We start from the raw sequence: 114,640 nt of genomic DNA on the forward strand, positions 1-114,640 counted from the left end.
GAGCACGGCAAGTTCACCGCCCATGACGTGGCAAACACAGCCGCGCCGCTCCAGGCGTATGCCTTTGGTCTCATCTTCTACTCCGCCATCAAAGTTCTCCAGCCCGCGTTCTACACGATCAACCGCCGCTTCATTCCCATGCTCATCAGCATCGGCATCATTGTGCTGAACCTCGTCTTGAACTCGACGACGGTTTTTCTGCTCAAATGGGACCACACCGCGCTCGCGTGGGCCACCGCGCTTGGCTTGCTGCTGAATTTCCTCACGCTCTACCTCTGCATGCGGAAATTCGCCGCCGGTCTCGAAACGGGCTCGCTCATGCGGTCATTGCTGCGGCTCGGCATTGCCATCGCCGTCATGTCCGCCGTCTGTCTGGCTGCCAAATTCACGATCATGGCCGATTGGAGCCATCTGCACTTCATTCCGCGCTGCGCATCGCTCGGTGTGACGATCAGCGTCGCCGCCGCTGCCTACTTTGCCGTCACGAAGATGCTCAAAGTCGAAGAATCCGGCGAGTTTCTGTCGTTGTTGGGCCGTCGCTTCGGCAAACGCTAGCCTCTCATGAACCTCCAGCGCTTCTGGCTTCAGATCGCCGCCTTTCTCATCCTCGTCTGGGGCGCCGCGGCCGTCGTCATGTGGATGACGGAGGATTCGGTCTTCACGCCGGAAAAGACACTCGCGCTGATGGCATCCGCGCCTTGGTTCGAGGATGACGACCTCGGCCACGAGCAGCGCCAGCAGCATCTCGACAAGGTCATCACGAACGTCGTCAAGCTCGACTACTCCCAGCGCAATACCATGCGCGAGGACGGCCAGGAAACCGTGGACCGCTTCATGAAGTCCCTCTCCGACGAGGAGAAGGGTGAGTACATCAGCCGCGTCGTCGAGGAGCATTTCAACGGCGCCATGCGCGGCATCGAGAAACTGCCCGCCGAGGACCGTCGCCGCATCATCGGCGGCATTTACCGCGACATGAAGAAGCGGGCCGCCGACAAACCGGAGATGCAGTTGATGCTCGGCGAGGATCCGGCCGCATTTGAGCGAAATTTCACCAAGGACATGGGCTTCTTCTTCAAGAACGCCCCGCTCAGCGCCAAACTGGAGATGGCTCCGATGTTTGAGGCCATGCATGCCCGGATGCAGGGCCTGCGCATGCGGTAACTATTTCCTCCAGCCCATCGGCTGCGTCCACGCCATCTCGGTCTGTCCTTCGAACGAGGGCTTGTCATACGGCTTCGACGAGGTGATCACGGCGCGGAAATACATCTCCTGGCCGGAGGGCTTCCAGGTGACTTCCGTGCCTTCGATCGTGGCGAGCGTCTTGCCCACGTCGTCGGAGTAAAGCAGGCGCGCAGGATGCAGATCGCCCTTCACGGCCGGGGCCGGGCGTGTCGTGGCATCGTAGCCGCGAAGCGTGCCGCGAATCTGCGTCGAGTAGGTCACGCCGGGCTCGGCGTGGATGCGGATGCGCAGCGTGCCATCTTTGAAGTGGCTGATGTCATCCAAAGTGACGCCGGAAGAGGCATAGAAATCGCCCGCCTGCATCGCCTTCACGATCTCGTCCGTATTGAGCTTCGATGCGCGCACCATCACCCAGCCGCGACCGGGTCCGTTGTCCTCACCGTGGTAGCGGTGGGAGTCATCCGTGCCCACGCCATAGAGCGGCTGTGCCTTGAACTCGGTGATGCGCAGCGTGTTGGCGATGTCCCAGATCTTTTCGTGCCCTGGGCGTGACTCATCGCCCTGCCAGTTGATGCCGGGGTGGCCGTTGTAGATCTCCCAGAAGTTTTCCTCCAGCACAGAGGCCAGATCCTCGGCGGACAGCGCCCAGCGGAAGTTCGGATGATTGATGTGCGTGAGCATCGGCACGCCGAGGCGCTTCGACTGCTCGTTCACGAGGCGCAGGTTCGCCCGCATCACCTCCGGGATGCTGCCCAGGTCCTTCACCGGCTTGATCTCCTCCTTCAGGTTCACCGCGTTCATGTGAATCGGCACGCTGCCGAGGCCCGCGCTGATCTCCTCGGCTTGGACGATGAGAAACTTGCCCGGCTCCTCGAATTTTGGCCGGTACTCCTCCAGCTTCTTCAGGCGCACCTCGGTCACGCCGTCCTTCTCCCGCGTCGTCACCCACTCGTCGCCAAAACGGGCGCGATACTTCTCCATCGTCGTCTTGCCCAGTGATTTGCGCCGTTTTTCGATCGCCGGGACGCTCATCCACACCTCTTTTGCTTGAAGCACGTTGTGATCAGAAATGGCCAGGAAGTCGTAGCCATGCTGCTTGTACCAGTCCGTGATCATCTCCGGGAAATCATTCCCGTCGCTCCACAACGAATGCGTGTGCGTGTTGCCCTTGAACCATTTCAGTTCTTGAGCGTGTGCGGTGGAGATCAGTCCTAGGACGAAAGAAGCAAGGATGGCTGGGCGCATGGAACGGGAACGTGGGCAAGGAGCCGGACTTGCCAGGCGCGGTCAAAAAGAACGGCGCTTGGCAAGTGCTGCTCCGTGAGCATGTGACCATCACTGCTCCACCTTGAACACGTGCATCGAGACACCGCTAGGATTGAGGCCGACGTAGTTGTCCGCGCCGCGCCACTCGTAGGTTTGGTTGTGGATGAGGTCGGTGACCTTGTAGGGGCGGCTGCCGTCGAGGCCGAGGGCGGCGAGATCGAGGTGGACCATGCCGGCGGCAGGGTGATGCGGATCGTGGCTGATCGTGCAGAGGATGCGGTTGCTGAAGTCCGCTGTGGCCTTGCTGTAGCAGAGGATCTGCGGGTGGTCGGAGCCGTGGAAGCGCAGGTTGTCGTAGAGATGCAGCGCGGGGTTGTCGCGGCGGATTTGGTTCAGGATGCGGATGAACGCGGTGATGTTGTTGGACGGCTGGTTGTAGTCGCGCTGCTTGATTTGGTACTTCTCGCTGTTGTCGTACTCTTCCTTGCCGGGATACGGATCGTTTTCACACAGCTCGTAGCCGGAATACAGGCCCCAGGTCGAGGAAAGCGTGGCCGCGAGAGCCGCACGGATGCGGAACATCTGCGGGCCGGCGTTTTGCAGGTGGCCGGGCAGGATGTCGGGCGTGTTCGGCCAGAAATTGCCGCGATAATACCAGCGCATCTCGCCCTGCGTGAGTTCCTTCGCGTATTCGGTGAGCGCGTGCTTGTCCTCGCGCCAGGTGAAGTAGGTGTAGCTCTGCGTGAAGCCGACTTTGCCGAGCACCTGCATCATTTTCGGCTTCGTGAAGGCCTCGGCGAGGAAGAGCACGTCGGGGTCCTTGCGCTGGATGGTGCTGATGAGTTCCTCCCAGAACGCCACGGGCTTGGTGTGCGGATTATCGACGCGGAAAATCTTCACGCCGCGATCCACCCAGAACTGCACCACGTCGATGAGCTCGTTCCACAGGTTGCGCCAGTCGTCGCAGTGGAAATTGATCGGGAAGATGTCCTGGTACTTCTTCGGCGGGTTCTCCGCATAGCGGATGCTGCCGTCGGGACGCTGGTAGAACCATTCGGGATGCTCCTTCACATACGGATGATCCGGCGAGCAGTTGATGGCGAAGTCGAGCGCGATCTCGAGGCCGCGTTTCTTCGCCTCCTTCACCAGCCAGACGAAGTCTTTCTCCGTGCCGAGCGCCGGCTCGATGGCACGATGTCCACCCGCAGGTCCGCCAATGGCCCACGGACTGCCGACATCGCCGGGCTGTGCGGTGAGCGTGTTGTTCTTTCCTTTGCGGGCAGTGATGCCGATCGGATGGATCGGCGGGAAGTAGATGACGTCGAAGCCCATGCTCGCCGCGTGATCGAGGCGGCCCAGGCAGTCGCGGAAAGTGGAATGCTTGTCTGCGCGACCTTCCGCATTGCGCGGGAAAAACTCATACCAGGCGGAGAATCGGGCACGCTCACGCTCCACGATGACCTGCAGCGGCGTGGACACGGTGGACAGCGAGCGGTCAGGATACTGATCCATCAGACTCTGCAGCTCCTCGGATTGCAGCACATCCATGATGTCCTGCACCTTCACCGTCGTGAGCAGATCCGCGAAGTCCTCCAATTGCGTCGCCACCTCGGGCACGCCTGCTTTTCGGGCACGTTTGCCAGCATCACGCAGCAGGCGTGCGCCTTCCTGCGCCTCGATGGGCACATCGGGATCTTTGGCCTGCACACGCACGGCGAAGGTCTTTTTCCACGAGCGGAAGGTGTCGCCCCAGGCCTCGACGAGATACTCCCAGCGTCCCGCCTTGGGAAAACGGCACTGCCCGCTCCAGCGGTCGTTGTCCACGGGCTTCATCGCTGCTTCGAACCAACGACGGGCTCCCGCCTGCCGCCAGCGCAGCACGGCGCTCATCACATCGTGGCCGTCCTTGAAAATGTCACACCAGACGTCCAGCGGCTCATCAATGATGCGTTTGACCGGATGGCGGCCTCCTTCAATGCAGGGGTAGAAGTTTTCGATGACGACGGTGGGAGCGTGGGACATGGCAAAAAGAGTTTCTGGGGGGACGGAGCAGCATTGCGTCCAGAAACCTCTTCAACAACTGCAAAACCGTGCCAAAGCCACGCTTGGCCGGGTGCCTCAGGCCAGAATGTCCGTCACCACCTTGCCAAACACGTCGGTGAGCCGGAAATCGCGCCCGGCGTAGCGGTAGGTGAGCTTTTCGTGGTCCAGACCCAGTAGATGCAGGATCGTCGCGTGCAGGTCGTGCACGTGGATCGGATTTTCCTCCGCGTTCATGCCGAGTTCGTCGGACGTGCCGTAGGTGAGGCCGCCTTTCACGCCGCCGCCGGCCAGCAAGGTGCTGAAGGCCGTGTGGTGATGATCGCGACCACGTTTCATCGGGTCGGATTTCTTGTTCTTGTCCTGATTTTCCTGCGAGTAGGGCGTGCGGCCGAATTCGCCTGTCCACACCACCAGCGTGTCCTCCAGCATGCCGCGCTGCTTCAGGTCGCTGATCAGCGCCGCGGAGGCGCGATCACTGTCGGCGCAGAGCTCCGGATGACGCTTGTAGTGGTCGCTGTGCGTGTCCCAGGGCTGGTTGTTGCTGCTGGTGTAATAGACGCTCGTGTAGCGGACGCCGGACTCGGCCAGGCGACGTGCCAGCAGGCAGGAGCGGCCAAAAGGCGTGTCGCCATACAGCTCGCGCACCTTGGGCGGCTCCTTGCTGATGTCGAAGGCGTCGCTGGCAGCGCTCTGCATGCGGTAAGCGGTTTCCATCGACTTGATCTGCGCCTCCAACGCGGAGTCGTGCGCGCGTTTCGCAGCGTGGATGCCGTTGAGACGTTGAATGAGGTCGATCTGCCGGCGTTGCGTGCCGGCGGAGAGCACGGGATTGCGCACATTCGCCACGAGTTTGTCCACGCTCATGTCAGAGGTGATGACGCCGGTGGCCTGGAACTCAGCGGGCAGGAAGGAATTGCTCCACAGCGCTGGTCCGACCACGATGTTCGGCGTGGGGCGCAGCACGACGAAGCCTGGCAGGTTCTCATTCTCCGTGCCGAGCCCATACAGCACCCACGAGCCGAGCGAGGGGCGGATCGGCTGGATGTTGCCCGTGTTCATCATGAGCAGCGCAGGCTCATGGTTCGGCACGTTCGTGTGCATGGAGCGGATCACGCAGCAGTCGTCGATGATGCTGCCCAGGCGCGGCAGACTCTCGCTTACCTCGATGCCGCTCTGGCCGTATTGATCAAAGCGCAGCGGTGAGGACATGAAGCCGCTCGTCTTGGGTGCCTTGTAGAGCTTCCCGCTTGGCTGCTGGCCTTCAAACCTCTTCAGCGCCGGCTTCGGATCGAAGGTGTCGATGTGCGACGGCGCTCCGTTCATGAACAGGAAGATCACGCGCTTCGCCTTCGGCGTGATCGGCTGCTTCACCGTGGCCTGCGCCTGTGGGCCCAGCATTCCCGCGAGTCCGATCGCGCCAAAACCGGCCGAGAGACGCTGCAATGCATCGCGACGTGAGAGGTGAGAGGCCGATTCAGTCCACATAGAGCATTTCGTTGGTGGCCAGCAGCGCCTGCGCGAGCTGTTCCCAAGGCTTCATTGGGCCGTCAGCAGGCTGGCGCAGGAAATCGAGCGCGAGAGCGAGCTCCTCGGCCAGAGGTTCGCGGGTGAAAAGCAGCTCGTAGGCGAGGCGCACGCGTGCTGGATCATCCTCGGCCTCAGCCTGGAGCCGACGGGCGAGATGCTTCGCCTCCGCGATGATGAACGGGCTATTCATCACGAAAAGCTTCTGCGTCGGCGTGGTGCTCTCCGAGCGGCGGGCGGCATGCACGTTCGCATCCGGGTAATCGAAGAGCATGAGCGTCTTGTTCAGTTCCTTGCGGCTGATTTGCGAGTACAGCGTGCGCTTGTGATGATCCGCGGCACCGAGATCCAGTGAGCGGCCGCCTTCGCCGTCCAAAGTGCCCGAAACCGCGAGGACCGCGTCGCGGAACGGCTCGATGGCCAGTCGCTTGCGATTCATGCGCCAGAACTGGTCGTTGGCCTCGTCGAGCTGCGCGTTCGCCGCGCTGCCGCTGCTGCTTTGGCGATACGTCGCCGACAGGACCAATTCGCGAACGAGCCGTTTGACCGACCAGCCGCCCTGCATGAAACGCACGGCCAGATCGTCGAGCAATTCGGGATGCGTCGGCTTGTCCCCCATCGCGCCGAAATTGCTGGTGGTGCGGGCCAGCGGCCTGCCAAACAGCATGTCCCAAACACGGTTCACGAACACGCGGGCGGTCAGCGGATTCGCCTCGTCCGCGATCAGCCGCGCCAGCTCCGCCCGGCCGCTGCCCTGGGTGAATTTTACCGGCTCGTCCTTGCTGAGAACTTGAAGCCAGCCGCGTGCGGCGGCAGCGCCCGGCGATTCGGTGTTGCCGCGATCATAAACCGGCAGGTCACGCGGATTGTCGTCGCGCACGATGTGGATCGTGCGCGGGTCCATCTTTTCGGCGGAGGTCTTCTCGTCCTCGTCCTTGCCGTCGGGACGCAGGCTCACTTTCTTCACGGAGGCGAACACGCCCGCCATCGCGTAGTAGTCGCGGGTGCTGATGGGATCGAATTTGTGATCGTGACAACGCGCACAAGCAACCGTGAGGCCGAGGAGCGACTGGGAGACCATGTCCACCTGCTCCGCCCACTCCTCCGCCTGCACGTCGAGCCGGGAGCGTGCGTAAAGCTTGTGCCCCAGGCCCAAAAAACCTAGTGCGGCGAGGTCTTCGGTGTTTTTCGGCTCAATCAAATCCACTGCGAGCTGCTTCTTGATGAACTGGTCGTAAGAAACGTCCGCGTTGAATGCCGACACGATCCAGTCGCGGTAATGCCACGCGTTTGGCAAATTGAGCGAGGTGTTGTTGCCGACCTGATGCGCCTGATCCTCGGCATAGCGGGCCAGATTCAGCCAAAGTGAGGCCATGCGTTCGCCGAAGGCACGACGGCCGAGCAAATCATCCACGAGGCGCTCGTAAGCTCCTGGGTTGGCGTCGCTCAAAAACTTCCGTGCGTCATCGGGTGCCGGCGGCAGCCCGGTGAGATCGAAGAACACCCGGCGCAGCAGCATGCGCTTCTCCGCCTCCGCGGCGGGGAAGAGGCCGTTTTGCTCCATCTTCGCGAGGATGAAGTGGTCCACGCGTTCACGCGGCCAGGTCACATCGTTCACCTTCGGCAAAGCCTGCGCTTTCGGTGGCACAAACGACCAATGCTGGCGTGCTTGCCCCCAATCAATCGACGATGGCTCGGCGGCATGCAGCACCGAGCCCAGCATCAGGCATGGGAGAACGATGAAAAGATGTCCAGGACGAAGCACGGGGACAAAACGCCGCTCAGCGCGAGGTTTTACGCCTTCATCCGTCTTGGTTTCAGCTTGCCAGTAGCGGACGCAGCATGTCGCAAATCTCCGGCACTTTAACGAACGGATCTTCCTTCGTCTCGAACTCGAGCGTGAACCAACCCTGGTAATTCGCGTCGCGGAGGATTTGGAGGAGACGTTTCACATCGCTGGGCTCGGCTTCCTTCGCACCTTCGCGTTTGATCTCCATCTTGAGCTGCACGTTGACCGCGTAAGGCGCGATCTTGGCGAGATCGGCATATGGATCAGCGGTGTGGAAGTTGCCGCTGTCGAGATTGATGCCGGCCCACGGGCTTTTCGCGGCCTGCACCATCTTCACGAGATTGTCCGGCAGCGCCACGATGCCGCCGTGGTTCTCCAGACCGAGGAAGACGCCTTTTTTGCCCGCGTAATCGAGGCACTCTTGATAAGCTTCGAGGCAGTTCGCCACGGCTTCCTCCTCGCTCATGCTTTTCTCCTTCGCCCCGGCAAACACGCGGATGTGCGGCGCACCCATCGTGGCGGCGTGATCGATCCATTTCTTCGTGTAGGCGATCTGCTCGTTGAGCTTGTCGCCCTTCGGCAGCGCGAAGTTGTTGCCGACGGCCGTGCCGGCGATCTGCACGCCGCGCAGGTAGCAGTGGCGCTTCAATTCGAGGAGATAAGCCTCATTCACATCCGGCGGGAAGAAGTAGCTCGTCAGCTCCGCGCCGGGCACGTTGTTATCCGCGCACCAGTCCACGAAATCGGTGATGCTCCACGGCTTGCGGTCGCTCTTCGGCTTCTGCTCTTTGTCGCGCATCCACTGGAAGTACTCGCGGAACGAATACGCCGCCACGCCGAGCTGCATGCGGCTTTTGCCGGGGCGTTTGATCGGCTCAATGGCCGGAAGCGAGGTGACAGTGAGCGCACCGAGGCTGGTGGAGAGGAAATGACGGCGGGAGATCATGGCGGGTGAAAGAACGTGTTGGGATGACAGGATTAACAGAGCACCCAACTCATGAACAAGCTTTCTCTTCTCGCCACCGCCCTGATTTTCACGTCCATCGCTCACGCTGAGCCCACGAAGGTGAAACTCTGGCCTGAGGGCGCTCCGCTGGCGAAGGGTAACGAGGACAAGGACCAGCCCTTCATCAATGTGTGGTCAGCAGCGAAGGAAAAAGCGAACGGCGCTGCCTTTGTCGTGTGCCCGGGCGGTGGTTATGGCGGTCTCGCGGCCGATCATGAGGGCGTGCAGGTGGCGAAGTGGTTCAATGGCATCGGCGTGAGCGCTTTTGTGCTGCATTACCGGCTTGGAACGAACGGCTACCACTTTCCCACGCAGCTCATCGACGTGCAGCGCGCGATCCGGCATGTGCGGGCGAATGCGAAGCAGTATGGCATCGATCCGGAGCGCATCGGCATCATCGGCTTCAGCGCTGGCGGTCATCTCACCTCGATGGCGGCGACGATGTTTGACGAGAAGCCCGCGGGCATGACGAATGACGCCATCGATCAAGTCAGCGCCCGCCCCACCGTGGCCGCGCCGACGTATCCGGTGATCTCGATGATCGAAGACTACGGCCACAAAGGGTCGCGCAAAAACCTGCTCGGCCCGAATGACAACGACGAACTCGCCAAGCACACCAGCACCGAGCTGCGCGTGACCGTGAACACGCCGCCGATCTTCATCTTCCACACCGATGACGACACCGTGGTACCCGCGGAGAATCCAGTGGCCTTTTACCTCGCCTGTCGAAAGCACAAGGTGCCCGCCGAGCTGCACATCTACAAACCCGGACCGCACGGGGTCGGCCTTTACCTCGGTGATCCCGTGCTCGGCACCTGGAGTGGCCATCTGCGCGACTGGCTGCGCAATCAAGGCTTCCTCAAACCGGCGAAACGCACGGCCATCAACGGCAAAGTCACCGTCAACGGCACGCCCGTGAGCTGGGGCAGCGTCATCTTCACGCCGGAAGATCCGAGCGCTCCTGTCGCCTGTGCGCGCGTGATGCGCGGCAGCTTCAAACTCGATGAAAAGACCGGTCCGGTGGTCGGAAAGGTCACGCTAACCGTCAGCTACAGCGCCGCCGACGTGCCCGGCCTGGAAACGCCGGATGGCACCGTGACGACGAAAGAGCAGAAGCCTGGGGCAGGGGAGTGGACCTTCGATGTGGTCGAAGGAGTGAAGAACGTTGAATTGCAGGTCGCTCGCTGACGCAGATCGCCGCGTTCGCTCTCAGCCCTCGAACTTCTTGATCAGCAGCGCGGCGTTGTGGCCGCCGAAGCCGAAGGAGTTGCTCAGCGCGGCGTTCACTTTCGCCGGGCGGGCGGTGTTGGGAACGATGTCAACGTCCACCTCGGGGTCGAGGTTTTCGACGTTGATGGTGGGCGGGATGACCTGGTCCTTGATGGCGTAAACGGAGGCGACAAGCTCGACACCGCCGGCCGCGCCGAGAAGGTGACCGGTCATCGACTTCGTGCCGGAGACGAGCAGCCCTTTGGTAGCATATTCGCCGAAGGTGCGCTTGATGGCACGCAGCTCGCACAAATCGCCGACCGGGGTCGAGGTGGCGTGCGCATTGATGTATTGAATGTCGGTGGTGTTGAGCTTGGCGTGACGCAGGGCCATCTCCATGCACTTCCCGGCACCGAGACCTTCCGGATGCGGTGAGGTGAGGTGGTAGGCGTCGGCCGTGGCTCCGTAACCGGCGAGTTCGGCGTAAATCGTCGCGCCGCGCTTCTTCGCGTGCTCGAGTTCCTCGATCACGACGACGCCGGCACCTTCGCCCATGACGAAGCCGTCGCGGTCCTTGTCCCAAGGGCGGGAGGCACGCTCAGGTTCGTCATTGCGCAGACTGAGGGCCTTCATGTTGGCGAAACCGGCCAGACCGCAGGGGCGGATGGAGGCTTCGGCACCGCCGGCGATCATCACGTCGGCATCGCCAAATTTGATCATGCGCCAGGCTTCGCCGATGTTGTTGTTGGAGGTCGCACAGGCGGTCACGATGACCATGTTGGGCCCCATAAAGCCGTATTCCGCCGCGATCATGCCGCTGGCGATGTTCGTGATCATCATCGGGATGAGGAAGGGCGACACGCGGCCAGGTCCCTTGTTCAGGAGGATCTCGTACTGCGTCTCGATGGTGCTCAGGCCGCCGATGCCGCTGCCGACCATGACGCCGACGCGGTGCGGGTCGAGGCTGTCGGGGTTCAAACCGGAGTCCTTGGCGGCCATTTTCGACGCGGCCATGGCGAACTGGAAGTAGCGGTCGGCACGGCGGGCGTCCTTGTGGTTGTTGAAATACTGCGTGGGATCGAAGTCCACCACCTCGCCGCCGATTTTGCAGTCGTACTTCTCGGTGTCCATCGACTGGATGCGGCGGATGCCGCTCTTCCCGGCCACCAGGTTCTTCCAGAACTCTTCCTTGGTGTTGCCGTTCGGGGAGACGACTCCCATGCCGGTGATGACGACGCGACGCTCGCTCATTTGTGTGTGTTTTGGGGGTTGGACTGAGGGTTGAGAGAACACGGTTTGCAGGGTGGGGCAAGGGGAAATCGTGTCCGCACGGCGTCTCCACGCTTGAGTGTCACGAAATGGCGGGAATAGCGTTTCTGGCTACGCACCGACACGCATGACCAGTCTTCTTGCGCGCGTTGTTGGTCCTGCGATCCTGCAGATGTATCGCGGCAAAAAAGCGCGGGCAGCAGCAAGCAGATTCAATAATCGCGGTTCAGCAGGTAATCCGCGAGCTGGCGCAGCCGCGTTCCTTTTTCGCCGAAAAGATCGAGCGCCCGGTTGGCCGCTTCGGTGAGCCGATGCGCCTCGGCGCGCGAGGCATCCAAGCCCATGAGCGCTGGATAGGTGCTTTTTTCGGACGCCACGTCCTTCCCGGCACTTTTGCCGAGTTTTTCGCTCGTTTGCGTCACATCCAGGATGTCGTCGATGATTTGGAAGGCGAGACCCGTGGCCATGCCGAAATCATGCAGCGCCTGCATCTGCGCGGTGCTCGCGTTCGCGCTCATCGCGCCGAGTTTCACGCTGGTGGTGAGCAGCGCGGCGGTTTTTCCCTCGTGAACGAAGCGCAGGTCCTCAAGAGGCAGTTTTTTGCCCTCTCCTTCGAGGTCGGCGACCTGCCCGCCCACGAGGTGCAGGCTGCCTGCGGTTCTTGCGAGTTCGAGCACCATCGCCGCCGCAGTATGGTTCGGTGTTCCGGGGGTTTTTGCCACGAGTTCAAAGGCCAGCGCCTGGAGCGCGTCGCCCGCGAGCAACGCCATTGCCTCTCCATAGACCTTGTGGCAGGTCGGCACGCCGCGGCGCATGTCGTCGTCGTCCATGCAGGGCAGGTCGTCGTGGATGAGCGAGTAGGTGTGCAGGCATTCCGTCGCGCAGGCGTTTGAGATGGCGTTTTCCACCGCGCCGCCGCAGGCCTCCGCCGCCGCGAGGCACAGGATGGGCCGCAGACGCTTCCCGCCGGCAAAAACGCTGTGACGCATGGCCTTGTGCAGGGTGGCTGGCCGTGTCCCGGCGCTCGGGATGAAACGATCAAGGGCCGCATCGACGATCTGGCAGCGCTCGGCGAGGTATTCTTTGAGGTCGGACATGAAGGGCGGACAGTGGGGAGCACCCCGGCAGGCTTCAACTTCATTTCTCCGCCGGAAATCCCACCGGAGCCGGGTTTGGAACAGCCCGAACTCCTCCTTGCCAAGCGGGGAAGTGCCCCCATATTCGCGCCCCTTTTTATGGACATCCTCATTGGCATTCTCACCGCAGTCGAAGTCATCGTCTGCCTTCTACTCATCCTCGTCGTGCTCATGCAGCGCCCGCGGCAGGAAGGCCTTGGCGCATCGTTCGGCGACGCCGCCGCCAGCCAGGTCTGGGGTGCGCAGACGACCAACGTGCTGCAAAAGTTCACGGTTTACCTCGCCATCTTCCTTTTCGGCCTGACTCTGCTTCTGGCCGTGCTCATCAGCCGCAAGCAGAACGGCGGCAAGACCGAGAAGATCTTCGGTGATGCCAAGCCCGCCGCCGCAGCCCCTGCGGCCCCTGCGGCCCCTGCCGCGGCTGACGCACCCAAGGCCGATGAAAAGAAAGCGGCCGAACCGGCCAAAGCGCCCGCCGCAGCGCCGAAGGCTGATGACAAAAAGGCCGAGCCCGCCAAGGCACCTGAAGCTCCAAAAGCCGCTGCTCCAGCGCCCGCATCCGCTCCGGCCCCAACACCTGCGACGCAGCCTGCTCCGGCGCCTGCCGCAGCCCCGGCTCCCGCCGCGCAGCCGAAGTGATCGACCGCAAAGTTTTTTCTTCGAAGGACACGACGCGAGTCGTGTCCTTTGTTTTTTGGCCTCTCAGCGTTAGGACATCGGTGGAATAAGGGCTTCTGGGCGACGTTAACCGTCTTCCCAACCCATGAAGCGCCGTTCCTTCCTCAAGTCCGTTCCCGCCGTCGCCGCTGCGTCGCAAATCCTCCCGGCGCAGAATGCAGCGCCGCCGTTTGGAGCCGAGTTTCCGATGCTCGATTCGCAAACCACCGGTGCCTGGTGGACTCCGCGTGTCGTGGCGGCACCAAAGACCGATCCAGGCACCAAAGGAAAGGCAAAGGGCAAGGGGAAAGGTAATCAGGGGCCGATCGTCGATCTGAACGTGCCGCGCGATCAGGTCGTGTGCTTTGCCCTCTACACGCATGAGCGCGGCGTGCTCAAGGTCTCGGCGCAGTTGTTCCCGCTGAAGCCGGATGAGGCGCGTGAGGCCCGTCTCGAACTCAAACGCGATGGTGAGTGGAAGGAAGTCGCCAAAGCCGAGGTGCATTATCCAGGCTGGGACGCGCACTTTCGCGTCGAAGGCTGGGACAGCACGCAAACGGTGCCCTATCGCGTGCGCCACGGCGAGAAGGCGATGTTTGAAGGCACGATCCGCCGCGATCCGATCGACAAGGACGAAATCGTCATCGCCAACATGTCCTGCAACTCCGCACGCACGAAGGGCGGCAGGCCGGAGATCGTGCAGCACCTCATCGCTCAGAATCCCGACGTGCTCTTCTTTGCCGGTGACCAGACCTATCATCACACCGAGCACACCGCTGGCTGGATCGAGTTCGGCCTGCAGTTCCGCGACATCATGCGTGACCGGCCCACGATCTGCATTCCCGACGATCACGACGTCGGTCACGGCAATCTCTGGGGCGAAAACGGCAAGCGCTCGACGATTTCCGGCGATGCGGACGGAGGTTATCGTTATCCGGTCGAGTATGTGAACCAGGTGCAGCGTCAGCAGTCCTGGCATCTGCCGGATGCGGTCGATCCAGCGCCGGCGGATCGCGGCATCACGGTCTATTTCACCCGCATGCACGTCGGCGGTGTCGATTTCGCCATTCTGGAGGACCGCAAGTTCAAGTCCGGCCCCGCAGGCAAGATCCCGCAGATGGGACCGCGTCCTGATCACATCAACGACGAGAAATATGATCCGAAAGCGATCGACCTGCCCGGTCTGCAACTGCTGGGCGAGCGCCAGATGAAATTCCTCGGTCAATGGACGCAGGATTGGTCAGGTGCGCAGATGAAATGCGTGCTCTCCGCCACCGCCTTCTGCGGCGCGGTGCACCTGCACGGCAGCCCGGACAACCGTCTGCTCGCCGATCTCGACTGCAACGGCTGGCCGCAAACCGCACGCAACGAGGCTCTGCGTGAAATCCGCCGCGCGCGCGCCACTCATCTGTGTGGCGATCAGCATCTCGCCGTCACCATGAAGCACGGCATCGACGAATTCGGCGACGGCCCCTACGGCTTCACCAGTCCGGCGCTCGTGAACACGATCTACGGCCGCTGGTGGCATCCGAAAGACGAAAAACCCGGCCCGAACGCAGTCGCGGGCAGTCCGCTGCCCTGGACCGGCGATTTCAAGGACGGCCTCGGCAATTGCATGTCCATCATGGCCTACGCGAACCCTGAGGACATCCAGGACGAGAAAAAACGTGCCGATGGCTACGGGCTCGCCCGCTTTCACAAAAAGACCGGACAGGTCACCTTCGAATGCTGGCCGCGTTTCTCCGATGGCAGCCAATTCCCCGGCTGGCCCATCACCGTGAACAGTGACGACAACGACGGCCGCAAACCTGCCGCGTGGTTGCCCGAACTCATCATCGAAGGCGCTGAACGTCCCGTGATCCAGGTCATCGCCGAATCGAATGGCGAGGTGCTTTACACCATCCGGGCCAAATCGAATCGTTTCCAGCCGCACGTTTATGCCGCTGGCAGTTACACGGCAAAAATCGGCAAGGACAAGCCCGACGCCCAGACCCTCACCGGTTTGAAATCCGGCGAGAAAGACAAAGCAGGCTCGAAAACGGTGAAGGTGTGAGCCTTCATGTGCATTTCCGATAGTGCGCCGTGCAAAAGCGGGCTTCCCAAGCGCCGTTGGTTTCGCGTAGCATCCTCTTTCCGACCATGAAACGCCTCCTCCTCTGCCTGCTGGCTTCGTCATTCGCCATTCCTCATTCGTCATTTGCGGCGGAGCCGCTCCGCGTCTTCATCCGCGCTGGAAAAAAATCCCACGGGCCGGGTGCGCATGATTTTCCGCAGTTTTTGAAGGAATGGGTGCCGATGCTCAATGAACGCGGCGCGAAGGCGGATGGCTCGCTCGAATTCCCGACGAAGGAGCAGCTCGACAAGACCGATGTGCTCATCCTGCACGCTCAGGAGGCTGGAAACATCAAGATTGGCGAGGAGCGGAAGAACCTGCTCGAGTTCATTGCCCGTGGCGGTGGTGTCGTCACGATCCACGCGGGCGCCGTGTCGAAGGATCACGACTGGTTCAAGGGCATCATTGGCGGCTCCTGGCATTTTGGGCAGACGAAGTGGCTCGAAGGCCCGATGCACCTCTACTTCACCGACAAGGAGAACCCGATCACCAAGGACATGTCGAACTTCGCCATGGACGACGAGATCTACTACGACATGGACCTGCTGCCGGAGTGCAAAATCCTCGCCGGGGCCTACACGCCGAAACCGCAGGGCACGCGCAATGAAAAGGCGAACAAGCGCGCCGAGGAGATCACGAAGGGCGGCAAGGTCGTCAGCATCTACGACATCCAGCCGCAGGTGTGGACCTATGAAAAGGACGCCTACCGCTCCTTTGTGTGCATTCCCGGCCACTATCACAAAAACTTCAGCCATCCCACGATGCGTGCCATGCTCCTGCGCGGCATCGCCTGGGCCGGAAAACGTGAAAACGCGGACGAACTCTGCAAGCCGGAGGAACTCGGTGACAACCTCCGCTACGTCGAAGGCGGCCCCACGCATCCGAGCAAGGCTGCGGAGAAGATCGAACTGCATCCGGACTTCAATCTCTCGCTCGTGGCGGCCGAGCCGCTCATCAACAAAGTCATGAACATCGACTGGGATGAAAAAGGCCGCCTCTGGGTCTGCGAGACGCCCGAGTATCCGAACGGCCGCCGTGAGTTGAACATGGAAAAGTGGAAGGACAGCGGCTCCTGGACGAAAAAATACGACCGTGACCCTATCGACCGCATTTCCTGGCTCGAAGACACGAATGGCGACGGCGTGATGGACAAGAAGCACGTCTTTGCCGACAAGCTCGAACTCGTCACCAGCTTCGTGTTCTACAAAAACGGCGTCATCGCCTGTGCCGCGCCGGACATCTGGAATCTTCAGGACACCGACGGCGACGGTGTGGCGGACAAGCGCGAGAAGCTCTACACGAATCTCGGCACAGGTGACACGCATGCTGTCATCAACAACCTGCGCTGGGGCCTCGACGGCTGGGTTTACGCCACGCACGGCTACAGCGGTGGCAATGTCACCGCCGTGAACGCGCCGGACAAACCAGCAGTCGGCATCGGCAGCGGCGTCATTCGTTTTAAACCCGACGGCACCGAGATCGAGCAGTATGCCTCACGCGGCGGCAACACCTGGGGCCTCGACATCACCTCCGACGGCCAGGTGTTCTTCACGCAGCCCACCAGCGGCACCGTTTTCTTCCACGTCGTGCTGCCGGAGTATGTGCTGGCCAAAGGCAAAATCCCCGGCACCACGAGCTGGAAAGGCATGATCAGCGGCCAAAAGACCTTCCCGGCCATGTCGTGGCCGGAGCAGGCCTACGTTCAGATCGACCAGGTGGGCCAGTTCACCGCCGCCGCCGGTTGCGCCATCTATGAAGGCGGCGCGTGGCCTGAAAATTGGAACTACAGCTACTTCACCACCGAACCGACGCTCAACATCGTCCATCACCAGTTCGTCGAGAAAGACGGCGTCAGCTACAAGACCCACAAAGAGCCTGGCCGCGAGGAAACCGAGTTCATGCGCAGCAAAGACCTGTGGTTCCGCCCCATCGAAAACCGCGTCGGTCCTGATGGCGCGCTTTACGTCGTCGATTTCTACAACCAAGCCGTCATCCACAACGACACCCGCGGCCCGATCCACGGCCCGGCGAATGCCGCCGTGCGTCCTGACCGCGACCACTACTTTGGCCGCGTGTGGAAAGTGCAGCACAAGCAGGCGAAATCCGTCGCAGGCAGCTTTTATCACCACAGCGCCGACTCGAAGGGAACGATGGGCAGTTCCGCGCTGCGCACCTTTGAATCGAAGACCGACGCGCTCGCCACGTTCAAATCCGCGCAGGATGACTGGACGCGCTCCGCAGTGATCGCAGCCGCGGTCGATCACGCCGACGACACAATCGCCCAAGCTCTCAAAGCACCGGAAGGCGTGGAAGGGCTCGTCGCGGCCCTGCTGCCCTCCGCGAAGTCCGCTGACAAACTGATCACTGCCGCCGCCGAGGCTGGAAACAACGCCGACTCTCTGAAAATCGCGATTCTCAAAGGCATCGCGCAGCAAGGCGGCGAGTCGCCGTCTCTCACGCCCGCGCTCACCGATTCGCTGAAGAAACTCCTTTCGAACGCGAGCACAGCCGGCGCGGCGTTGCCGCTCGTGGCGAAGTGGGACAAAGCCGGTGCGCTGGCTGATGAGGTGAAGGCGCAGATTGCGAATCTCAGCGCCACGCTGAGCAATCAGGCCGCAGCATTGCCAGATCGCATCGGCGCGGCGAAGGCGCTGATCTCGCTCGGCGGCGACGCGGGCAAAGTTGGAGTCGAGCCTTTAGGCGATCTGAACGCTCCGCCGGGACTCCAGGCTGCGATCATCTCCGCACTCGAAGACAGCGGCAACGTCCAGGTGCTCGTTGCCTCATTTGATCGGCTAAAGCCTCAACTCCAACAGACCGCCTTCGACGCCATCCTCAAGCGGCCTGAATCGTCGCTCGCTCTGCTCGCCAGCATCGCGGACGGCAAGATCGAGCCCAAAATCCTCGGCCCGGGCAACGTCGCGCGTCTGCGCACGCATCCGAACAAAAACGTCGCCAAACAAGCCAATGCGATGATGGACAAGCTCAATCCCGGCGCGAAGGCGAAGAACGAAATCATCGCCAAACTCACGCCCGAGGTCGAAAAGCCCGGCAATTTGGCCAACGGCAAGGCCATGTTCACCGCCGCCTGCGCCGTGTGCCACAAACTGGGCGACATCGGCAAAGACGTCGCCCCGCCGCTCGTCGGCATGGGTGCACACGGGCCCGCAGAGCTGCTCGTGCACATCGTGGACCCGAACCGCGAGGTCGATCCGAGCTTCTGGGCCTGGAACGTCACCAAAAAGAACGGCGACGTGCATGTCGGCGTCATCACCAGCGAAAACGCCGCCAGCATCAACCTGCGCAACCAGGGCGGCGATGTGGAGATCAGGAAGAGCGACATCGCCACGCGTGAAAACACCCGCCGCAGCCTCATGCCGGAAGGTCTCGACGCCCTCGGCCCCGAAGTGCTGCGCGACATCCTCGCCTTCATCTGCGGCAGCGGCGACCAGAAGTATCGCGTGATCGACCTGCGCGCCGCCTACAACGCCGACAGCCGCGTCGGCATCTTCCGTGGCGAGGAGTTCAAGGAGGAAACCGTCACGCTGCACAAGTTTGGCAACGTCACCGTGCATGGCGTGCCGTTCTTCATTATGGACCCGGAAAAATCGCAGACCGGTGCCAGCATCATCGCGCTCAAAGGCGGCGGCAAAGGCACCGTGGCCGACAATTTCCCCACCAAGGTCGAAATCGCCACCAACGCGACCGCGGCGAGCCTCCACATGCTCGGCGGCGTCGCCGGCTGGGCCTGGCCCTTCGGCGGTGAGGGCGCGATCGGCAAACCGGCGATGACCGTGCACGTCGAATACGCCGACGGCGATAAAGAGGCCATCGTGCTCAAGAACGGCGAGCATTTCGCCGACTACATCGGCCGCGCCGAAGTACCGCTGAGCGACGACGCGGGCGATTTCACGCGCCGCGGCCAGTTGCGCTATCTCGCCTTCAATTTGAAGAAGAAAGCGCAGCTCAAGAAGCTCACGCTCGAAACCAGCGGCACCATCATCGCGCCCTGCACCGTCGCCATCACCGCCAGCGCCGAAAAAGCCGCTGAGAAGAGTGCTGGGGCCGCTCCGGCCAAAGGTGCCAAGAAAGCCGCCGCGAAGGCCGAAACCGGCCCCAAAGAAGGCGGCAAAGGCGATGGCCCGCTCGTGCCAGCCGCACCCATCGTATGGGAAACCGAGACCCCCAAAGTCCTCACCCGGCAATTTGGCGAAAAGAATCTCAAGCAAGTCTGGAAGCGAGATAAAACCAAAGTCCTCGTCATCGGCGGCGGCAGTTCGCACAACTTCGCCGAGTTCTTCGGCAAAACCGACGTCGCCACGCTCAAAGCCGCCGGATTCTCCGTGAACTACACCGAAGACCGCGACCAAGCCGCCACCGAGCTCGCCAACGCCGACGTGGCCATCATCAGCGTGAACCGCAAATTCTTCGACACCGCCGCCTACCGCAAAGCGCTCTTCGACTTCGCCGCTGCAGGTAAGGGCATCGTGATGCTCCACCCCGGCACCTGGTATGGCTTTGGCGGCTGGCCCGAACTGAACGCTCAAATCGTCGGCGGTGGTGCTCGCGGCCACGACAGGATCCATCCCTTCGATGTGAAAGCCCTCAAAGCCGATCACCCGGTGATGAAGGACGTGCCCGCCAGCTTCACTGTCGAAGACGAACTCTACTACGTGAACGCCGAAAACGTCCCCGAAGGCACCGCGCCCATCGAAGTCCTCGCCGAGACGAGCAACAGCGACAAATACCAAAAGCCGCACCCCAGCGTCTGGATCACGAAACACCCGAAAGCCCGCATCGTCGGCCTCGCCCTGGGCCACGACGCCCGCACACACGATTTGAAGCCGTATCAGCAGATCCTCATCAACGCCGCGAAGTGGACGAGCGGGAAGTGAGAATGGCAGCGGGTCCCGACGGCGCTTGAGATCGAAGGGCTCACGACGGGCCTGTCCCGGAAGATCTGGCAGAAGCTCATGATCATTCACGCCGCCGAGAAACCGGTGAAATGAAAAAGGCAGGCCCGCAGGCCTGCCTTTGACGATGAATGATGATGAAGACTTGAATTACTTCACGATGCCGAGCAGCTCGACCTCGAAGACAAGCGCCTCGTTCGGGCCGATGTCCCCGCCAGCACCCTGTTCGCCGTAAGCGAGCTGGGAAGGAATGAAGATCTTCCATTTCGAGCCGACAGGCATGAGCTGCAGCGCCTCGGTCCAGCCTTTGATGACCTCCTGGACGCCGAAGGTGATGGGCTGGCCGCGCTCGACGCTGCTGTCGAAGACCTTGCCGTTGATGAGCGTGCCGTGGTAGTGAACGTTCACCTTATCGGTGGCGGCGGGCTTGGGTCCGTCGCCGGCCTTGAGCACTTCGTATTGCAGACCGCTGGCGGTCGTGGTCACGCCTTTCTTCTTGCCGTTTTCGGCGAGGAACTTGTCGCCTGTGGACTTGGCCTCCTGGCCGCGCATGGCGGCTTTCTGCTGCATGCTGGCCTCAAAGGCCTGCATGGCGGCGATAAGCTCCTCCTGGGTGTACTTCGGCTTTTCACCAGCGACGGTGGACTTGATGGCCTCGGTGAGCGCTGCGATGTCGATGGCGATGCCCTGCTCCTTGAACTGGCCGCCCATATTCATGCCGATGAAGTAGCTGACCTTGGCCATGTCCACCGTGGCGGCGGCTGGTGCTTCGGCCGCTTGCGCTGGCTTGACTTCCTGGGCTTGGGTGGCGGTGAGAGCCGCAAGCGCGGCGCAGAGCATGGCGAGGGTGTTTTTCATATGGAGCGCGGAGATTACGCGCCTCTCACAAAGCGGTCAATCAAAGCCTTGGAGGGCCGGGAAAAAGCCGTTTGACCCTGGGTGGGGCATGAACCACTATCGCCGCCCCTTAAACCAGACACACCCATGCCCGCCAAAATCTACACTGAAAAAGACGCGAGCCTCGCCCCTCTCAAAGGGAAGACTTGCGCTGTCATCGGCTTCGGCTCCCAAGGCCACGCCCACGCCCTGAACCTCAAGGAGAGCGGCGTCAAAGTCGTCATCGGCCTTTACCCCGGCTCCAAGAGCCGCGCCGTCGCTGAAGAAAAGGGCCTCAAGGTCATGGACACCGCGGATGCGGTCAAAGCGGCCGACGTCATCTTCGTTGCTGTGCCGGACACCAAGATCGGCGGCGTTTACAAGAAGGACATCGCTCCGAATCTCACCAAGGGCAAAACGCTGCTCTTCTCCCACGGCTTCGCCATCCTCTACAAGACCGTCGTCCCGCCGAAGGACGTGAACGTCATCATGGTGGCCCCGAAAGGCCCCGGCCACATCGTCCGTCGCCAGTACACGGAAGGCAAGGGCGTGCCCTCCTTGATCGCCATCCATCAGAACGCGGACAAGCAGGCCAAGAAGATCGCCCTCGCCTGGGCGCACGGCATCGGCGGCACCCGCGGCGGTGTCATCGAGACCACCTTCAAGGAAGAAACTGAGACTGACCTCTTCGGCGAGCAGACCGTGCTTTGCGGCGGTGCCAGCGCCCTCGTCCAGGCCGGCTTCGAAGTGCTCATCGAGGCTGGTTACAGCCCTGAGATGGCCTACTTCGAGTGCCTGCATGAGCTGAAGCTCATCGTGGACCTCATGAACGAGTCCGGCATCGCCGGCATGCGCTTCTCCATCTCGGAGACCGCCAAGTGGGGCGACGTCACCGTCGGTCCGAAGATCATCGACAAGTCGGTGAAGGTCCGAATGAAAAAGGCTCTCAAGGACATCCAGACCGGCAAGTTCGCCAAGGAATGGATCAAGGAGACCGAAACCGGCTACAAGAAGTTCAACAAGCTGCTCAAAGACGGCGAGAAGCACCCGATCGAGAAGACCGGCGCCCGCCTCCGCAGCCTCATGCCCTGGATCAAGAAGCGTGACATCAAAGGCGCGCAGGCCAGCTACGCGTGATCGTAAAGCTCAGCGAACCCCTCACGAACGCGGACCGGAAACGGTCCGCGTTTTTTTGTTCGCCGCCGCTTCGCAGCATGCCACCATGGTGCATGCGCAAGAAAATCGCCTTCGTGGGAGCCTCGGGTTACGGCAATTCCGGCGACGACACCTACCCGCTCGTCTTTGCGCAGGAGCTGCCGGAGCACGAGCTGGTGATTTATAATTCCGACCTGCCTGCCGCGCTGCCGGATGACCTCGACTTGCTCGTGCTCGGTGGCGGCGGCATTCTTTACAACAATCCGAAGGAGGGCGCGGCGGACGCGGAGTCGCCGCATTTTCGTGCCATGAGGTTTTACATGGATGCAGCCATGAGGCGTGGCATCCCGTGGGGCATCCTCTCCTGCGGTTTTCAGTTTCAAATCAACCGCGAAGCCGAGTATGCGACTGCGTTGAAGCCGTGGGTGCCTTATTTGCAGCAGGCGGCCTTCATCACGCTGCGCTCGCCGAACTGCGTGCGCATCGCGCAGGAGATCAGCGGGCGCGATGACGTGAGGTTCTTCCCTGACGCGGCTTATTTATACCGGCCGGCCATGGAGGAGGATGACACCGCGGCACATGCCGTCACGCTGGTTCCCGCCGGCCTTGTGAATGTGCGGAACACGCTCATCAATCATTACGTGCGTCAGTTTGCCGCCAGCGGCACGCCGGTGCAGTGGCTGGGCATGGGCGCGCCGGTGGACGATGACAAGCTGCTCGCGGAAGCGGCGGTACGCTCTCCGAAATCACAGATCATCGCGCACGCGGGGCCGCGGCTGGCATTTGAAACGATCGCACGCTCACGATTCGTCATCACAGGCCGCTATCACGGCATGATCTTCGCCCGCATCCACCGCGTGCCGTTCATCACGCCGGTTGATTCGCCGTATAAAATCCGCATGGAGAACCTGGAAACTGACATGAGCGCCGCTGCCGGGCATTTCGAGGTGCTGCGGCAGTTTTTGCGGCGGTGAATACAAGGAGCGGGACCTGCCAGGTCCCGGGATTGATGCGGGACTTGGCAAGTCCCGCTCCTTGGGTCACCAGCGGCGTAGAAACGCCTCCAGCTCTGTCGCGTCCACCTGCGGATATTCGCGGCCCATGGTGTTCTCACGGCCCATGCCGAAGGCGTAGGCGGTGTGCGTCTGCACGTCGATGTAATTGACCGGGTAGAACACGGCCACGGGTTTGTTTTCCAGCCACGCTGCCTGCTGCAGGCTGCTCCAGCTTCCCACATAAGCGCGGCAGTTTTTGATGAGGTTCAGCGTCGCTGGAACGGTGAGGCTGTCGAGCACGGTGATGTTGCCGCCGTCGAGAGATCGCGCGTCTTCCACGGCATGAATGGTTTTTCCCTTTGCACCAGGTCGGAGATAACTGCGTGTGACGACAAACACCTGGCAGGGCAGCTTGCGCAGGACTTGCGCCGTCTTTTCGATGAGCTCCGGCGGCAGCGAGCGGTAGGAGGCGTTTCCCGCGAAGGGCTGGAACACGATGTGGCCGGTGGATGCGACATCATCAGGCGCGTCAAACACAGGAACGTGCCCATCGGCGTTTCCGCGAATGAGTTTGGCATGATCCACACCGGCGAAGCCGCACAGCGCCCGGTTGATGTCCACGCCGCGCAGCCCGGCGTTGAAGAACTCCTCAAACTTATGCGCCAGATCGTAGAGGATGAAGTTCTTTGCGTTGCGATGGTGGCGGAAGATCTCGATCGCGAAGGGATTGTGCGAGGCCATGATGACAGGCACCGGCTGCGTGGCTTCGCTCAACACGCGGTAGGCGGCGTTCATGTAGCAGGAGCGGATCACATCCCCCAGACCGGCGGCGAAAAGTGCGGCTGACATTCGTGAAGCAAACCAAGCAGCGCTGACGTTGACAAGCCGCTTCTCCTTCCAGTGCCATGAAAACACTCCTCAGCCTTTTTCTCCTTTCCCTTCCTGCCTCCGCCGCGCTGACGCTGCCGGCGGTGTTCTCGGACCACATGGTGCTGCAAAGCGGCAAGCCGGTGCCGGTTTGGGGCACGGCGGATGCGAACGCGGAGGTCACGGTGAGCATCGCCGGGCAGAAAAAGACCGCGAAGGCCGATGCGGAGGGAAAATGGTCACTCAAGCTCGACGCGCTCACCGCCTCCGCAGAACCGCAGACGCTCACGATTGGCGACAAGACGATCAACGACGTGCTCGTGGGCGAGGTCTGGCTCGGTTCCGGCCAGTCGAACATGGCGATGACGGTGGACCGCTCCAATGACGTGGAAGGCTCGAAGGCCGCGGCCAATCTGCCGCAAATTCGGATGTTCACCGAAGGCAGTTCCGCTTCGGACACAGCCCAAACGCAAGGGAAGGGGACATGGATCATCTGCACGCCGGAAACCGTGGGTCGTTTCTCCGCCACGGCGTATTTCTTCGGCCGCACCATTCACGAGGCGCTCAAAACGCCGGTGGGTCTCATCAATTCCTCCGTCGGCGGCACGCCCATCGAGTCCTGGATCAGTCCCGAGGTGCAAAAGGCCAGCGAGGAGCTGAAGCCGTTCTTCGCGGCCATGAAGCAGGACGACGCGAAGTTTGACGCAGAGAAGACGAAAGCTCTTTACGAGCGCCAGGTGGCGAAATGGACCGAGGACGTGAAAAAGGCTAAGGCTGAGGGCAAACCGCTGCCGCGCAAGCCGCGTGATCCGATCGCCACGCGTGAGCGAAAGGGCAATGTGGGCGGCTTGTTCAACGGCAAGATCGCACCGCTCATTCCTTATGCGATTCGCGGGGCCATCTGGTATCAGGGCGAGGCGAACAGCCAGGACCCGAAGGCACCGTTTTACCAGGCTCAACTCACGCTGCTGGCCAAGGACTGGCGTGCGCGCTGGAACGACGAGTTTGCCTTCGCGTGGGTGCAGTTGCCGAATTTTACCCGTGCCGGCGAGGGCTGGATGATCGTGCGCGAGCAGATGCTGAACGCGCTGGGCACGATCCCGAACAGCGGCATGGCGATCACACTCGACATCGGCGATGCGAAGGACATCCACCCGAAGAACAAGCAGGAGGTCGGTCGGCGTCTCGCGCTGTGGGCACTCGGCGCGGTGTATCAAAAAGACGTTCCCGCGATCTCCGGCCCGCTGATCGACACCGCGACGGCGAAAGAGGGCAAATTTGTGCTCACCTTCAAACATGCGAAGGGTTTGCAGGCGAAAGGTGACCTCACCGGCTTTGAAATCGCCGGAGCCGACGGTGAGTGGCAGCCCGCCGAGGCCAAGATCGACGGCGAGACCGTGATCGTCTCCGCCAAGGCCGTGCCGCAGCCGAAAAACGTGCGCTATGCGTGGAAGGACAATCCTGTGGCAACGCTCTTCAACGGCGCGGGCATCCCGGCATCTCCATTTCGGAAATAGTGCGATGAAAAAAGCCCTGCGGGAGAGGAACACCACGATCCGCGCCCCGCAGGGATGTGATCCAACCTAACTTTCGGATCAGAATGTGAAGCGCAGGCCTGCGTAAAAATTGCGCCCCCATGCCGGGTCTACGCCATTTGGACGAACGCGACTGTAATAGTCTTCGTTAAACACGTTGTTCAATCCAGCAAGCAGGGTGACATTTTCGCGCCAGAGCTTCGCCTCAAGCGTGATGTCCGTCACGTTGTAGGCGGGTATCTGGAAATTGGACGTGTTGTTGTCGTTGGCATAGTGCTCGCTGACGTAGGTGTGAAGCAAGGAGACCTTCAGCCGGTCCCGCCAGCGGTAGGTCAGCCCTACACGCAGCAGATGCTCCGGAGCGTATTGAGGTGCCCGTCCCATGTTGGAACCGCTGATGAATTCAGCGTCCAGCCATTCGTAAGCGCCATGCAGGGCAAGGTTTCCATAGCGTTTCACCGCATTCTCACCGCCGAGGACACCCACAAGATCCACCTCGGCAGCCAGGTCGATGCCGATGTTGCGAGAGCGTCCGGTGTTCTGCACGGTCGTGATGCCTCCGGCGGTCGTCTGGCCGAAACGGTTGTCGTAGTCGATGTAAAAAACGCTCGTGTCCCAGTTCACGAATTCGGAAGGGCGGCCGCGGTAGCCCAGTTCATACGTCAGAGTGTTTCCCGGATCGATATCGGTGTTCGCCACATTATTGTCGATGGGCAGCGTGTCGGCGTAGGTGGCGGGCTTGTAGCCCTGCGAGAAATTAAAATACAGAGCACTGCTGGAAGCCACGTCGTAGGAAAGGCCGAGTGCGAGCAGCGGCACATGCTCGGCGTCCTCACGGTTGCGGGTGGCGAGCGGAGCCAGTGTGGTGCTGTTGAGGCGCACATGGTCCTCGATGCTCTGATAAATGCTCTCCAGGCGGAAGCCGGGAACGATGCTCAGGCGTCCGAATTTGAACTGGTTCTCCACGAAGAGCGCCAGGTACTCGGTGCTGCGGGTGATGTCATTGTAAATGGCTCCGCTGGTGGCATTGGGTGCTGCTCCGAGGGAGTTGATCAGCGGGGCATGCGTGCGCCCGGCTGTGAGGCCCGCCGTCAGATGATGTTCTCCCCCCCATGCTTCCCACTCATGGCTGAAACGCAGGTCCGTGCCGAGCGTGTAGTAGCGGTGTTCGTTGATCGTGTTGTTGCCAGCGGCCAGGCCGGCGGGCGCCGTGCCAAAGCCTGTTCCGCGCTGCCGGAAACTCGTGCGGTTTGAATAGCCTCCGAAGACCTTCCAAATCACGGAGGTTTCCTCACTGAAGTCATGCTCCAGCGACAGCGTGGCGAAGTAGCGCTCGACCTGGACGCGGTCAAAGGCCAGTTGGGACTGATTGCGGTCCGCGTTGTAGAGCAAGGCTCCCGGCGCGGCGTTGAAGGTGAGGCCGCCGGGTTCGCCCGCGTCTGACTGGTAAAAGTCGAAGTCCAGCAGCCAGCGGGTGTCGGTTTGAAGGTCGAGTCCCAGGAGGACGTTCCCGGCATTCAACTCGAAGTCACTGTTCAAGGCGCGGAAGCTGTCGCCCATGCGGTGGTTGTAGTTCACCAGATAGCTTAGGCGTCCGATGGTGCCGTCCATCGAGGTAAAGTGATTCCACAGGTTTCCTGATCCCAGCACATTTTGGGTAAAGAACGAGAATGGCCGGTCCAGACGCGGACGATGCATGATGTAGTTCAGCGAGCCGCCGGGCTGGGGCCCGTAGAGCAGCGACGATCCACCGCGCACATACTCAAGGCGGTCCACTGCCTCCAGTTGCGGCGCGTAGTAAACCGTCGGGTAGCCAAACATGTCCAGCACAAAGGGCACTCCGTTGCGCAGCACGAGCAGGTTTTGCGACTCGTGGGGGTCACCGATGCCGCGGCTGCCGAGGGAAAGGAGTGAGTTGTTCGACAACTCGCTGACCAACAGACCCGGTGTCTTGGTGAAAGCCTGACGGTAATTGTCGCTTTGGATTTGAGGCAGGGAATCAAAATCAATGACCGAAGTTTTTTTGCCCGCGAAAATCTTCCCATCCATCACATCCGGCAGGAAGGGACCCTGAATCTGCGAGCCTGAAAAGGCCTCGCCTGTGACCACGATTTCCGGCATTTCGGTGGCGTTTTGAGTCCTGCCAGCCGGACTGACCGAACCTTGCGAAAGTGCATGCGAGGCGAAAGCCAGAAAGAGCAGAGCTGCGGTGGCCAGGGCTGGGCCGGCAAGGCGAGAGGGCTTGAAGGTGAGGCGGGGCTTCATCGGAAGTGAGCGAGTGATGAAATTGAGATTCTGTCGCAGAAAGGTGCGGAGAGTGGCGAACAATGCTATCTCGGCAAGTTCTTTTTTGCGATTGTGTCTCAATTGCAAGTTGACGCTCCTTTCTTGCGATTCATGCTCAACAGCCGTCCCGCCTGTTGTGCCATGACTTCCCAAGTGATAAACACGCTGCCCACCATGGGCATCGACCAAACTACGCCGCCCGTCTCCAGAGTTGCCGTTGCCCGGCCGGTGGTCTGGCGTCGTCACAGCACCTTGGAGGCACTGATTGCCCTGTCCTGGGTCGTTGGAATCACGGGTTCTTGCCTTGCCGTGGGCATCGTGGGCATGTTCGCCAGTGATTTGCCGCCAATTAACCTCAAGACGCTCGCGGACTTAGAAAATGCCGCCGAGGCACCCATAATCGAGACTTCCATGGCGGAACTGCAGACTCTGGAAGCCACGAATGAGCCGCCAGCGGAATCCGAGCCAGTGCTGCCGGTGGAAATTCCCGAAACCGTCGAAACTCCGCCGGAGAATCTCGATCTTCCCGAGGTCGCCGAGGCCATGACGCTGGAGGATGTGTTCGCCATTCCCACCGCGCCAAAAATCGAAGACTCGCTGCGTCCCGTGGATCCCGTGGTCAAGCCGAAGCCTGCGCCGGTTCCTCCGCGTCCGCGAACTCCAGTGGCGAGCAGCGGCACTCGTTCCAGCACTCCGCAGGCCGGGACGGCTGGCGGCACCGGTGCATCTGGCAGCGGCGGGAAAGGAAAATTCCCCGCGCCACCCTATCCTGCCTTTGCCCGAGGCGCCGGCATGCAGGGCACGGTGCGTCTGAGCATCAGCGTCGGCACTTCGGGTGCTGTGGAAGGTGTCACCGTCATTGGCAGCACCGGCTTCAGCGCGCTCGACAGCTACGCCGCCTCTTGGGTGCGACGAAACTGGCGGTGGCCGGGCGGTGCCGCCAGCCGTTACACCCTGCCGCTGACCTTCCGTCTGCGTTGATCCATCTTTTACTCACATCCCGAATGCATCATCCTGTTCTCGCCAACGTCATCGTCGATCTGTTCATCAAGGGCGGCCCCATCATGTGGCCGATCGCCGTCGTTACTCTTTTCGCCATCTGTGTGTTCATCGAGCGTGTCTTCTGGTGGCTGCGCTTCGCCAGCAAGCGTTCTCCGAAGCAGCTTGAGGAAGTCTATGAGAAGTTGGAGGCAGGAGATCTGGCCAAGGCCATCGAGCAGTCCGCCAAATCCAGCGACCCGGTCGTGCGCATGATCAATCACGGCCTCAATCACCGCCACACCAGCATGCAGGGCGCGCTCGAAGTCGCCGCAGGGCAGGAACTGCGTGACGCGGGCCGCTTCCTGAGCGCGATGGACACCATTGTCACGCTCGCACCGCTGCTCGGCCTGCTCGGCACCGTCACCGGCATCATGGGCAGCTTCACCAGCATCGGCAGCAGCGAACTCGCGGTGGAAAAAGTCACCGGTGGCATCGGCGAGGCTCTCATCGCCACCGCCGCTGGCCTTGGCATCGCCATCGGCACCCTCGTGCCCATGAATTACTTCCACAGCCGCCTCGCCGCGTTGAAATTTGATCTCGAAGCCGCTGCCAACAACGTGCTCATTTTGGCTGCGCAGCACGGTTTCGACAAAGTCGGCGCGAAAACCACGAACTAAGAACCGCGAACGGCCTTGAAACTGCATTCACCACTTCCCGAGCGCAAAACGCGGCTGGAAATCATCCCGCTCATCGACGTGATGTTCTTTCTCCTCGCGTCCTTCATGATGGTCAGCCTCACAATGACCAAGCAGCAGACCATCAAGGTCAACCTGCCCGTCGCTTCCTCCGCGCAGTCCGACTTCAAGCCGGACATGATCAATCTCGCCGTCAATGCCACGGGCGACGTGTTCTTCGACAAATCTGCCATCACGCTGCCTGAGATGGACCGCAAGCTCGCCGAACGCTTCGGCAAGGATCCTGCCACGCCTGTTTACATCAGCGCTGACGTGAACACGCGCTACGCCGACCTCGTGAAAGTGCTCGACGCCGCGAAACGCGTCGGCTTCACCAAGGTCGCCTTCAACGTCAAACCGGCCGGTGCCGCGAAGCCGAATCCCTGACGCATGAAGCGCCTGCTTAACACGCTGCTCGTCCTCATCTCGCTCGGCCTTTGTGCCGTTTCCTTCGTGCAATGGCAGCGGGAGGCGCGCCTGCGCGGCCACATCGCCGATCTCGTGAAACGCTTGGAGGCGGAAAACGCCCTGCGCATCGAGGCGGAGCGTAAAGTGCGCGAGTATGAGAAGGAAATCGCCCGCCTCACAGAGCTCCGCGCCGAGGTCGAGGCGAAGCTCGTCGAGGTCACCCGCGAGTACAACGACCTTTCCGCCGACTCCACCGCCCGCGGCATCACCATCGCCATCTACATGCGCGAACTTCTGCAAGTGCGGGCCGGCTTCGAGGCCGCGCAGCTCGCACTTGGCCAGGGCGGCGACGCCATCAAGGAGCGCAATGCCGCAGTCACCGCGCAGAACAGCGCCATCGAAAAACAAAACGCCATGCTCAAGCAGCTCGCCGCCGAACGTGACGCCGCCATTGAGAAATTGAACGCCCGTACCCGCGAGTTCAACGAGCTCGTCGAGAAGTACAACAAGCTGGCGAAAGAACGGTGAGCCGGTGCCGCGGGTCTGCTCATCCCTTCCGGCGCGCACAAACCTCTTGCGCCGTCCGTCCAGTCAGTTATTCTCCGCGCCCTTTTTCAGACCACCCCCCAGCCCCTCCAGCATCATGTCCCAGCATAGCAGCCTCAAGACCGCCGGCTCCGTCGGCACCAAGCGCAGCGTTTTGAAGCGTGGCGAGCGCATCAAGCTGCTCAAAGCACGTGGTTTATGGAAAGAAGGCCGTCTCCCGACGAACCTGCCGAAGACCAAGCCGGAATAAGGCTTTCCCGTGCGACTGAACCGATACCTGAGCCAGTGTGGCATCGCCTCGCGACGCGGGGCCGAACAGATCATTCTGGAAGGACGTGTCTCGATCAACGGGCACATCATCAAGGAGCTGGCCACGCAGGTGCAGCCCGACGACAAGGTGGTCGTCGATGGTTCCCCAGTTCGGACCGAACTGCCCCTCGTCATCGCCCTGAACAAGCCCAAAGGCTACCTCTGCTCGCGTGGCGACACGCATGAGCGGATGACGATCTACGACCTTCTGCCATTGAAGTTCCAGACCCTGCATCACGTCGGCCGTCTGGACAAAGAAAGTGAAGGCCTCATTCTCCTCACGAACCGTGGTGACCTCTCGCACCGGCTCATTCACCCCAGCCAGGGCGCGGAAAAGGAATACGAGGTCACCGTTGACCAACCTCTGACCGCCGAGGTCATGGCGAAGCTCATCAAAGGCATGATGACCGAGGAAGGTTATGCACGCGCTGAGCGTGCCTGGATGGACGGGGCCTATCACGCGCACGTCGTGCTCAAGCAGGGCCTGAAGCGCCAGATTCGCCTCATGTTTTACTCCCTCGGCTACGAGGTTGAGCGTCTCACGCGCATCCGTATTGGCTGGTTGCAACTCAAAGGCCTGCCCAAGGGCGGCTGGAAGGAACTGACGCCCACGGAAGTCGAACGCTTCTTCAAAGAGGAGCCGAATCAGCGCCGTGAGCCCGCCCGCGTGCGCCAACCCGCCCCGAAACGCGAATCTAAGCCACCACGCTCAGCCGGAACGGAGCAGGGCGAAAGGACACCGGGCCGCTCAGGCTGGAAGCCAGCTCGCCGTCCAGCTCCACGGGGGCCGCGTCGCGGTCCGAAGTCACGGTGAACGCGTCCGCCTGGATGTAATCGAGGTACTCGCACTCCTTGTAGCCATCCAGCAGCATGCCGCGCAGCAGTTGCAGGAACTCCATGCCCCCGAGGCCACGGAAGATGATCAAATCGAGCTTCCCGTCCGTGTTCGACGCGTCGCGGAAGAGAGGAAACGGGCCGCCGTAGTGCTTTCCGTTGCCGATGAGCACCACGGTGCCCAGCAGCGGCGATCTGCCGTCGATCTGCACGCTCAGCGTCGGCGGCGGGCGCAGCAGCACGTTCACCGCGCTCATCACGTAGCTGAGCGGGCCGAACTTCTTCTTCGCCTCCCACGACGTCTCCTGCACGATTTGAGCGTCGAGGCCGACGCCGCCGAGCTGCACAAAGTAGTGCTCGTTCGCCATCCAGAGGTCCACCTCGGAACGCGTGCCTGTGGTGATGCGCCGCCAGCATTCGCCGATGTCCTTGCCAGACAGTTTCAGTTCCATTGAGAACACATTCATCGTGCCCAGCGGCAGCACGCCGAGCGCGGTGTGCTTTTCACCCGGCTGACGGAGTGCGTTCGCACGGCATAGGCCCTGCAGCACCTCGTTCATCGTGCCGTCACCGCCTGCGGACACCACGAGTTCATGGCCGGCGGCGGCGAGTTCCTCGGCGATCAGCGTCGCATCTCCCGGACCCTTTGTGAGATGCAGCTCCGGGGCGGGGGAGAGCTGCCGCAGCGCTTCTTCCAGCGCGGCGGCCTTCGTGCTTCGTGCGGCAGGGTTGAGGATGACCGGAATGGGCATGCGGGGCGCATGAATGCCACGTCGTCGCCACTTGGCAAAGACTCATGCCCGGAGCTTGTGAAAGTTTTCACAAAATCGGGTTGCCGCTCCTGCCCTCGCCCCGATAATCGCCCAAACGCTCCCTTTTTCCCCTTCGCTCATGCCCGCTCCCGCTGAAGCTCCCGCTCCTGCCGCCGCTCCTCCCCCGGTCGATCTTGTGAATGTGCAGATCGACGGCGTCTGGCACAAGTTCCCCAAAGGCACGCGCATGATCGAGGCGTGCAAGCAGGTGCAGAAGGAAGTCCCGCACTACTGCTACCACCCGAAGCTCTCCTCCCCCGGCAATTGCCGCATGTGCCTCGTCGAGATGGGCATGCCGCCGCGTCCCGCTCCCGGCACCGAGCCCGAAAAAGACGAGCACGGCATGCCGAAGATCGGCTGGATGCCGCGCCCCGTCATCGCCTGTGCAAACACCGTCGCGGAAGGGATGGGCATCCGCACGGACAGCGTGCTCACGCAAGAGTGCCGCAAAGGCGTGATGGAATTCCTCCTGATCAATCACCCGCTCGATTGCCCCATCTGCGACCAAGCTGGCGAGTGCCGCCTGCAGGAGTTCAGCGTCGAGCATGGCAAAGGAGAGAGCCGCTTCCGCGAAGACAAGGTCAAGAAGCCGAAGAACGTCGATATCGGCCCGCGTGTGCGCCTCGATGACGAGCGCTGCATCATGTGCAGCCGCTGCATCCGCTTCACTGCCGAGATCGCCGATGAACCCGTGCTCGGCTTCACCGAACGCGGCAGCCACACCACGCTCGCCGTGCATCCCGGCAAGCGTTTGGAGCACAATTACTCGCTCAACACCGTCGATATCTGCCCCGTCGGCGCTCTCACCAGCACCGATTTCCGCTTTCAGCAGCGCGTGTGGTTCCTCACGGAGACAAACAGCATCTGCACCGGCTGTGGACGCGGTTGCAACATGGAGATCGGTGCCCGTGGCGATACCATCTACCGCCAGACACCGCGCGAAAACAACGCCGTGAACTCCACCTGGATGTGCGACCAGGGCCGTCTCGACTTCCATTTCGTGAACAGCGAGTTCCGCCTCACCGATCCGATGGTGAAGACCGGCGGCAAGCACGAGATCGCGAGCTGGAAAACCGCGCTCAACAACATCGCCACTGCTCTCGCCGGCAAGAAGGGCGAGGAGATCGCCATCATCGCCAGCGCCCGCATGACGAATGAGGAGCTTTTCTTCGTGAAGCACCTCGCCGCTCAACTCGGCACCACGAACGTCGATGTCATCCCACGCACCGGTGGAGCCGACAACTACCTCCGTTCCGACGATCTGAACCCCAACACCAACGGTGCGAAACTCATCCTCGGCATCGAGCCCGGCTCTAAACTGGCCGACATCCAGGAAAAGATGTCCCGCGGCCTCCTGCGCGGTGTTTTGGCCCTCGGCGAGAATTTGCTCAAAGTCGGCTTCGCTCAGCGCGACCTCGAAAAAGTGCCCTTCATCGCCACTTTGCATATCCTGGCCAACGCGAGTGCCGAATTGAGCAACGTGGTGCTCCCCGGCACTGCCTACGCCGAAAAACGCGGCAGCATGATCAACGCCACCGGCCGTCTCCAGCGCCTCAACAAGGCCGTCAAGACACCCGGCAATGCCCACGACACCTGGGAAATCCTCCGCGACCTCATCGTCGCCCTCGGTGGCAGCAATGGCCTCGACAGCGTCGATGACGTATTCAAGCGTCTCGCCGCCGAAGTGCCCGCCCTCAACGGCCTCACCTTCTCCAAGATCGGCGACCTCGGCACCCAAGTGCTCGAAACCACCGAAAAAGTGCCGCTCCTCGAACGCGAGAAGGAACGAAAAGCGAAGGGCATCATCGTCGGTTGAGTGTCTGGCAGCGTGCCTGTATCTCTAAGGCCGCATGTCGTCCCCATCATCAACTCGCCCTGAACTCCTTTCCCCTGCCGGGAACTGGGAATGCGCGCGTGCGGCGGTCGCGAATGGGGCGGATGCGATTTATTTCGGCATGCCGCGCTTCAATGCGAGGCTGCGGGCGGACAATTTCACGGAGGAGGACCTGCCGGAGCTGATGAAGTTCCTTCACGCGCATGGCGTGAAGGGTTATGTCGCTTTCAACACGCTGATCTTCACCAAGGAGCTGCCCGATGCCGAAACACAGCTCCGTTTGCTCGAAAGCAGCGGTGTGGATGCCGTGATCGTGCAAGATCTCGGGCTCGCGCGCATGGTGAAGGCGCTCACGCCGAATCTGCGACTGCATGCGAGCACGCAGATGACGATCACGTCGCCTGAAGGGCTCGAATTTGCCAAGCAGCTCGACATCGACCAGGCGGTGCTTGCTCGTGAGCTCTCGATGCGTGAGCTGGAGCGCTTCAAGGACGCGCACGTGCCGCTCGAAGTCTTCGTCCACGGTGCCCTGTGTGTCGCTTACTCCGGCCAATGCCTCACCAGTGAATCGGTGGGTCGTCGCAGCGCGAATCGCGGCGAGTGCGCCCAAGCCTGCCGCATGCCGTATGAAATGATCGTCGATGGCGAGCAGCGTGACCTTGGTGACAAGCGCTACCTGCTCTCGCCGCAGGATCTCGCCGCAGTCGATGAAATCCCGCGCCTGATCGAGCTGGGCATCCGCAGCTTCAAAATTGAAGGGCGTTTGAAGACACCGGAATACGTGGCAGCGGTGACGCAGGTGTATCGTGCGGCGATTGACCGCGCCCTGGCAGGAAAACCGGCTCCGGCGACGGAAGATGACCGCTATGCGCTCGAAATGACCTTCTCACGCGGTCTTTCCACCGGCTGGATGCACGGCGTGAATCATCAGGAACTCGTCGGCGCTTACTACGGCAAGAAACGCGGACCTTATGTCGGTTCGGTGACGCGAATCATCGACGCGGACACGCTGGAGCTTGATTCGCTGCATCTCGCGATGAAACCGGGCGATGGCGTTGTGTTTGAGAACCTCAAGAACACGAACGACGAGCAGGGCGGCAGCATTTACGAGATGCGTGGCAGCCGTCTGAGCTTCCGTCACGGCCATCTGCGCATGGAGGCCATTCCGGTGGGCACGCGCGTCTTCAAAACGAGCGATCCTGCGCTCAATCGAGCCTTGAGGCAGTCGTTTGAAGGCGAGATTCCGGTGCGCAAGCAGTCCAAGCTCGATTTGATCGTGACCGGCAAGTCAGGCGAGCCATTGCGCGTGCGCTGCGGTGATTTGACCATCGATTCGGCGATGCCGCTGCAGGCCGCGATGAAGCGGCCGCTGACACCTTCTGCTTTCATCGACCAATTCAGCCGCCTCGGCGGCACGGAGTTCGAGCTTGGCTCTGTACAGTTCGACGTTGAAGGCGAGGTCATTCTGCCGGTGAGCGAATTGAACCGCATGCGGCGTGAGCTCATCGCTTCATGGAGTGGTGACGACCCGTCGCCCAAAGAACCAGTGATAAGCACGGTCACGCTCGAATCCCTCATGCCTTCACGCGGCAAGGGCGACGACTCGTCGCCGCTCCAGATGTTCGCGCTTTGCCGCACGCGGGATCAAATCGATGCGGCGCTCGAAGCGGGCGTGCCGCGTCTCTACCTCGATTTCGAGGACATCCGGCTTTACGCGGACCTGGTGAAGCACATCAAGGCCAGCAGCGACAGGTCTGAAGTCTGGCTGGCAACGCCGCGCATCCAGAAGTCCGGCGAGGCGGGCTTCTTCAAGCTCATCCAGCGTGCGGAGCCGCATGGCGTTCTGATTCGCAACCTCGGCGCCATCGCCTTCTTCCGCGACGAAGGCATGCCGGTGACCGGCGATTTCTCACTGAACGTGGCGAATCCGCTCACGGCGGAGATTTTGAAAAAGACCGGCCTGGAGCGGCTCACGATCAGCTACGACCTGAACATCGAGCAGGTCGTCGATCTGCTGGCGTCGGCCCCGCCGTCGTGGTTCGAGCTGACGCTGCACCAGCACATGCCCATGTTTCACATGGAGCACTGCGCGTTCGCCGCATTCTTGAGCAACGGCACCGACTTCACCAACTGCGGCCGCCCGTGCGAGAAGCATCGCGTGCATCTGCGTGACCGCGTGGGCATGGCGCATCCGCTGAAGGCCGATGTGGGCTGCCGGAACACGCTGTTCAATGCCGTGGCGCAGACAGGAGCCCAGTTCTTCTCCGAGCTGCGGGATTATGGCCTGCGCTGCTTCCGCGTTGAGTTGCTGGAGGAGGACAAAGCGGCATCCGCCGAGGTTTTGCGTGCTTATCAGGAGCTTCTGGCCGGGAAACGCGACGAACAGGACATCTGGCGCGATTTGAAGGCCCAGAGCCAGCTTGGCGTGACCCGCGGGACGATGGTGGAGCTTTCTTGAAGCGCGGATGTTCGAGGCGGACAGCGGACGGAAAAATCTACTGCGCTGAGGCGCTCAGTTTTGCAGTTCACGCAACGCCTGGGTCACCTCCTCCACCGGCAGGCCGACCACATTCGTGAACGAGCCTTCCATCCGCTCCAGGATCATGTCCGTGCAGGCCTGGATGCCGTAGCCGCCCGCCTTGTCGAGCGGGTTCACCTTGGAATGGTATTCGCGAATCACCTCATTCGTGAGCGGTTTGAAGGTCACATGCGTGATGACATGCAGCTCGCGCTCGACCTTGCCGTCGCAGGCAAGCGCAACGCCGGTGCAGACCTCATGAGCGCGGCCGGAGAGGCGGCGCACCATCGCCAGCGCTTCGTTCATGTCCGCCGGCTTCGCCAGAGGTTCGCCATCGACATAAACGAGCGTGTCGGCGCCGAGCACGAGCGCGCCGGGTTTGGCGAGGCTGCCTGCCATCGCTTTGCGTCGTGCGTTTTCGACCGTGAGCTGTTCCGGCGTCAAGGCCGGGTCGTGCGCCTCCTCCACCTGCGGCACGAAGATTTCGAAATCAAAGCCTGCTCCTCGCAGAAGTTCGACGCGACGTGGCGAGGCGGAGGCGAGCACCAGCGGGCGCATGTCACGCGCCACGGCCCGAGATTCCCGCCACCTCGTCCGCGCGGATCACCGCCTCGCGCTTGTCCGGCGTGCGGTAGCGGTAGTAGCCCGTCTTCTCCTGATACTCCGGCTGTCCGGAGCAAATCACCTCGCGGCCGTCCTTCAGCCTGATCTTGTGCGGCGTGGTCGATGCGAACATGTCCGGCATCGAGCAGGAGGCGAGCAGCGGGGCAAAAAGCAGGGACAAATGAAGACGATGAACTTTCATGACAACGGACCTTGGCTCAAACGGCGCATTTCAGACGGGACTTTCGCGCTTTCTGTTCATCTTTGGCAAGGGTGACAATTTCGGATGACGGGATGAAGCTGGTTGAAGCAGCCCTCGTGCCTTTTACCCTGCCGCATGAGTGAAAATCCTCCTGCCATCGGCATCATCGGCGGTTCCGGCCTTTACGACCTCGAAGGTTTCGAAGGCCGCGAGGAGATCACGGTGCAGACCCCGTTCGGTCCGCCGTCCGATGCCCTGGTCACGGGCACGCTGGCCGGACGCCGTGTTTATTTCCTGCCACGGCATGCCAAAGGCCACCGCATCCTGCCCACGGAGCTGAATCACCGCGCCAATCTCTGGGCGCTGCGCAGCCTGAACGTGCGCTGGATCATCGCCGTCACCGCCGTGGGCAGTTTGCAGGAGCAATACCACCCGCGTGACATCGTGCTGCCGGACCAGTTCTTCGACCGCACCAGCCGCCGTGACCAGCACACCTTCTTCGGCCGCGGCATCGTCGCCCACGTCGCGTTTGGCGATCCCATCTCCAACAAGCTGCGCGCCCTGCTGCATGACGCCTGTGTCGCCCAGGGCCGCCGGGTCCACAACGGCGGCAGCTACGTCTGCATGGACGGCCCCGCCTTCTCGACGCGGGCGGAGTCGAACGCGCACCGCCAGCTCGGCTTCGATGTCATCGGCATGACGAACCTGCCGGAGGCCAAGCTCGCCCGCGAGGCCGAGATCGCCCTCGCCACGCTGGCGATGATCACGGACTACGACTGCTGGAAGATCGAGGAGGAAGCCGTCACCGCCGAGTCCGTCATCGGCCACCTGCATGCCAACGTCGCCGCTGCGAAGGCCATCCTCGCCCAGGTCATCCCGCAGATTCCCACGGAGCCGGACTGGCCCGAGCACCGCGCCCTCGACACCGCCCTCATGACGGATCGCAAACTCTGGCCGGAGCCGACGGTGGAGGAGCTGCTGCCTATCCTGCGGCGGTTTCTGTGAGTTTCTCGCCGCCGTGAAGAGGAACACTTGCCAGAACGCAGCGCTTTGCCTCAGAGTGCGGTCATGAATTCGCCTCATCTCCCGCCGCCGCTGCCGAATCCACCGCCTGCGCTGCCGCCGCAGCGGAAAGGAATGGGCACGGGCGTGATCGTGCTGATCGTCGTGGGTGCGGTGGTGCTGCTGCTGGCGGTGCTGGCCGCGTTGGCGGTTCCCGCCTTCCAGCAATTGCAGAAGTTGGCGGAGGAAACGAAGGCGAAGCAGGCCAAGGCCGCGCAGCCTCCCCCGCCGCTCACTGCGGAACAGAAAGAGGCGCTCCAGGTGTTTGGCGACGCGCTGGCGGAGGCTTTGACGGACGGTGACGACGCGAAGGTGAAGAGCCTGCTCGATCCCGATGGTCTGGCGGATCGGGTCTTCGACGCGCGCACAGCCGGCTTTCCCCAGGCGGCGGACATGCGGAAGGGCTTTATGAACGGCGCGATGAAGCATCCCGGCGGCTGGCTGCGGAACCTCATGGGCAACGAGGTCACGGCCCTGCGTGTGCGCGAGCGCGACGGCTTCCCCGCCGTGGTGCTGCGTCTGAAGCCGGAAGACGGCGGCGTGAATTACGTGGACATCATCGCCCGGCCGCAGGGCGGCGGCTTTCGCGCGGTGGACATGTTCACCTACATGTATGCCAGCTACCTTTCCGACGAGATGCGCAACCTGATGGCGACGATGCTCCCGGACTCCGGCGCGGGAAAGGTGGCCGCGTGGTTCGGGGCGGCGAATTTCGACAATGAGATGATCGACCGCCTGAAAAGCGGGGGCGAGTTGATGAAGTCCGGTGATTTCGCCGGGGCGCTCCGCCTTTGCGACGGTCTGCCGCAGAAGTATCGCGCGCACCGGATGTTCTTCATGCTGCGCATGCAGGCGCTCATGGCGCTGAACGGCACGGAGGAGGGTAAGCATGACGCCGCCTACCGGGAGGCGCTGCGCTCCGCACCGGACATCCTCGGCAAGGACAGCACCACCGACCTGCTGCTGATCGACCTGCATTTCCTGGACAACAACCTGGCGGAGGCCGAGGCCAGCATCCTGCGGGTGCAGAAGGTCATCGGCGGCGATCCGTATCTGAAGGTGCTTCAGGCGAACACCCGGCGCATGATGAGGGACTACGAGGGCGCGCTGAAACTGGCGAACGAGGCCCAGCAGGAGGAGCCCGATCTGTATGACGCGGTCGATGCGCGCCTCACCATCCGCGTGGAGCAGAAGGACTATCCCGCGCTCGTGGAGGAGCTGCGCGCCTTCAAACGCGGCAGCGGCGTGGTGCTCGACCGCAAGTCGCTGGAGGATGACGCGCAGTTCAAGGAATTCCTCGCCTCGCCGGAGTTCGCCGCGTGGGAAAAGGAGATCGCGAAGCCTTAATCCTCCATCAGCTTCACCGCGAGGCGGCGCATAAACTGGCGCTCCGGCATGAGGCCGAGGCGCTCGTAGGCGTCGTCGAGATTGCGCAGGATGCGCAGCAGCGTGGCGTCGGCGGTGGCGGACTCACGGATGAGGTCCTCCATGCCGGGATTCGCGGCGGGATGGTGTTTGGCCACGTCGGCGGCCAGCATGAAGCGGCCGCGGTTGAAGCAATCGACCAGCCACGTTTGCTCGCGATACGCCACGCGGGAGAGGAAATGGCCGGGGAAGTTGCAGCCTTCGATTTCGAGGCCGAAACGATGACCCAGCAGGCGGTAGAGGCAGCAGAGGCTGATCGGATTGCCCAGGCCGGTGTCCAGCACCCAGAACAGGTTGCTGTTCGCGGGGGAGTAGTAGTCCTTGCTGTTCCCACGGAAGCGCGTGACGCCGCCGTGCGAGGCGAAGAGCCACTGCGCGAGCTCATGCGCGTCCATGCGGCCTTTTTCGGCAAAGGCCTCTTCAGCGAGGGCATCAAGACGCTTTGGCAGGTCGGCGGACTGCGTCTTCCAGCCGTTCAGAAAGGCGGAAAGCTGGCTCAGACCCTCCTCAAGCTGCGCGTCCGGCCCGTCCATCCAGCGCCAGCGCATCCAAGTCTCTTCGAGCTCGAGGCGGCGGGCTGGTTCGAGCATCTTCGCCACGAGACGCTCCTCATCCGCGCTCAGCGGCGTCTCCAACTGCTCGATGTGCCGTGGCAGCTCGCGGCGCATGACGGTCAGCTCCTGCGCCACTGCCTGACGCACGACCTCGGAGTCGTCGTCCAGCAGTTTGATCAGATGGCTCAGGTGAGCGGTGGCGGGCATGACGATGTGTTACCATGATCGGATTGCCGTAAGCAATCACGAAATGTGTCACAGCCGGATCTGCATCGCCTTCGCGGCGCGGTGGGCCTTGGCGCGGGCTTCGTTGATGTTCTTGGCGCGGGCGAGCGTGACGGCCATGCGGCGCTGGCCGCTGACATTCGGTTTGCCAAAGAGACGGATCTGCGTGTCGGGCTCGGCGAGGACTTTGTCGAGTTTGCCGAACTGCACCTGCGAGGATTCTCCCGCGACGAGCACGGCGCAGCTCGCGCTGGGGCCGTGCTGGTGGATGTTCGGAATCGGCAGGCCGAGGATGGCACGGACGTGGAGAGCGAACTCGCTCAAATCCTGCGAGATGAGCGTCACGAGGCCGGTGTCGTGCGGACGGGGCGAAACCTCGCTGAAAATGACGTCGTCGCCTTTGATGAACATTTCGACGCCGAAGAGTCCGCGACCGCCGAGGGCCTCGGTGATGGCTCCGGCCATCTTTTCGGCGGCTTTGAGCGCTTTTTTCGACATGGGATGCGGCTGCCAGGACTCGCGGTAGTCGCCTTTGATCTGCGTATGACCGACCGGCGCGCAAAAGGAGGTGCCACCGACATGGCGCACGGTGAGCATGGTGATCTCGTAGTCGAACTCGACGAAGCCTTCGACGATGACCTTGCCCTTGCCGGCGCGGCCGCCTTCCTGGGCGTATTGCCAGGATTTGGCGATGTCGCTCTTCTTTTTCACGACACTCTGGCCTTTGCCGGAGCTGCTCATGATGGGCTTCACGACGCAGGGCATGCCGATTTTTTCAATCGCAGCGCGGAACTCCTCCTCGGTGGCGGCGAAGACGTAGGGCGAGGTCTTGAGGCCGAGCTCCTCGGCGGCGAGGCGGCGGATGCCTTCGCGGTTCATCGTGAGTTTCGCGGCACGTGCGGTGGGGACGACGCGGTAGCCTTCCTTTTCGAGCTGGATCAGCGTGTCGGTGGCGATGGCCTCGATCTCCGGCACGATGCAGTTCGGCTTTTCGACATCGACGATACGGCGCAGTGCCTCGCCATCGAGCATGGAGATGACATGGCTGCGATGCGCGACCTGCATGGCGGGCGCATTGGCGTAGCGATCGACGGCGATCACTTCACAGCCGAGGCGCTGGAGTTCGATGACGACCTCCTTGCCGAGCTCGCCGGAGCCGAGGAGCATGACTTTGGTCGCGGAGGAGGAAAGAGGAGTGCCGATGCGTGCCATGGGGGCATTTAGGACGGCAGTTGGCAGGCTTCAAATCGCATTTAGCATCCGTCATGTCCTTCCCCGGTCCGCCTGCTCCTTCGCGCCTGCGCCGCGTGGTGGATCCTTTGCTGCAAGCCGTGGTGGATTTGATTTATCCGCGCCTGTGCTGCGTGTGCAAGGTACCGCTGGATGACGGACGGCCCGGGTGGTTCTGCAAGGTCTGCGCGGACGAGCTGCCTCTGATGGAGCCGCCTTACTGCAAAGTCTGCGGCGAGTTCTACGACGGCGCCTTCACGAACGAGTTCCGCTGTATGAACTGCGACGGGCGCAGGCTGGAGTTCGAGTTCGCCGTGGCGGCCTGTCGCGCGGAGGGGGTGGTGCGGGAGATGATCCACCAGTTCAAATACGAGCGCCGTCTCCAGCTCCGCGCTCCGCTGGCAACGCTGCTTTCACGCACTCTGCAGGACCCGCGTCTGGCGGATGAGAATCTCGCCGCATGGGCGCTGGTTCCCGTGCCTCTGCACCGCAGCCGGGAGCTGGACCGTGAGTTCAACCAAAGCTGGGAGCTGTGCGTGCGTTTGAGCGGGCTCACAGGCATCCCCGCCATCCAGGCGCTCTCACGGATGCGCGAGACCGACTCGCAGGCGAGCCTGGACCGCGACGAGCGGCTGAAAAACCTGCGCGGCGCCTTCGCCCTGCGAAAAACGCGGCCTTGGGAGGAAAAAGTCACCCTGCAAGGCCGGCGCATACTCCTGGTGGACGATGTTTTCACCACGGGCGCGACCACCAGCGAGTGCGCCCGCGTGCTGCGGCGTGAGGGCGGGGCAGAAAAAGTAGTGGTCATCACCGTTGCACGCGGCTAGGCTCGTTTTCGCGTCCGGCGCTGGCCGGGCCTGACAGAGCGAAAGCCGGGCCGTCCTTGTCCCGGCAACTCCTGCGGCATGCCACCCGGGGAGATGCTCCCTCGGGTCCGCCTTTGCAGGGCGCCATACTCACAGACCTACCATGGGATTTTTCAAAAAACGCTCCGTTGACGAACTTGGCGAGAAGAAGCGCGACATGCCGGAAGGCCTTTGGACGAAGTGCCCTTCGTGCAACGAAAGCCTGTTCGAGGACGCGCTGACCAAGAACCTCCGCGTCTGCACGCACTGCAGCTATCATTTCACCATCGGCTCCGACGAGCGCGTCGCCAGCCTCGTGGACGAGGGCACCTTCGTGGAGATGGACAAGGGGCTGGACTCCGTGAACGCGCTTGGTTTCAAGGGCTACCTCGACAAGGTGAAGGCCTATCAGGCCAAAACCGGCCTCACCGAGGCCGTTCTCACCGGCCGCGCCTCCATCGAATCCATCCCCGTCCTGCTCGCGATCATGGACTTCCGTTTCCTCGGTGCCAGCATGGGCAGCGTCGTGGGTGAGAAAATCACCCGCGCCATCGAGGCCGCCACGGCGGAGAAAAAGCCCGTCATCGTCTTCTCCGCCTCCGGCGGCGCCCGCATGCACGAGGGCATTCTCAGCCTCATGCAGATGGCGAAGACCAGCGGCGCCCTGGCCCGCCATGCCGAGGCCCGTCTGCCCTACATCTCCGTTTTGACCCATCCGACCACCGGCGGCGTCACCGCCAGCTTCGCGACCCTGGGCGATCTCATCATCGCCGAGCCGAAATGCATGATCGGCTTCGCCGGCCCCCGCGTGGTAAAGGAAACCACCCACGCCGACCTGCCGCCCGGCTTCCAGACCGCCGAGTTCATGATGCAGCACGGCCTGGTGGACATGATCGTCGAACGCAAGGACATGCGCGCCACGCTGGCCAAGGTGCTGCGCTACATGGCGGCTGCGAAAGCCTGAGGAAGATTCCGTCCCTGCATCCAGGGGCACGTCCCGATGGGGCAATGATGAATCTGGCTGGTTCGGTTCTTGGCGAATCCACTCCGCCCCTTTTCCTGCGGCGATCCGGGGTTGTCTTGGTCAAACAGTTCCAATCTGCCCACCGTTTCCCACCTGATGTCAGGCCCTGCTTGTCAAAAAATTTCAAAGCAGGAGAGCTTAACGGCCGCGCACGACCCGGAAGCCGACAAAAGGCGCGCTCATGAGTCCTGGCATGCTAAATCGGCTGGCACACCGGGCTTCCGTGGCAGGGTGACGCCAACTGCCTCCTCTCACGACGCAATCGCTTCCCTTATCAGGCCCATGCGGATTTTCGATCGGAATCTGAGCTGCTCCGTCATGTCCGCTGGAATAAAAATCCCAACACCACTCGGCTACATTGCCCGCCATATCATGAATGCCGAAATCATTGGCAGGAAAACTTCCAACCGCACACGTAAGCGGCGGCGGCCCTGCAACCATGGCCGAGGAACCTTTTTGCAGACTTTTGTCATAATCTTCAATTCCAGTCGCGTGGTAGTTGGCGTCTTCGGGTGTGATCTGATCTCCCCAAGGAAAGCGTTTTCCCTCCAGCCCGCCGCGAGACGCGAATTCCCACTCGGCCTCCGTCGGCAAACGAAAGCCAGTGGCTTGCCAGTCAACATGCTTGTTGCCTAAATCCGCCGTTCCTTTGCGTGCCACGTTCAATTTCTTCGGGTCGGAATAATAACAAGGGGTTAAGCCTTGTGATTCACTAAACGCGTTGCACCACTTGATTGCATCTGGCCAGGAGACGCCACAGACAGGATGATTGTCTGCCTTTCCAATGCCTTCGGGCAAATCATCGTATCCACGCTGCCTGGCCCAGAGCCTCACACTTTCCCATAGCGCCAGCGTGATCTCGAATTTTGAGACCCTGAACGGGGCCAGCGTGACCTGAATTGGTTTTGCGTCCTTCATTCCATCAATCGCGTCACCCATTCGAAAGGTCCCCCCCGGGACTTTGATCAGCTCGCACACAGGGATGGTTATGTCTGGCATCGAAGCTCCTGGACGAAATTTCTTTCCTTGGTCGTTCGCAGCCTCCTTTTGGCCACCCGCATAATATCCAGCCAAATAGACAACGAGAATACACAGCGCTACAGAACCCGCCTTTGATATTCGATTTTGTAGTGAATGGCGTGAGCGGTATTGGTTGCGCGATCCTTCTTTGGCGGTCAGTAGCAAAAACTTGTCATTCACTGAATGAGTGGGCGGAATTTTTTTGCGCGTTGAGCGGGTGTTTTGACCAAACTCATCCAGACAAAACGGGAAGTTTATAGATTCCTGTGCACTGTTTGTGCCGCAGCGTGTCTTTTGCATCTGATAGACTTAGATTGCTCCTTCAGTCAGGTTTCAGGGAGCTTTAGGGCTGTGTTGTGCGTTCATGGGAACGTCGTGCTGTGCGTGGAAACAGTCATTTTTGGTAAAACCATAAACACGAGCGGCAATACTTTTGCAGTCGGTTCAGCGAGGTAACCCAAAGAGAGGTCTCGATGCGGCACCTGCCGATCGCGCCACGAACGGATGGACAACGGTTTGCCGCGCCTCCGCCAAATCGTGGGCAAAAACGGCGTGACCAAAATGAACACGGAAAATGGCGTCAGGGTGCAGCCGGCTGACAGCGCTTCATGACTCGGCATGCGTGGCTGCGGGCGGTGTGAAGCGTGATTCTGATCCTGCCGCCAGCGTGGGGTGGTGATCCAACTGGAGACGATCCGCTCCTGCGCCAACGAGCTGTGCGAGGCCATCCTCAGCCTCATGCAGATGGCGAAGACCAGCGGCGCCCTGGCCCGCCATGCCGAGGACCGGCCGCCCTACATCTCCGTTTTGACCCACCCGACCACCGGCGGCGTCACCGCCAGCTTCGCAACCCTGGGCGATCTCATCATCGCCGGGCCGAAATGCATGATCGGCTTCGCCGGCCCCCGCGTGGTGAAGGAAACCACCCACGCCGACCTCCCGCCCGGCTTCCAGACCGCCGAGTTCATGATGCAGCACGGCCTGGTGGACATGATCGTCGAACGCAAGGACATGCGCGCCACCCTGGGCAGGGTGCTGCGTTACATGGCCGCTGCGACGGCGGCATGACAGGGCCCTTGACCAACCTAGCTGATTGAGTGCCTGGCAATGGCAGAACTCCTCGTGGCAAGCACTTGCGGCCTGATGCTTGTTTCCCAAGTGCAGCCTGCCACCCACCAAGTCTGTGCAAGAATTTCGACAGTAAAGGAAAACAAAGTCACAACACCCTTGACGGATCCAAAGATAATTGAGCCACGATGTTGGTTTAGTCTTGTTCACCGGGTGGGTTACCCCATATATTGCTCTTTAGGGCTCAGTATAGAAATTTATAATGGTTAAACTCTCCCGCTGCTTTTTTTTGACATGTCTTACTGTCATAGCGTGGGGACAAACAGAAACGGTGGTCAATCTCCTCGACCTGGACGCTCCCGTGGGATCGCTGGAATACGCCTCCATTCATGAGGCCGGGCATGTGGTCTGCGCCACGAGCGCGGGCATGAGCGTGACACGCGCGGTTGTCTTTCAGCGCTCCAAACCCGGTGTGGGCGTCTACTGGAAGGGAGCCACCACCCTGCGTGGTTCCAGCAGGCACCATGGCATGGCGATGGCCAAGCTAGGCGGGAACTTTGCGGAGTTCTTTTTGGCTGACCGAACCAACACGATCAGGGTTCCTTCATTTTTGGACGTTGTGGGCAACAGGAGGGTGATCAGCCAGTCTGATGTCATCACCGCAGAGGATCTGGGTGGCGAAAGCCTGCTCACCATCCAAAACAGAACCTATCGGGCACTGGCGGGGAATGTGAGTCTTCTTAACCGGGTCTATCAGAGGCTTCGCACTTCCCATGTCTATCCATAACCATCATCCATGGATCTAGCCATGGTCACAACAAGGCTGGAGCAGCATGAAGCATCGACAAGAAATTTACACGACACATGGGTTAACACATATTATTTTATATTATGAGGCCATTTATTCCTAACCTCAGCGCCTTATACGCTTCCGCTCGTTGCCGGTTTGGCATGTTGCTGCTCGGCGCAGCCGCCAGCTACTCCGCCTTCGAAGATTGGGCGCTGGAACCAGTCGCGAAAAGCCCCCAGCTGCAGACCACTGTCACCCTGGACTCCCCAGAACCCCAAGCCAAGCTCCCATTGGGAGCGGCGCAGAGCAGCAATCCGGTGCACGAGGAATCGCCTAGCGTAAAGCTGGCCAGCATCCTCAAAATCAAGGATCTCGAAAGCCGCCACGGACTGCTGTCAGCCTTGGGGGACGAAATGGGTAAAACAAACCCTGAGCGTGGGTGGCAAATGGTCCTGTCGGACTTCACCAACATCCCAGACAGACAGGTTTTTGGCATTCAAGTGCTTCGCCATTGGGGCCAAAAAGATCCGCACGCAGCCTTGGAAGCCTGCAAACAAATTCCCGTGGGCGAACGCAGGGCTCTGGTCTACTCCGCAGCCCTTGCAGGCTGGGCCATGAAAGATCCACAGGCGGCTGCGGCTTGGACCCTCGGCAATCTCTCTGGCATTTACCGCCGCACAGCCATCGGCCGCATCGGCAAGGTGTGGGCTCAAACAGAGCCCCACAAGGCGGCGGAATGGGCTCTCCAGAATTCCTTCGAGGTCGATCAGGTTTTCAGTCTCAACGAGGTCATCGACACATGGGCTGAGACCTACGCCCGCGACGCGGCCGAATGGTGTAGTAAACTCCCCGCAGGCAAGCTGCACGACTTTGCTCTCTCCAGGGCCGTTTTGAAATGGGCTGATTATTTTCCCAAAACCACCGCCGAATGGCTCGCCGAACATCCTGACGACCTGTGGCTGCTACCTCGCGTGGCGGCCCGCTGGGGCCAGCAGGATCCGTTGGCCGCTGCGGTCTGGCTGGACAAGAACGTCAGTGAGGCTTCCGCCCAGGAGTGCCGGCAGGCCATGGTGCTGGAGTGGGCCAATTACGACCCCCGTGTCGCCTTCGAATGGGCGGTCCAAGTTTTGAAAGGCGCCCCGCGCCAAGTCGCTTTTTCAGGGATTTTCAGCCACTGGGCCTCCGAGTATCCCGAAGAGGCACGAATCTCCGCTTTGAAGCTGGCTGACGAAACTGAACGGCATACCTCGCTTGAGTCCATTTTCATCACCTGGGGCACCCAGAATCTGGAAATGTTCCACACATGGTTGAAGGAGCAGAAGCCCGGTGTCGAAAAAGACATCGGCATCGAGCAGCTTGCCGCGCTTTTGAGTCCTACGAATCCCGCCGCCGCGCTCAGTGAGGTGCTGACCATGCAGAACCCCGCCCGTCGGCAACGTGCATTGACCCAGCACTATCAAGACTGGAAGCTCAGCGAGCCCCTGGCTGCTGAAGCCTGGCTCAAACAGCACCAGGAAGCGGTCAAGCTCATGACGCCCTGATCGAGCCGCCAGAGGCGCTCTTCAGGAGACGCCTCCTATGAAGGGGCGGCGTCTTCCGGGACTCCGGCTTTTCAGCAGTCTCGTGCCTCACCCACGCGGTTCCACGGCCGTCAGGCACGCTACGGAGCGCGAAGGTGGGCCGATAGGCCGACGAGCCCAGGGTGGGGCCTTGCCCGCTTTCCCCTTTCTTTGAACCGCGTTCATGGGATGCCCTTCTGGGTCGCCGCATGCCCATGGAACATCTTAAGCCGTGTGTGCTCTCCTGCGCGCGCGCTTAGCAGTGAATGCGTCATTCATCCATGATAATGGTGCGCATCCTATGTAATGGAGGAACGGATGCCTGTTGAGCATTCTCCTGCCCATGCCGCAGCCGTTGACATGGGACTCGGGGCTGGCGTGGGACTCTCCCGCGCCGGGGTTCACATGGGATGGTTTTGTGGCTCCCAACCCAACACCACGCCCTATGGCCTCTGACAATCGCATATCCCTCGAAATCACTGCGGCCCAAAAGACCGCCATCGTTGACGCCGTCATGGCGCTCAAAGCCGCCCTCAACGGCATCACCATCAACCTGACCGCCGAGGAAAAACAAAGCCTGCCGCGCATCTCAGACAACACGCTGGCCTTTGATGAGAAGTGCGCCGCCTACATGGCCAGCCGCGCCGATCTGGTGCCGAGCTTCCTCGACACCGCCGAGATGGCGAAGGACCGCAAGCTGGTGGCCGACCTGCTGCCTTGCCTGCGTGAGATCGCCCCGATCTGCGAAGGTCTGGAGGACACGATCATGCTGGCGAACAGCGACAACTATGTGGGCGACCTCGCCTTCTACCAAAACGTGCGCCAAGCGGCCAAGCGCGGCGTCTCCGGCGCGGACACGATCTACAACGACCTGAAGACCCGTTTCCCAGGTCGCCCGAAAAAGGAGCCGACCCCGCCCGTCAACCCCTAAACCGGGCCCAAAGTGCCACTTTCCATAAAAAAGGGTGCTTTCTGGAGGAAAAAAGTCCCTCCGCCATACAAAAAGGTCGGTCTGACCGACTAAAAGGTCCCTCGGACCGACCTTTTTCCTTCTCGGCCATACTTTGAAAGTATCTGCGACCCACTTTTTAGACCGTCCGAGGCACTAAAAAGTCCCTCAGAGGGAGTTACGAAGTCCTCGCCAGAGGAAAAAGGTCTCTCGGACCCAGAAAAAAGTGCCTGACGCAGACCTTCAAAGTCCCGCTGACCGAGAAAAAAGTCCCGCTGACCGTCCAAAAGGTCGCACCGACGGACTTTCTCCGCCCTGCCACCGAGTAGGCCGACCCTCCAAGGGAGCTTTTTAACCCTTTTCGCGAGTCCGAGGACCCAAGCACAAGGAACCCACAACCAAGAACACCATGCCCTTCGACCCCAGCCTCCCCGCGCCAAACTCGCCCTTGGAATCCCAGGTGATCCGCGACCAGCTCCAGGCGCTCTTCGTGCTCATCAACAACATCATGACCGTGACTTCCGCGCAAGTGGATGCCGTGCACACGCTGCCCGCCGGATCGCCCGCATCCGTGGCGGTGAGTGTGAGCGGCGGCGTGCTGCATCTGTCGTTTGACTTGCCGCAGGGCAGCGACGGACCGCCGGGAGCAGCGGGCCAGAACGGCAGTGACGGTGCCCCAGGCCCGCCGGGAGCGCCGTTCACGAACTTCATGGTCGATGGCGTGAGCACCCTGAACCCCGGCGACAACGCCACGGTGCAGGCGAACTACGACGGCAGCGCCGTGCGGCTGAGCTTCGGCATCCCGCGCGGTTATCAGGGCGATGCGGGGCCGCCCGGCACCAACGGCATGGACGGCTCCCCCGGCCCGCAGGGACCGCCTTTCACGAACTTCGTGGTGGATAACGTGACCCAACTCCCGCCGGGAAGCTGGCCGAACGTGTCGGCGAACTTTGATGGCAACGCGGTGCGGCTGAACTTCGGCATCCCGCAGGGCACCGAGGGTCCGCAAGGAAGTCAAGGCCCGCAGGGACCGCCCTTTGCCGGCACGGTGGTGGATGGCGTGACGACGCTGAACCCGTGGGACGCGGCCTATGTGAACACCAGCTTCGACGGCTACAACGTGCGCTTTACCTTCGGCATTCCGCGCGGCCAGAACGGCAGCGACGGCGGCCCGGGACCGCAGGGCCCGCCCGGCGAGGTGACGCAGATGCAGCTCAACAGCGCGATCAACGGCACGAGCAACAACAGCAACGCGGTGGGCCTGCTCGGCATGACCGTGAGCGACCCGCCGACCGTGGGTGAAGTGCAGGCCATTGCGAGCAAGCTCGATGAGCTGATCAACGCGCTGCGGAGGTGAGGAGGGCAGGGCTTCGCCCTGCCGAATTCGGCAACGCCGGCGCGTTGCCCTCCTCGGATGCGGACAAGAGTGTCCGCGCTCCCTTCCTGATGGTAGCGGGGTGTCGCTTGCTGCTGCGAAATAGCCCGGGCAGGGGAGGTGATTTCCCCTGTGAAAAAGGCTTCAAAAAGCGCCTTCCGCATTTGCACTCGCGTGGATTGGGCGCATTCTGGCCGCCCCCTCCCACGTAAAAAACCCCAATGAGTGCCTCGCTCCCCTACCGCGCCAACGCGGACTTCCTTGAGTCGAAATACCTCGACTGGAAAAAAGACCCTGCCTCCGTCGAGCCGCTGTGGTCGTCGTTCTTTGAAGGTTTCGAGCTTGGCATGGCCAAACTGGCCGCTCAGCCCGCGAAAGGAGCGGAAGGCACTCTGTCTGAAAAGACGCTGAGCTTCCGCATGCGCGTGACGAACGCGATTCATCACTTCCGCGCTCTCGGTCACACCGCGGCGCATCTCGATCCGCTCAGCGCCCAGGGGCCTGAGATCGCTTCGCTCTCGCTCGCGGGCCTTGGTTTCACGGATGAGGAGCTCGAAGAGGACGTGCAGACGCACATGTTCCGCGGTGGTCAGCCAATGAAGCTCAAAACGATGCTCGGCGAGCTGCGCCGCATCTATTGTGGCAAGACGGGCTTCGAGTTCTGGCACATCAACAATCCCGAAGTCCGCGCCTGGCTGCTGGATCGCATCGAAGTCACCGAAGCGCCGAAACCGGCCGCGAAGGAGCACATCGACGCGCTGCGCTGGCTGCTGGAGGCAGAAAGCTTCGAGCGCTTCCTGCATCGCCGATTTGTGGGGCAGAAGCGTTTCTCCGTGGAAGGTGGCGAATCCCTCCTCGTCGCGCTGGAGACGGTCCTCGAAGGCATGCCAGCCTATGGCGGCAAGGAAATCGTGCTCGGCATGGCCCACCGCGGCCGTTTGAGCGTGCTGGCGAATTTCCTGCGCAAGCCGCTGGAGTATCTCTTCTACGAGTTCAGCGAAAACTACGTGCCGAACATGGTCGCCGGCGATGGCGACGTGAAATACCACCTCGGCTTTGAAACCGTGCGCCAGACCAGCAGCGGCGATTCCATCGGCGTGATGCTCGCGCCGAATCCGAGCCATTTGGAGGCCGTCGATCCCGTCGTGGAAGGCATGGCCCGTGCGCGTCAGCGTGCACTTGGCGACACCGCGGAGCGCCGGAAGGTCATCCCGGTCCTCATCCATGGTGATGCGGCCTTTGCCGGCCAGGGACTCGTCGCGGAAGTGCTCAATCTCTCGCAGCTCCCCGGCTACCGCACCGGCGGCACGATCCACGTGATCGTGAACAACCAGATCGGCTTCACCACGCAGCCTGCGGACGCCCGCAGCTCGCACTACTGCACGGACGTGGCGAAGATGATCGAAGCGCCCGTCTTCCATGTGAATGGCGATTGCCCGATGGAAGTCGTCCGCGCCGCGAAGCTCGCGCTCGAATTCCGCCAGACCTTCGGCCGCGATGTCATCATCGACATCGTCTGCTACCGCCGCCACGGCCACAACGAGACCGACGAGCCCGGCTTCACGCAGCCGAACATGGCCCGCGCCATCGGCCAGCATCCCTCCACCGCCACGCTCTTCCGCCTCGACCTCGCCTCGCAGGGCATCCTCGATGAAGCGGGTGCCGCTGCTTTGCAAAAAGAGCTCGAAGACGAGCTCGAGCAGGGCGTCACCACGCTGGCGGAAAAGGACAAGAAGGCGAATGGCGGCAATCCTTTCGAAGGCAGCATGGCCGAGCTGCAACCGGCCTACGACTACAACCCGGTCAAGACCGGCGTCGAGCTCGCGAAGCTCAAACGCGTCGGCGAACGCCTGCTGGAGACGCCCGAGGGCTTCAACCTGCATCCCACCATTGCGAAGCGCTTCCTCGCCGCTCGCAAGAAGGCCATCGAGGCCGGTGAAGGCATCGACTGGGCCTACGCCGAGTCCTTGGCCTTCGGCACGCTGCTCACGGAAGGTCACGGCGTCCGCCTCAGCGGTCAGGACGTGCGTCGGGGCACCTTCAGCCATCGCCACAGCGTGTTTTACGATTCCCAAAACCGCGAGCGCTACATCCCGCTGAACAACCTGCAGGCCGAGCAAGGCCGCTACTGCGTTTATAACTCGCTGCTCTCCGAAGCCGCCGTGCTCGGCTTTGACTACGGCTACTCGCTGCTCGCCAGCAACCTCCTCGTCTGCTGGGAGGCGCAGTTTGGCGACTTCGTGAACGGTGCGCAGGTCATTCTCGACCAGTTCATCGCCTCCGCCGAGAGCAAATGGCAGCGTCCCTCGCATGTCACGCTTCTCCTGCCGCACGGTTACGAAGGCCAGGGCCCCGAGCACTCCAGCGCCCGCCTCGAGCGCTTCCTGCAGCTCAGCGCCGGCGGCAACTGGCAGGTGTGCAATTTCACCACGCCCGCGCAGTATTTCCACGCCCTGCGCCGCCAGATCAAGCGCAGCACCCGCAAGCCCCTCGTCGTCATGACGCCGAAGAGCCTCCTGCGTCATCCGAAGTGCGTCAGCAAGCTCAGCGACATGGCCGAAGGCACCACCTTCAAGGAAGTGCTCGACGACGAGCATCTCCTCGCCGCGCCGGAGCGTGTCACGCGCCTCATTTTGTGCTCCGGCAAGGTTTACTACGACCTCCTCGAGTTCCGCGAAGAGCACAAAATCAAGAACGCCGCCATCATCCGCATCGAGCAGCTTTACCCGCTGAACTACGAGATGCTCAAAGAGATCGTGGCCAAGTATCCGCGAGCGCAGAAGAAGTGGATCTGGTGCCAGGAAGAGCCCCGCAACATGGGCGCCTTCTACTACATCCGCCCGCGCCTCGAAGAACTCAGCAACCACAAGCTCCGCTACGCCGGCCGCGAACGGTCCTCCAGCCCCGCCGCAGGCTCCAAGGCCATCCACAGCCTCGAACAGGACAAACTGGTCGAAGCCGCGTTTAGCGTGTAATGTCACCTATGACAGCAGCTCAGATCATTCACGAAATTGAGTGCCTGCCGCCCGCCGAGCAGGAGGAAGTCATCCGCTTCACCCGCCGCCTGCCGGTCCGGCAGACGCTTTCTGGCCCCGAACTGTCCGCCCTGGCCGAGCGCATGGTGAATGCTCCCGATCCAGTCACGGCGAAGCGGTTGAAACAAGAGTTGGTGAACGGATTTTTTGGAGATTCCTGATGCCCCAGATTCGCCGTCGCAATCTTCCACGCGCCTTGATCGAACATCTCGCTGAAAGAGTGTTGCAGCGTGACATTCCCGCCGATCAGATCGGCCTCTTTGCGACTTGGTGCGATACATTTCCCGAAGTTCCCGAAAGCCCCTGGTTCAAGCGCTTCCCCGGCATGATTGCCTGTGGAGAAGGCGAATTGGTGAAGACCTTTCTCCGCCCAGGACAGGTGCCACATGGCGAAGAAGTCTTTTGAAGTCCTAAAATCCGTTTCAACCTAATCCCCCCGTCATGCCCCTCGACATCAAAATCCCCGCACTCGGCGAATCCGTCACCGGAGGCCAGATCGCCAAATGGCACTTCAAAAACGGCGACTTCGTCAAAGTCGGCGACATCCTCCTCACGCTCGAAACCGACAAAGTGGCCGCTGAAGTCACCGCCGAGGCCGCTGGCACACTGAGCATCGCCAAACAGCCCGGTGACGATGTCGTCATCGGCGATGTCGTCGGTCAAATCGCCGAAGGAGCCGCTCCCGCCGCCCCGGTCGAAGCCCCGAAACCCGCTGCACCAGCTCCAGCGGCCGCTCCCGCTCCGAAAGCCGAGGAAAAGCCCACCAACATCACCGAGTTTAAAGTCGTTCCGAAGCCTGAGCCGGCTCCCGAACCCGCCGCGAAGCCTGCACCTTCCCCCGAAGGCCGCATCACGCGGAAGAAGATGACCCCGCTGCGCAAAAAGATCGCCGACCAGCTCGTCAGCGCTCAAAAGACCGCCGCCATCCTGACCACCTTCAACGAGTGCGACATGTCGAACGTCATGGCGCTGCGTTCCAAGCTCCAGGATGCCTTTGTCGCCAAAAACGGCGTCAAACTCGGCTTCATGAGCTTCTTCATCAAAGCCGTCGTCGAAGCCCTCAAAGCCGTCCCGCAGATCAACGTCCGCGTCGAAGGCGATGAAATCGTCCATCAGCATTACTACGACATCGGCGTCGCCGTCGGCACCGAGCGCGGCCTCATCGTCCCCGTGCTCCGCGATGCCGACCAAAAATCCTTCGCCGAACTCGAGCAGGACATCCTCGGCTACGCCAAGAAAGCCAAAGACGGCAAACTCCAAGTCTCCGACCTCACCGGCGGCGTCTTCACGATCTCGAATGGCGGCGTTTATGGCTCGCTTCTGAGCACGCCAATCATCAATCCGCCCCAAAGCGGCATCCTCGGCATGCACAGCATCCAGCAGCGCCCCATCGCCGTCGATGGCCAGGTGGTGATCCGCCCGATGATGAACCTGGCCCTCAGCTACGACCACCGCGTCGTCGATGGCAAAGAGGCCGTGACCTTCCTTATCCGCGTGAAGGACTGCATCGAAAATCCCGCGAGAATGCTGGTTGGCGCTTAATTGTTGCTGAACAAAACGTTTGCCGTGCGTTCTCATCCACGCGCAGAAAGTTCATCCGAATGGCAACCGAAGACAGCACCACATCTCCACCACATGAGGCGCATGCGCCGAAGGGATGGGGCGTGTGGCTGCGGAACAAGTTCCTCGCCGGCCTGGCGCTGGCGCTGCCGCTGATCATCACGTTCTGGATCCTGTACTCGATCTACGACCTCATGCACGGGTGGAGCAAGCCGGTGCTGGCGCAGCTCGTAAGCCTGGTGAACGAGCTTTCGGACGAGCCGGTTTTGAACATCGACGATCCGAAGCTGGAGAACATCACCAACTTCATCGGCTTCCTGTTTTCGCTGATTGTGATCCTGGCCCTCGGCTTCATGGCGACGAATGTGATCGGCGTGCATTTCGTCACCGCCGTGGACAAGCTGCTGCTGCGCATTCCGCTCGTCGCGGTGATTTATCGTCCGCTCAAGCAGGTGATCGACGCCTTCCGCGGGCTCGGAGCCACCAAGCAAAACTTCAAGCGTGTCGTGTTTGTGGATTATCCCGTGGCGGGCATGCGCATGCTCGGCTTTGCCACCGGGCAGTATTGCGATCCGCAAAGCGGCAAGGCGCAGACCTGCGTGCTGCTGCCCACCGCACCGAGTCCGATGACGGGCATCCTGATCGTCGTCGATTCTGAAAAAGTGTCGGATGCGCCAATCACCATTGAGGAAGCGATGAAGATGATCATCTCCGGGGGGCTCGTGGTGCCAGTCAATTCAGTTCCGCCACTGAATCAAAAGCCGCTGCCGGAATCTCTGCCCGTGCCTGAGCCGGTGGCGGCTGATCTTCCCGCAGGACTGCCGCGCGCGGAGGATTTCGACGCCGGAGACACGGAAATCCTGGCGCAGTCGCTGGACATCAAGAGCGGCAAGCGCTGGCTGCGCGCCCTGCCTTGGAAAAAACGCTGAACTCACGGTGACAATCGACTGGCAGACCTGGCAGCCAGGCGTCCGAGCGACGCTGATGTTCATCATCGACGAGGCGAGGCGAGAAGTATTGCTGATCCGCAAAAAGCGCGGGCTCGGCGCAGGCAAAATCAACGGCCCCGGTGGCAAGATTGACCCCGGCGAAACCTCCGAGCAGTGCGCCGTGCGCGAGACGCAGGAGGAGCTTGGTGTCACCGCCCTGAATCCAGTTCATCATGGCGAGTTATGGTTCCAGTTCGTCGATGGACTGCGCATGCATGTGGACGTGTGGCTCGCCACGAGGCATGAGGGAGAGCCGATTGAAACGCCTGAGGCGCTGCCGCTTTGGACTTCACTCGACGCCCTCCCATTTGACGAAATGTGGGCCGATGACGAGCACTGGCTCGCGCAGACCTTGGTCGAGCGCCGTCATTTCATCGGGCGCTTTGTGTTCGACAATGACACGATGCTCTCGCATGAAGTGAAATGGCTGTGAGCCGATTTTTGCGTTCCAGCGCGACGCTGTGTGATTATGATGTGGCAATGAAATCGTTTGTGCTGCTCGTTGCCGTTCTTTGTTTTGCCACTGTTTGCCTCGCCGTTGATCCTCCGAATGTGGTGCTGGTGATGGCCGATGACCAAGGCTGGGGCGACATGGGTTACAACGGTCATCCGCATCTCAAGACGCCAAACTTTGACGCCCTGGCGAAGGAAGGGGTGCGCTTCGATCAATTCCATGCCGCCGCGCCGGTTTGCTCTCCCACCCGCGGCAGTGTGATGACCGGGCGCAACCCAAACCGCTTCGGGTGTTTCTCCTGGGGGCATTCGCTGCGACCGCAGGAAGTCACAATCGCGGAAGCGCTCAAAACGGCGGGCTATGCGACAGGGCACTTCGGCAAATGGCATCTTGGCTCGGTGCAGAAGGGCAGTCCGGTGAGTCCTGGTGCCAGCGGGTTCGATGAATGGGCCTCCTCGCCGAACTTTTTCGATATCGACCCGGTGCTCAGCGTGCAGGGAAGGGCAGCGCCGTTCAAAGGCGACAGTTCGGATGTCACGGTGGAAGAGACGTTGAAATTCATCCGCCGCTGTGCCGAGAAGAAGCAGCGGTTCCTAGCTGTCGTCTGGTTTGGCTCGCCGCATGATCCTCACAAGGCATTGGAGGCCGACAAGGCGCCGTATGCGGACTTGCCGGAGAGGCAGCAGAACTTTTATGGCGAGATCAGCGCCATGGACCGCGCGTTCGGCAGGCTGCGTGCTGCTTTGCGTGAACAGGAGGTGAGCGAGAACACCCTTCTGTGGTATTGCAGCGACAACGGGGCGCTTCCGAAAGTCGGCTCAAACGGCGGTCGTCGCGGCTTCAAGGGGCAGATTTATGAAGGCGGTCTTGCGGTGCCGGCCCTGCTGGAGTGGCCGGCGGTTTTTCCCGGACCCAAGGTGATCAAGGCTCCCTGCGTCACCTCGGATATTTATCCCACCGTGCTTGGCATTGCGGGAGTAAAAGTGAAAAATCAGCCACCGCTGGACGGCATCGACCTCATGCCTCTATTGACCGGCCAGAAGCAGCAGCGCATGCACCCGATTGGTTTTTGGGAGTCGGGAAACAAGGGCATAAGCACTCCCTCCAAGCAGTGGATGGATGAGTTGCTTGCCGCTCAAGCGCGGGGTGAGGAGCCGAATGATCCGGAGCGTATCCGCCCTGATGCCGGACAGGTGAGGGAGCAGATGTCCCTGACTGAATTCCCGGGTCATTCAGCCTGGCTTGACTGGCCTTGGAAGCTTCACCGGATCGAAAACAAGAAAAGTCACGATGTAGTCTGGGAACTCTATAACCTCGCGACCGATCCCGACGAGAACAACGTCTTGCTGGCCGGACAGCCCGAAAAAGTGGCAGAAATGCAAGAAAACCTCGAAAACTGGCTCGAAAGCGTGGCTCGCAGCCTAAATGGGGAAGATTATCCGGGAAAAAGCGGCATCCAATAGCTGGTGGAGCATGGGAGGCTCTTTTTTGAAAAGTCCCTCCCGGGTTCTTGCCGTCTTGACTCCTTGCTTGCCAGGACACACAACCGTGCTAATTAACCAACTGGAATTGAAGGCCGTGAAGCTTGAAAATTTTGGCGACTAAGCTCTTTAGTCATTCTAAAATTTCAAATTCTTCCTTTAAATTCTAAAAAAATCTTGCGGCAGCAGGATGTTTCGTGTTAGTATAACTTTAATTGCGGGTATAGCTTAATGGTAAAGTTCCAGCCTTCCACGCTGGCCATGTGGGTTCGATTCCCACTACCCGCTCTGAAGACAAGACACATTCATTCCTGAAAATCTAAAAATCAAGCCGCGTATGATAGCTGCAATTACCACTCGCACTACGAGCTTATCAGCCTGCATTCTAATGCTGGCATTTGCATCGGCAGGAATGGCTCAATCGTCCTCCAAATGCTCCGAAATCTCGAACGACGTCCGCGTAGCCGTCGAAAAGGATCCAAACAAGGTGCTGATGGTCGTTGAGGATGCGTTGGTGATCAACGAAGGCTGTGCGGCGGACATCGTAAAAGCGGCGATCATTGCTTCCAAGGCTGACCCGGCGCTGGCGGGGCAAATCGTTCAAACAGCAGTTTCCGTGGCTCCGAAAATGGCTGCGGTCATCAATGACGCCGCCAGTTCGATGGTTCCGGGCTTGACGGTCAGTATTCCTAGCGAACAACGGCCTGTAACAGCATCAGCAAAGAACCCGGGTAAAAATCCAGTCTTGGAGTCTCCTGAACCGGAAGAGAAGACTCTAGACTCTCCCGAACCATTTGGTTCTATCCGGGGCATTATTTTACCGCCGACTATAACGGGGCCGTTACCCCCGCGCACGACAACCAATCCGGTTTCGCCATCAGTGTCGGCACCCTGAGGACTTTTGGTCCCTACTAATTAAAATTATCTTGGACATTGCCCTTTATGCGCCCTTCACTCGCTATGCTCATTCTGGCCGCCGCATTGATCGGCCCGGGCGCAGCGCGTGCGCAGGGACTGGTGGCGATTCAAAATTACTCGGCTGATTTCAAAACCGAGCAGCCGCTGACTTTTTCCTTCACGGGGCAGAGCGGGTATGACATTCTGAAGTATCGTGTCAATTCTCCGCTCGTTGAGGACATCGAGTCTTGGTTCGCGCAAGGAGGCATCGGCGCAGCTTACACAAAGCTTGACCCTACAACGCCCTGGAGTTTTAATCTCGACACCAGTGTCATCCACTACATCGATGGAGTCCCGCGCTTTGGCGGCACCTTCTACAATGCGCGTGGCTCCCTTAACTTTGAGCACCGTTTTTCGGAGCGGCTCAGGGTGAGCAACAACTTCTACCTCACTTACGGGGTGGATCCCGGCACCGCGTATGGCTATGGAGCAACCACCACGCTTTGGAACGGGCAGTATCTGTATGGCTACAACAACTTCAATGTGAGCTACGCTTGGTCGCCGCGATTCTCGACCACCACCTCCTACACCTTCGACGGCATCGGTTATCAGGACGACCTTATAGCAGATCCCGAGGATCGTTACACGCATCTCTTTGCGCAACAGCTCGCTTACGCCATCTCAAAGCGCACCAGCCTGACGGCGGAGTATCGCTACCGGATGACCACCTTCGCCAACCAGGCAAACAAGAACTTTGCCTCGCAATTCGCCCTTTTGGGGGTGGATCATGCCTGGAGCGAGCGTCTCTCCGGTTCTGCACGCGCTGGTGCCGAGTTTTACGATTCCGACATTGTCAACAAGACCGCGCCATACGCAGAGGCCGCGCTCAATTACGCCGTTGCGCGGCAGACCATGGTGCGCTGGTTCGCCGCGCTTGGCTTTAATGGCGCGGAACTCGCGGCCTTTAGCAGCAGATACGGTCTGAACACCGGCCTTCAGATCAACCACAACTTCACCAAGCGCGTCAGTGCGAACGCGGGTGTGAACTATTCCTACAGCCAGTTCGATAATGGAGGAGGCAGCGATGTGAATGAGCACGCGGCGCTTATTTCTGCCGGCATTGGCTATCAGCTTCTCGAAAACCTCAATCTGAACGCCAACTATTCCTACTCCACACTGCAATCGACCGACGCCCTGCGTGAGTTTGACCGCCATCGGGTTTCCCTTGGGGCCACGGCCACCTTTTAAAAGCCTTCCTCAACAGCCAGACACCCAATCCGCCGGCGGGCAGTTTCGACACACGAATCTCCCGCTGGCGGCATTTCCAGATCACTTTATTAACCTTTCCAAATCTCTCACCTCTCCGCAGGCATGAATGAGCCGGGCACAGAACTGCAAAAGCACGCGATGGACACCTGGCAGGTGGTCAAAAATCGCTTCGGGCTCATCACGCTCTCGTTTATCCTCATCTTTGCCGCTGCTGCCGTCCTCACCTATATCATGCCGCGTAAATATCGCGGTCATGTTGAGATGACCATCGAGCGCATCACCCAGGACATCAACGTCTTCGACCGCAATCGCGGTGACAGCCTGGCCTTCACGCAGGAATATATCAAAACGCAGTTCGAGACGATCACGAAACCCACAACGCTCTACCCTGTCATCGAGAAGCTTGACCTCGTGAAACGCTGGGAACTGCCCTCGCGTCAGGCGGCCTTGGGGCGGCTGCGCGCGAATCTCGAGACGCAGTCCATGCTCCGGTCAGACTTTGTCATCATCGATTACTACGATCAAGATCCACAGCTCGCCGCCACCATCGCCAATGAGATCGCCCGAAGCTACATGGCGCAGCGCAACAACATCGAGACCGAGAGAAAGCAGAAGGCTCTAGCCGTGCTCGAGCAGAAGATTTCCGATCAGGAGAAGCTGCGTGAGCAGGCCCAGATCAGAGCCCAGGAGGCCAAGCGCAAGGCTGGCATCGTCGGCGAGTGGTTCATGGGCGGGGGAAATTCCCTCAACCCTGGCAGCGACCTCCGCACCTCCGAGGAGAGCATGCAGATGTCCCGCGAGCAGTTGCTCATGCAGGCCGACCAGGACACCCTGACTCTTCAGGCCGAGATTGATCAGATCGGCACGCTCTCCGCGGATGAGATCATCGCCCGTGCTTCTGGGTTGAAGCTGGAAAACCCCTCGCTGGTGGCCAACACCTCGGAATACAACAAGCTCAAGGTTCAACGCGAGGGTTTCCTCAACGCCGGCATGGGTAAAAAGCATCCGAATGTCGAAAGCCTGTCCAGCCAGATCGAAACCTTGAAAAGTCAGATCGTTGCCGAGGCTCAGGCTCATGTTCAAGGCCTCCAAAACCGCCTTGATGCGGCGAGGAAGAAGCGAGAGTCGCTCCAGACCTACAACGAGGATGCCAAAAAAGAGATCATGGGCATGCAGGCTCTCTACAGCGAGTACAAGACCGCGAAGGACGAGGTGACGCAGCTCGACAACATCATCGTCAACCTGCGCTCCAGAAACCTTGAGGAAAAAGTCAGCATCGAGCTGCAGAAATCACCTGCCACCATTTACGCCGAGGCTGAGCCCGAGGCAAAGCCCGCCAAGCCCAACGTGCCGCTGCATCTGGCTCTCGGCGGCGTGCTAGGACTCATGTTCGGCCTCGGCCTCGCCTTCTTCCTCGAATACATGGACACCACTGTGAAGAACCTCGACGACGTCGAGCGCTTCCTCGGCGTCCCCGTGCTTGCCGTCGTTCCGAAGAATGTGGGGGTCCTGCATCGTTCCAGCGGCTTCAACCCCGACGCCGAGGCCTACCGCATCCTTCGCACAAACATTGAGTTCAACCGCAAGTCATCGGATGCCAACTGCATCAGTGTGGTCAGCGGCACCGCTGGCGAGGGCAAGTCCACGACGATGTTGAATCTTGCCTATGTCTGCGCGCAGGGCGGCTACAACGTCCTGCTCATCGACGGCGACTTGCGCCGTCCGAGCATGCACACGTATTTCGACGTCAGCCACGCCACTGGACTCACGAACTATCTCATCACCGACATCCGTCTGGAGGACGTCGTCATACGCACACAGGTGGAAAATCTCTTCTTTCTTCCCAGCGGCCTGCTTCCCGCCGACAGCGCTGGTTTGCTCAATTCTCAACGCATGGTCGATCTCATCGCCGAGGTGAAAAGCCGTTTCGACCTCGTTCTCATCGACTCGCCGCCCATCCTCGGCGTCAGCGACGCCTCCGTGCTCGCCAACGAGGCGGACATGACTCTGATCGTTGTCCAGCATCGTAAAATCCCGCGCCACATGCTCATGCGCGTGAAGCAGTCCGTTGAAAACGTCGGCGGCAAGGTCGTCGGTGTCGTCCTAAACAACGTTGATCTGCGCAGCGACGCGCAATATCAGTACTACACCAGTTACTACACCTACTACTCCCCCACGAACTCGCCGAACGGTGGTTCAGGCGGCAAATCACGTCGCCGAAAGGTCAAGGCCGAGACCACAGCGCCCGCCCTCGCCACCACTGGCACCCGTCCCATGACCCGTAACAAGGGAGAGGATGTTTTTTAACCGAGAACAGAAAACAGCGCACATAGTACTCACCCATCCCATGAACCTCCGCAAAATCCTCATCGCCCTTGCCGTCTTCGGGCTCTTGCTGGCCGCTGCAAACGCCCAGAACGGTGAGCTCGCCCTCAAGCCCAACGACCGCGTCACCCTCTCCATAGGAGGCATTCCCGACAGCGAGGTCGCACAGATCAAAGGCATCTACACCGTCAGCGACAACGGCACCATCAACCTCCTGTACATCGGTGAGGTTCGTGCCGCCGGCATGAAGCCTTCCGCGCTTCAGCGCACCATCGAAGAAACATACAAGGCGAGGGAGATTTACACCCGGCCCACCGTCACCGTTTCGATTGACGGCGACGCCGCCACCGCCCGTTTTGTGTACGTCGTCGGCGGCATCAAGGGCAATGGCACGGTGCCATACAGCGGCAGCATGACCGTTCTGAAGGCGATCTCAGCCGCGGGTGGTTTCAGCCCCTTTGCCAAACCGAGCAAGACCAAGCTGATCCGCAACGGCCAGACCTTTGAGATCAATCTCAAGGACATCTCCTCGGATCCCTCGAAGGACATGAAGCTCCAGCCCGAGGACCAGATCATCGTGCCAGAATGATTGCTGGTTGAGCGGGCGCTCTCTTTCGCCTTTTTCGAACGGCGAAGGTACGGCGCCAAGTCACAGCCCCTTGTCCGTCACCGCACCTTCGCTGGCGCTGGCGCAGAGCTTGGCAAACTTCGCCAGCACGCCGCGGGTGTAGCGCGGTTTGGGCTGCTTCCATTTGGCGAGGCGGGCTTTGAGCTCCTTGGCGGGAATGCCGAGCGTGATCTGGCGTTTCTCGGCGTCGATGGTGATCGGGTCGCCATTCTTGATGACGGCGATGGGGCCGCCGACGAAGGCCTCGGGCGTGACGTGGCCGACGACGAAGCCGTGGCTGCCGCCGCTGAAACGACCGTCGGTGATGAAGGCGACGTCCTTGCCCAACCCCTTGCCCATGATGGCGGAGGTGGGTGAAAGCATCTCACGCATGCCGGGGCCGCCTTTCGGCCCTTCCATGCGCACTACGATGACATGGCCTTTTTTGACCTTGTCGTTCAAAATGGCCTGCAGGGCGGTTTCCTCGCTTTCGAAGACGATGGCCTTGCCGCTGAAACTGAGGCCTTCCTTGCCGGAAATCTTGCCCACTGCGCCTTCGGGGCAGAGATTGCCGCGGAAGACGACGAGGTGGCTGTCCTTCTTGATCGGGTTGGAGAGCGGGCGGACGATGGTCTGGCTCTTTGGCCACACGATCTTCGAGCGCTGCATGTTTTCCTTCATCGTGCGGCCGGTGACGGTGAGGCAGTCGCCGTGCATGAGGCCTTCTTCGACGAGCATGCGGATGAGCGGGACGGTGCCGCCGATCTTCACGAGGTCGTTCATGAAGTATTTGCCGCTGGGCTTCAAATCGGCCAGCACCGGTGTCTTCTTGCCGATGCGGACGAAGTCATCGATGCCGAGCTTCACACCGGCGGCGTGCGCCATGGCGATGAGGTGCAAAACGGCGTTCGTGGAGCCGCCGAGCGTGATGATGAGCGTGATGGCATTCTCAAAGGCCTCCTTCGTCATGATGTCGCGCGGGGTGATGCCCAGCTTGATCATGTTCATGACCGCCGCGCCGGCGTCGAAGCAGTCGATGAGCTTGTCGCTGCTCACCGCGGCTTGGGCGCCGGAGTTTGGAAGGCTCATGCCCATCGCCTCGATGGCGCTGGCCATGGTGTTCGCGGTGTACATGCCGCCGCAGGAGCCTTCACCGGGGATGGAGTGCTCCTCGATGTCCGCGAGTTGCTTGTCGCTGATCTTGCAGTTCGCATGCTGGCCCACGGCTTCAAAGACGGTGACGATGTCCGCGTCCTTCTTCTCGGGACCCACACAGCCTGGCAGGATGGTACCGCCATAGACAAAGACCGCCGGACGGTTCATGCGGGCGATGGCGATCATGCAGCCGGGCATGTTTTTGTCACAACCACCGATGGCGACGTAGCCGTCCATGCCTTCGCAGCCGACGACGGTCTCAATCGAGTCGGCGATGACCTCACGTGACACGAGCGAGTATTTCATGCCCTCGGTGCCCATCGAGATGCCGTCGGAGATGGTGATGGTGTTGAAGATGATCGACTTGCCACCGGCGGCATCGACGCCCTTCGCGGCCTCCTTGGCTAGGCGGTCGATGTGCATGTTGCACGGCGTGACCATACTCCAGGTGCTGGCGATGCCGATCTGCGACTTCTTGAAGTCCTCCCGCTTGAAGCCCACGGCGTGCAGCATCGCACGGCTGGCGGCACGTTCCGGCCCATCGACGACGATGGCACTGTGTTTGCGATGGAGAGACTGGTTGGAGGCGGCTTTCTTGGGCATGGTGTGAAGTGAGAGCGCGCAAAGTGCCCGAAGCCTCCCTGCTGGCAAGCATCCTTTGCGGCAGTTCCTGCGCAGACTTTGGCAAGAACCGCATGGCTCTCCTGCCATCCAGACACGATAACAAGTTCGTGATCACTCACGTCCGACGCGCTTTCTCCATCCTCGCCCTCGCCACGGCTCTGCCGGCGGCCGATGCCGTCGCGCCGCTCGACTTCAACCTCTACATGCAGGGCAAGTATGTCTATGAGCGCAACTGCATCGTCTGCCACGGCCAGCGTGGCGATGGAAATGGCGAGATGAGCCCTACGTTGAAGCCGAGGCCGCGTTCGTTCAGGGAAGGCATGTTCAAATTCCGCACCACCCCCCTAGGAGCGCTGCCCACCGATGACGATCTGCGCCGCACCATCCGCGGGGGTCTCAGCGGCACCGCGATGGGCATGTTCAGTCACCTTTCCGATGAGGAAATCGACGCCGTCATCACCTACGTGAAGTCCTTCTCGCGACGCTGGCGCAAGCCGGAGAATCACGCGCAGCCCGTGAATCTCTTGCCTCCCCCCGACTGGTTTACAGACCCTGCTCAGGTCGAAACCCATGCTCAGTCCGGTCGAAAGCTCTTCGCGACTCATTGCGCCGCCTGCCACGGTGAAAAAGCCGATGGCAAAGGCCCCGCCGCTCTAGCTTTGAAGGACGTTTGGGGATTTCCAGCCGCACCTTCAGATCTCCGCCAGCCACATCTGCGCTGCGGCGGCACTCCGGCGGATATTTTCCGCGTACTTGCCACCGGACTCAATGGCACAGCCATGGTGAGTTTCGACAAGACACTGACCGAGGCGCAGCGTTGGGACATCATCGCTTTCCTCCTCGGCATCCGTCTTCCATCCGGTCCGGTCCTTGGAGCAAGCACCGCCGAGAAGTAGTTTCGGGTCGTGAAGTCAGTTGAAATGCCAGTCACAAAGCCGGCGTTGCCAATGATCGCCATGCTTCGCCTGCTTTTCTGGCTCCTTGCTCCTTGCTCGTTGATTCTTGCGGCGACACCGCGGCAAAACGTTCTCTTTATCGCCATAGACGACCTCGTAAACGACTGCACGCACACGCCTCATATCGACCGGCTCGCGGCGAGCGGTGTGCGGTTTGAGCGGGCTTACAATCAAATCCCGCTCTGCAATCCCAGCCGTGCCTCCGTGCTCAACGGCCGCAGGCCGGATGCCACGCAGGTCTATGACCTTGACCGCCATTTTCGCGAGGCTTTGCCGGATGTGGTCACGCTGCCGCAGTTGTTCCGGCAAAACGGCTGGTTCACCGCCCGCGTCGGCAAGATCTACCACTACGACGTGCCGAATGGCATCGGCACTGACGGCCTCGATGACAAACCTTCGTGGCAGCTCGTCGTGAATCCCAAAGGGCGCGATGTGACCGATGAAAAGCTCATCACCAACCCCACGCCGCAAAAACCCGTCAGCGCAGCGCTGAGCTGGCTTGCCGCCGATGGCAGCGATGAGGAGCAAACCGATGGCATGATCGCCACCGAGGCCATTCGACTGCTCGAAAAGCATCGCGAAGAGCCGTTTTTCCTCGGTGTCGGTTTCTTCCGGCCGCACACGCCCTTCGTTGCGCCGAAAAAATACTTCGACCTGCATCCGCTCGACTCGATCCGTCTGCCCGAGGCCCCCGCCGATGATCGCGACGACATCCCCGTGGCCGCGTTCGCGCACAACAACCCCATTCCAAATTACGGCCTCGACGAGCTCACCTGCCGCAAGGCCCTGCAAGCCTACCGAGCCAGCGTTTCCTTCGTCGATGCCCAAATCGGCCGCGTGCTCGATGCGCTCGAAAAGCTCCAACTCGCCGACAACACCATCGTCGTGCTGTGGAGCGATCACGGCTACCACCTCGGCGAGCATCTCGGCATCTGGCAAAAGCGCACCCTTTTCGAAGAGAGCGCACGCGCCCCGCTCATCATCCGAACGCCTGGTGCCAAAGGAAATGGCCGCTCATGCCATCGCATCGTCGAATTCATCGACATCTATCCCACGCTCGCCGATCTCGCCTCGCTCAAAGCTCCTCAACTCGACGGAAAGAGCCTTCGCCCGCTTTTGGATGATCCCGCACAAAAATGGGATCACCCAGCCATCACCCAAATCCTCCGACCCGCTGATGATCGTCTTCCCGCTCAAGTCATGGGCCGCACGATTCGCAACGAACGCTGGCGCTACACCGAATGGAACGAAGGCGTGAACGGCATCGAGCTTTACGACCATCAAAACGACCCGCACGAGCTCAAGAACCTCGCCCGCATGCCTTCCGCGGAGGCTTCTGCCGCGATGAAAGCCCTGCATGCTCTGCTCGATCAAAAAGCTCGTGGCACGCCACCTGCATCACCGGTGAATCCGAAGCGGCTGTGAGTGATCGCTTACCCGAAATCATGTGACTTCACGCTCACGCGGCGGGTTTCGTCGTAGCGCCAGGCGGTGATGGTTTGGGCGAGGACGGTGGTGGTGCCGTCGGCGCGTTGGAGTTTGCCGGTGATCTTCAAAAAGGGTTCCTGGGTGATGGTGAGGCGGCGTTTCTCGAAGAGATCGCTCGGGACGAAGGCGTTCGCGATGCCGGTCTCGTCTTCGAGGCTGATGAAGCAGTGGCCGTTCGCGGTTCCGGGGCGCTGGCGGCAGATGACCATGCCGATGATCGTCACGCGGCGACCATGCGGCAACGTGGTCAAAACGCGGGCGCTGCTTGCTTTCGGGATTTGCGGGCGCACGAGCGCCATCGGATGCGGGCCGACGGTGAGCGTGGTGGTGGCGTAATCGCTCGCCAGCCGCTCCTGGGGGCTCATCATGGCCAGCGGAGCTTCGTGCGAGTCTTCGAGGTGGCTGAGCAAGTCATCGTGCAACGTCGCCTCGACATCCCACAGGGCACTGCGGCGATGATGACCGAGCGCATTGAGTGCTCCGGCCTGTGCGAGCACGCGGCGCTCATCTTTGGCGAGAGTGCAGCGGCGCAAAAAATCGCGCAGATCACGCCACGGGGCTTTTTGGCGTTCAGCGATGATTTGGACGAGGGCGGCATGGCTCACGCCTTTGAGCTGATTCAGGCCGAGGCGCAGCGTGGTGTCATCGATGACCGTGCACTCGATGTCTGAGGCCGCTACGCACACGGGCAGCAGGCGCAGGCCGTGCTGCTTCGCATCGCGCACGAGCGTGGCACTGGAGTAAAAGCCCATCGGCTGGCAGTTGAGCAGCGCGGCGTAGAATTCAGCGGCGCGATGCACCTTCAGCCACACGCTGGCATAGGCGAGCAGCGCGAAGCTGATGGCGTGACTCTCGGGAAAGCCGTAAAGCGCGAAGCTGCGGATGCTTTTCACGATGCGATCCTGGATCACTGGATCGACGCCCTTGCGTGACATGGCGGCGGTGAGCTTGTCGAGCGCCTTTGTCATGCGCTCCTCGCTGCGGTGAAAGCTCATCGCGCGGCGCAGTTCCTCCGCCTCGCTGCCGGTGAAGTCAGCGATGATCATGGCCATCTTCAGCACCTGCTCCTGAAACAACGGCACGCCGAGCGTGCGAACCAGCACGGGCTCGAAGTCGGGATGGATGTAATCGACAGGCTCCTTGCCGTTCCGGCGGTTGAGATACGGATGCACCATTCTGCCGACGATGGGCCCGGGCCGGATGATGGCGACCTCGACGACGACATCGTAAAAGCACGTGGGCTTCATGCGCGGCAGCGTGGCCATCTGCGCACGGCTTTCGATTTGGAAAACGCCCACGGTATCAGCCCGCTGCATGAGATCGAAGCAAGCGGGATCATCCTTGGGCAGTTGCGCGAGATCAACGGGCCTGCCACGTGCGGCGCTGACCTCGAGGGTCTTTTCAATCGCCGCCATCATGCCGAGGCCGAGCAGATCGACCTTGATGATGCCGAGGTCCTCGCAGTCGTCCTTGTCCCACTGCACGACGACACGTCCTGGCATGCTCGCAGGCTCCAGCGGCACGATTTTATCGAGACCGGCTGTGCACAGCACCATGCCGCCGCTGTGCTGGCCGAGGTGGCGCGGCAATCCGTAGGCGAGGTTATAAAGTTTGATCAAGGCAGGCAATCGTGGATGACTCTGAGGCAAGCCGGCGCGGCGGATTTGCTCATCGAGCTGCAGCGTGTGCGGGAAGTCGCCGTTCGCGTAGAGATCGCTGAAGCGCTCGATGACGTCCTGCGGCAGGTGCAGCACCTTGCCCATCTCGCGCATGGCGCTGCGGCCGCGGTAGGTGATGACGTTTGCGGTCATCGCAGCACCATGCGGCGCGAAGCGTCGATACACCTCCTGGATCACGCGTTCACGCTGCGTGCCGCTGGGCAGATCGAGGTCGATGTCCGGCCAGGTGTTGCGGCCCTCGCTCAAGAAACGCTCAAACAGCAGGCGCTGCGCGATGGGATCGACGTTGGTGATGCCAAGGCTGTAGCACACGGCGCTGTTCGCCGCGCTGCCGCGTCCCTGCACGAGGATGCCGCTCTGCCTTGCCCAGCGCACGATGTCCCACACGACGAGGAAGTAGCCGCTGAAGCCGAGCTTTGAGATGAGCCGCAGCTCATGATCGAGCTGCTGGCGTACCTCCGGCGTGATCTCGCGGTAGCGCTCGCGAGCGCCGATGTCCGTGCGCTCGCGCAGAAAGCTGTCCTGCGAGTGCTCCGCAGGCACGGGATACTGCGGAAACTCGTAGCCGAGATTCTCCAGCCCGAACTCAACGCTCTCGACGATGTGTTGTGTGCTCTTCAAGGCTTCCGGTAGATCGTGAAACAGCTCGCGCATCTGCGCGGCGGATTTCAGGCAGCGCTCGGCATTCGGCGCGAGCCGCAGGCCTGCTTCATCGAGCGTCGTGTGATGCCGCAGCGCGGTGAAGGCATCCTGCAGCATGCGTCCCTCCGGCCGCGCATACAGTGGCGCATTCGAGGCGATGAGCGGCAGCTTCGCGGCCAAAGCGAGATCGCAGCAGCGGCGCACGCGCTCATTTTCACGCGGCACGCGGTGGCGATGGATTTCGACGAAAACATGCTCGCGACCGAAAACACGCTTGAGGCATTCAAGAGCCTCCAAAGGCTCGTTTTGGCTCAAAACGCCGTCTTCATCGCCGGTGAGCACGGTGAGGCCTTCCGCGAAATTTTCGAGCGCGGCCCATGAAACGCGGCTTTCGCCTTTCGCAGCCTGCAAATGGGCCTGCGTGAGCATCTGGCAGAGGTTTTGATAGCCGCGACGCGTGCGCACGATGACCGGCAGCACGCAGCCGCACTCCATCCTGAGCTCGCAGCCCGTGATCGCACGCAGGCCGAGCTCCTTCGCCTTGTGATGCGCCCGTGCGGAGCCGTAAACGCCGTCGCGATCCGTGAGCGCGATGCTTTGCATGCCCAGCTCCGCCGCCCGCGTGACCATCTCCTCCGGTGAGGAAGCACCACGAAGGAATGAGAACGCGCTGCGGGCGTGCAGTTCCGTAAACATGAGATCAATGAGGGGAATGCGGCAGCCTTGCTGCCATCCAAAGCGGGAGAATGAGCCCGCTGGATCAATCGGGAGTGATGACGGGAATCAATTGCCGGCCGTGACGGCGGTAGATTTTGAAATCCGAGTCGAGAGTCAGCAAAGGCAGCCGGGGATGGACCTCGGAGAGGCGCACCAGGCAGGCATCCGCCAGGGACATCGGCACATCGTGATAGCGGTCCATCATGCGGCTGATGACGGCGGCGTGGTCTTCGAGGTGAAACGAAAGATCGAACACCTCGTCGGCCAGCATCGCCCGCAGACGGCTGAGATGCCGCGGCTGGCGCCGCAGCAAGAACCACGCCTCGCTGATCACGGCCTCGCAGGTGATGACCGGGCCGTCATGCTGGCGGAACTGCTCCGTGGCCCATGCGTGATGAGCCTCGTCACTGGCGAGGTAGGCCACCAACGGGCCTGAATCGAGCAAGACGCCGAGATTAGCGGCCATAGCTGGCAAGATGGCTGGGATTGGATGCCAGATCAGGGATGCCCGTCGGCCCCGCGTCCTGGTATTTCTTCAGCCTGTCATGCAGGGAGGGCCGCGCTTTTTTCCTGGCCGCAGCCTGGCCGCCGTGAGGCAGCGCCTGCATCAAAAGATCACGCACCACGGCAGACTTCGTCTGCTTGCGGCTGCTGGCCGCCGCGTCTAGCGATGAGTTCAGGAACTCGGGCAGCTTGATGGTGATCGTTTTCATGGGTGAAGTGTAATACCGGTCCGGGGGATGACAATACTCAAAATGCAGCTCCTCTGAAGCTACCCATACCTTCCCTCCACACGCCACACTTCATGCTCGCGCACGAGACGGTAGAGCGCGCCGTCGTCGGTGGCGGCGTCCCAGATTTCATGCTGCCAGGCCTGCTGCGTGTCCCACCACTCGCCGGAAAGAAACCATGGGCCGCTGGCCGAGATGAGCGGCTTCGTTTCACGATCCAGATGCAGCGCCACCGGTCGCCAGCCCTGCCACACGAGCCTCGCTGGACGCGGCGGGCGAAAGCGCTGCAACGGCGGTCCGCCCGCGGTGTGCTCGATGGATGGGGCGGGTGTATCGAGGAAGTTCACCACGCGAAACGCATCCACCCGTCGCGAGGGCAGCAGCTCCGCGCGACCGACGCGACCTTTGCCGAGCAATGCTTCAAGCGCGGAGAGCGTCTCCGCGAAGCGGTTCGGATCGCGCAGGCCTTGATCGAAAAGCCCCGCCTGGCTCGCGGCGGCACGCACGGGCACGATTTCGAGCGAGACGAAGATGATGGGCGCGGAGGCTTTCACGCCTTCCAGCGCCGCTTCGAGCACGCGACCGAGCACCGCCTCATCACGCGTGGGCTCCGCGACACGCAGATCACGCTCGTGCATGCTGCGATCCTCAAAACGCAGCCCCAGCATCAGCCTGCCAGCCACACGCCATGCCTCCGCCAGCCTCGCGCACAAACGGCCGAGCATGCCGTGCAGCAGATGCATGAGCGGCTCCAGGCACTCGATGGGCGCTTCGAGCTCGCGTTCCTCGCGGAAGAGACAAACGGGCCGCACCAGCCGCAGCAGCCGCTCTTTGCCACCACGTGCGAGATCGTGCAGCGCGAGACCTTCCGCGCCGAGCCGCCGCGCGATCTCCGCCCGTGGCAGCGCATTGAATTGTCCCAGGGTGCGCACGCCCCACAGATGCAGCAACTGCAACAGCTCCGGGTTGCGGCACAAAACGGTCATCGGCAGCTCACGCAGCGCTTCCTTGCCATCGCGAATCACGCGCACCGGCTCGGCGACATGAGCGGCGAGCACCGCGAGGTCGGCCTTGTCCGCCAATCCGATGCGCATCTCCATCGCGAGCGCCGACGACTCGCGATGCATGAGCACGCCGAGATCATGCCACGGCTCGTTCATGCGCCGACGGGACAAATCGAGCACGCACAAGCCGGGCTGCGTGGCCTCGTAGTCCGGCGTCCAGCTCTCCGCCGCGTGCAGCAGCCGCCGTTGCAGCTCCTGCTCCGCCTTTTCATCGCGATACAACAGGCGCAATCGCGGGCATCGCGCCTGCGCCTGCGAGGCCGTCATGCCCGCCTGGACGCCCTCGCGCTCCGCGTTTTCAGAGGCGCACAGCAACCGCGCGTCCTCCGCCTTCATCGCCTGCGACTCCAGCACGGCCACGCGATCCCGCGTCAGGACTCGCAGAGCCTGCAAAACGAAACGTGGAAGCCACCAGGCAGCAAACATGCATCATCACGGGTGAAGGTTTCATCAAGCCGCGAGCGTGAGCGGCGATGTCTGCGGCGCGGCCCAGCGTCCCGCCGCGCAGGCCACCACCTGGCAGGGGGAAAACACCGCCACCGCCGCGCCACCGCGCTCCGCCAGCAGGCGCAGCCGATGCCACACGCTCGATGGCAGCACGAAAAGCTCCCGCACGGGCCGCAGCCGCAGATCGATCAGCACCACGCGCAGGTTTCCATCCCGCAGCAGCAGATCCGCCGCCCGCATCGCTTCGCTGGCCTTTTGACATCGCACCCACAGCAGATGCCGCAGCGCACTCGCCTCGAGCCCGCCCGGCTCAAACGCATCCGCCGCATCGATCAGCGCACAAGGCTGCGCCGCGATGAATCGATGCATCAACAGGCCCGAATCCGGCCCGGTGATCTCGACGAGCTTTCCCGGTTGAAGCGTCGGCTGCACGACTTGGAGCCGCCGCGAGTCCGACGAGGCGGCCATGGCCTCAGGAAAGCGGTCGCGGAGGAGGTTTTGGAGTTCAAACAGGGCCGTTTTCATATAGTGTTCACTAGAACACATAAACAACCAAATCAAGCCCCGCCTCGATTTTCGTCTCGCTCCTCGTTTCACCTCGCCACGACCTGCGATAGACCACCGGTTCGCCCACGTTGACGACCCACCCCCCCATGCCTCGATCTGCCCCTTTTGCGCTGATGGCGCTCCTCTGCGCCCATTCTCATGCCGCCGTGCCTGTCGCGGCGTTTTTGGAGCAGCACTGTGTCGAGTGCCATGACGCCGATCTGAAGAAAGGCGGGCTCGATTTGACCGATTTGAGCTTCGACAAGCTCGACGCCGCCTCGGTCAAAACCTGGCAGCACATCTTCGAACGCGTGCGCGATGGCGAGATGCCGCCGAAAAAGAAGCCACAGCCGGAGAAGAACGAAAAAGACCTCTTTCTCGCCAATTTGAAGCAACCGTTGCTCGAAGTGGATGCCGCTGACATCGCCGCGAACGGTCGTGTGCGCAGTCGCCGGCTCACGCGGGTCGAGTATGAGCACACGCTGCACGATCTGCTCGGCATCGACATCCCGCTGAAGACGCTGCTGCCGGAGGATCGTGCCTCGCACGGCTTTGAAACTGTCGCGGATGGCCAGCAGCTCTCGCATCATCAACTCGCTCGTTATCTCGACGTGGCCGATCTGGCGCTCGACAACGCCTTTGACCGTGCGGAGAAAGGCGACGCGACCTACGCGAAGCATCACACGCCCGAGATGCTCATCAAAAACCGCGGCGGCAATTACCGCGGCCCCGATTTGAAGAACGGCGAAAGCATCACCTGGCCCATCGGGCTGCAATTCTTCGGCCGCACGCCCACGTGGGCACCGGAGAGCGGTTGGTATCGCGTCACGCTGCGCGGTGTGCGCGGCATCAATCCCACCGCCGATGGTGCGGTGTGGGGCACGCTGCGCTCTGGCGCGTGCGAATCGAACGCGCCGCTGCTCTTCATGATCGGCCTCGTCGAAGCTACCGCGACGCCGCGCGACATGACTTTCGAAGCCTGGATCGAAAAAGATCATCGCCTCGAGCTGCGACCGAACGACGGCACGCACAAAAAAGCACCCACCGGTGCCAAAGGCGGCAACGTGAGCTTCCAAGACCGCGATCTCGAAAAACAAGGCTTCCCCGGCATCGCGCATCGCGGCATCGACATCGAGCGCATCTATCCCGTCGCCAATGATGAAGGCGTGCGCAAAAAACTCTTCGGCGGCACCGGCCTGGAGGCGCTGAAAGCCGAAAACCTCGACAAACTCGTCCACCGCTTCGCCACGCGTGCTTTTCGTCGCCCCGTCACCGATGAGCAAAGCGCCCCGTATCGCCAAATCGCCTCCAAATCGCTCCAAGAAGGTGATTCGGTGCTCGAAGCCCTCCGTGCCGCCTACCGCGCCATCCTGTGTTCACCACGCTTTTTGACCTTCATCGAGTCTCCCGGCCCTCTCGACGACCATGCCATCGCCACGCGGCTTAGTTATGCCCTTTGGTGCTCCATGCCCGATCAAGAGCTCCTCGAACTCGCGAACCAAAAGAAGCTCCACGACCCTCAAACACTCGCCCAGCAGGTCGAGCGCCTGCTTTCCCACTCCAAAGCCAAACGCTTCATCGCCAGCTTCACCGATCAGTGGCTCAAACTGAACCAAATCGACTTCACCACGCCCGACACACGCCTCTTCCGCGACTTCGACCCCGTCGTGCAGGAATCCATGCTCCAGGAAACCCGCGCCTATGTCACCGAACTGCTGCGCCGCGATTTGAGCATCACCCACCTCGTCGATTCCGACTTCGCCTTCCTCAACGGACGCCTCGCAAGGCACTATGCTGGGGACAATCAGACAGGGAGACAATCAGACAAGGAGAAGGGGCGAAAGGCGGAGATTCTCCCTGTCTCACTGTCTGATGGTCTCACTGTCTCTGTCCCGAAGCCCGGTGACGGCCTGCAAAAGCTCCCGCTCACTACGCAGTCAAAACGCGGCGGCCTCATCACGCAGGGTTCCATCCTCAAAGTCACCGCTGATGGCACCAGCACCTCGCCCGTCGTGCGCGGCGTCTTCATCAACGAGCGCATTCTCGGCAATCACATCCCGCCACCACCACCCGGCGTGCCCGCCATCGAGCCCGACATCCGCGGAGCCACGAGCATCCGCGATCAACTCGACAAACATCGCAACAACGAAAGCTGCGCCAGTTGCCATCAAACCATCGACCCGCCCGGCTTCGCCCTCGAAAACTACGACGCCGTCGGCATCTGGCGCAAAGGCTACGGCAAGGATGGCAAAGGTGCCCAAGTCGATCCCAGCGGTCGCACTCCCGAAGGCGATACCTTCACCGACCTCGCCACCTGGCAGCAAATCCAGACCAAACGCCCCCAAAACCTCGCCCGCGGCTTCGCCACCCACTTCCTCACCTACGCCACCGGCGCTCCACCACGCTTCAGCGATGAATCCAAGCTCGATGCCATCGCCAGCAAGACCACCAACCTCCGCTCCATCATCCGCGAGGTGGTTTTGAGCGACATTTTCCGAACGAAGTGAAACGACAACCAGACAATCGGACCATGAGACAATCAGACAGTCAGAACAGAAAGTCGAAGGTGGTAAGGCACACAGATCTGGAAGTGTATCAGCGTGCCTTCAAAGCGGCGATGGACATCTTTGAGGCCAGCAAGACGTTTCCGTCTGAAGAGAAGTATTCACTGACAGATCAGATCCGCAGGGCGTCACGGTCCGTGGCCGCGAACGTCGCGGAAGGCTGGCGGAAGAGGCGTTACGCAGCCTCCTTTGTCAGCAAACTCAATGACAGTGAAGGCGAAGCCGGTGAAACCCAGTGCTGGCTTCAATTCGCCGTCGAGTGCGGCTATCTGAAGGCTGGAACGGCACGTGCTTTGTATCGCGCCTACGACGAGATCATCGGCATGCTCGTGAACATGCAAAATCACCCTGACAAATGGTCGATCACCAAACGTTGAAGCCCCTTGTCTCCCCATCTCCCTGTCCGATTGTCTGATTGTCCCATTATGAGCACCTTCACATTCCAAAAACACCTCTCCCGTCGCGCCATGTTGCGCGGGGCGGGGATCACGCTCGGACTTCCTTTGCTGGAGGCGATGACGCCAGCCTTTGCGGCGGTGAAGGAGACGAAACAAGCGAAGCGCTTTGTCGGCATGAGTTTGGCGTTGGGGCTGCACAATCCGAATTTGGTGCCGGAAGGCTCGGGACGGGAGTACAAGCCTTCGCGGTATCTGGCGGGCATTCAGGATTTGCGGGAGGATTTCACAGTGGTGTCCGGTTCATCGCATCCGGGTGTCACGGGTGGTCACACGGCGGAGGGGAGCATCTTTTCGGCTTGTCCGAATGCTCGCGGCTCGACGACGCGGAACACAATCTCGCTCGATCAGCTCATGTCGAAGCATCTGGGGCATGAGACGCGCTTTCCTTCGCTCGTTTTGAACACGAACTCGCAGACGAGCCCGAGCTACACCGAGAACGGCACGATGATACCGGCGGAAAACAGCGCGATGAAGCTCTTCACGCGCTTGTTTGTGAATGACACGCCTGCCGAGCAAGAACGCCAGGCCGAACTCATCCGCCAGGGGCGCAGCGTGATGGATGTCGTCGGTGCGGAGGCGAAATCGCTGCAACGTGAACTCGGCGCTGGAGATCGTGACAAGCTCGACTCGTGGTTCACGAGCGTGCGAGAGCTGGAGCAGCGGCTCGCCGCGAACGAGGCCTGGACGCACAAACCCAAGCCCAAAGTGGCCCTCAAACCGCCCACACAGATCCCTCGCGACAACGAAGTCGAGGTGGATCGCATCTTTCTCGACATCGTGCACATGGCGCTCGCCACGGATAGCACGCGCTTCATCACGCTGCACGTCACCGGCAACAACGTGCAGGGCATCGAGGGCGTGGACGAGAGCTACCACACGCTCAGCCATCATGGCATGGACGCCGACAAGCTGGAGCAGCTCGCCCGCGTGGAGCAAGGCGTGATCCACACCTGGGCCGCCTTCCTGCGCAAACTGAAGACCGATAAGCTGCTCGATGACACGATGGTGCTACTGACATCCAACCTCGGCAACGCCAGCAGCCACGACAACAAGAACATGCCCGTGCTCTTCGCCGGCGGCGGCTTCAAGCACGGCCAGCACCTCGCGTTTGACCAAAAGGACAACTACCCGCTGCCGAATCTCTACCTGAGCATGCTGCACCGCCTTGGCCTTGAAGAGGAACGCTTCGCGACAAGCGAGACGACGATGCGTGGGCTGGAGGCGGCGTGAGTCTTTTGAGCGATAAACTCATTTCTTGGCAAAACGCGGTGTTTCCCTCACACTCCGCCATCATGCCCGCCGCTGCCAAAAAAGCTCCTTCACGTCCGAATCCCACCCGCGAACTCGTTTTTGGCGATCTGTGGGAGTTTGATCCGGCACCGGAGACGGCTGATCCGAAGCTGAAGAAGAAATACGACCTCTTCATCAATGGCCGCTTCGTTCCGTCTCGCTCCGGCAAATACTTCGCCACGATCAATCCGGCCACCGAGGCCAAAATCGCCGACATCGCGCTCGCGGATGCTTCCGATGTCGATGCGGCCTGCTCAGCGGCGCAACGGGCGTTTATCACCTGGGGCCGTTTGCCGGGGAAGGAACGCGGGAAGTATCTCTACCGCATCGCGCGGCAGCTGCAGGATCACGCCCGTGAGTTCGCCGTCGCCGAGACGATGGATGGCGGGAAGCCGATCAAGGAATCGCGTGATTTCGATGTGCCGATGGCCGCAGCGCATTTCTTTTATCACGCGGGCTGGGCAGACAAACTGGAGTTCCTCGCGCCCGGACGCCAGCTCGCCCCTCACGGCGTCGTGGGGCAGGTCATTCCGTGGAATTTTCCGCTGCTGATGCTCGCGTGGAAGATCGCCCCGGCGCTTGCGGCGGGGAATTGCGTCGTCTTGAAGCCTGCGGAGACCACCAGCATCACGGCGCTAAAATTTGGCAAGATTTGCCAGGAAGCCGGACTGCCGAATGGCGTCGTGAACATCGTCAGCGGAGCCGCTGAAACCGGCGCGGCGGTGATCCATCATCCGCTCACCTCGAAAGTGGCCTTCACCGGCAGCACGGAGGTGGGCAAGATCATCATGCGCAGCCTCGCGAGCACGGAAAAGAAGCTCACGCTCGAACTCGGCGGCAAGGCCGCGAACATCGTCTTTGACGACGCCCCGCTCGATCAGGCCGTCGAAGGCATCGTGAACGGCATCTTCTTCAATCAAGGCCACGTCTGCTGCGCAGGCTCGCGCTTGCTCGTGCAGGAAAGCATCGCCGATGAAGTGCTCGCCAAGCTGAAGCGCCGCATCGCCACGCTGCGAGTGGGTGATCCGCTCGACAAAAACACCGACCTCGGTGCCATCAACAGTGCCGAGCAGCTCGCCAAGATCACCGACCTCGTCCAAAGCGGCGTCGAGGAAGGCGCGGAGAAGCACGACAACGGCTGCAAGCTGCCCGCGAAAGGCTTCTTCTTCCGTCCCACGATCTTCGCGAACGTCAGCATGAGCCACCGCATCGCCCGCGAGGAGATTTTCGGCCCCGTGCTCAGCATCCTCACCTTCCGCACCCTCGAAGAAGCCGTCGAAAAAGCCAACAACACCCCCTACGGCCTCAGCGCCGGCGTCTGGACCGACAAAGGCAGCCGCATCCTCAAAATGAGCACGCTGCTGAAAGCCGGTGTCGTCTGGGCGAACACCTACAACAAGTTTGATCCCACGAGCCCGTTCGGAGGCTTTAAAGAGAGCGGGTTTGGGCGTGAGGGCGGGAAGCAGGGGCTGCTCGATTATCTCAAGGTGGCGTGAAAGCGCTTTGACCCTGTTTCACCCTTTTCATCCAAATCATTCAAAAAAACTGCTTATGAGCGACAACTTGAACTTCCATGATGCGGTTGAGGACGGCATTCGCGACAACGCGGGACACTTGGCTCTGGCCGGTGTTCTGTCTGCCCACTCCCAACGTCAGAGACAGTTGCAGGCTCTGGAGGCGGCACGCAAGCAACAGGCGGAAATGGCAAAGACGGAGCAGGAACGCCTTGCCGTGGAGAAACAGCGCCTGGAACTCGAACTGCTGAAACAGCAGGCCGAGAAAGAGGAAAAAGAAGCGGTCCGTCTGTTGCGTGTGATGATGGCTGGGATGGGGCCGGAGTTTGACTCGCTGGGCAGTCGCGGCGTGCTGGTCGCATCTCCAGCGGGGATTCGGCAGGACTACCGGATGGCAGTGCTGCTCACGAAGATCGCCGTGGTGCGCTCACGCAGCAGCGTGCTGAGTGAATTGAGCGATTTGAAGGAGTTGTCCCGCCTGGAGAGCCAGGCGCAGGATTTGGCAGCCCGGCACTTTGAGGGCCGCGATCCTTTGGAGATCACCCGCGCCAAATGGATAGAGCTGGAGGCATGGATGGCTGCCGTGCAGGAATTGGAAAAAGTGGTGAAGGACCATCTGGCGGCGGTACCGCCAGATGGCTCCACGAAAGTAGCCGGGCTGGGCGAACTTCAGGAGATCCACTCCCAACTGGCATCACTGCGTGATGACCTTTCCGTGAGAGTGCGCGAGTTTGTCAAGGCGTTGCCCGACGATGCCATGGACGCGACTGGTCTCTTTCCTGAATTGGCGGAACAGGCGCAGTATGACGACATGCACAAGGAAAGAGATGCCAACCGACTGGACGCATTGGCGGCCTGCTTGGGCAAGGTAGCAGATGGGAGCGGCACCCCGAGATTGATCACGGATTGTGAAGCAGCCCTGGCTAGGCTCCAGGATTGGTTCGCGAAACATGCGTTGCATCAGACGATGCTCGCATCTGTGGCGAAGTCACTGCAACAGGGCGATCTGGCAGATGCAGAGCGCGATGTCGCGGTCCTCGGGGAAGCGCGGTTTGAGGACTTGAGCTATGTGTCACTTGAGGAGATCGCCGCCGTTCAAGCTTCTCTGGCGAAGCTGCAAACAGCTAGGCGTGCTGATGCCATCAGGCACGCGGAAGAGCTTCTCAAAGGCTATCCAAAATCAACGGCTTCGAGCCAGCTTCGGCAGGCAGCCATGCTGCACATGGCACGCGGGGGGCGAGAAAAACGCAATGCGTTGGTTGTTATGGCAGCCGGGTTGGTGCTGGCGGGCTCTATGGGCCTAAGCCATTTATACAATCAGAAAAAACAAGAGCAATTGGCCGCAGAGGCGAAAGAGATGGCACAAATGACAGTTGCGGAATTAAAAGAGCGATTGCCTCAACAAATCTCGAAAGGTTCTGTTGTCAGTACCTGGGCCGTGCCAATTGCCTCCGAGGCGGTGGCGAAGTTCAGCTACATACCAGCCGGCACTTTCACTATGGGTAGCCCGGAGAGTGAATCTGGGAGATCAAGTCATGAGAAACAAGTGGAGGTCACCTTGACCAATTCCTTCTGGCTGGCGCAGACCGAGATAACGCAGGGGCAGTGGCAGGCAGTGATGGGCAGTAGTCCGACCAATTTCCATGGGAATGACCAACTACCAGTAGAGAACGTAAGCTGGAACGAAGCGACGGCGTTCATCGCCAAGCTCAATGCCAGCAACATTCTTCCAGATGGATGGCGCTTCACTTTGCCTACTGAGGCGCAATGGGAGTATGCGTGCCGGGCAGGCAACACGGGGCCATATTACGGCAGCGACTTGAATGAGATCGGATGGCATGATGGCAACAGCGGGCGTAAATCGCATGAAGTGGGCGGCAAGAAGGCCAATGCGTGGGGCCTGTACGACATGCACGGTAACGTTTGGGAGTGGTGTCTTGATACATGTGATAACGCTGCGAAGCACGAAGGCGGCACGAACCCCGTAGGGAGCCTTGGCTCCTTCCGGGCGTATCGGGGTGGGTCATGGTTTAACAGCGCCATCCACTGCCGCGCCGCCATCCGATACTTCTCTGGGCCAAATTACTGCAATGACATCATTGGCTTACGCCTTGCCATTATTCCAGCTGGGCCGTAACCCACGAGCAGCGTGTGAGGCAGTTCCCGAAAGTCACAATGTCTCGGCCAATTTGAGGCTTCCTTCGTGGGGGAACGGTGCCACTGCACGAACATCGCACCGAAACATGCGTTACCTACACCTCCACCCCAGTCTGTACGATATTCATCCAAGACCCGACCAGCTACCTGATACTGCCACTGTTAGAACTGTGGGCGAAAATGGAATCGGAGTGTTCTCTGGTAAATTTCTTTCCTCTGGTGAGCGTGGTGGCAGTTCTCCGAACGTCACATAGCGGGACGGCAAATCTGCTACATAAGCAATCTGGCTCTGAGCGTACTGAGAAAACTCACCGAGCGGCTTTTGAACAGGCTCGCTCATGAAAAGGGTGAAAAGCGCAACCGAACTCAGAATGATCTGAACCCAGCCAGCGCTACCGAACAAAAACTTCTTAATTCCGACGGCATAACCCTTCCAATATCCAATCCACTCGATGAACGAATGTTCTTTATACAAACCATCTGCTTGCGGCTTTTGCTCAGCATATGTGATAGCCGTCACGTCTTCAGGAACGCGGCCCGGAAACGCCTTCCTTATTTCTTCAATTGTTGGTGTCATAAGGGTTGTGTTGATAGGTAAGAAACTAACTAACAATACTATGCTACGTCCAGTGGGCCCAAGCGCAGCGAGCTAACCGACAGCCGCCGATAGGCATAGAAAGTTTTCACTGACGAGTCAGTAGTGCCTCAAGAAGTTTTTGAGATTCTGACTTCTGATCGCCAGTCTTGATGGAGAAATTGACCGTTACAGTGCCATTCGGGGCTGGGCGAACATCTTCTCTCAGCGAGGCATCCAAGGCTGCATATTGAACACCAAATTCGCTCAGTGGCGTGGTCGAGTTAATGATCCAAGTTCCTTTGGTGATTGGGTCTGTTAGTTGGTATTGATTCATGAGTTTTTGTTTTTCGCCCTGCGAAAAAGTTTCGCGGCTTTTGGCGGGAAGTTGGCAGACGTTCTTCAGCCACAATAAATTGTAGGTGTATCAGATTCGCCAACCGTTTTTTTGTGGATAACCGGGTTGAGGTGCAAGGGCCGGGATCATATTAAACGATGGCTTCTCAGATCTCAGGCGGCTTGGGGGCGGGCGTTGGTGTTTTCTCCAGGGCCTTCCTAGAACACGTCTAGGCGTCGGGCATAGACAACGCCGCATTCACGGGGCGGCTGCGCAGGGTAGGGCTTTTGCAGCCCTGAGAAGGCTCCCAACAGGGCGCAAGGCGGTGCGTAGCCCCTTTGTCTTTGTCTAGAAGATGGCGACATGCGTATTAACGCTTCGCGTCGTGAGGTTTTGGGATTTTTTAACCGCTCATTTGACGCTGACGTGACGCTAATCCCAAACCAAATATCAGCGTTAAATGAGCGTCATATCAGCGGTTCAAAAAGTTGGTTCGTTTCATCTCATGAACTCAGCATTCATGATGGCGCTGAGTTTGGATTGATTTGTCATACCATCTTCGTCATTGATTCATCATTCGCCATTCTGGTTTCGTCATTTGCCCGCTCCGCCACCTCCAACGCTTTCCCTTCATGACCCGCCTCCACATCACCAAAACCCCCAAATGCTACGTCGGTGGCGCTTTCATTCGCAGTGAGAGCGGACGCATCGCGGAGCTGCAGGATGCCATGGGGGCGTTTTTTGCGAACATCCCGCAGTGCACGCGGAAGGACCTGCGCAATGCCGTCGAGGCGGCGGCGAAGGCGGGGCCGGGATGGGCGAAGAGGTCGGCCTTCAATCGCGGGCAAATCTTGTATCGGCTGGCGGAGATGATGGAGGCGCGGGGCGTCGAATTGGTGGAAAGCATCACTTTGAGCGGTGTTTCGAAGTCGGAGGCTTCACGCGAGGTGGCGGCGGCGATTGAGCGCGTGGTGCATTACGCGGGCTGGACGGACAAATACGAGCAGGTGCTCGGCAGCGTGAATCCGGTGGCCTCGGCGCACTTCAATTTCACCGTCACCGAGCCGATGGGCATCATCGGCATCCTCGCGCCGGATGAAGCGCCCGTTTTGGGCCTGCTGTCGCTGATTTTGCCGGCGATCACGAGCGGGAACTGCGTCGTGGCACTCGCGAGCACCACGCAGCCGTATCCGAGCATCCTGTTGGGCGAAATGCTCGCCACGAGCGACCTGCCCGGTGGTGTGGTGAACCTGCTCACCGGTCCGCGAGCGGAGCTGATCCCCACCTTTGCCACGCACGAGCATCTCCGCGCCATCAGCGGCGTGTTGAACGAGGATGAGCGCAAAACCATCCGCCTCGGCGCGGCCGAAAGCGTGAAGCGTGTGCGCTTGTTGAAGGCCGAGGAGCCCATCGATTGGTTCGCGGACAAGATGCAGGGCGCGGAGGAGCTCCGGGCGCTGATCGAGTTCAAGACGACGTGGCATCCGGTGGGGGCTTGAGGTTGCTCTCGTGCGCGAGCGCGTCACTGTGGCGGCCTCTATGTCCGCCTACCAATCTCTTTGCGAAGTTGTTTCTGAAATCGCGCTCATCACGTCCACGGAGTCCGTCTTGGGCTGGGATCAGGAGACGTACATGCCGGAGAAGGCGTTGGAGCATCGGGCGCGTCAGTTGTCGTATCTGACGGGCAAGGCGCATGGTTTGTTGACCTCGAAGAAGACGCGGAAGTTGCTGGAGCGCGCTGAGACGGAGATGCCGTCGGACCCGGCGCAGGCGGCGAACGTGCGCGGATTGCGCCGAGACATCGACCGGGCGACGAAACTGCCCTCGAAACTCGTACAGGAGGAGAGCGAGGTGTGTGCGATCGCGAAGGCGGCGTGGGTGGAGGCGCGGGCGAAGTCGGATTTTGCGCTGTTTGCGCCGCATTTGGAGAAGATCCTCAGCATCGCGCGGAAGAAGGCGGATCTTTATGGTTACGAGGACGAGCCGTATGACGCTCTGCTCGATCTTTATGAGCGTGGTGCGAAGACGCGCGAGGTGGCGGCGCTGTTTCATAAGCTGCGGCCGCAACTGGCCGAGATCGCCCGCGCGGCGGTGGCGAAGTCGGCCAAGGTGAAGCCGGGTGTGCTCAAGGGGCGCTATCCGATCGAAAAGCAGCAGATTTTGAACCGCGAGATCGCGGAGAGCCTGGGTTTTGATTTCGGCGCGGGCCGCATCGACACGACGGCGCATCCGTTTTGCACGACGCTCGGCCCTGGCGATGTGCGGCTGACGACGCGCTATGACGAGACGGATTTCCTGTCGTCGCTGTTCGGTGTGATGCACGAGGCGGGGCATGGTCTGTATGAGCAGGGGCTGCCGGGTCTCGATTACGGCCTGCCGAGTGGCTCAGCGGCGTCGCTGGGCATTCATGAGTCACAGAGCCGGCTGTGGGAGAATCACGTGGGCCGTAGCCGCACGTTCTGGGCGAAGTGGTTGCCGCGCGCTAAGGAACTGTTCCCGCATCTGAAGAAGGTGAAGCTGGATGCCTTCATGAAGGAGATGCTGCGCAGCGAGTTCAGCTTCATCCGCGTCGAGGCGGACGAAGCGACATATGACCTGCACATCCTGCTGCGCTTTGGCATTGAGCGTCGTCTGGTGAAGGGCGAACTGGCCGTCAAAGACGTGCCGAAGGTCTGGAATGAGGAGTATCGCGAGCTTTTCGGCATGACGCCGCCCGATGACCGCCGTGGCTGCCTGCAGGACATTCATTGGAGCATGGGCGGGCTGGGCTACTTCGCGACTTACACGCTGGGGAATCTCAATGCGGCTCAGCTTTTCGCCACGGCATCGAAGCAGAAGAAAATCGCCAACGCGCTGGAGAAATGCGACTACGCGCCGCTGCTGAAGTGGCTGCGCGACAACGTGCATGCGCATGGCGCGGCGCTGACGCCGACGGAGATCATGCAGGCTGCCACCGGCAAGCCGACTGATGCGAAGTGGCACATCGCGCACCTGCGCGGGCGGTATGTCGGCTAGGACCTGAGGTGATCTGAAAGCAGATCACGCAGCAGTTTGCGGGCGCGGTAGAGGCGCACTTCGACGGCTTTTTCGCTGGTGTCCTGCACGCGGGCGATCTCGGCATGGCTCATGCCGTGCCAGGTGGAGAGGATGAGCACCTCGCGCATATCATGAGGAACTTCCGAGAGGGCTTTTTGGATGGCAGCAACACGCTCGTTGGCCATGGTTTGCTCGTCGGGCGCAGAAGTCTGGGCCGCGACGGGCAATTCTCGGAGGTTTTTGTGTTCCAGCAGTGTCTCCGGGTGCCGGGCGCGCCAGCGGGCATGATTGCGGGCGAGATTGGTGGCGATGGCGAAGAGCCAGGTGGAAAATTTCTGCGAGGGACGAAATGCGAGGCGGTGGCGATAGACGCGGACGAAGGTTTCCTGGGCAAGGTCTTGCGCGGTGGTCTCGCTGCCGGTGAGACGGGTGAGGTAGACGATGAGCGCCTGGCTCCAGGCGTCCATGAGCCGGTTGAGGGCGAGATCATCGCCCTCGGCGAGGCAGCGCATGTGTTCGATGTCGAATTCGTCCCGTTCGCGTGTCATCGGCGGATGCTGGAGGAGACGCGGCGGTCGTGCTCCCGGCGCTGCTGCTGCAGGCTGGGCAGGATGTCTTCGAGGAAGCGTTTTCCCTGATCCGGCGGCATGAGGGCGGCCACCTGACGCAAATGTTCGGTGGCCGCTTTTTCGCAGTCGGCGCAGATGGCTTGCCCCTTGACGAGTTGGGCGTCGATCTCGTCTGCTTTACGCATCTGATGGCGCGCGCGCCAAAGCAGCGGGCGGTCCGCGGCGACGATCTGACGGCACATCTTGTCGCACTGCTGGAAGTACTCGCGGTGCAGGGTGCTGACACGCTGAAATGTCGTGTCATCGAGGTGGTACTCGTCCTTCAACCAGCGCAGGCCGACATCTTGGGGTGATTCGCGTGAGCGGAGGCTCTCGCGTGTGCCCCAGAGTGTGATGGCCGCAATGGCGGCGGTCAGCAGGGCAAAGCCGGTAAGTCTGCCAGCAGGTGTCATGGTCAGCGTCCCCTGAGGTGGTTCGGATCAAAGGGGCTGATCGACATCACATACGCGTCGTGCGGACTGATCTCTTCTGGAGGATGAGTGAGGCCCCATGCGATGGCGAGAATGATGACGGCGGCAAGAATGAGCGCCTCGCGTTTGGGCCGCAGGAGCCACCAGGCGACGCGCTCGATCCAGCTCGGCTCACGGGTTTCCGCCGCCACCTTCCGCCAGACTTCCCGGCGGAAATCTGGCGGGGTCTCCACCTGGACCTGCCATTGCGAGAGCAGATCGTCGAGCGGATCTGGATCGTCAGTCGTCATGAGAGGTGCGGCAGGTGGTTGTGGTGGGGAGGGCAGGGAAACGAATCAGCGCTGGCCATAGACGTCAATCCATGCGAGGCCGGTTTTCACGCCTTGCGGGTGAAAGTAACGACGGCCGAGGTAAACGCCATCGACCGGGCTCATCGAGCCGCCCTGCGGATGGCTGGCACGGGTGAGCACTGGCTTGCCATTGTAAGTCTGCGTCAGGCTCGGCACGGCAGGGCGACCGGCGCAGGAAACGGAGGCAATGGAGGTGAGGACAAGGAGGGTGCGAACGATGTGCTTCATGGTTGGGTTTGGGTTAGTTGGATGAGCCGCCCAAATGGACATGCTCATCTCGTGCTACCCCGGACCCGTGCGCACCCCTCAAAAAAAATTCAGTCCTCAAGATTCCCGCCGCACATGGCGGATGAGACCGATCATGACGCCTTGGATGGCCAGTTCGCGCGCGGGGATCAGGTCGGGAAAGTCTGGATTTTCGGCCTTGAGGAAGGGCTGCATGTCTTTCACGAGATAGCGCTTTAGCGTCGTCTCGCCGTCGATCAAGGCGGCCACGATGTCGCGGGGGCGTGGTTCGCGGATTTCGAGGATGACGATGTCGCCGTTGCCGATGAGCGCGCCGATCATGGACTCGCCGCGCACTTTCAGCGCGAAGCTTTTCGCCGAGCGCGGGATGCCGAGGGTTTCCACATCGACGGAGATGCACTTCTCCGCGTGCTGCACCATGTCCGCCGCGGCCATGCCGGCGGGGATTTGACCGAAGAGGGGAATGTTGACGATTTCGGCGCGGTCAAGGTCTTCGGGGAAGACAACGGCGCGGGCCTTGTGCGCATGGCGCTGGATGACGCCTTTCTTTTCGAGCGCACGCAAGTGGCTCATGGCGGCGGTCTGGCTGGAGAAGCCGAAGTGGCGCTGGATGTCGCGCGTGGATGGCATGACGCCGTTGGCGCGCTGGTAGCTGCGCAGGTAGTCGAGCAACTCCTGCTGCCGGGCGGTGAGGCGGGTGTCAGTGTCGGGAAACATGGTGTTGTCGAGGCTGTTCGTGCGAACATTCCTGTTTGGAAGACATGCGCAAGAGGTTTTCCAAGGGCGGTTTCTGGGCATGGTCGAGGTAATGAGGCTTCCCAATCTGCTTAAAATCGTCCTGCACCTGCTGCTGGCCGCGGTTTGCCATGCGCAGGATACTGCTCCGCTCAACCCGGCGAACATGAACAAGACCGGCATGCTGCCGCCTCACACCAAGGTGCTGGGGGAACGTGCCGTGGCGGCTTTCGCGAAGAAGGACTGGGCTGCTGCGCGCAAAGCCTACCAGGAGATGCTGGACCTGGACGACGGCAACGCGCTGGTCTGGGCGAACCTCGGCGCGGTGGAGCAGCAGGCGGGTAATGTGAAGCGAGCCATCGAGTGTTTTGAAAAGTCGGTGCAGTTTAACCCCGGACTCGGCCAGTCGTGGACGGCGCTGGGGCTTTTGCTGCAAGCGCAGGGAGACACCTACAAGGCGATTTCTTGCTTCACGCGGGCGATTCACGAGGAGCCCGATGACGCCCGGGCGCACAACTATCTGGCCATCACATTCAAGGGATTTGGCTGGGCCGATGCGGCGGAGGCGGAGCTGCAAAAAGCGATCGATTTGAAGCCGGACTACGGCATCGCTCATTTCAACTTGGCGCTCATGCTGCTCGAGCGCCGTCCGCCGGCGACCGAGCTGGCGCGGCGGCATTACGAGAAGGCGCTCGCGCTCGGCGTGGCGAAGGATGACGTGGTGGAGCGCCGGTTGAAGGAGTGAGCCCTCTCATGAATGCCTGGAACATCGCGGACCAGCTCGAAGAATTGCGCGCGCAAGGCCTGTGGCGCGAATTGCGTCCGCTCGACGAGGTGGATGGCGTGATCGTGCGATCCGGCGGGCGCGAATGGGTAAATTTTTCCTCGAACGACTATCTCGGCCTGGCCGGTTCGCAGGAACTGCGTGCCGCGCTTGAGGAAGGCGTGGCGAAATACGGCGCCGGCTCGGGCGCGTCGCGCCTCGTATGCGGCACGCACCGGGCGCATGCCGCCCTGGAGGAGGCGCTGGCGGATTTCAAAGGCACGGAGGCTGCGCTGACCTTCAGCAGCGGGTTTGCGGTGGCTCTTGGAACGATTCCGGCGCTTGTCGGAGCCGGCGACACGATCATCCTCGACAAACTTTGCCACGCCAGCCTTGTCGATGCGGCACGGCTGAGCGGCGCGACCATCCGGGTGTTCCCGCACAACCACCTCGGCAAACTCGAACGCCTTCTGGGAACGGCCCAGGGGCGCGTGTTGGTCGTCACCGAGTCGATTTTCAGCATGGACGGCGATGCATCCCCGCTTCGAGAAATCGTGGAGCTGAAAGAGAGGCATGGCGCCATGCTGCTGGTGGACGAAGCCCATGCCGTGGGCCTGCTGGGCCCGCTGGGCAGGGGGCTCGCGGCGCAACTTGGGGTGGATCAGCGGGTCGATCTTCATCTGGGCACGCTGAGCAAGGCTTTTGGCCTCAGTGGGGGGTATCTGGCCGCGTCGCGAAACGTGATCGACTTGTTGGTCAATCGCGCACGGAGCTTCATCTACACCACGGCCCCACCTGCGCATCTCGCACACGCCTTGAGTGCCGCGCTGGAGATCATCCGGGGCGTTGAGGGTGACAAACGAAGGCATGCTGCCCTGGCCAACATCCAAAAACTGGCCGCAATACTGCCCCAACCCGGGACCGGGTCGCCAGACGTGAAGGGAGCCATCCTGCCCTGGATGATAGGTGATGAAGCCGCGGCCGTGCGCGCGAGCGAACGCATGGGCGGCGCCGGGTTCCTGATTCCGTCCATCCGTTACCCCACCGTGGCAAAGGGAGCCGCGCGTCTGCGAATCACCGTCAGCGCCGCGCACACAGTCCGGCAAATTGAAGCTCTGGCAGAAGTCCTGGGGACGCTATGAACTGGCTCATGGGACCGGCCATTCCCCGAGAATCTGCCTGGCGCGCTCTCTGGCGTCCTTGATCTCCTGATTGTTCAGCGTCGTGCCGTTTCGCCCGGAAGCCATGAGGTTCGTGTGGTCTTGCCGGTGTTGCAGATGGAGGACATGTCCCAGCTCATGCGCGGTCACCCGGGCCACGGGGTCGTCAGCCCCCCCTCGCACCTTGGTGAATTCCGGTTTTTCGCACACGACGACAGGCTCGCCGTAAAAGAATCCATTTGGCCCCATTTCCCTCACAAAACACACATCGATTGCCGTTGGGCTGAATTGCTGGGTAGGAATGGCGGCTTTCACCCAGTTGCGGTCACGCTCGAACCACTTTTTGGGCGGCATGTCCAGCGCTTGGAGCGGCTGGATGCCCTCAATCTCGAAGCGAATGCCCGCCTGGGACCAGATGTCGTTCACTTTTTCAAAAAGGGCATGTATGTGTTTTTCTTCCAGCGTTGTTTGGAGCCTTGGATGGGAGGCGGAACGCAGCAAATGCACCCTAACCCGCAGACTCAGCAAAGGAGTTGGTCCTTCTTCCCTTAGTGGCAACACGCAAAGCACAAGCAAGGCAGCTATCGATAACGAGGTCATGTGTGCAGGCAGGTATGCTTTAAATTGATCTTTGAGCCAGAGCCTGAGAAAAGAAAAAAACTATTTTGCAAAGCTATACTCGTGCCGCCTGCTGAAAAAAATCCCCGAAACAGCAAAAAAGTTCTTTCCAGCGGTTACAGCACCTGCTATTTTCCAATTCTGAACGGCTCACGTACTTTGAACCGGGCGTTACGCCCGGTTCATTTCATGCGAGTGTCCGACCTCAAACCAACCAACCTAATACCAACCTAATCAGACTATGAAATTGAATGCATTGCTGAAAACGCTGGGGTTCTTGGCACTGGCCGCCACTCCCGTTGTGGCCGGAACCGCTCCCGCCCCCAAAAACCCGATCGCTCCCGCTCCTGCGAATGATGATCTGGGCATCAACGCCTCCCTTGGCTATGACACCAACTACGTGTGGCGTGGCCTCAACTTCGGTCAGCACTGGCTCAGCGCTGGTCTTGACGGCTCCATCCTCCTTGCAGGTGGCGCTTCCGAAGATGGTGCTGGAAGCACCTCCCTCAACTGGGATGTGAAGTATGGCTTCCTCGCAGGTGATCAAGATCATTTCATGCCTGGCGCGAACCCCAATGTTGACGCTTCCTTCCAGCGTCTCGAGCTTGGTGCCGCTTTCGTTCATGATTTTGGCGCGTTTTCTGGCAGCCTTGGATATCGCTATTTCCGCAACATGGGTGTGCTCAACACCACTGGCGCGATGAATGACGGTCAGGAAGTCAACCTCGGCCTTGCCACCGCTTTGGGTCCGATCGATCTCACCACCAGCGCAAACTGGGATTGGGTGAATGATTCTTGGTACTTCGACCTTGGTGCAAGCACCACGATCGCTGTCACTGATGCTATTAGCGTTGTGCCCTTCGCCACCATTGGCTATGGCCACAACATGAACTGGCAGTTCTCTGACCGTAGCAATCGCGCCAACGGCGTGACTGCTAACTGGGTTCCCAGCACCCGCACCAGCTTCACTGCTGTCACCGCAGGTCTGAAATTCCCAGTTCGCCTCAACAGCCGTGCTACCCTCACGCCTTACGTTGCTATCAACGCTCCTCTCAGTGGCATTCAAGGACTGCCTAGCAATGGCACCCCTGACAACTACGCGGGTTCCGTTGTCTATGGCGGCGTGAGCCTCACGGTTCGCTTCTAAATTCAAAACTTGCCTCCAAGCAAGAATACTCTCAGCCCCACGGTTTACCCCGTGGGGCTGTTTTTTTGAATCGACTGTGCATGTCGATTTTAACCTGAAAATTAAGGTCCTTGATAACCGGCCTGTTTCCTCAAAAGTTATGGCACCGGGGGGATGGTGTGGGGGAGAGGCGGAAAAGGACGTTGACTCAAAAGGGTGACACCGACAACCCAAGTCGATGTCCATGATCCAAAGAGTCAGGGAAGAGATGCTGCCGCGTCTGCGGCAGAGGTATGTGAACCGTGGGCGGCAAGGCCGTTCACGGATGATTGACGAGCTGTGCGAGCAGTTCGGTTACAGCCGCAAGCACGCCTTCAAGCTGCTCCATGCGCGCGCGGGCTGGGGCGGCGACCCGACACCGTGGTGCACTGCGGCAGCAGCCTGGAGGGCGACTTTGTCAGGAGCGTGACCTACACCGACATCTTCAGTGGCTGGACCTTCCTGCGTGCCGTGTGGAACAAAAGCGCGCACGGTGTGGTGGAAGCCACGCGCGAGATGGGGGCCTCGCCGCCCTTCCAGATCGAAGGCTTCGACTGCGACAACGGCAGAGAGTTTTTGAACCGGAACCTGGTGCGCTACTCCCAAGAGCGGCCCAGGAGAGCCACCATCACCCGGTCGCGCCCCTGCGACAAGAACGACGACGGGCATGTGGAGCAGAAAAACTGGACGCATGTGCGGCAGTTGCTGGGCGACAAGCGCTTCGCAGATCCAGAGATGGTGGCGGAGATCAACACACTCTACCCCGAACCGTGGGAAACGCTGCAGCAACACTGCCAGCCTAAACCTCGGTGTCATCACTCCTGAGGCCACAAGCTGGGCATTCTTGCTCGCTCCGTGAAACTGGGGTACCCAGGTCAAAAAATGCAACCAAACCCAACAACATGGCATGACACCTGCTCCCACCTTTAGACCAGCTGCTCTGATTTTTTTCACTCAGTTCAGCGCCCCAACACCAACAAAACTAAATCGACCAAACACATGAAGCCCAATCGCTTGTCCTCATTCGTTGCCAAGTCGGTGACTGTTCTTGCTGCCTGTGCAGCGCTGAACGTCTCTGCTGGCACCGCCCCGGCCAAAAACCCCGCTCCCGTGGAGCCTGAACCATCAGCACTCTTCGACTCCCTCAACGCCAGCCTGAGTGCAGCGTATGACAGTCGCTACTACTTCCGTGGTCTGTGGTTCGCTGACAATATTGTTACGACCGCTCTCAACCTCGCGGTACCGCTGGTTGGCGGTTCTGGAGAAGACGGCGCAGGTGCTATCACCTGGGGCTTGGGTGCGGCTTACATCGCCACCTACCAAACTCCCTTTCAAGCTGGCGGCGTTGCCTCAGATAGCGCCTTCGATTACTCAGAGTATGATATCTATACATCGCTGAGCTACAATGCTGGTTTCGCAACCCTTGGCATCCAGTATCAGTACTATGGGTATCCTGACACATACTCTGGTTCGTTCCGTGGCGTGAGTAATGCGGCCAATGATTCCGAGCTGGGTCTCACAGGTGCACATGAACTCGGCTTCACAGTCACCGTTCCTTTGGGTGCTCTTAACCTTTATGGCGGCTACTACTATGACTTGACAGTGGCTGGCCAGTACTTCCAGATCGCGGCGGACTACACCTATGCAGTGAATGACTGGTTCAGCATCGTCCCGGCAGCACAACTTGGCTATGGTATTGACTACTACACAGGCACGGACGGTCCTACACTTGGCACTGCCGCTACCGGTCTGGGAACTCAGTCCAGTGGTTTCACCCATCTGCTCCTTAGTGTGAGCACTCCAATCAAGCTCACCAAAATCGCCACTCTGACACCATATGTCGCTTGGAATTTCTCCGGCAGCACTCGTAATTATATGAATGCTACCCACGACAATGAAATTTTTGGCGGTGTGAAGTTGAGCGTTAACTTCTAATTGATGCGGGTCTGATCACCTGTCTTTCAAATCTGATAAGGTTGGTAAGCTCCCGGTCTGTTCGCAGGCCGGGAGCTTTTCTTTTGCCGTGATGCGCCGTGCTCGCTAGCCTCGACCGAATCATGGCAGACCAAAACTCCCTCAATTGGAACTCACACAACGTCACGCGCGGCTGGCAGCGCGGCATCACCGCTTTCTTTTGGGGCCTCGGCTTCAAAGAGGAGGACTTCAACAAGGCGCAGGTTGGCATCGGCACGCCGCTGCTGGATGGGAACATCTGCAACGTGCATGCGCATGAGCTCGCGAAGCTCCTCGCCCAAGGCTGCGCGGAGGCGGGCATGATCGGCTTCCCCTTCGGCGTGTCTCCGGTCAGCGACAACATCACGCAGGGCAACATCGGCGGCGCGGCCTCGCTTTGCTCGCGCAATCTGATGGCGAACGGCGCGGAGATGATCTGCACCGCGCACAGCTACGATGCGATGATCGGTCTGCATCATTGCGACAAGAACGGACCGGCTTTTGCGATGGCGTTGGCCCGCACGAACTTCCCGGGGCTCATCGTCAATGGCGGCAGCATCATGCCCGGCTGCCACAAAGGGCAATCGACGAGCATTCTCGATGTCTATGACGCCGCCGCGAAGGAAGCGCAGGGCACGATGAGCTGGGACGAGAGCGAGCAGATCATTCGCACGGCCTGCCCTGGCCCCGGCGGCTGCGGCATCGCGGCTTCCTTCAATACCTGGGGCATTACGCTGGAGGCGATGGGCCTCAGCTTGCCGGATACCTCGTCCATGCCCGCCATCGAGGCTGGCAAGCGCGAGGAATGCCTCCGCGTCGGCAAAGCCGTGCGGAACCTTCTCGAAAAGAACATCCGTCCGCGCGACATCATCACGAAGCAGTCGCTCACCAACGCCATGACGGCCATCGCAGCCATCGGTGGCAGCACGAATGGCGTCATTCACCTGCTCGCCGTCGCCCGCGAGGCTGGTGTGGACTTCACGCTGCGCGATGTGCAGGCCATCTGCCGCAAAGTGCCCGTGCTGTGCAGCTTCGCGCCACGCGGACGCGGCACAATGGTCGATCTGCATCGACTCGGTGGCACCACGATGCTTTTGAGGCACATCTTTGATGCAGGACTTTGCGACGGCTCGTGCCTGACTGTCACCGGTCGCACTTTGGCTGAAAATCTCGACAGTGCGAAGGCGGTGCCGTTTCCGAACGATCTCATCGCGCCGCATGACAAGCCATTTAAAGAGTATGCCGACATCCAAGTGTGCTTTGGCAACCTCGCGCCGCACGGCATGGTCTTCAAAGTGTCGTCGCTCAAAGAACCGCGCTTCGCCGGTCGTGCGATCTGCTTCGAGAGCAGCAAGGGCGTCTTCGAAGCCGCCGCGCAGGGCCGCATCAAGCCCGGGCACATCGTTCTCATCCGCGGCAGCGGCCCCGTGGCGCTCGGCATGCCGGAGATGCATGTCGCCAGCGCAGCGCTCGCCGTGCCGGAACTGTATGGCAAGGTGGCCCTCATCACCGATGGTCGCGTCTCCGGCGTCTCAGCCGGTGCGGTGGGCGTGCATTGCACCCCCGAGGCCGTTTTGGGCGGCCCCATTGCCAAAGTGCAGGACGACGACGAAATCGAGTTCGACCTGCTCAAAGGCACCATCGAGGTCAAAGCAGATCTTGAGGCCCGAAAAGCCGATCCGGTCGAGCTTTCGCATCCCTTCGGCTACCTCGCCGACTTCGCCGCGACAGTCTCACAAGCCCATGAAGGCTGCGTGCCGCAATGGACGCTCAAACGCTACGGTAGTTAGCGCAAATGCGCGCTGAGAAACTCCACCAGGACTTTGGTGCGCACTTCATCATAAAACTCACCGCCACCATGCGTGCTGCCCGGCAGCATGATCAGAGTCACGGGTCGCTTTTTCGCCTGATAGGCCTTCGCAAACTCCCGCGACTGCTGTGGTGGCATCTGCGGGTCGGCGTCACCGTGGATCAGCAGCAGCGGAGGATCGTTCGCGTCGAGATGCGCCACCGGACTCGCGAGTTCAGCAAGGTCGGGCACCTTATCAGGAAGATCTCCGAGTAGCAATTGAAGCGCCGGAACGCGCATCTTGAGGCCAAACTCGGTGCTCTGGCTCAAAATAGACTGCAGATTCGACGCGCCATACAAACTCACGATGCACGCGATGTCGCTGCTCTGTTCCAAATGCTCGCCGATTTGGCCTTCGAACAGCTTGTGGCCGTTGGTGACGCCCACCAGCGCCGCAAGATGGCCTCCCGCCGAGGAACCGATGATGGCGATGCGCTTGGTGTCGATGTGGAACAAATCCGACTTTGCGCGGAGAAAGCGGATCGCCGCTTTGATGTCGTGCGCTTGCGCGGGGAAACGCGCCTCGGTCGAAAGCCGGTAGTCCACGCTCGCGATGGCAAAGCCGTGATCGAGCAGCGGCGCAATAGGCACGTCTGACTTCGATCCGGCACGCCAAGCGCCACCGTGGACATAGACGATGAGCGGCGGATTGGCGGCCGCATTCGGCCGATGCAGATCGAGCTTCAGCGAGTGATCACCGGCCCTGGCATATTCGATGTCGAGCGTGGTCTCGGCAGCAGTCGCCGTGACACAGAAGGTGAGAAGGCACAGGAAGAGCCGGGTCATGGAGTCGAGAGTCGGCAGATCACGCGATGGAACCGATAAACTGCATTTGCTCTTCGGGCACCTCGATCTGAATCGACGTTCCGTAGCGCAGCCCCTCAATCCACGGAAGCAGTAATTCGAGCACATCTGGCTTCTGAAAATGCGTCGGCTTTGTGTTGGGATGCGGAAAGTAGATCCAACCTCTCACAGGCGGGCCTTGTTCGCGATGCACGTCGACATCGAAGAACGAAAAATCCTCCGCCGAGTCTTCGGGATGCCATTTCAACTGACGAAACGTGTGGCGTGGCGTTCCGACGCGATAACTCAGCGGCGCGATGCTCACATTCAACGTGCCCGGATAAAACGCGCTCAGATCAAGACCCAGCGCCGCGAAGTAGGGGATCTGCATGCGCAGCGTGCCGCCGGTAAACTTGGGATTGCCATTCAACCCGGACGCGACGCGATGCCCCTGAACAATGGTCGCTGGGATCATGCGAGGATCTGCTTGATCACCTTGCACGGCTCCACGCCCGTCAGTTTGAAATCGAGGCCCGCAGCGCGGAAGGACAGCCTTTCGTGATCCATGCCGAGCTGATGCAGGATCGTGGCATGGATGTCGGCGACGTGGACTTCGTCTTCGATGATGTTGAAGCCCATCTCGTCCGTCGCTCCCAGGGTGACGCCGCCTTTGATGCCGCCACCGGCCATCCACATGGTGAAGGCCTGTGGATGATGATCGCGGCCCATGCTGCGACCAAGTGACACGCTGGCTTCGACCATCGGCGTGCGGCCGAATTCACCGCCCCAGACGACGAGCGTGCTGTCGAGCAAGCCGCGTTGTTTGAGGTCTTTGATGAGCGCAGCGCTGGCCTGGTCGGTGTTCTTGCAGTTGTTGCGCACGTTGCCCTCGACGTTGCTGTGCGCGTCCCAGCCTTCGTTGTAGATGTTGATGAAGCGCACGCCGCGTTCGACCATGCGCCGGGCGAGCAAGCAGGCGCGGGCAAAGGACGGCACCTTCGGATCGCAGCCATACATTTTGAGCGTGGCCTCATCTTCCTTCGTGAGGTCCATCAGCTCCGGCGCGGAGGTTTGCAGGCGGTAGGCCATCTCGTAGTTCGCGATGCGCGTGGCCGTCTCGCCATCGCCATCGAGCTTCAGGCGGCGATGATTGAGCGAGTTGATGAGGTCGATGGTGTCCTTCTGCGTGCCCGGCGTGATGCCTTCCGGCGTGCTCACATTCAAAATGGGGTCGCCCGTGTTGCGGAAGCGCGTGCCGGAATACACGCTCGGCAGGAAACCGCTGCTCCAGCACGCCGCGCCTCCGCTGATGCCGCTGCCGGTGCTCATTACGACAAAACTCGGCAGATCCCGCGTCTCCGCGCCGAGGCCGTAGGTCACCCATGAGCCCATGCTCGGCCGTCCCGGCTGCGAGAAGCCGGTGTTCATGTAAATCTGCGCCGGAGCATGGTTGAACTGCGTCGTGCGGCAGGATTTCACGATGGCGATGTCGTCCACCACCGTCGCCAGATGCGGCAGCACCTCCGATAGCTCCGCGCCGCTCTGACCATGCTTCGCGAACTTAAATCGCGGCCCCAAAACCGCCGCATCGGGTCGGATGAACGCGTAGCGCTGCCCACCGATCACCGAAGGCGGCAACGGCTTGCCTTCATACTTCGTCAGCATCGGCTTGTGATCGAACAATTCGAGCTGCGACGGCGCACCGGCCATGAACATGTGAATGACCGCCTTCGCCTTCGGCTGAAAATGCGAGGAAGCGGCCACATTCGGACTCTTCGCCGCTCCATAAGCCGATTCCGCCAGCAACGAAGCCAGCGCGATCTTGCCCGTGCCTACGGCGCAATCGTGGAAGAAGTGTCTGCGGGTGATGTTGGGGGTGTTCATGGTGTTTGAGTAACGGGTTCAGAAAGTGCGGTGGCAAACTCTTGGCGGATGTCCTCCTCATCCCAGGGGCCAAAACTGTTCACGCCCCATTTGCCGCAACTCAGGATAAACTCCACACGCCCCACGCCAGCCAGTCGCGCAGCCTGTCCACTAGAAAGCCTGCCCTGATCAAACAGCTTCATTGCCGCCGCCATCTTGACCTCCTCGGCAAAGCTCACGTCATCCATCCCCAGAGTTGTGGGAAAAGTTTCTGGGTATTCAAAGGTGAAAGCTTTCATCGGACTGGGTAGGTAATGAGGCAGTTAGTTTGAGGTTCAGATGCAGCCGATGAAAACATAAACCTCCGTCTTGTTATGATTTGTCAGGAGATAATAGAACCATGTTTCCGTGTCCCGGCGAAATTGCTTCGAGCCGGTCCATGAGTCTGGATCCGGGCATCCAGGAAGTCCGCTGATGATGGAGTAGGAACCCGGACCTTTGTAGGATTGATCTTCGGCTAATTTCATCACCTCGATCAGCTTGCTAACATCCTCAGGACGGCACTTGAAATAATACTGATCGCCGTAATCGGCCAATCCCCCGCCGCTGAGTGAATAGTGAAGATCGATAGCTGTCGATGGAAGCTCGACTTTCGCTATGCTACGGAAGCGGTTTGCGGCTGTGGGCGGTTCGATCAGCAAGATAACGAGTACGAGAACAAAGAATGCGGCAGATGGGGCAACCATCCAGTGTGTTCTGAACCTCTTCCACTTTCTCCAGCGATACAGACCGAAAACAAGCAGGCTCCAAGGCAGGAGGTATAAACACCACGCAATGCCCATATAGATGCATTGGAACAAACCATTCACGATTCCAGCCAAGTGATCTGTCCAGCGAGCAGCCTGATCTACCACCAAGCCAAAGCAAAACACCCCGAACGAAAGCAGATAGGCTTTCGCGAAATGCATCTGCCTACCGTCCAGAGAGGCGACAGAGGTTTCTGCTGTGATATTTTCATTCATGGATGTGTGATCGCTTCGTCCAAATTCAGCACCGCGCGGCAAACCGACGTCCAAAGCGCTTCGCCGTCGAGTTTGTTGGCGCGTTGTTTAGCGAGAAAAGTTTTGAGCATAGTGAGCTCATCGGCCGCAGGTGGGCGGGTGAGGCAGCGGCGGACGGTGTTGGTGAGGCGGGAGTCGTCGTCGGGGGATTCGGCGAGGACGGCTTTGGCCATGGCTTGGGCGGCTTCCATGAACATCTGGTCGTTAAGGAGCGTGAGAGCTTGCAGCGGGCTGTTGGAGACATCGCGCTTGGCGAGGCAGGCTTCGCCGGTGGGGGCGTCGAAGGTGGTGGCCATGGCAAAGGGCGCGGTGCGCTTCGTGAAGGTGTAGAGGCTGCGGCGGTAGCGGTCCTCGCCTTCGCTCGTTTTCCACTCGACCTTGCCGTAGGTGCCTTCGGTGGTGACGCTGGCGGGTTGCGGCGGATAGACGCCGGGGCCGCCCATTTTCAGCGAAAGCACGCCCGCGGCTTTCAGCGCGGAGTCGCGGATGATCTCAGCATCGAGGCGGAAGCGCGGAGCGATGGCGTAGAGCGAGTTTTCCAACTCGCTGGACTCTGAACGAGTTGGAAAACTCGTTCTACGGCTGCTTTGCCGGTAGGTCTGCGACATCACGATGAGCTTGTGCAGCTTCTTCATGCTCCAGCCTTGTTTCATAAACTCCACGGCGAGCCAGTCGAGCAGCTCGGGATGGCTGGGAGCCTCACTTTGATAGCCGAAGTCCTCCAGGCTCTTCACAAGGCCACGGCCAAAGAAAGCCTGCCACTGGCGATTCACGGTGACGCGGGCGGTGAGCGGGTTTTCGGGAGCGAAAAGCCACTTCGCGAAGGTGAGGCGGTTCGCGGGAGCATTCTTCGGTAGCGAGGGCAGGAAGGCGGGCACGGCGGGGGGCACGGTTTCCTTCGGCTGGAGGTATTCGCCGCGATGGTAGCGGTTCGTGGGGCGAGGATTGGAGGCGGGGCGCTCCTTCATCGCGAGCGTTGGTTGACCACGCGGCATCTGACGACGTGCGGCGAGCAAGGGCGCGGCGTCTTGTTTCATCTCCGGTGCGGTGACGAGGAACTCGCGCATCAAGGCCTCGCGCTTCGTCTGATCGCCAGCGGCGAGAGCATTCTCGACTTCAAACGGATGGCCGGTGGCCTCGGCGTGATCGCTGGTGGTTACGGAGAGGCGGAAATGGCCGAGCGGGCAGGCGAAGTGCTTTTCGAAGAGCATCTTCAAATCGAAGCCGTTTGTGAGATCGATTGGTTTTTCGAAATGGAACACGGCGGCGTGAGATTGGCCGTATCCGCCGAGCACCTGCCAGCCGCTGGACATCTCGGCGTCGAGCGTGGCCATGGCGTTGTTGGTCTTCTTCGCGGCGGCTTTGCGTGCGGCTTTTTTCGTCGGCTTCGCGGCGGTGGCGGCGTCGTTGATCTTGTCTTCCTCTTCCTCGTTGGTGGCCTCGGCGCGGGCGATGGGCACTCGCTGGCCGTTTTGGAAGGCTTGCAGCTCGCTGAGGAAGAAACCGCCGATGGGGCCCTCGTAGTAAGTGAGGCCGGGGCCGTCATTCGGCAGGCTGGGATGGCTGGCGACCTCAAGCTTGATCGCGGTGACGCCTTTGATCGGCGCTTTAAAGCTCAAATCATAGACATCGCTCTTCGAGATGTCGCCGCTGCCGAGGATGAAGCCATCGCTCTGCTGCTCGAGGTGCGGCATGGTGGTCTTCATGGCCGTGGGGCGGATGATTTGCCAGTTCGAGGCCCGTTTCGACTCACCTTCGATCCAACCGGCGAAACGGCTTTGCAGTGCCGCGTCGCCACCGGGAAACTTTTTCGGCAAATCGGCCTCCAGCTTCGCGATGCGCTCGGCGTGGGCTTTTTGCTGCTTTTCGATGTCCGGCGTGGGGATGTTGTAGGTCGGTTCGTCGGCGTTGTTGAGCAGCGCCATGACGCTGTAGTAATCGGTGTGCAGGATGGGATCGTATTTGTGCGTGTGGCACTGGCAGCAGTTCAGCGTAAGGCCCATCCAGGCTGTGCCGGTGACGCCGACGCGGTCCACCATGGCGTAAAAGCGGTATTCGTTCGGATCGATGCCGCCTTCCTCGTTGAGCATCGTGTTTCGATGAAAACCGGTGGCGATGATGTCCTCCGGCGTGGCGTTGGGCAGCATGTCTCCGGCGAGCTGCTTGATGCTGAACTGGTCGAAAGGCATGTCCGCGTTGAGTGCGCGGACGACCCAATCGCGATAAGGCCAGATTTGCCGCGGGCGGTCTTTTTCGAAGCCGTTCGTGTCGGCGTAGCGGGCGAGATCCAGCCAGCGGCGTGCCCAGCGTTCGCCGTATTGGGGAGAGTTCAGGAGGGAATCGACGAGCTTCTCATAAGCATCTGGGGCCTTGTTTTTCACAAAGGCGTCGGCTTCGGCGGGAGTCGGCGGAAGGCCGGTCAGATCGAGATACACCCGGCGCACGAGCGTGTAGGGATCGGCTTCGGGGGAAGGTGTGAGGCCTTCCTTTTCGAGGCGTTCACGAATGAAGTGATCAATGCTGGCCTTCGGATCCTTGGAAGGCTGCGGTGGTGAGTAGGCCCAATGCGCTTCGTATTTGGCACCTTCGGCGATCCATTGCTTGAGCATGCTCTTCTCCTTGTCGGAGAGAACTTTTTTCGTGTGCGGCGGCGGCATGACCTCGTCCTCGTCGGTGGAGAGGATGCGTTTGACGACCTCGCTGGCGTCCGGCTTGCTGGGAACGATGGCGATCTCGCCGGATTTGCCCGCGCCGTGGGCGGATTCGGGCAAATCGAGGCGCAGCTTGCCTTTGCGACCGTGGTCATCCATGCCGTGGCAGGTAAAACACTGCTGCGCGAGCACCGGGCGCACATCGCGATTGAAGTCGAGGGCGCTGGCGGTGCTGGCGAGGAAAAGAAGGAATGCTTGGCGGCGGGTCATTGGAGTGGCGTGAGAACGCCGCGAGGCGGCGCTTTCTGACCACAAGACACTCGCCAAGCAGGATCAGCCAACAGAAAGGCAATTCTGCTCAATAACCGCCCGCGCCGATCTTGCCGGAGGATGTGCCTGACTCACCCGCAGCCTCGCGTTTACGGTAGTCATCCATCATCGCTGCTGTCGCGGTCGCGCCGCAGCGGGTGCCGCCAAGGTCGCGGACCTTGATGAGGCCGTCGAGATCGCGCACGCCGCCGGCGGCCTTCACCTGCACTTTGGGGCTGCAACTCGCTCGCATGAGAGCGAGGTCGTGCTCGGTGGCGCCTTTGTAGTTGTAGCTGCCGTCCGGCTGCTTCACAAAGCCGTAGCCGGTGCTCGTCTTCACCCAGTCGGCTCCGGCGCGTTCGCAGATTTCGCAGAGCTTGCGTTTGAAGTCGTCGCTGCTGAGTCCTGCGCCGCCGCTGGTGAGGTAGTCGTTCTCAAAGATCACCTTCACCTTGGCTCCATGCTTGTGCGCCTCGTCGCAAACGGCCTTCACATCGGCTTCCACATAGTCCCAGTTGGCGCTGAGGGCCTTGCCGAGGTTGATGACCATGTCGATCTCGTTCGCGCCGTCTTTGCAGGCGAGCTCGGTCTCGTAGCGCTTCGATTCGGTGGTGCTGTTGCCGTGCGGGAAGCCGATGACGCAGCCGACGAGCACGCCGGAGCCACGCAGCCACTCCACCGCCTGCTTCACGGCGTACGGTTTGATGCAGACCGAGGCCACCTGATACTTCGCGGCCAGCTCGCAGCCGGCTTTGAGGTCCGCGTCCGTCATCGTGGGATGCAGGAGGCTGTGGTCGATCATCTTGGCGAGGTCGGAGTAGCTGTATTTCATGGTGTTGGAATTGGCTAAGCCAGTTTCTAAATTGGCTTAGCCACTTGTCAAAGCCAGATTCGGCTCCAAGATCGTCGCGCATGGCCGTCCGCGCCTCTTTTCACCAGCAGCTCATCGAAAAACTGCGCAAACTACTGCGCGGCCGGCAGTTCGCGCCGGGCGCACGATTCCTGACCGAGCGTGAGATCGCCGAGCGCTTTCAAACCAGCCGTCCGACGGCCAACAAGGCCCTCAGCAGCCTCGTTTCGGCCGGACTGCTCGAAATCCGTCAGGGTGCCGGCACGTTTGTGCGCGAGAGCGTGCTCGACTACGATCTACAACGTCTCGTGAGCTTCACGGACAAGGCGAAGGCGGCCGGAAAGGAGCCTGGAACGAAGGTCATCACGCTGGAAAAGGTTTCCGCGCCGGAAATCGCCATGGCGATGCATCTGAAGCCTGATGAGCCGCTGTGGTTGCTGGAGCGTTTGAGGCTGGCCGATGGCGAGCCGGTGATTTTTGAGCGCCGGCATGTCGTGGCGTCGCTCTGCCCGCGACTGACGAAAGCCGAGGCCAAAGGCTCGCTGTATGCGTTTTGGACGCAGAAGTGCGGCCTAAGCATTGCTGGAGCCAGCGAGGTGATCCGGGCGGTGAACGCGAATAAGACCCAGGCGACGCATCTCGGCGTCCGGGAAGGCATCGCGTGCCTTCAGGTCGTCGCCACGGGCCATCTAGCCGATGGCAAGGTGCTCTGGCACGAGGAGACGCTCTACCGCAGCGACGTGTATGAATTCCGCAATCAGCTCGGTGGTCTGACGAGCCCGAAACCGGCTGTCGGCGCGATGCGCTGAGGCTTACAGGCTCGCAAACACCTCGCGCACATGCTCCGCGCTCTGCTGGTGGGCCTTCACGGCATCCATCGTGTGGGGCGAGCCGTTTTCGACGGCTTGTTCGAGGACGAGGTGCGGTTTGAGACTGTGCTTCTTCAACCAGGTGGCGAGGCGGGTGTAGTCGATGTCACCCTGGCCGGTGAAGACCTCCGTCCACACGCCGCCCGTGGACTGGCGCAGGTGCAGCTCGGCGATGCGGGTGCCGTAGTGCTCCAGCGTGTCAAACAGCGCGACCTGCGAGTCGCCGCAGCCGCGGAAGACCCAGTGGGCATCGAGGCAGAAATTCACGTGCTCGGGATTTGTGGCGGTGAGCATGTGATGAAACTCGCGTGCGCCATGCCGCAGTTCGATGTCGTGATTGTGATAAGCGAGCGTGAGGCCGAGCTTGCGCAGTTCGCCGCCGAGTTGGTCGAGTGCTTTGGCCTGAGTGATGAGCTGCGCGTCGGTTTTGTTCTCCGCGCCGCCCCATTTGATGGGCGAGGGATTGGAGACGATGATCTTGCAGCCGAGCTCGGCCGCTTTGCGTGCGATGGCGATAATGTTGGCCACATTCGCCGCGACCTGCGGCTCGTCGTGCAGCGTGCTGCCGACGTAGAGCGAGCGCATTTCGAGGCCGTGGGCCTTCAGGCGTGCGCCGAGGCCATTGAACTCGTCCGGCGAGCCGACGGCGGGCTCGTAGCCTGTGATGCCGGTCGAAGCGATGGCGGCGAGAGCTTCATCGCTGTGCAGCTTGAAGCTCTGGCCCTCGCGTTTGGCAAAGGTGCCCCAAGGATAGGTGTTGGTGGCGATGTGCATGGCGGAAGGAGTGGCCGCAGGCGCGCTAGCGGCTGCGGCGGTGGTCAGGGCGATGAAGTGACGGCGATTCATGCTATTTGAGGCGGATTTTCATGCGTTCATCAAACGAGCGCGCCGCATCGAATCGCGCCAAAAAAGTCCGGCCTTGCGGAGGTGAGTCGCGCAAGGCCGGATGCGGTGCCGATGAGGCAGAGAATTACTTCGCGAGCACGGAGGCGACGTTACCGACGATGTCCTTGCCAGGAGTCAGCGTCTTCGCGCCGGGCTTCCAGTTGGCCGGGCAGGCTTCGTTCGGGTTCGCGAGCAGATGCACGTTGGCTTCCATCTTGCGGACGAGTTCGCCGGCGTTGCGACCGACGTTGTAGAAGTTCACTTCGGAGGAGACGAGCTTGCCTTCCGGATTGATGATGAAGGTGCCGCGCAGAGCGAGACCGCTGCCGCCGTCATACACGCCGAAAAGGCGGCTCACGGTGCCGGTCGGATCGGCGGCGAGGGTGTACTTCACGTTCTTCATGAGGCCTTCCGTGTTGCGCCAGACCATGTGGGCGAACTTGGTGTCCGTGGAGACCGCAATGACATGCGCGCCAAGCGCGGTTAGCTTGTCCTGCTGGTCGGCGAGGTCGGCGAGCTCCGTGGGGCACACGAAGGTGAAGTCGGCGGGATAGAAGACGAGGATCGTCCACTTGCCGGCCTTCTTGAGGTCGGCGAGCGCGACCTTGCCGAAGTCGCCCTTGGCAGGCTCGTAGGTTTCCATGGTGAAGTCGGGCACGAGGGCGCCGACGGAGACGGGAGAAGCAGCAGGTTCCATGTGAATGCGGTGGTTTGGGGGTTGAACAGGCGTTTTGATCAACGCCGGGGGCGCGATCTTTGACGCTCAAAACTTCGCGGGTCAAACGCAAAGGCAACGCGCCTCACTTGCTCCTGAAAACCTCGCTCTGCACCACCGCATGGATGAGATCGCGCATGGCGTGGCCTTTGGTTTTCGAGGCGGCGAGGATTTTGTCGATCTCGGTGCGGTCGGAGAAGCCCATGGGGCGGCCGGTGGCGAAGACGAGGAGTTTTTCGATCATGCAGCGGGCCACGCGGTCCTGACCAGCGAGGAGGAGCTTTTGAAAATCGGCGAGGTTGGCGAATTTCGCGCCGGTGGGCAGCTCGCCGGCGGCATCGACGGGCGGACCGAGGCGGTAGCGCACCTTGCGGCCTTCGACCTTGAGATTGACCTGCTCGCCTTTGTCGATGCTGCGGAAGCGGTCACGCCAGCCGCCGATGACGTCATAATTCTCGAGTGCGAAGCCGGGCGGGTCGATGGCCTTGTGGCAGCCGTTGCAGCTTTCCATGTTCCGGTGCTTGTCGAGCAGCTCTCGCAGTGTGGTGGCACCGCGGATGTCCGGCTCGACGCCGGGCACGCCGGGCGGCGGCGGTGGTGGCTCCATGCCGAGGATGCGATCCATCACAAAGACACCGCGCACCACGGGCGAGGTGTTCGTGCCGTTGGCGCTGACCTTCATCACGCTGGCGTGCGTCAAAACACCGCCGCGGTGGCTGTCCGGCGGCAGCTTGACCTTTTGCATCTCCAGGCCGGTCACGCCCGGAATGCCGTAGTGCTGCGCGAGGCGCTTGTTCAGCATCGCGAAGTCACTGTGGACGATGTTCGACGCGCTCAGGTTGCCGCGGATGAGCTCGGTGATGAAGCTGCGTGTCTCACGCAGCATGGAGTCGAGCAGCAGCTCGTCGTATTCAGGGTAGAGCTGCTTGTCGGGCGTGGTGAACTCGATCTCGCGCAGATTCAGCCAGCCGTCGGTAAAATCGGCCACGAAGCGCTCCAGCGTGGCCGCTTTGAGCAGGCGCTCCGTTTGTGTGTGCAACGTGGCAGGCTGCGTGAGCTTCGCGGCGAGCAGTTCCGCGTCTGGAGCGCTGCGGGTGAGGAAGTAGCTGAGACGGGAGGCGATTTGCAGGTCGTTGAGTTTCCCAGCAGGCTCCTTCAAATAGAGAAACTCCGGCGAGCAGAGCACGGCGATGGCGGCGGTGCGCATGCTGGTGAGGAAATCGCGGCTTTCGGCGAACTCGGTGTCGAAGAGCTTCAAGTAAGGCTCCGCATCGGCGGTGGTGGCGGGACGACGAAACGCGGCGGTGATGAAGGCAGGCAGCAGTTTGCGCGAATCCGCGACGGGATCGGCCGAATCGGCGGCGAAGACGGGTTTGTAGCCCGACTTGCCACGCATCCACGGTTTGTCTGGCAATACCTCGCGAAGTTTGGCGTCGCCGAGGAGCATTTTCTGGCCGCGCGGCGGCCAGTCGGTGATGAACGGGCCTTCCAGCTCGACGGACATCAGCGCGAGACCTTCACCCGGATAGTTGGCCGGGCCGTCTTTGACCGGCGAATGACCGTCCGGCCCGTTGAGGCCCTGCGGGCTGATCCAGATGCCTTTGTTCGCGTCGATATGCAGCGTGATCTCGACGGTGCCGGGTTTTCCCACAGGCAGCTCGTGGAAGCTGTGCGTCACGTTGTCCGCGTTGCGGAAATTGAAGCTGCCGGTGATGAGGGCAAAGACGACCGGCTCCTCGATTTGATAGCCGTAGCCGGTGACCCGCAGTTTGTAGGTGCCCGGCGTTTTCGTGCGCAGATTCGGGACCACCGTGCTGGGAAAGCCGCCGTCGTTGAAGACGACGATCGCGCCGTCGTCCCGCTTCAGCCAGTGCTTGCTCAGAGCGTCTTTGTTGCGTTCGCTTTCGAGCGTGGCGGTCAGCGTGATTTTCTCCGGACGTTCGGCGGCAAAGAGCGCGGCGTTGAGCGCGGCCTCCGCCGCCTCCATGTAGCGCTGCATCTGGATGCCGGAGATCGACAGCGCCTCGCCGATGTTGTCAAAGCCGAGCGCCCGTCCGTCCTCCGGCAGCGAGTCGATGATGTTCACGTTCACGCCGAGGAGGTCGTTGATCGTGTTTTGATACTCTTTGCGGTTCAGACGGCGCAGCACGGTGCCTTTCTGCGCGTTCGACTTCGCCACGAGATCCGCGCCGAGCGTGCCCATGAAATCCTGCACCGCGTCCTGGGACGGCTGCTTCTTTTTCGGCGGCGGCATCTCGCCCGCGGCCACGCGGTCAAAGACGCGCACCCATTTCTTCAGCGCGGCAGCATCCGTGGCGTCAGTGGACAGCGCCGCGAGATCGAGCCCGCCTTTTTTCATCTCCGCATCGTGACAGTCCATGCAGTTCTGGTCGAGGAACGGCTGGATGCCCGGAATGGCCGCGTCTGCGGCGGCGGTGAGAAGGAAAAGGATGGGAAGTCGGGCGAAATTCATGCGCTGGCTGCATGAACGTGCGCATGGGCCATAAACTGACAAGCATCGGTCTGGGGGGCGACCATGCTGTGGAGCATTAGGAATGACGAAACCAGAATGGCGAATGACGAAGAAATGCCCAGAATCTGGGTTCAGCCAGCGGCGATCCGGCCTTCATGCACGCCGGCGGGGATTGTGAGCGGCGTTGCGCTGGCATTTTCGATCACGACATCGCCTTTGAAGACCACGCCCTCGCCACATTCCACCGGGCCGGTGGTTTTCAGGCTTTGGCAGTGCAGCAGGCCCGGCGTGTGCGGGAAGTTTTTCTCCAGGCCGTCCACGAGTTTGCACAGCTTCGCGTCGAGATTGAGCAGCGGCGGCGTGCCGTTGCGGTCCGGATGAAGGCGCAGGCAGAAGTCCTCGGTGAGTTCATACGCATCGGAGCGCACAGCGAGGAGGTCGCCCGTGGTTTTCACCGGCGCAAAACGTATGCGGGGCACTTCGATGGCTCCCGCGCCCGGAAAACACTCGATGGCGGCACCCATGGCCGTTTCGAGCTGGATGACCGCGGGTGAGCTGCTGTCGCGTGGATCGACAGTTTTCTTGTTCATGATCGGCGGCAGCGGGATGAGGCCATCGTTGGCCTGCAGCGCGGACTTGAGTGCCTGGAGGTCGATCCAGAGGTTGTTCGTGTTGAAGTAGCGATGCAGGTCGATGTTTTGAAAGTGGGCTTCATCGTCCTTCGGGCACTGGGCGGACTCCCGCAGCAGGAAGCGCCCGTCACGCAAGCGCACGGCGAGGTGGCCGCCTTTTTTATCGGATTCCGTGCGGCGTGTGACCTCCATCACGAAAGGCATGCCGCTGTCCGCGAACCACGCAAGGATCGCTGGATCGAGCGTGGCACCGAGGTTGTCCGAGTTCGACACAAACACGTAGCGCAGGCCGCTGCCGAGGAGTCGGTCGAGCCAGCCTGAACCGGCGAGGCAGGCGTAAATGTCGCCATGACCCGGCGGGCACCATTCTTGATCGGGTTGGGCTGGCCAGGTGGCAGGCTGGAGCGAATCCGCGAGCACCTTCGGCACCTTGTTCTGCATGAGTTCCCAGGTCTCGCGTCCACCGAGTTGCGGGAAACGTGCGGCGAGATGTTCGGCGGTGTCGGCGGAGGTGCTGAAGCTGTTCATCAGCATGAACATGGGCACTTCCCCGCCGGTCTGTGAGCGCAGACGAAGGATCTGGCGCGCGATCAAATCGAGGAAGGTGTCCCCGCCGCGCACGGGCAGCAGAGATTTGGCCTTTTCGAGGCCCATGCCGGTGCCGAGGCCGCCGTTGAGCTTGAGGAGCACGGTTTGCTTCAGCAATTGCGATGCACGGCCTGCATCCGGCGGCGTGAGTGAATCCGCATGCGGCAGATCTTTTGCCGGAGCGATGGTGCTTTCAGGAATCATGCCCGTCTCGCCCGCCAGCAGCGCGGCGTAACTGCCGCGAAAGGCGCGGATGGCGGACTCGCTCAGGCCAGCGGCCTGCATTTTTTCACGGAAGGGGGCGAAGGACGACTCAAGGCTTTCGGGAGTGCGGGTGGGGACGCTCATGCGCGCAAGGCTAGGACTCGTGATCGGGATGGCAACCAGCATTCGCGATCCTTCACGCCGCCATTTTCGCTGCGAGAAGCACAGCTTCGACGAGGCTGCGGCCGTTCGCCTTCCCCTGCCAGGCGATGTCGCACGCGGTGCCGTGATCGACGCTGGTGCGTGGCACGGGAAGACCCAGCGTGGTGTTCACGGCAGTGTCGAAGGCCAGCGCCTTGAGCGGGATGAGCGCCTGGTCGTGATACATGCAGATGTAGGCATCGACCGAGCGCCGCTTGCTGGCGATGAAGGCCGTGTCTGGCGGCAGCGGCCCTTCGATCGTGATACCTTTCGCGCGCGCGGCCTCGATGGCTGGCAGGATGATTTTTTCCTCCTCGCCTTTTCCAAACAGGCCGTGCTCTCCCGCATGCGGGTTGAGTCCGCAGACGGCGATTTTGGGCTTTTTGCCCTTCACGCGGCGGACGGCGTCCTCGGTGAGTTCGATGACATCTTGGATGCGCCGGCTCGTCAACGCAGGAACGACGTCCTGATAGCCGATGTGCACCGTGACGAGGCTGCAGACCATCTCCTCGGAGAAAAACGTCATGCAGGATCGTTCCGCGGCCATTTTCTCCGCAAACATCTCGGTGTGGCCGGGATAAGTGATGCCTGCGGCATGCAGCGCCTCTTTGTTCAGGGGCGCGGTGGCCACGGCGGCCACCTGCTTTTTCAAAGCTGCGTCGATGCTCTTTTCAACATAGCGAAAACCTGCCGCGCCGGTCTTTGCGCTGACGCTGCCGGGCTCAAACCCGTCCGCGTCGAATCCGAAGATATCGAGGACGGCCGGCTCGTTGATCTCACCGCATTTTTCCGCCCACTCGATCTCGCTGATGATGCGTTTCGGAGCTGCAAGGCCGGTTTGTCGCGCGCAGCGGGCCAGCAGCCGCGCATCGCCGAAAATGACCGGTGTAGCGTGTTCGCATGCCCCTTCGTTGGCAAGGAGTTGCAGGCAGACTTCGGGTCCGACCCCGGCGGGGTCGCCCATGGTGACGGCGATGAGTGGTTTGGGCATGCGGCGCGCATGTTGGCGGGTTTTGCCATCACAGCAACCCTCATGCGCTCAAGAAGCGCTCACGCCTGATTGATGTCGAGCACGCCGGTGCTGAAGCCGAATTTTTCTGTCTCGACGCCCATGCGCTGCGCCAGAGAGACGAAGAGATTCGAGAAGACATGTTTCTCCTTGTCGATGGCGATGTGGCGGCCGTGTTTGAAGCCGCCGCCAGCGAGGACGAGCGGGATGTTTGCGGTGCTGTGCGCGCTGGCGTTGCCGAGGTTCGAGCCAAAAATGACAGCGGTGCTGTCGAGCAGGGACGCGGCCTTCAGTTTCGCCAGGAATCCGGCGAAAGCGGTGAACTCGGCGGTTTCGATGACTTTCAGCTCGTCGATCTTCGCAGGATCCTGGCCGTGATGGGAAAGATTGTGCCAGTCGTTCTTCACGCCGGCGATTTCAGGCACGGCGTTCATGCCGCTGAGACGCAGGGTGATCGTGCGTGTGCTGTCGGTCTGTAGCGCGAGCACGATGAGGTCCTGCATGAGCTTCATTTTGCCGATGGCGTCCGTGCGGCTCTGGATGTCGGTGGGCGGCTTGGCGTCGATCTTCGGCTTCGGCTTCTGCGCCCATTCCTCGTTCTGCACGAGGCGGCCTTCGAGGTCCCGCACGGCGCTGAAATACTCGTCGAGCTTCTCCTGGTCGCGTTTGCCGAGTTCGCCGTGGAGTTTTTTCGCCTGCCCCATCACGGTGTCGAGAATGCTGCGCCCGCGTTTCAGTCCGCGCACCTGCGCCTGAATCTCCGCCGGGGTGCCATCAACAAAAAGCTGCTGGAAGGCCTTGGAAGGCGAGCTTTCCGCCGGCAATGGCACGCCGCTGGCCGACCAGGAGAGCGATTCACTGCCCATGCCGAGGATGAGGCTGGAGAAGCGCGTCTGCGAGCCGATGCGTTCGGCAATAAGCTGGTCGAGGGAGATGGTGTTCTTGAAACCGGCGAGGCCGGGATGCTTCGCGGAGGTGAGCCACGTCATTTCGGAGGTGTGGCCGTTCGCGCCGTTCTGCTCCTCATGCTGCAGGCCGGAGATGACGGAGAAATCGCCCTTCAAATCCTTCAGCGGCTCAAGATAAGGAGTGAGCGCGTAGTCCGCGCCGGTTTCCTGCGGGAAAAGAAACGGCGTGTGAAAACCGAGCGTGGCGCACATCGCCAGGAAGCGCGGCGGCGGATTCGCGACAGCGGCTTGTGCCCGGGTTGCGAAAGCGGGCACCATCGCCTCCAAAAACGGCAGCGAGAGGACGGCTCCGGAGCCACGCAGGAAGGCGCGGCGGTCGAGGTGGCGTTTGGTGGCGGTGTGCATGGCGTTGGCTGGCTGTAACGAACGGGAGGCGGGTGGTCTGACACTCAAAGCCGCAGCTTCTTCGTCAGCAGGGCTTCTTTTTCAGCATCGGTCATCTGTTTGAAGTCCACCTTGCAGTTCGGCAGCGCGGCCTTGATCGCCTCCACGTCGGCGTCGGAGATGTCCACGGTCTCGATCTTCAATTTGGCGAGCTTTGGCAGGGCCTTGAGGTGCGGGATGATTTTGGCCGTGAGGCGGGCTTCGGTGAGTTCCAGGGATTCGAGCGTCTTGATCTTCGAGATCGTCTCCATCGTCGATTCGTCGAAGCTGACAGGCGAGTCCTTGCCCCACTCCGGCAGACGCTGCCCGATGCGCAGACCGGTGAGCGAAAGCTTGGCAAGGGGCGCATTCCCCGCCTGTGTCTGCGCGGTGTGCCAGGTGCGGAATTCCTTAAGCTGCGTGAGCTGGCCGATCGCTTCCAGCGCGGCATCGCCGGCGGTGGATCCGGCGAACGTGAGGCGCTCGAGGTTTGGCAGCGCCTTCAGTTCAGCCAGGCCGCTGCCGGTGAATTTTTCCGAGCGAAACGCAGGGTGGAAGAAGGACAGTGATTTGAGCTTCTTGAAGGCCGCGAAGTGCTTGTAGCCGTCGTCCGTGAGCTGGATGCCGTCGCTGCTGAGGCGTTCGAGCTCCGTGAGGCCGGTGAGGAGCGCGAGCATGTCATCCGTGATCGTCTTGCCGCTGATGGTGAGATCTTTGATCGTGGTGAAGCTGCCGAGCGTTTTGAAATCGGCCTCGGTGAAGGCGTCGCACTTCACATTCACCTGCGTGACGACTCCGGCGGTTTGCGTGACCTTGGCACCGAGCTTTTGGAGGGATTCGACATCAGCGGCAAAGGACGGCGCTGCTGCGATGAGAATGACGCTGAGGAGCTGTTTCATGAGGCAGTGGGAACGCGTGTTGTCATGCCATTCTGACATTGTAGAGAATTAGTGAACATTCGTGGTTTTAAGGCCGGGATTTTGGTGATTGAATCGCGGCATGGAATTGCTCACCAACCCGCTTCTCTCCAAGACCAACCTCAACGACGCGCAGATCGCCGAGGCGGCGGCCTGCCTGGTCGATCCGGCGGTCGGATCGGCGATGAAGGCGGACTTTCTGCGGGCGCTGGCAAAGAAGGGCGAGACGCCGGCGGAGATCGCGGCGTTTGTGCGCGAGTTTTTGAAGCTGGCGGTGGATCCGAAGCTAGATCGCGCGAAGCTGCCGGGGCCGATGCTCGATGTCGTTGGCACGGGCGGTGACAAGCTGCATCTCTTCAATGTCTCGAGCACGGCGATGTTTATCCTGGCCGCAGGCGGCGTGTGCGTGACGAAGCATGGCAACCGCGGCATCACTTCGAAGGCGGGTGGCGCGGACGTGCTGGAGGCGCTGGGCATCAAGATCGACCTGCCGGTCGAAAGCGTGGTGCGCGGCATCGAAGCCATCGGTCTCGGCTTCTTTTTCGCGCCGCTGTATCATCCGGCGTTCAAGGCGGTGGCAGAGGCGCGGAAGATGCTCGCGGCGGAGGGCCAGCGCTCGATTTTCAACGTGCTGGGGCCGCTGCTGAATCCGGGCCGGCCGGACTACCAGCTCATCGGCGTGTTCGATCCGAAACTGACGCGTACCTTTGGCGAAATCCTGGTGCAGCTCGGCCGCAAGGGCGCGTGGGTCGTGCATGGCAGCGCCGGGGCGGGGCAGGGGATGGACGAGCTGTCCACGCTCGGCGTGAACGAGGTCTGCGCACTCAAGGATGGCCGGCTGAGCGAGATGAGTATCGACCCGATGACACTCGGCTTCGGCAAATCATCCTTGGAAGACCTCGTCGGTGGAGATGCGGCGAAGAACGCGGCCATTCTTGAAGGCGTGCTGGCGGGAACGATCAAGGGCGCGAAGCGCGACATCGCCGTGCTGAACGCGGCGGCGGGTTTTGTGATCACCGGCAAGGCCGCCGACCTGCCTGCGGGCAAGTCTTTGGCCGAGGAACTGCTCACCTGCGGCGCGGCGCATGCGAAGCTGCGTGCGATGCAGGATTTGTGCTGAGAGACGACAATGACGAAACCAGAATGAGGAATACCGAATGAGCGCCTGAAGGTGGCGGACATTCTTCATTCGTCATTTTCCTGCGAGACAGCACGGCGGAAAAGGTTACGGTGTGACGTATGCCCACGACCGCCGAAGTGCTCGAAACCGTCCAAAAAGTGCCCTCCAGCACCTGGGTGACGTGGGGCACCATCGGCTTCATGTGCTTCGCGGCCGGCATCGCTTTTGTGAAGGGCGTGATGCAGCAGATCATGCGCGTGCTGACCTTGGCCGTGTCCGTCGGAGCTGCATATTACGTCTTCCGCCATCGCACGCAGCTCTTCGGCGCGTCGCAGATGAGCACGGACCATCTGATGCTGCTTTGCGCCGCCGCCGGGCTGCTGACGTACTTTTTGTGCAAAGGCGGGTTGTTCCTGCTGGCCGGGTTCGGCTTCATGAAGCTCACCGGCGGCGCGGCGGGCTGGAAGGGCATGCTGATGAGCTTCCTGCCGTCCGGGGCGCTGCTGTGGATCGCCACCATGGTGCTGCGTCTCATGGGCAACCTCGAAGGCATGGTAAGCGCCGCCGAGATGATGAAAAAAGGCGGCGCGCTCGAGAGCCAGGCCAAATCCTGGTGGCATAGCATCAGCCAGCGCATGGACGGCACGCCCATCGGCAAGCTGGCGACGAAGCTCGATCCCTACGACCTCAAGGCGACTGCCAATCTGGCGCGTCTGCTCATTCTCTGGCCGGAGGGCAGCATGTGGCAGCGCCTCGCCGCGCAGAGCCCCGCCGCCGCCACCGCGCTGAATCATCCGATGATCGTCGAGCTCGGCTACGACCCGGCGGTGCGGAAGGCCATCGAAACCCAGGACTTCGCCGGCCTCATGCAGATGAAAAAAGTCGAGGCGGCCGCCAATCATCCCGATTTGGCGCCGGTGCTCAGCGGATTGGCGCTTGAACAAGCGATGGATTCCGTCGTTTATCAGCGCCCGCAG

General features: G+C 61.0%; 99 protein-coding genes, 1 tRNA gene and 1 pseudogene (2 of these 101 only partly in view). 57 read left to right on the forward strand and 44 right to left on the reverse strand.

Annotation, left to right across the window (positions count from 1 at the left end):
- Both murJ and ACILSE_RS02070 read left to right on the forward strand, forming a co-directional pair.
- Window positions 1–555 carry the final stretch of a murein biosynthesis integral membrane protein MurJ gene (gene murJ, locus ACILSE_RS02065; protein WP_395715680.1) on the forward strand. The gene continues 1,062 nt to the left of window position 1, outside the view, so 555 of the gene's 1,617 nt are visible here — the last part of the coding sequence; the start codon falls outside the window, past its left edge; it ends in the stop codon at window positions 553–555.
- 6 nt (window positions 556–561) lie between these two features.
- On the forward strand, window positions 562–1,161 hold the full coding sequence (locus ACILSE_RS02070; RefSeq protein WP_395715681.1) for a hypothetical protein: 600 nt from the start codon (window positions 562–564) through the stop codon (window positions 1,159–1,161).
- On the opposite strand, the gene ACILSE_RS02075 is transcribed toward ACILSE_RS02070, so the two are convergent.
- From ACILSE_RS02075 to ACILSE_RS02095, 5 genes are all read right to left on the reverse strand, one after another.
- The gene (locus ACILSE_RS02075) at window positions 1,162–2,427 is read right to left on the reverse strand and encodes a hypothetical protein (protein ID WP_395715682.1); all 1,266 of its coding nucleotides are present in this window, start codon (window positions 2,425–2,427) and stop codon (window positions 1,162–1,164) included.
- Between the two features lie 90 nt (window positions 2,428–2,517).
- On the reverse strand, window positions 2,518–4,470 hold the full coding sequence (locus tag ACILSE_RS02080; RefSeq protein WP_395715683.1) for an alpha-1,4-glucan--maltose-1-phosphate maltosyltransferase: 1,953 nt from the start codon (window positions 4,468–4,470) through the stop codon (window positions 2,518–2,520).
- Between the two features lie 96 nt (window positions 4,471–4,566).
- Entirely contained in the window at window positions 4,567–5,976 is a 1,410-nt protein-coding gene (locus ACILSE_RS02085) for a DUF1501 domain-containing protein (RefSeq protein ID WP_395715684.1), read from the reverse strand.
- Complete coding sequence (locus ACILSE_RS02090) at window positions 5,966–7,738, reverse strand: DUF1549 and DUF1553 domain-containing protein (RefSeq protein WP_395715685.1); 1,773 nt, start codon at window positions 7,736–7,738, stop codon at window positions 5,966–5,968. Before ACILSE_RS02090 ends, ACILSE_RS02085 begins: the two co-directional genes overlap by 11 nt.
- Before the next feature lie 94 nt (window positions 7,739–7,832).
- Window positions 7,833–8,750, reverse strand: a complete 918-nt coding sequence (locus tag ACILSE_RS02095) for a sugar phosphate isomerase/epimerase family protein (protein ID WP_395715686.1) — start codon at window positions 8,748–8,750, stop codon at window positions 7,833–7,835.
- 51 nt (window positions 8,751–8,801) lie between these two features.
- Here ACILSE_RS02095 and ACILSE_RS02100 point away from each other — a divergent pair, with 51 nt between their 5' ends.
- Window positions 8,802–9,998, forward strand: a complete 1,197-nt coding sequence (locus tag ACILSE_RS02100; RefSeq protein ID WP_395715687.1) for an alpha/beta hydrolase — start codon at window positions 8,802–8,804, stop codon at window positions 9,996–9,998.
- Window positions 9,999–10,019: 21 nt separating this feature from the next.
- Here the strand turns inward: ACILSE_RS02100 and fabF are convergent, their stop codons facing one another.
- Together fabF and ACILSE_RS02110 are read right to left on the reverse strand one after the other, a co-directional pair.
- Entirely contained in the window at window positions 10,020–11,270 is a 1,251-nt protein-coding gene (gene fabF, locus ACILSE_RS02105; RefSeq protein ID WP_395715688.1) for a beta-ketoacyl-ACP synthase II, read from the reverse strand.
- 230 nt (window positions 11,271–11,500) lie between these two features.
- Window positions 11,501–12,385 carry a polyprenyl synthetase family protein gene (locus ACILSE_RS02110; RefSeq protein ID WP_395715689.1) on the reverse strand — a complete coding sequence of 295 codons (885 nt, stop codon included), beginning with the start codon at window positions 12,383–12,385 and terminating at the stop codon, window positions 11,501–11,503.
- Between the two features lie 138 nt (window positions 12,386–12,523).
- On the opposite strand from ACILSE_RS02110, the gene secG reads away from it, so the two are divergent.
- The 3 genes from secG to ACILSE_RS02125 all read left to right on the forward strand — a co-directional run bounded on the left by secG (window position 12,524) and on the right by ACILSE_RS02125 (window position 20,089).
- Window positions 12,524–13,063 carry a preprotein translocase subunit SecG gene (gene secG / locus ACILSE_RS02115; RefSeq protein WP_395715690.1) on the forward strand — a complete coding sequence of 180 codons (540 nt, stop codon included), beginning with the start codon at window positions 12,524–12,526 and terminating at the stop codon, window positions 13,061–13,063.
- Window positions 13,064–13,187: 124 nt separating this feature from the next.
- Window positions 13,188–15,134, forward strand: a complete 1,947-nt coding sequence (locus ACILSE_RS02120) for a hypothetical protein (RefSeq protein ID WP_395715691.1) — start codon at window positions 13,188–13,190, stop codon at window positions 15,132–15,134.
- Window positions 15,135–15,220: 86 nt separating this feature from the next.
- A complete protein-coding gene (locus ACILSE_RS02125) occupies window positions 15,221–20,089 on the forward strand; it encodes a PVC-type heme-binding CxxCH protein (RefSeq protein ID WP_395715692.1) in 4,869 nt (1,622 codons plus the stop codon).
- 168 nt (window positions 20,090–20,257) lie between these two features.
- Here the strand turns inward: ACILSE_RS02125 and ACILSE_RS02130 are convergent, their stop codons facing one another.
- Entirely contained in the window at window positions 20,258–20,965 is a 708-nt protein-coding gene (locus tag ACILSE_RS02130) for an FKBP-type peptidyl-prolyl cis-trans isomerase (RefSeq protein WP_395715693.1), read from the reverse strand.
- Window positions 20,966–21,091: 126 nt separating this feature from the next.
- On the opposite strand from ACILSE_RS02130, the gene ilvC reads away from it, so the two are divergent.
- Entirely contained in the window at window positions 21,092–22,120 is a 1,029-nt protein-coding gene (gene ilvC / locus ACILSE_RS02135) for a ketol-acid reductoisomerase (RefSeq protein WP_395715694.1), read from the forward strand.
- A gap of 92 nt (window positions 22,121–22,212) precedes the next feature.
- Entirely contained in the window at window positions 22,213–23,112 is a 900-nt protein-coding gene (locus ACILSE_RS02140; RefSeq protein WP_395715695.1) for a polysaccharide pyruvyl transferase family protein, read from the forward strand.
- A gap of 66 nt (window positions 23,113–23,178) precedes the next feature.
- On the opposite strand, the gene ACILSE_RS02145 is transcribed toward ACILSE_RS02140, so the two are convergent.
- Window positions 23,179–23,982, reverse strand: a complete 804-nt coding sequence (locus ACILSE_RS02145; protein WP_395715696.1) for a hypothetical protein — start codon at window positions 23,980–23,982, stop codon at window positions 23,179–23,181.
- A gap of 56 nt (window positions 23,983–24,038) precedes the next feature.
- On the opposite strand from ACILSE_RS02145, the gene ACILSE_RS02150 reads away from it, so the two are divergent.
- On the forward strand, window positions 24,039–25,517 hold the full coding sequence (locus ACILSE_RS02150; RefSeq protein WP_395715697.1) for a sialate O-acetylesterase: 1,479 nt from the start codon (window positions 24,039–24,041) through the stop codon (window positions 25,515–25,517).
- Between the two features lie 78 nt (window positions 25,518–25,595).
- Here ACILSE_RS02150 and ACILSE_RS02155 read toward each other — a convergent pair whose 3' ends face one another.
- Window positions 25,596–27,800, reverse strand: coding sequence for a TonB-dependent receptor family protein (locus ACILSE_RS02155; protein ID WP_395715698.1), 2,205 nt, complete (start codon window positions 27,798–27,800; stop codon window positions 25,596–25,598).
- A 132-nt stretch (window positions 27,801–27,932) separates the two neighbouring features.
- Here ACILSE_RS02155 and ACILSE_RS02160 point away from each other — a divergent pair, with 132 nt between their 5' ends.
- The 6 genes from ACILSE_RS02160 (at window position 27,933) to ACILSE_RS02185 (ending at window position 31,613) form a co-directional block, all read left to right on the forward strand.
- Window positions 27,933–28,802, forward strand: a complete 870-nt coding sequence (locus ACILSE_RS02160; RefSeq protein ID WP_395715699.1) for an energy transducer TonB — start codon at window positions 27,933–27,935, stop codon at window positions 28,800–28,802.
- Between the two features lie 23 nt (window positions 28,803–28,825).
- Complete coding sequence (locus tag ACILSE_RS02165) at window positions 28,826–29,479, forward strand: MotA/TolQ/ExbB proton channel family protein (RefSeq protein ID WP_395715700.1); 654 nt, start codon at window positions 28,826–28,828, stop codon at window positions 29,477–29,479.
- Window positions 29,480–29,494: 15 nt separating this feature from the next.
- Window positions 29,495–29,923 (forward strand): ExbD/TolR family protein, encoded by a 429-nt coding sequence (locus tag ACILSE_RS02170; RefSeq protein ID WP_395715701.1) that lies wholly within the window; start codon window positions 29,495–29,497, stop codon window positions 29,921–29,923.
- 3 nt (window positions 29,924–29,926) lie between these two features.
- Window positions 29,927–30,472 carry a hypothetical protein gene (locus ACILSE_RS02175; protein ID WP_395715702.1) on the forward strand — a complete coding sequence of 182 codons (546 nt, stop codon included), beginning with the start codon at window positions 29,927–29,929 and terminating at the stop codon, window positions 30,470–30,472.
- A 115-nt stretch (window positions 30,473–30,587) separates the two neighbouring features.
- On the forward strand, window positions 30,588–30,740 hold the full coding sequence (locus ACILSE_RS02180; RefSeq protein ID WP_395715703.1) for a small basic protein: 153 nt from the start codon (window positions 30,588–30,590) through the stop codon (window positions 30,738–30,740).
- Window positions 30,741–30,749: 9 nt separating this feature from the next.
- Window positions 30,750–31,613, forward strand: coding sequence for a pseudouridine synthase (locus tag ACILSE_RS02185; protein ID WP_395715704.1), 864 nt, complete (start codon window positions 30,750–30,752; stop codon window positions 31,611–31,613).
- Here the strand turns inward: ACILSE_RS02185 and ACILSE_RS02190 are convergent.
- Window positions 31,495–32,385 carry a diacylglycerol/lipid kinase family protein gene (locus ACILSE_RS02190; protein ID WP_395715705.1) on the reverse strand — a complete coding sequence of 297 codons (891 nt, stop codon included), beginning with the start codon at window positions 32,383–32,385 and terminating at the stop codon, window positions 31,495–31,497. The two genes, ACILSE_RS02185 and ACILSE_RS02190, sit on opposite strands and share 119 nt — an antisense overlap.
- 139 nt (window positions 32,386–32,524) lie before the next feature.
- Here ACILSE_RS02190 and ACILSE_RS02195 point away from each other — a divergent pair, with 139 nt between their 5' ends.
- Both ACILSE_RS02195 and ACILSE_RS02200 read left to right on the forward strand, forming a co-directional pair.
- Window positions 32,525–34,261 (forward strand): molybdopterin-dependent oxidoreductase, encoded by a 1,737-nt coding sequence (locus tag ACILSE_RS02195; RefSeq protein ID WP_395715706.1) that lies wholly within the window; start codon window positions 32,525–32,527, stop codon window positions 34,259–34,261.
- A 34-nt stretch (window positions 34,262–34,295) separates the two neighbouring features.
- On the forward strand, window positions 34,296–36,737 hold the full coding sequence (locus tag ACILSE_RS02200; RefSeq protein ID WP_395715707.1) for a DUF3656 domain-containing protein: 2,442 nt from the start codon (window positions 34,296–34,298) through the stop codon (window positions 36,735–36,737).
- A 54-nt stretch (window positions 36,738–36,791) separates the two neighbouring features.
- Here the strand turns inward: ACILSE_RS02200 and ACILSE_RS02205 are convergent, their stop codons facing one another.
- Window positions 36,792–37,355: a Maf family protein gene (locus ACILSE_RS02205; RefSeq protein WP_395715708.1), complete on the reverse strand. Its 564-nt coding sequence runs from the start codon at window positions 37,353–37,355 to the stop codon at window positions 36,792–36,794.
- A 1-nt stretch (window position 37,356) separates the two neighbouring features.
- Window positions 37,357–37,602 (reverse strand): DUF903 domain-containing protein, encoded by a 246-nt coding sequence (locus tag ACILSE_RS02210; RefSeq protein ID WP_395715709.1) that lies wholly within the window; start codon window positions 37,600–37,602, stop codon window positions 37,357–37,359.
- A 135-nt stretch (window positions 37,603–37,737) separates the two neighbouring features.
- Between ACILSE_RS02210 and mtnP the strand changes: the two genes are divergently transcribed.
- Together mtnP and ACILSE_RS02220 are read left to right on the forward strand one after the other, a co-directional pair.
- Window positions 37,738–38,607: an S-methyl-5'-thioadenosine phosphorylase gene (mtnP, locus tag ACILSE_RS02215; RefSeq protein WP_395715710.1), complete on the forward strand. Its 870-nt coding sequence runs from the start codon at window positions 37,738–37,740 to the stop codon at window positions 38,605–38,607.
- Between the two features lie 63 nt (window positions 38,608–38,670).
- Entirely contained in the window at window positions 38,671–40,011 is a 1,341-nt protein-coding gene (locus ACILSE_RS02220) for a tetratricopeptide repeat protein (protein WP_395715711.1), read from the forward strand.
- Here the strand turns inward: ACILSE_RS02220 and ACILSE_RS02225 are convergent.
- Together ACILSE_RS02225 and purT are read right to left on the reverse strand one after the other, a co-directional pair.
- Window positions 40,008–40,850, reverse strand: a complete 843-nt coding sequence (locus ACILSE_RS02225) for a transglutaminase-like domain-containing protein (protein ID WP_395715712.1) — start codon at window positions 40,848–40,850, stop codon at window positions 40,008–40,010. The two genes, ACILSE_RS02220 and ACILSE_RS02225, sit on opposite strands and share 4 nt — an antisense overlap.
- Window positions 40,851–40,898: 48 nt before the next feature.
- Window positions 40,899–42,080, reverse strand: a complete 1,182-nt coding sequence (gene purT / locus ACILSE_RS02230) for a formate-dependent phosphoribosylglycinamide formyltransferase (protein WP_395715713.1) — start codon at window positions 42,078–42,080, stop codon at window positions 40,899–40,901.
- A gap of 53 nt (window positions 42,081–42,133) precedes the next feature.
- On the opposite strand from purT, the gene ACILSE_RS02235 reads away from it, so the two are divergent.
- Both ACILSE_RS02235 and accD read left to right on the forward strand, forming a co-directional pair.
- Entirely contained in the window at window positions 42,134–42,925 is a 792-nt protein-coding gene (locus ACILSE_RS02235) for a ComF family protein (RefSeq protein ID WP_395715714.1), read from the forward strand.
- A 142-nt stretch (window positions 42,926–43,067) separates the two neighbouring features.
- Window positions 43,068–43,907, forward strand: a complete 840-nt coding sequence (gene accD / locus ACILSE_RS02240) for an acetyl-CoA carboxylase, carboxyltransferase subunit beta (protein ID WP_395715715.1) — start codon at window positions 43,068–43,070, stop codon at window positions 43,905–43,907.
- A 198-nt stretch (window positions 43,908–44,105) separates the two neighbouring features.
- Here the strand turns inward: accD and ACILSE_RS02245 are convergent, their stop codons facing one another.
- Window positions 44,106–45,287, reverse strand: a complete 1,182-nt coding sequence (locus tag ACILSE_RS02245) for a formylglycine-generating enzyme family protein (RefSeq protein ID WP_395715716.1) — start codon at window positions 45,285–45,287, stop codon at window positions 44,106–44,108.
- 420 nt (window positions 45,288–45,707) lie between these two features.
- Here ACILSE_RS02245 and ACILSE_RS02250 point away from each other — a divergent pair.
- From ACILSE_RS02250 to ACILSE_RS02330, 17 genes and pseudogenes are all read left to right on the forward strand, one after another.
- Window positions 45,708–46,055 (forward strand): annotated as a pseudogene (locus ACILSE_RS02250) (acetyl-CoA carboxylase carboxyl transferase subunit beta); the annotation flags it as partial.
- Window positions 46,056–46,317: 262 nt separating this feature from the next.
- Window positions 46,318–46,842 carry a hypothetical protein gene (locus tag ACILSE_RS02255; RefSeq protein WP_395715717.1) on the forward strand — a complete coding sequence of 175 codons (525 nt, stop codon included), beginning with the start codon at window positions 46,318–46,320 and terminating at the stop codon, window positions 46,840–46,842.
- A gap of 164 nt (window positions 46,843–47,006) precedes the next feature.
- The gene (locus ACILSE_RS02260) at window positions 47,007–48,386 is read left to right on the forward strand and encodes a hypothetical protein (protein WP_395715718.1); all 1,380 of its coding nucleotides are present in this window, start codon (window positions 47,007–47,009) and stop codon (window positions 48,384–48,386) included.
- A 463-nt stretch (window positions 48,387–48,849) separates the two neighbouring features.
- Entirely contained in the window at window positions 48,850–49,335 is a 486-nt protein-coding gene (locus ACILSE_RS02265) for a hypothetical protein (protein WP_395715719.1), read from the forward strand.
- A gap of 427 nt (window positions 49,336–49,762) precedes the next feature.
- A complete protein-coding gene (locus ACILSE_RS02270; RefSeq protein ID WP_395715720.1) occupies window positions 49,763–50,710 on the forward strand; it encodes a hypothetical protein in 948 nt (315 codons plus the stop codon).
- 239 nt (window positions 50,711–50,949) lie between these two features.
- Entirely contained in the window at window positions 50,950–53,703 is a 2,754-nt protein-coding gene (locus ACILSE_RS02275) for a 2-oxoglutarate dehydrogenase E1 component (protein ID WP_395715721.1), read from the forward strand.
- A gap of 8 nt (window positions 53,704–53,711) precedes the next feature.
- Window positions 53,712–53,924: a hypothetical protein gene (locus tag ACILSE_RS02280; protein ID WP_395715722.1), complete on the forward strand. Its 213-nt coding sequence runs from the start codon at window positions 53,712–53,714 to the stop codon at window positions 53,922–53,924.
- Window positions 53,924–54,169, forward strand: coding sequence for a hypothetical protein (locus ACILSE_RS02285; RefSeq protein WP_395715723.1), 246 nt, complete (start codon window positions 53,924–53,926; stop codon window positions 54,167–54,169). Before ACILSE_RS02280 ends, ACILSE_RS02285 begins: the two co-directional genes overlap by 1 nt.
- Window positions 54,170–54,204: 35 nt before the next feature.
- Window positions 54,205–55,305 (forward strand): dihydrolipoyllysine-residue succinyltransferase, encoded by a 1,101-nt coding sequence (gene sucB, locus ACILSE_RS02290; protein ID WP_395715724.1) that lies wholly within the window; start codon window positions 54,205–54,207, stop codon window positions 55,303–55,305.
- 59 nt (window positions 55,306–55,364) lie between these two features.
- Window positions 55,365–56,252: a DUF502 domain-containing protein gene (locus ACILSE_RS02295; RefSeq protein ID WP_395715725.1), complete on the forward strand. Its 888-nt coding sequence runs from the start codon at window positions 55,365–55,367 to the stop codon at window positions 56,250–56,252.
- A gap of 7 nt (window positions 56,253–56,259) precedes the next feature.
- Complete coding sequence (locus ACILSE_RS02300) at window positions 56,260–56,745, forward strand: 8-oxo-dGTP diphosphatase (RefSeq protein WP_395715726.1); 486 nt, start codon at window positions 56,260–56,262, stop codon at window positions 56,743–56,745.
- Window positions 56,746–56,792: 47 nt separating this feature from the next.
- Entirely contained in the window at window positions 56,793–58,229 is a 1,437-nt protein-coding gene (locus tag ACILSE_RS02305; RefSeq protein ID WP_395715727.1) for a sulfatase-like hydrolase/transferase, read from the forward strand.
- Window positions 58,230–58,464: 235 nt separating this feature from the next.
- Window positions 58,465–58,535: transfer RNA gene (locus ACILSE_RS02310), tRNA-Gly, on the forward strand.
- A 124-nt stretch (window positions 58,536–58,659) separates the two neighbouring features.
- Window positions 58,660–59,142 (forward strand): hypothetical protein, encoded by a 483-nt coding sequence (locus ACILSE_RS02315; RefSeq protein WP_395715728.1) that lies wholly within the window; start codon window positions 58,660–58,662, stop codon window positions 59,140–59,142.
- Window positions 59,143–59,189: 47 nt separating this feature from the next.
- On the forward strand, window positions 59,190–60,392 hold the full coding sequence (locus ACILSE_RS02320; protein WP_395715729.1) for an outer membrane beta-barrel protein: 1,203 nt from the start codon (window positions 59,190–59,192) through the stop codon (window positions 60,390–60,392).
- Window positions 60,393–60,515: 123 nt separating this feature from the next.
- The gene (locus ACILSE_RS02325; RefSeq protein ID WP_395715730.1) at window positions 60,516–62,720 is read left to right on the forward strand and encodes a GumC family protein; all 2,205 of its coding nucleotides are present in this window, start codon (window positions 60,516–60,518) and stop codon (window positions 62,718–62,720) included.
- 40 nt (window positions 62,721–62,760) lie between these two features.
- A complete protein-coding gene (locus tag ACILSE_RS02330; RefSeq protein WP_395715731.1) occupies window positions 62,761–63,327 on the forward strand; it encodes a polysaccharide biosynthesis/export family protein in 567 nt (188 codons plus the stop codon).
- 60 nt (window positions 63,328–63,387) lie between these two features.
- On the opposite strand, the gene ilvD is transcribed toward ACILSE_RS02330, so the two are convergent.
- The gene (ilvD, locus tag ACILSE_RS02335; protein ID WP_395715732.1) at window positions 63,388–65,103 is read right to left on the reverse strand and encodes a dihydroxy-acid dehydratase; all 1,716 of its coding nucleotides are present in this window, start codon (window positions 65,101–65,103) and stop codon (window positions 63,388–63,390) included.
- A 23-nt stretch (window positions 65,104–65,126) separates the two neighbouring features.
- Between ilvD and ACILSE_RS02340 the strand changes: the two genes are divergently transcribed.
- Window positions 65,127–66,020, forward strand: a complete 894-nt coding sequence (locus ACILSE_RS02340; protein WP_395715733.1) for a c-type cytochrome — start codon at window positions 65,127–65,129, stop codon at window positions 66,018–66,020.
- A 60-nt stretch (window positions 66,021–66,080) separates the two neighbouring features.
- The gene (locus tag ACILSE_RS02345; protein WP_395715734.1) at window positions 66,081–67,505 is read left to right on the forward strand and encodes a sulfatase; all 1,425 of its coding nucleotides are present in this window, start codon (window positions 66,081–66,083) and stop codon (window positions 67,503–67,505) included.
- A gap of 8 nt (window positions 67,506–67,513) precedes the next feature.
- Here the strand turns inward: ACILSE_RS02345 and ACILSE_RS02350 are convergent, their stop codons facing one another.
- The 5 genes from ACILSE_RS02350 to ACILSE_RS02370 form a co-directional block, all read right to left on the reverse strand.
- Window positions 67,514–70,585, reverse strand: a complete 3,072-nt coding sequence (locus ACILSE_RS02350) for a DNA polymerase III subunit alpha (protein ID WP_395715735.1) — start codon at window positions 70,583–70,585, stop codon at window positions 67,514–67,516.
- A gap of 64 nt (window positions 70,586–70,649) precedes the next feature.
- Complete coding sequence (locus tag ACILSE_RS02355) at window positions 70,650–71,072, reverse strand: type II toxin-antitoxin system VapC family toxin (protein ID WP_395715736.1); 423 nt, start codon at window positions 71,070–71,072, stop codon at window positions 70,650–70,652.
- Window positions 71,062–71,319 (reverse strand): hypothetical protein, encoded by a 258-nt coding sequence (locus tag ACILSE_RS02360; RefSeq protein ID WP_395715737.1) that lies wholly within the window; start codon window positions 71,317–71,319, stop codon window positions 71,062–71,064. Before ACILSE_RS02360 ends, ACILSE_RS02355 begins: the two co-directional genes overlap by 11 nt.
- A 59-nt stretch (window positions 71,320–71,378) precedes the next feature.
- On the reverse strand, window positions 71,379–72,827 hold the full coding sequence (locus tag ACILSE_RS02365) for a hypothetical protein (protein WP_395715738.1): 1,449 nt from the start codon (window positions 72,825–72,827) through the stop codon (window positions 71,379–71,381).
- A gap of 24 nt (window positions 72,828–72,851) precedes the next feature.
- The gene (locus ACILSE_RS02370) at window positions 72,852–73,373 is read right to left on the reverse strand and encodes a hypothetical protein (protein ID WP_395715739.1); all 522 of its coding nucleotides are present in this window, start codon (window positions 73,371–73,373) and stop codon (window positions 72,852–72,854) included.
- Between the two features lie 128 nt (window positions 73,374–73,501).
- Here ACILSE_RS02370 and ACILSE_RS02375 point away from each other — a divergent pair, with 128 nt between their 5' ends.
- The 5 genes from ACILSE_RS02375 to ACILSE_RS02395 all read left to right on the forward strand — a co-directional run bounded on the left by ACILSE_RS02375 (window position 73,502) and on the right by ACILSE_RS02395 (window position 81,357).
- The gene (locus tag ACILSE_RS02375; RefSeq protein WP_395715740.1) at window positions 73,502–75,901 is read left to right on the forward strand and encodes a DUF1592 domain-containing protein; all 2,400 of its coding nucleotides are present in this window, start codon (window positions 73,502–73,504) and stop codon (window positions 75,899–75,901) included.
- A 23-nt stretch (window positions 75,902–75,924) separates the two neighbouring features.
- Entirely contained in the window at window positions 75,925–76,335 is a 411-nt protein-coding gene (locus ACILSE_RS02380) for a four helix bundle protein (RefSeq protein ID WP_395715741.1), read from the forward strand.
- Between the two features lie 48 nt (window positions 76,336–76,383).
- Window positions 76,384–77,646 (forward strand): DUF1552 domain-containing protein, encoded by a 1,263-nt coding sequence (locus ACILSE_RS02385; RefSeq protein ID WP_395715742.1) that lies wholly within the window; start codon window positions 76,384–76,386, stop codon window positions 77,644–77,646.
- Window positions 77,647–77,708: 62 nt separating this feature from the next.
- On the forward strand, window positions 77,709–79,202 hold the full coding sequence (locus ACILSE_RS02390) for an aldehyde dehydrogenase family protein (protein ID WP_395715743.1): 1,494 nt from the start codon (window positions 77,709–77,711) through the stop codon (window positions 79,200–79,202).
- Between the two features lie 55 nt (window positions 79,203–79,257).
- On the forward strand, window positions 79,258–81,357 hold the full coding sequence (locus ACILSE_RS02395) for an SUMF1/EgtB/PvdO family nonheme iron enzyme (protein WP_395715744.1): 2,100 nt from the start codon (window positions 79,258–79,260) through the stop codon (window positions 81,355–81,357).
- Between the two features lie 144 nt (window positions 81,358–81,501).
- On the opposite strand, the gene ACILSE_RS02400 is transcribed toward ACILSE_RS02395, so the two are convergent.
- Window positions 81,502–81,954, reverse strand: a complete 453-nt coding sequence (locus tag ACILSE_RS02400) for a hypothetical protein (protein ID WP_395715745.1) — start codon at window positions 81,952–81,954, stop codon at window positions 81,502–81,504.
- 106 nt (window positions 81,955–82,060) lie between these two features.
- On the reverse strand, window positions 82,061–82,363 hold the full coding sequence (locus ACILSE_RS02405; RefSeq protein WP_395715746.1) for a hypothetical protein: 303 nt from the start codon (window positions 82,361–82,363) through the stop codon (window positions 82,061–82,063).
- A 288-nt stretch (window positions 82,364–82,651) separates the two neighbouring features.
- Here ACILSE_RS02405 and ACILSE_RS02410 point away from each other — a divergent pair, with 288 nt between their 5' ends.
- From ACILSE_RS02410 to ACILSE_RS02420, 3 genes are read left to right on the forward strand one after another with little or no spacing between them, the layout of a single operon-like run.
- On the forward strand, window positions 82,652–82,924 hold the full coding sequence (locus ACILSE_RS02410) for a hypothetical protein (RefSeq protein ID WP_395715747.1): 273 nt from the start codon (window positions 82,652–82,654) through the stop codon (window positions 82,922–82,924).
- A complete protein-coding gene (locus tag ACILSE_RS02415) occupies window positions 82,921–83,787 on the forward strand; it encodes an aldehyde dehydrogenase family protein (protein WP_395715748.1) in 867 nt (288 codons plus the stop codon). Before ACILSE_RS02410 ends, ACILSE_RS02415 begins: the two co-directional genes overlap by 4 nt.
- A 40-nt stretch (window positions 83,788–83,827) precedes the next feature.
- A complete protein-coding gene (locus ACILSE_RS02420) occupies window positions 83,828–85,303 on the forward strand; it encodes a carboxypeptidase M32 (protein WP_395715749.1) in 1,476 nt (491 codons plus the stop codon).
- Here ACILSE_RS02420 and ACILSE_RS02425 read toward each other — a convergent pair.
- The 5 genes from ACILSE_RS02425 to lexA form a co-directional block, all read right to left on the reverse strand.
- Window positions 85,300–85,872: an RNA polymerase sigma factor gene (locus ACILSE_RS02425; protein WP_395715750.1), complete on the reverse strand. Its 573-nt coding sequence runs from the start codon at window positions 85,870–85,872 to the stop codon at window positions 85,300–85,302. The genes ACILSE_RS02420 and ACILSE_RS02425 overlap by 4 nt on opposite strands.
- Entirely contained in the window at window positions 85,869–86,345 is a 477-nt protein-coding gene (locus ACILSE_RS02430; RefSeq protein ID WP_395715751.1) for a hypothetical protein, read from the reverse strand. Before ACILSE_RS02430 ends, ACILSE_RS02425 begins: the two co-directional genes overlap by 4 nt.
- A gap of 2 nt (window positions 86,346–86,347) precedes the next feature.
- Window positions 86,348–86,653, reverse strand: coding sequence for a hypothetical protein (locus tag ACILSE_RS02435; RefSeq protein ID WP_395715752.1), 306 nt, complete (start codon window positions 86,651–86,653; stop codon window positions 86,348–86,350).
- 45 nt (window positions 86,654–86,698) lie between these two features.
- Window positions 86,699–86,941: a hypothetical protein gene (locus ACILSE_RS02440; protein ID WP_395715753.1), complete on the reverse strand. Its 243-nt coding sequence runs from the start codon at window positions 86,939–86,941 to the stop codon at window positions 86,699–86,701.
- A 96-nt stretch (window positions 86,942–87,037) separates the two neighbouring features.
- Window positions 87,038–87,676 (reverse strand): transcriptional repressor LexA, encoded by a 639-nt coding sequence (gene lexA, locus ACILSE_RS02445; RefSeq protein WP_395715754.1) that lies wholly within the window; start codon window positions 87,674–87,676, stop codon window positions 87,038–87,040.
- A gap of 91 nt (window positions 87,677–87,767) precedes the next feature.
- On the opposite strand from lexA, the gene ACILSE_RS02450 reads away from it, so the two are divergent.
- Both ACILSE_RS02450 and ACILSE_RS02455 read left to right on the forward strand, forming a co-directional pair.
- On the forward strand, window positions 87,768–88,439 hold the full coding sequence (locus ACILSE_RS02450) for a tetratricopeptide repeat protein (protein WP_395715755.1): 672 nt from the start codon (window positions 87,768–87,770) through the stop codon (window positions 88,437–88,439).
- An 8-nt stretch (window positions 88,440–88,447) separates the two neighbouring features.
- A complete protein-coding gene (locus ACILSE_RS02455) occupies window positions 88,448–89,599 on the forward strand; it encodes an aminotransferase class I/II-fold pyridoxal phosphate-dependent enzyme (protein WP_395715756.1) in 1,152 nt (383 codons plus the stop codon).
- Between the two features lie 6 nt (window positions 89,600–89,605).
- Here the strand turns inward: ACILSE_RS02455 and ACILSE_RS02460 are convergent, their stop codons facing one another.
- On the reverse strand, window positions 89,606–90,217 hold the full coding sequence (locus tag ACILSE_RS02460) for a hypothetical protein (RefSeq protein WP_395715757.1): 612 nt from the start codon (window positions 90,215–90,217) through the stop codon (window positions 89,606–89,608).
- Between the two features lie 259 nt (window positions 90,218–90,476).
- Here ACILSE_RS02460 and ACILSE_RS02465 point away from each other — a divergent pair, with 259 nt between their 5' ends.
- From ACILSE_RS02465 to ACILSE_RS02480, 4 genes are all read left to right on the forward strand, one after another.
- Window positions 90,477–91,382, forward strand: coding sequence for a hypothetical protein (locus tag ACILSE_RS02465; protein ID WP_395715758.1), 906 nt, complete (start codon window positions 90,477–90,479; stop codon window positions 91,380–91,382).
- A gap of 402 nt (window positions 91,383–91,784) precedes the next feature.
- Window positions 91,785–92,225 (forward strand): hypothetical protein, encoded by a 441-nt coding sequence (locus ACILSE_RS02470; protein WP_395715759.1) that lies wholly within the window; start codon window positions 91,785–91,787, stop codon window positions 92,223–92,225.
- Between the two features lie 174 nt (window positions 92,226–92,399).
- Window positions 92,400–93,335: a hypothetical protein gene (locus ACILSE_RS02475; protein WP_395715760.1), complete on the forward strand. Its 936-nt coding sequence runs from the start codon at window positions 92,400–92,402 to the stop codon at window positions 93,333–93,335.
- A gap of 122 nt (window positions 93,336–93,457) precedes the next feature.
- Window positions 93,458–95,143, forward strand: a complete 1,686-nt coding sequence (locus tag ACILSE_RS02480; RefSeq protein WP_395715761.1) for a dihydroxy-acid dehydratase — start codon at window positions 93,458–93,460, stop codon at window positions 95,141–95,143.
- Here ACILSE_RS02480 and ACILSE_RS02485 read toward each other — a convergent pair.
- From ACILSE_RS02485 to deoC, 7 genes are all read right to left on the reverse strand, one after another.
- A complete protein-coding gene (locus tag ACILSE_RS02485; protein ID WP_395715762.1) occupies window positions 95,140–95,988 on the reverse strand; it encodes an alpha/beta fold hydrolase in 849 nt (282 codons plus the stop codon). The genes ACILSE_RS02480 and ACILSE_RS02485 overlap by 4 nt on opposite strands.
- 19 nt (window positions 95,989–96,007) lie before the next feature.
- Window positions 96,008–96,460 (reverse strand): hypothetical protein, encoded by a 453-nt coding sequence (locus tag ACILSE_RS02490; RefSeq protein WP_395715763.1) that lies wholly within the window; start codon window positions 96,458–96,460, stop codon window positions 96,008–96,010.
- Complete coding sequence (locus tag ACILSE_RS02495; RefSeq protein WP_395715764.1) at window positions 96,457–97,869, reverse strand: DUF1501 domain-containing protein; 1,413 nt, start codon at window positions 97,867–97,869, stop codon at window positions 96,457–96,459. Before ACILSE_RS02495 ends, ACILSE_RS02490 begins: the two co-directional genes overlap by 4 nt.
- Entirely contained in the window at window positions 97,866–98,147 is a 282-nt protein-coding gene (locus ACILSE_RS02500) for a UPF0175 family protein (protein ID WP_395715765.1), read from the reverse strand. The genes ACILSE_RS02495 and ACILSE_RS02500 overlap by 4 nt, the downstream gene beginning before the upstream one ends.
- A gap of 36 nt (window positions 98,148–98,183) precedes the next feature.
- The gene (locus ACILSE_RS02505) at window positions 98,184–98,870 is read right to left on the reverse strand and encodes a hypothetical protein (protein WP_395715766.1); all 687 of its coding nucleotides are present in this window, start codon (window positions 98,868–98,870) and stop codon (window positions 98,184–98,186) included.
- Complete coding sequence (locus ACILSE_RS02510) at window positions 98,867–101,830, reverse strand: PSD1 and planctomycete cytochrome C domain-containing protein (RefSeq protein WP_395715767.1); 2,964 nt, start codon at window positions 101,828–101,830, stop codon at window positions 98,867–98,869. Before ACILSE_RS02510 ends, ACILSE_RS02505 begins: the two co-directional genes overlap by 4 nt.
- Window positions 101,831–101,918: 88 nt before the next feature.
- On the reverse strand, window positions 101,919–102,701 hold the full coding sequence (deoC, locus tag ACILSE_RS02515; RefSeq protein WP_395715768.1) for a deoxyribose-phosphate aldolase: 783 nt from the start codon (window positions 102,699–102,701) through the stop codon (window positions 101,919–101,921).
- Window positions 102,702–102,781: 80 nt separating this feature from the next.
- Here deoC and ACILSE_RS02520 point away from each other — a divergent pair, with 80 nt between their 5' ends.
- Window positions 102,782–103,528: a GntR family transcriptional regulator gene (locus ACILSE_RS02520; RefSeq protein WP_395715769.1), complete on the forward strand. Its 747-nt coding sequence runs from the start codon at window positions 102,782–102,784 to the stop codon at window positions 103,526–103,528.
- A 3-nt stretch (window positions 103,529–103,531) separates the two neighbouring features.
- On the opposite strand, the gene ACILSE_RS02525 is transcribed toward ACILSE_RS02520, so the two are convergent.
- From ACILSE_RS02525 to ACILSE_RS02555, 7 genes are all read right to left on the reverse strand, one after another.
- Window positions 103,532–104,434, reverse strand: coding sequence for a sugar phosphate isomerase/epimerase family protein (locus ACILSE_RS02525; RefSeq protein WP_395715770.1), 903 nt, complete (start codon window positions 104,432–104,434; stop codon window positions 103,532–103,534).
- 124 nt (window positions 104,435–104,558) lie between these two features.
- Window positions 104,559–105,170 carry a peroxiredoxin gene (locus ACILSE_RS02530; protein WP_395715771.1) on the reverse strand — a complete coding sequence of 204 codons (612 nt, stop codon included), beginning with the start codon at window positions 105,168–105,170 and terminating at the stop codon, window positions 104,559–104,561.
- 103 nt (window positions 105,171–105,273) lie between these two features.
- Complete coding sequence (locus ACILSE_RS02535) at window positions 105,274–107,661, reverse strand: DUF1592 domain-containing protein (RefSeq protein WP_395715772.1); 2,388 nt, start codon at window positions 107,659–107,661, stop codon at window positions 105,274–105,276.
- 131 nt (window positions 107,662–107,792) lie between these two features.
- Window positions 107,793–109,229, reverse strand: coding sequence for a UTP--glucose-1-phosphate uridylyltransferase (locus tag ACILSE_RS02540; RefSeq protein ID WP_395715773.1), 1,437 nt, complete (start codon window positions 109,227–109,229; stop codon window positions 107,793–107,795).
- Window positions 109,230–109,281: 52 nt separating this feature from the next.
- On the reverse strand, window positions 109,282–110,277 hold the full coding sequence (gene pdxA, locus ACILSE_RS02545) for a 4-hydroxythreonine-4-phosphate dehydrogenase PdxA (RefSeq protein ID WP_395715774.1): 996 nt from the start codon (window positions 110,275–110,277) through the stop codon (window positions 109,282–109,284).
- A gap of 59 nt (window positions 110,278–110,336) precedes the next feature.
- Window positions 110,337–111,608 carry a DUF1552 domain-containing protein gene (locus ACILSE_RS02550; RefSeq protein WP_395715775.1) on the reverse strand — a complete coding sequence of 424 codons (1,272 nt, stop codon included), beginning with the start codon at window positions 111,606–111,608 and terminating at the stop codon, window positions 110,337–110,339.
- Window positions 111,609–111,652: 44 nt separating this feature from the next.
- Window positions 111,653–112,525, reverse strand: coding sequence for a hypothetical protein (locus ACILSE_RS02555; RefSeq protein WP_395715776.1), 873 nt, complete (start codon window positions 112,523–112,525; stop codon window positions 111,653–111,655).
- Window positions 112,526–112,625: 100 nt separating this feature from the next.
- Between ACILSE_RS02555 and trpD the strand changes: the two genes are divergently transcribed.
- Window positions 112,626–113,663 carry an anthranilate phosphoribosyltransferase gene (trpD, locus tag ACILSE_RS02560; protein WP_395715777.1) on the forward strand — a complete coding sequence of 346 codons (1,038 nt, stop codon included), beginning with the start codon at window positions 112,626–112,628 and terminating at the stop codon, window positions 113,661–113,663.
- Between the two features lie 119 nt (window positions 113,664–113,782).
- On the forward strand, window positions 113,783–114,640 hold the 5' portion of the coding sequence (locus ACILSE_RS02565) for a hypothetical protein (RefSeq protein WP_395715778.1). It continues 18 nt past the right edge of the window; the window shows 858 of its 876 coding nt (coding positions 1–858); the start codon lies at window positions 113,783–113,785; its stop codon lies off the right edge, out of view.

The organism is Prosthecobacter sp. (assembly GCF_044236155.1).
GTDB lineage: Bacteria > Verrucomicrobiota > Verrucomicrobiia > Verrucomicrobiales > Verrucomicrobiaceae > Prosthecobacter.

Excerpts from the sequence above, each read along its gene's own strand:
- ACILSE_RS02505 (WP_395715766.1), bottom strand. The coding sequence starts at position 98,870 with ATGAATGAAAATATCACAGCAGAAACCTCTGTCGCCTCTCTGGACGGT.
- ACILSE_RS02475 (WP_395715760.1), top strand. The coding sequence starts at position 92,400 with ATGAAGCCCAATCGCTTGTCCTCATTCGTTGCCAAGTCGGTGACTGTT.
- ACILSE_RS02125 (WP_395715692.1), top strand. The coding sequence starts at position 15,221 with ATGAAACGCCTCCTCCTCTGCCTGCTGGCTTCGTCATTCGCCATTCCT.
- ACILSE_RS02090 (WP_395715685.1), bottom strand. The coding sequence starts at position 7,738 with ATGCTGGGCTCGGTGCTGCATGCCGCCGAGCCATCGTCGATTGATTGG.
- ACILSE_RS02430 (WP_395715751.1), bottom strand. The coding sequence starts at position 86,345 with ATGACACCTGCTGGCAGACTTACCGGCTTTGCCCTGCTGACCGCCGCC.
- ACILSE_RS02080 (WP_395715683.1), bottom strand. The coding sequence starts at position 4,470 with ATGTCCCACGCTCCCACCGTCGTCATCGAAAACTTCTACCCCTGCATT.
- ACILSE_RS02540 (WP_395715773.1), bottom strand. The coding sequence starts at position 109,229 with ATGAGCGTCCCCACCCGCACTCCCGAAAGCCTTGAGTCGTCCTTCGCC.
- lexA (WP_395715754.1), bottom strand. The coding sequence starts at position 87,676 with ATGTTTCCCGACACTGACACCCGCCTCACCGCCCGGCAGCAGGAGTTG.
- ACILSE_RS02455 (WP_395715756.1), top strand. The coding sequence starts at position 88,448 with ATGAATGCCTGGAACATCGCGGACCAGCTCGAAGAATTGCGCGCGCAA.
- ACILSE_RS02285 (WP_395715723.1), top strand. The coding sequence starts at position 53,924 with ATGCCCCAGATTCGCCGTCGCAATCTTCCACGCGCCTTGATCGAACAT.
- accD (WP_395715715.1), top strand. The coding sequence starts at position 43,068 with ATGGGATTTTTCAAAAAACGCTCCGTTGACGAACTTGGCGAGAAGAAG.
- ACILSE_RS02415 (WP_395715748.1), top strand. The coding sequence starts at position 82,921 with ATGACCCGCCTCCACATCACCAAAACCCCCAAATGCTACGTCGGTGGC.
- ACILSE_RS02205 (WP_395715708.1), bottom strand. The coding sequence starts at position 37,355 with ATGCGCCCGCTGGTGCTCGCCTCCGCCTCGCCACGTCGCGTCGAACTT.
- ACILSE_RS02495 (WP_395715764.1), bottom strand. The coding sequence starts at position 97,869 with ATGAACACCCCCAACATCACCCGCAGACACTTCTTCCACGATTGCGCC.
- ACILSE_RS02110 (WP_395715689.1), bottom strand. The coding sequence starts at position 12,385 with ATGTCCGACCTCAAAGAATACCTCGCCGAGCGCTGCCAGATCGTCGAT.
- ACILSE_RS02355 (WP_395715736.1), bottom strand. The coding sequence starts at position 71,072 with ATGGCCGCTAATCTCGGCGTCTTGCTCGATTCAGGCCCGTTGGTGGCC.
- mtnP (WP_395715710.1), top strand. The coding sequence starts at position 37,738 with ATGAGTGAAAATCCTCCTGCCATCGGCATCATCGGCGGTTCCGGCCTT.
- ACILSE_RS02365 (WP_395715738.1), bottom strand. The coding sequence starts at position 72,827 with ATGTTTGCTGCCTGGTGGCTTCCACGTTTCGTTTTGCAGGCTCTGCGA.
- ACILSE_RS02395 (WP_395715744.1), top strand. The coding sequence starts at position 79,258 with ATGAGCGACAACTTGAACTTCCATGATGCGGTTGAGGACGGCATTCGC.
- ACILSE_RS02255 (WP_395715717.1), top strand. The coding sequence starts at position 46,318 with ATGGTTAAACTCTCCCGCTGCTTTTTTTTGACATGTCTTACTGTCATA.
- ACILSE_RS02480 (WP_395715761.1), top strand. The coding sequence starts at position 93,458 with ATGGCAGACCAAAACTCCCTCAATTGGAACTCACACAACGTCACGCGC.
- ACILSE_RS02225 (WP_395715712.1), bottom strand. The coding sequence starts at position 40,850 with ATGCCCGCCACCGCTCACCTGAGCCATCTGATCAAACTGCTGGACGAC.
- ACILSE_RS02385 (WP_395715742.1), top strand. The coding sequence starts at position 76,384 with ATGAGCACCTTCACATTCCAAAAACACCTCTCCCGTCGCGCCATGTTG.
- ACILSE_RS02435 (WP_395715752.1), bottom strand. The coding sequence starts at position 86,653 with ATGACGACTGACGATCCAGATCCGCTCGACGATCTGCTCTCGCAATGG.
- ACILSE_RS02320 (WP_395715729.1), top strand. The coding sequence starts at position 59,190 with ATGCGCCCTTCACTCGCTATGCTCATTCTGGCCGCCGCATTGATCGGC.
- ACILSE_RS02425 (WP_395715750.1), bottom strand. The coding sequence starts at position 85,872 with ATGACACGCGAACGGGACGAATTCGACATCGAACACATGCGCTGCCTC.
- ACILSE_RS02100 (WP_395715687.1), top strand. The coding sequence starts at position 8,802 with ATGAACAAGCTTTCTCTTCTCGCCACCGCCCTGATTTTCACGTCCATC.
- ACILSE_RS02070 (WP_395715681.1), top strand. The coding sequence starts at position 562 with ATGAACCTCCAGCGCTTCTGGCTTCAGATCGCCGCCTTTCTCATCCTC.
- ACILSE_RS02130 (WP_395715693.1), bottom strand. The coding sequence starts at position 20,965 with ATGAAAAACACCCTCGCCATGCTCTGCGCCGCGCTTGCGGCTCTCACC.
- ACILSE_RS02535 (WP_395715772.1), bottom strand. The coding sequence starts at position 107,661 with ATGAATTTCGCCCGACTTCCCATCCTTTTCCTTCTCACCGCCGCCGCA.
- ACILSE_RS02315 (WP_395715728.1), top strand. The coding sequence starts at position 58,660 with ATGGCTCAATCGTCCTCCAAATGCTCCGAAATCTCGAACGACGTCCGC.
- ACILSE_RS02190 (WP_395715705.1), bottom strand. The coding sequence starts at position 32,385 with ATGCCCATTCCGGTCATCCTCAACCCTGCCGCACGAAGCACGAAGGCC.
- ACILSE_RS02465 (WP_395715758.1), top strand. The coding sequence starts at position 90,477 with ATGAAATTGAATGCATTGCTGAAAACGCTGGGGTTCTTGGCACTGGCC.
- ACILSE_RS02075 (WP_395715682.1), bottom strand. The coding sequence starts at position 2,427 with ATGCGCCCAGCCATCCTTGCTTCTTTCGTCCTAGGACTGATCTCCACC.
- ACILSE_RS02095 (WP_395715686.1), bottom strand. The coding sequence starts at position 8,750 with ATGATCTCCCGCCGTCATTTCCTCTCCACCAGCCTCGGTGCGCTCACT.
- ACILSE_RS02450 (WP_395715755.1), top strand. The coding sequence starts at position 87,768 with ATGAGGCTTCCCAATCTGCTTAAAATCGTCCTGCACCTGCTGCTGGCC.
- ACILSE_RS02175 (WP_395715702.1), top strand. The coding sequence starts at position 29,927 with ATGAAGCGCCTGCTTAACACGCTGCTCGTCCTCATCTCGCTCGGCCTT.
- ACILSE_RS02550 (WP_395715775.1), bottom strand. The coding sequence starts at position 111,608 with ATGCACACCGCCACCAAACGCCACCTCGACCGCCGCGCCTTCCTGCGT.
- ilvD (WP_395715732.1), bottom strand. The coding sequence starts at position 65,103 with ATGCCCAAGAAAGCCGCCTCCAACCAGTCTCTCCATCGCAAACACAGT.
- ACILSE_RS02375 (WP_395715740.1), top strand. The coding sequence starts at position 73,502 with ATGCCTCGATCTGCCCCTTTTGCGCTGATGGCGCTCCTCTGCGCCCAT.
- ACILSE_RS02160 (WP_395715699.1), top strand. The coding sequence starts at position 27,933 with ATGCTCAACAGCCGTCCCGCCTGTTGTGCCATGACTTCCCAAGTGATA.
- deoC (WP_395715768.1), bottom strand. The coding sequence starts at position 102,701 with ATGAAATACAGCTACTCCGACCTCGCCAAGATGATCGACCACAGCCTC.
- ACILSE_RS02275 (WP_395715721.1), top strand. The coding sequence starts at position 50,950 with ATGAGTGCCTCGCTCCCCTACCGCGCCAACGCGGACTTCCTTGAGTCG.
- ACILSE_RS02305 (WP_395715727.1), top strand. The coding sequence starts at position 56,793 with ATGAAATCGTTTGTGCTGCTCGTTGCCGTTCTTTGTTTTGCCACTGTT.
- ACILSE_RS02260 (WP_395715718.1), top strand. The coding sequence starts at position 47,007 with ATGTTGCTGCTCGGCGCAGCCGCCAGCTACTCCGCCTTCGAAGATTGG.
- ACILSE_RS02510 (WP_395715767.1), bottom strand. The coding sequence starts at position 101,830 with ATGACCCGCCGCCAAGCATTCCTTCTTTTCCTCGCCAGCACCGCCAGC.
- ACILSE_RS02330 (WP_395715731.1), top strand. The coding sequence starts at position 62,761 with ATGAACCTCCGCAAAATCCTCATCGCCCTTGCCGTCTTCGGGCTCTTG.
- ACILSE_RS02245 (WP_395715716.1), bottom strand. The coding sequence starts at position 45,287 with ATGCAAAAGACACGCTGCGGCACAAACAGTGCACAGGAATCTATAAAC.
- ACILSE_RS02350 (WP_395715735.1), bottom strand. The coding sequence starts at position 70,585 with ATGTTTACGGAACTGCACGCCCGCAGCGCGTTCTCATTCCTTCGTGGT.
- pdxA (WP_395715774.1), bottom strand. The coding sequence starts at position 110,277 with ATGCCCAAACCACTCATCGCCGTCACCATGGGCGACCCCGCCGGGGTC.
- ACILSE_RS02360 (WP_395715737.1), bottom strand. The coding sequence starts at position 71,319 with ATGAAAACGATCACCATCAAGCTGCCCGAGTTCCTGAACTCATCGCTA.
- ACILSE_RS02400 (WP_395715745.1), bottom strand. The coding sequence starts at position 81,954 with ATGACACCAACAATTGAAGAAATAAGGAAGGCGTTTCCGGGCCGCGTT.
- ACILSE_RS02325 (WP_395715730.1), top strand. The coding sequence starts at position 60,516 with ATGAATGAGCCGGGCACAGAACTGCAAAAGCACGCGATGGACACCTGG.
- ACILSE_RS02235 (WP_395715714.1), top strand. The coding sequence starts at position 42,134 with ATGTCCTTCCCCGGTCCGCCTGCTCCTTCGCGCCTGCGCCGCGTGGTG.
- ACILSE_RS02200 (WP_395715707.1), top strand. The coding sequence starts at position 34,296 with ATGTCGTCCCCATCATCAACTCGCCCTGAACTCCTTTCCCCTGCCGGG.
- ACILSE_RS02085 (WP_395715684.1), bottom strand. The coding sequence starts at position 5,976 with ATGTGGACTGAATCGGCCTCTCACCTCTCACGTCGCGATGCATTGCAG.
- ACILSE_RS02140 (WP_395715695.1), top strand. The coding sequence starts at position 22,213 with ATGCGCAAGAAAATCGCCTTCGTGGGAGCCTCGGGTTACGGCAATTCC.
- ACILSE_RS02460 (WP_395715757.1), bottom strand. The coding sequence starts at position 90,217 with ATGACCTCGTTATCGATAGCTGCCTTGCTTGTGCTTTGCGTGTTGCCA.
- fabF (WP_395715688.1), bottom strand. The coding sequence starts at position 11,270 with ATGAGCGAGCGTCGCGTCGTCATCACCGGCATGGGAGTCGTCTCCCCG.
- ACILSE_RS02155 (WP_395715698.1), bottom strand. The coding sequence starts at position 27,800 with ATGAAGCCCCGCCTCACCTTCAAGCCCTCTCGCCTTGCCGGCCCAGCC.
- ilvC (WP_395715694.1), top strand. The coding sequence starts at position 21,092 with ATGCCCGCCAAAATCTACACTGAAAAAGACGCGAGCCTCGCCCCTCTC.
- purT (WP_395715713.1), bottom strand. The coding sequence starts at position 42,080 with ATGGCACGCATCGGCACTCCTCTTTCCTCCTCCGCGACCAAAGTCATG.
- ACILSE_RS02370 (WP_395715739.1), bottom strand. The coding sequence starts at position 73,373 with ATGAAAACGGCCCTGTTTGAACTCCAAAACCTCCTCCGCGACCGCTTT.
- secG (WP_395715690.1), top strand. The coding sequence starts at position 12,524 with ATGGACATCCTCATTGGCATTCTCACCGCAGTCGAAGTCATCGTCTGC.
- ACILSE_RS02195 (WP_395715706.1), top strand. The coding sequence starts at position 32,525 with ATGCCCGCTCCCGCTGAAGCTCCCGCTCCTGCCGCCGCTCCTCCCCCG.
- ACILSE_RS02120 (WP_395715691.1), top strand. The coding sequence starts at position 13,188 with ATGAAGCGCCGTTCCTTCCTCAAGTCCGTTCCCGCCGTCGCCGCTGCG.
- ACILSE_RS02220 (WP_395715711.1), top strand. The coding sequence starts at position 38,671 with ATGAATTCGCCTCATCTCCCGCCGCCGCTGCCGAATCCACCGCCTGCG.
- ACILSE_RS02500 (WP_395715765.1), bottom strand. The coding sequence starts at position 98,147 with ATGAAAGCTTTCACCTTTGAATACCCAGAAACTTTTCCCACAACTCTG.
- ACILSE_RS02490 (WP_395715763.1), bottom strand. The coding sequence starts at position 96,460 with ATGATCCCAGCGACCATTGTTCAGGGGCATCGCGTCGCGTCCGGGTTG.
- ACILSE_RS02440 (WP_395715753.1), bottom strand. The coding sequence starts at position 86,941 with ATGAAGCACATCGTTCGCACCCTCCTTGTCCTCACCTCCATTGCCTCC.
- sucB (WP_395715724.1), top strand. The coding sequence starts at position 54,205 with ATGCCCCTCGACATCAAAATCCCCGCACTCGGCGAATCCGTCACCGGA.
- trpD (WP_395715777.1), top strand. The coding sequence starts at position 112,626 with ATGGAATTGCTCACCAACCCGCTTCTCTCCAAGACCAACCTCAACGAC.
- ACILSE_RS02410 (WP_395715747.1), top strand. The coding sequence starts at position 82,652 with ATGCGTATTAACGCTTCGCGTCGTGAGGTTTTGGGATTTTTTAACCGC.
- ACILSE_RS02390 (WP_395715743.1), top strand. The coding sequence starts at position 77,709 with ATGCCCGCCGCTGCCAAAAAAGCTCCTTCACGTCCGAATCCCACCCGC.
- ACILSE_RS02345 (WP_395715734.1), top strand. The coding sequence starts at position 66,081 with ATGCTTCGCCTGCTTTTCTGGCTCCTTGCTCCTTGCTCGTTGATTCTT.
- ACILSE_RS02280 (WP_395715722.1), top strand. The coding sequence starts at position 53,712 with ATGACAGCAGCTCAGATCATTCACGAAATTGAGTGCCTGCCGCCCGCC.
- ACILSE_RS02380 (WP_395715741.1), top strand. The coding sequence starts at position 75,925 with ATGAGACAATCAGACAGTCAGAACAGAAAGTCGAAGGTGGTAAGGCAC.
- ACILSE_RS02530 (WP_395715771.1), bottom strand. The coding sequence starts at position 105,170 with ATGGAACCTGCTGCTTCTCCCGTCTCCGTCGGCGCCCTCGTGCCCGAC.
- ACILSE_RS02150 (WP_395715697.1), top strand. The coding sequence starts at position 24,039 with ATGAAAACACTCCTCAGCCTTTTTCTCCTTTCCCTTCCTGCCTCCGCC.
- ACILSE_RS02555 (WP_395715776.1), bottom strand. The coding sequence starts at position 112,525 with ATGAAACAGCTCCTCAGCGTCATTCTCATCGCAGCAGCGCCGTCCTTT.
- ACILSE_RS02145 (WP_395715696.1), bottom strand. The coding sequence starts at position 23,982 with ATGTCAGCCGCACTTTTCGCCGCCGGTCTGGGGGATGTGATCCGCTCC.
- ACILSE_RS02485 (WP_395715762.1), bottom strand. The coding sequence starts at position 95,988 with ATGACCCGGCTCTTCCTGTGCCTTCTCACCTTCTGTGTCACGGCGACT.
- ACILSE_RS02265 (WP_395715719.1), top strand. The coding sequence starts at position 48,850 with ATGGCCTCTGACAATCGCATATCCCTCGAAATCACTGCGGCCCAAAAG.
- ACILSE_RS02525 (WP_395715770.1), bottom strand. The coding sequence starts at position 104,434 with ATGAATCGCCGTCACTTCATCGCCCTGACCACCGCCGCAGCCGCTAGC.
- ACILSE_RS02270 (WP_395715720.1), top strand. The coding sequence starts at position 49,763 with ATGCCCTTCGACCCCAGCCTCCCCGCGCCAAACTCGCCCTTGGAATCC.
- ACILSE_RS02210 (WP_395715709.1), bottom strand. The coding sequence starts at position 37,602 with ATGAAAGTTCATCGTCTTCATTTGTCCCTGCTTTTTGCCCCGCTGCTC.
- ACILSE_RS02520 (WP_395715769.1), top strand. The coding sequence starts at position 102,782 with ATGGCCGTCCGCGCCTCTTTTCACCAGCAGCTCATCGAAAAACTGCGC.
- ACILSE_RS02180 (WP_395715703.1), top strand. The coding sequence starts at position 30,588 with ATGTCCCAGCATAGCAGCCTCAAGACCGCCGGCTCCGTCGGCACCAAG.
- ACILSE_RS02420 (WP_395715749.1), top strand. The coding sequence starts at position 83,828 with ATGTCCGCCTACCAATCTCTTTGCGAAGTTGTTTCTGAAATCGCGCTC.
- ACILSE_RS02295 (WP_395715725.1), top strand. The coding sequence starts at position 55,365 with ATGGCAACCGAAGACAGCACCACATCTCCACCACATGAGGCGCATGCG.
- ACILSE_RS02165 (WP_395715700.1), top strand. The coding sequence starts at position 28,826 with ATGCATCATCCTGTTCTCGCCAACGTCATCGTCGATCTGTTCATCAAG.